We start from the raw sequence: 106,678 nt of genomic DNA on the forward strand, positions 1-106,678 counted from the left end.
TTCAAAGAACTACTTAGTCGCTCATTTGCGACTTCCTTATGTTAACATCTTCGTTTTTCGATGTCAACTAAGTTTTTTAATTTCTTTTTTGTCGTTTTCTGCGTTTCCGCATCAGCGACGGTTATTAATATATCATGCAGTATATAAAGGGTCAATACTTTTTACAAAAAAATTTCACACCCCGTTAAAACTTTAAAAACATGTTCCAAAAATCATTATAGCCTCCCTTCGTTCTTCATCATACTCCATATTTCATATCTTATCGGTTTATCACGCTTATGAACGAGTGAAAATTCTAAATTTTATGTTATATTATTGTTATAGGGGAGTGGTGAGAATGAGCATTAAGTATTCAAACAAAATCAATAAAATCCGGACCTTTGCATTAAGTTTAGTATTTATCGGCCTCTTCATTGCATACTTAGGAGTCTTTTTCCGTGAAAACATTATTATTATGACAACATTTATGATGGTTGGCTTTTTAGCTGTTATCGCTAGTACTGTCGTTTACTTTTGGATTGGTATGTTATCTACTAAAACTATACAAATTATTTGTCCAAGCTGCGATAAGCCAACAAAAATGCTCGGTCGTGTCGACGCATGTATGCATTGCAACCAACCTTTAACAATGGATCGAAATCTAGAAGGAAAAGAATTTGATGAGAAATATAATAAGAAGAGCTATAAATCATAGGCATATATATGTACAATGTGCCCTTACAAAATTAAATTAGGTTCTTCACTGAACGCTTTAAATCCTCCTGAACCTAACGTAATTCCCATATATAATAAAGAAAGAGGGAGACGTAAACGTCTCCCTCTTTCTTTATTATATATTACGCCTTATGACACTCTGGACAAACGCCATAAATTTCTAAGCGATGACTATTAATAACGAAGCCTGTCGTTTTCGCAGCTTCCTCTTCAAGCTGTTCCAAACCTCCATAAGGAAAATCAACAATTTTACCACATTTTTCGCAAATCACATGATAATGTTGACTTGTAACATAATCAAATCTACTTGAAGCGTCTCCATAAGTTAATTCCTTTACAAGTCCAACCTCTTTAAATACACGTAAGTTATTATAGACAGTTGCAACACTCATATTTGGAAACTTACCTTCTAATGCTTTATAAATGTCATCCGCTGTTGGGTGCGTCATAGATTCCACAAGGTACTCTAAAATAGCATGACGCTGTGGAGTAATGCGTACACCCGTATTTTTCAGCATTTCTAGCGCTTCTTTTAATTCTTCTTTGACCACCGTCATGCACCCCGATTCTATACGGATTATTATTTTATAATTCTTATAAAGAGTGTACTCCTTTTCTTATAAATCGTCAATATTTCTACTATAAGTATGTGGTTTATTTTTGTATATAGCCTTATTCTTATATATCCTTCCCCATTTTCTATACATTTACATAGAAAAAAAGTGCGACATAATCGCACTTGGAATACTATCATCTGAGGAGGTATGCCCTACACTTCACTTTATGTAAGACGATAAAATATGTATAGACACTCGCCTTACTTCTATATATTTATCTCCACAATGAATTTACTTTATATAAGAAAGAACATCCTCAATATGTCCTTTCACTTTCACTTTACGCCATTCTTTTACAAGCTCACCGTCTTTATTAATAAGGAATGTAGAACGCTCGATTCCCATGTACTCTTTCCCAAAGTTCTTTTTCAATTTCCAAACATCGTACAATTCTGCTACCTTATGATCTTCATCTACTAAAAGTACAAATGGAAGCTCATGCTTCTCAATGAATTTCAGATGTCTGTTCGCTGAATCAGGACTTACACCAAGAATAACTGTATCTTTCTCTTGAAATAATCCATATGCATCTCGAAAATCACATGCTTCAGTTGTACACCCTGGAGTCATATCTTTCGGATAAAAATATAGCACTACATTTTTACCACGAAAATCAGCTAAGCGAACTTGTTCCCCGTTACTTCCCTCTATTGTAAATTCTGGAGCCATTTCTCCTACTGTAATCATTGTTATCACTCCTACTCTTTTCTTTTACTATATCAAATGCTATCTTATTTTTCATTGTCTATTACAGACCTCATTACAAAAGCAAACGGTAATGTATATCCAATTAGCGCTTCTGCAATCGCAATCCATCTCCCTATTCCAATCGGAGCTATATCACCGTACCCAACGGATAATAAAGTAACCGCGCTAAAATATAAGCAAATTTCTACAAGTTGAAAAGATTGGGCATGCAAGCTTTCTCCATCTTCTTTCAAAACTGCAAAACCCATTTCTTCTAATACAACATAACTTAACCCAAACGCAATCAATACCGTTGTATAAATTAAAAATAAGGAGGCTAAATTATAAAGCGAAAAGAAACGCCTAGAATCTGAATATGAACTCCATAACAATTGAACACTTCTCAAAATAGCAATCGCTGCAATTAATAGAATAAATCCCCACAACATGTCCTCCACCTCATTTTATATGTATGAGACAGCCATTGGATTTATCCCTTAGAAACAAACAAGCTTCTATAATTAATTCCCAGCACCACGGTACCTTTTTACCCCTTGATTCCAAAGAGTAATTGCAATTGTAAAACAGATAACACCAACGAGTGGTGTTGCAAATGCATAGCTATTCCACTCTGTTTTTCTTAAAAAGTATGCTGCTGGATACACTCCGACAAACGCAAATGGTAAAACAAACGTTAAAATGAAGCGAATCACACGGTTATAAATGTTAACAGGATAGCGACCATAGTTACCTATGTTATACATTAGCGGCATAATTGAACTTTTCGCATCCGACCAAAAACCAAGGCTCGCAAGCGTAACAAATATCCCTCCGTATACAAGTGCTCCTCCTCCTACCATCAGTAAGAATAAGAAGAAATCGTACCAGTAAAAAGATAATTGCAGCTCCACTGCTGCGTAGCCCATTACAATTATTCCTGTGATCGCTCCAATTAAAGATTCAAGTTCCATTCTTTCTAATATAATTTGAAATAAACTATGAATCGGTCTCGTTAATATACGATCCATTTCTCCTTTAATAATATAACGATCATTAAAGTCCCATATGTTAAAGAAAGCTGAGAATATGGCAAATGGTACTAAAAAGAAACCATAAATAAAGATTACTTCTTCTCTACTCCAGCCTTTCAATGCTTGTGTATGCCCAAACACAACGAGAATAAAGATTAAATTAACAGCCTGTAGTGCTAAATCAGAAAGTAATCCAACGATAAAATCGCCCCGATACTCCAATTTTGTTTTTATATATTGGCTTGCATATTGCAAAAATAGGTTTATATATATCATCTCATCATCCCCCTTGTACAATTAGACGTTTTCTCGCCGTTCTCCACATGAGTACAATTGGAATAATAAGTACAATTGCCCAAATTACTTGGAATAATAATGCCTCATACAATTTACTTCCTTGTATACCTTCTGAAAAAATCATACTTGGAATATAACTAATAGCCTGAAACGGTAAAAATACCATTGCCTTTTGGGCCCATAACGGATAAAAACTAATTGGTAATAATAGACCTGAAAATAAATCAATAACAACACGTTTTGCATACATAATTCCACTATTATTAAATAGGAAGAACGTGAGCATTCCCGTCATTAAATTAATTTGTGTATTAATAATAAAACTAAATATTAAAGATAAGAAGAAATATAACCACGTTTGAAAATTCGTTGTAATTTGCAATGAAAATAATAAGGTAACAATAACCATACCTGGAATTGAAAAGAAGGCAAAACGAAATATTCCTTCACCAAGACCTTGCATCACTTTCATTCCTAAATAGTTATATGGACGAATGAGTTCTACCGCTACACGCCCTTCTTGAATCTCCATCGCAATTTCCCTGTCTATATTATTAAAATAAAAGGCACGTGCCATCCACGCAATTGCGATATACGTAGTCATTTGCGAAATAGATAAACTTTCAATATTCTCTTTTCCACTATAAATTGCTTGCCATAAAAAATAATACGCGCCGATATTAATTGTATAAATTAAAATCCCGCTATAATAGTTTGTGCGATACGCAAGCATCATTAAAAAGCGGATTCGAATCATTTCAATGTACTTACCCATGTTTAATACCCTCTTCATAAATGTTACGAATAATTTCCTCTGTAGACACTTCGTTAATTTTTAAATCTTTAATTTGAAATGCTTGTACTACTTTAGAAATAAGCATTGAAATGATAACTTCTTCATTCGGTATTTTTGCAACCCAAGCGTTTTCCTCTTTCGCTTTCGACCAAACGACGTGACTATCAGGCATAACCATTGATAACGCCTGATAGGAAACTGGTGCAATAAATTGAAAATGTATTTCCTTCTCTGCTCCCCACTGCGTACGAAGATTATTTAAAGAACCGTCATACATAATATTTCCTTCATCTAGCATGATAACGCGCTCACATAAAGCTTCAATATCAGTAATATCATGGGTTGTTAATAAAATTGTTGTTTTATAACGTTCATTCATTTCTTTTAAAAATTCACGTATTTTCAATTTCACAAGAACATCTAACCCAATTGTTGGTTCATCTAAAAATAATAACGGCGGATTATGAATTAATGCTGCCGCTAATTCACAACGCATTCTTTGACCTAGAGATAACTTTCGAACTGGCTTATCTAATAAAGGACCAATATCTAACGTTTCAATCACGTGTTCCATATGCTCTTTATACTGAGCGTCTGATACACCGTACACTTTTTTTAATAAACGAAAAGATTCTTGTACAGCAATATCCCACCAAAGTTGTGAGCGTTGACCGAAAACAACACCAATTGTTCTTACGAATTCTTCTCTCTGCTTATGCGGGTTCATCCCATTTACTAAAATTTCTCCTGATGTCGGAGTCAAAATCCCCGTAAGCATTTTAATAGTTGTTGATTTACCAGCACCGTTCTCACCTATATACCCAACCATTTCACCTTGTTTCACAGTAAAAGATACATCATTTACTGCTGGTACTATTTTATAATTACGATTTAATAAATCGCGAAAAGCACCCTTTAATCCCGGACGACTTGAATAGGCTGTAAATTCTTTACGTAACCCTTGTACCTCAATTACCGATTTCATAATCGGACCCCCTTCCTAAATGTCACAACGAATAGTTTACCCAACTGCCTTCTCTATCACAAACAATACGTCTTTTCAAAAAACATGTTAGAATAATACATAGATTTTTGTAAGGAGATGAATTGTAGTGAAATTCACAAAATCAGAAGCATTACATAAAGAAGCTTTAGAACATATCGTTGGCGGCGTTAATAGTCCTTCTCGTTCTTTTAAAGCAGTTGGCGGCGGCGCTCCTGTTGCTATGGAACGTGGAAAAGGTGCTTATTTCTGGGATGTAGACGGAAATAAATATATCGATTATTTAGCAGCATACGGTCCTATTATTACTGGACATGCTCACCCGCACATTACAAAAGCAATTACAACAGCTGCTGAAAATGGTGTACTTTACGGAACACCAACAGCACTAGAAGTAAAATTCGCAAAAATGTTAAAAGAAGCAATGCCTGCATTAGATAAAGTCCGCTTCGTAAACTCTGGTACTGAATCAGTAATGACAACAATTCGTGTCGCTCGTGCTTACACAGGCCGCACAAAAATTATGAAATTTGCTGGTTGTTACCACGGTCATTCTGATTTAGTACTTGTAGCAGCTGGATCTGGCCCTTCTACGCTAGGAACTCCTGACTCAGCCGGTGTACCACAAAGTATCGCTCAAGAAGTTATTACTGTTCCATTTAATAATGTAGAAACTTTAAAAGAAGCATTAGATAAATGGGGACATGAAGTAGCAGCTATCCTTGTAGAACCGATTGTTGGAAACTTCGGTATTGTAGAGCCAAAACCTGGCTTCCTTGAGAAAGTGAATGAACTTGTTCACGAAGCTGGTGCACTAGTAATTTATGATGAAGTTATTACTGCTTTCCGCTTCATGTACGGTGGTGCTCAAGACTTACTTGGCGTAACCCCAGACTTAACAGCGCTTGGTAAAGTTATTGGCGGCGGACTTCCGATCGGTGCTTATGGTGGTAAGAAAGAAATTATGGAACAAGTTGCCCCGCTCGGACCTGCATATCAAGCTGGTACAATGGCAGGAAATCCTGCTTCTATGGCATCCGGTATCGCTTGTCTAGAGGTTCTTCAACAAGAAGGTCTTTATGAGAAATTAGATGAACTTGGTGCGATGCTTGAAAAGGGAATTTTAGAGCAAGCTACAAAACATAATATCGATATTACATTAAACCGACTAAAAGGTGCTTTAACTGTATACTTCACAACAAATAAAATTGAAGATTACGATGCAGCACAAGATACAGACGGTGAAATGTTTGGTAAATTCTTCAAGCTTATGCTTCAAGAAGGAATTAACTTAGCACCTTCTAAATACGAGGCATGGTTCTTAACGACAGAACATACAAAAGAAGATATTGAATATACAATTGAAGCTGTAGGCAAAGCATTTGCTGCTTTAGCGGATAATAAATAATCCCGTCATTAAAAGGAAAAAAGAAAGCACATCTTTCTTTTTTCCTTTTTTCTATTTCATAAATCCCTCATTAATAGTATAATTATTCATAATTATCTGTTTAATTTTCTTTTATATCCTTACTATCTTTGTATACAAGGCTGCTCACGCCTTAAATAGTAAGATTATTCAAACTTCAATAAGAGGGGGGATTGACGGATGCTCAATAAAACAAATACATGGACACCGTCTTTATTTCGAGATTATAAAAATGCAGAACATGATGCGTGTGGAATCGTTTCCGTTATGGAGAAACGAAAAATTCCTACAAAAGAAAACATTGACCTTTGCATACAATCACTTGTCAAAATGAATCATCGAGCTGGTTTCATTAATGGTGAAGGAGATGGTATCGGAATTCACATTGATGTCCCAAAAGCACTTTGGAATGAAAAGCTGAAAAATAACGGATACAATCCAACGATTGTGGATCATCCCCACTTTATCGTTGGACATTTTTTTCTAAATAAAAACGCAAATATCGTTAATTTAAAAAATCATATTCGTACGCAATTAAATAACGAAAGTTTTACTATTATTTTTGAAAGTGATGATGTAATAAATTCCGATGCACTCGGTCCACTTGGTAAACAGGAAGAACCTTTATTTTGGCAAGTTGCTCTTATCGCAGAAAATAAAGTTGAAAATATTGAGCAAACATTATTTTCAGTAACGATAAAAATAGAGGAAAACGAAGCGATTCATGTTGCTTCATTAAGTCGTGATCATGTTGTATATAAAGTTCTAGGTGCTGGGGATACACTTGTTGCCTATTACAATGATTTACAACATCCACTTATCGCTTCAACTATGACACTAGGACATAACCGCTATTCTACTAATACATTATCTAATTTTTTTCGTGTACAACCATTTAGCATTCTCGGACATAATGGTGAGATTAACACAATTGCAAAATTACGCGATCAAGCTGACATGATTCATGTTCCACTTACTGTTGGGGGAAGTGACTCCCAAGATTTAAACCGCACCCTAGAAACCCTACTTGTTCAATACGACTACAGTTTATTTGAAGCAATGGATATACTATTCCCACCAATTATTAATGAAATTAAACTTTATGAACCGCATTTACAAGATTTATATACGTATATACGTGAAGCTTGGGGCCATTTTGCGCAAGGTCCAGCTGGTATTATTTCACGTTATAAAGATGAGGCTGTTTTCAGCGTTGATTCCCTTGGACTACGACCAGTATGGAAAGTAGAGACAGTGAGTTCTTATGTTTTCTCTTCTGAACCTGGAGTTGTATCACCAACCGAATATGTAGAAGAACCGAAACCACTCGCGCCTGGAGAAAAGGTCGGATTAAAATGGAATGAACAAGATGAACTTGTTCTTTATGAATACGACAAATACCAAATTGAAGTATATAATCGTTTCCAAAAACGAATCGATGTTAGCAATTATCATTTAAACTTATCTATCCCTGAAACGAAAGAAATCCAAGGATTATGTGATTCTGTTCAAGTTGAAACGAAACAGTACGTTTCTTTCGGGTGGGATCGAGAACATATTCAGCTTCTTGAACAGATGGCAACAAAAGGCGTCGAGCCAATTCGCTCACTTGGGCATGACTCACCACTTGCAGCACTCGATACTGATAGACGAAATATCGCTGATTTCATTAAGGAAAGTGTAGCCGTTGTTACAAATCCAGCAATCGATCGTGATCGAGAGGTCGAGCACTTCTCCACACGAACAATACTTGGAGAGCGCCCAAGTTTATTAAGCGGAGCTAAACAGCCATTTGTAGTTGAGATGCTTTCCCCCATTATTCTAGAAGGAAGTGTAGCACAATCTATTACAGAGGAATTACACACAATTACGTACGAACAACTTATACAGCTATTCAATACTCATAGCTCTATCGCTACAATCTCTGCTACATTCAGTCCGACAGAAACTTTACAATGCGCCTTAAATCGAATTAGTTCTGAAGCGATAAAGGCCGTGAACGATGGAGCTTCCCTACTATTAATAGACGATGCCAATGCTCATCTAAATGAACAGTTATGGATTGATCCGCATTTAGTTACCGCTAAAGTACATCAAGTATTAAGCGAAAATAAATTACGCCGAAACTGCTCTCTGGTTATACGTTCTGGTGCCCTTCGCTCCTTACATGATATCGTCACACTGTATGGATTAGGAGCAGATGGTATGAATCCATATTTATTATTCGCAACCGTAAATGATGGAACAAAAACGCCAATTACGAATTTGTATACTGCTCTTAATAAAGGACTAGAAAAAGTCATTTCAACAATTGGAATTCATGAATTACGTGGTTACGGTCGCCTCTATTCTTCTATCGGATTACATGAGGAAATCGCAAATATATTACAAATTACGAATTTCTTCGGTTCAAATGATTTAGCTTTTTCGCTTGAATCACTTGCTGAAGATGCACAATTGCGAGCGGATGATTATAACAATCCTAAAGTTAGAATGCGAAAATCTTTTCATATATTCCCGCGAATTTGGAAAGCAATCGGCGATGTCGCAAAAGGAAACTCTTATGATGATTACCGTGACAAGTTAAGTGGATTAGAAGAAAATAATCCAATCGCAATTAGACACCTTGTTCAAACGAAACAAACAAAACATGTAGTTCCAACTGAAAAAGTGTCCATCAGCATTCAAAATCATGATTTACCATTTATTATTAGTTCCATGTCATTCGGTTCTCAAAATGAAGTTGCCTTCCGTGCATATGCAGAAGCGGCCGATCAGCTAAATATGATTAGTTTAAACGGTGAAGGCGGCGAAATTAAAGATATGATTGGAAAATATCCACATACACGTGGACAACAAGTTGCATCTGGGCGATTTGGCGTAAATGCCGAACTACTAAATTCATCAAACTTAATTGAAATAAAGATCGGGCAAGGCGCAAAGCCTGGTGAAGGTGGACATTTGCCAGGTTCAAAAGTAACTGCAAAAATCGCTGAAGCACGTAATGCTACAATTGGCTCAGATTTAATTTCACCTTCTAACAACCATGATATTTATTCCATTGAAGATTTAGCTCAAATGATTACAGAAATTAAAACGGCTAATCAACTTGCGAAAGTAGCTGTAAAGGTCCCTGTCGTCCCTAACATTGGAACAATTGCTGTCGGTATCGCAAAAGCTGGTGCTGATTTTATTAACATTAGCGGATTTGATGGTGGTACAGGTGCTGCACGTATTCACGCATTGCAACATGTAGGGCTTCCTGTAGAAATTGGTGTGAAAGCCGCTCACAATGCTTTATTAGAAGCAAATATGAGACATAAAGTAGAAATTTGGGCTGACGGTGGTATTCGAAGTGTTAATGATGCCTTGAAAATCATGCTCCTTGGAGCAAACCGTATTGGGTTTGGTACATTATCCATGATTGCAATCGGCTGTACAACTTGCCGCGGATGTCATCTAGATACTTGTCACGTTGGAATTGCAACACAAATTGAGTCTGAAGCTCAGGCGAAAGAACACGGATTACGCCGCTTCGTCCCGCGCGAATTAGAAAGCGCCGTTGCTGGATTATTACATTTATTCACCACTTTTGGCGTAGAACTAAAACGATTAACAGGAAATCTTGGTTATGCAAATTTACAAGAAATTGTCGGACGTTCCGATTTATTAGAACAAGTTCGAGGCGAAAATTTATTAAATTTATGTAATTTACTACAAACGATAGAACACCCATCTGTTACAAAAACAGAATACGTACCGGAAAAACAATTTGAAACAGTTCATTCCCCTCATTCAAAAGAATTAGTAAGCGTTGGCGTAGAGCAACGCGTTATGGGTGGGCTAGAATCTTGCTATCGCGTTCGTAGTAAATTATATGAAGACACGAAGCTTGAACCACTTACATTAAAGTATACGAATGGCTCTATTCCTGGAAATGGATTAGGTGCTTATAATAGTGAGAACTTATTTATACACGTAAATGGCGGTGCACAAGATGGTATTGGTAAAACTTCCTTTGGTGGTGGTATTTATATAACGAAAGCAAAAGGAAAAGACGGCATATATTATAACGGTTCTGTCGGAAAAGGTTTTGGGTACGGTGCACAAAAAGGATCGCTATACGTTCAAGGTAACGCTGATGCTCGCGCCGGCATTCGCCTCTCTGGAGCAGACATGATAATTGGAGGGCGAATGACAAAGCCACTCCGTGAAAAAGAGCAAGGGAATATAGGTGTATACTCTAATATTAAAGGTTTCGCTTTTGAATATATGACAAATGGGCGAGCGCTTGTTTTAGGGGATCCTGGTCCATGGATTTGTGCTGGTATGACTGGTGGTGTTGTTTATTTACGTCATGATTCAAGCTCGGGTTTAACAGAACACGCCTTAAAAAGAAGAATCGCAAAAGGGGCAAATGTTACATTACAACCAATTAGTAAAAATGGCGTGCAAGATGTGACTGAGTTATTGCTAGATTATATTCGTGTATTAAATGAACATGAGCAATACGAGGAAGTTGCTTTATTAACACCGTTACTCGATGATATGCAGCAACAGTTTTTTGAAATTATCCCGAAAAAAGAGCAGGCTGATCCATCTATCTCCACAGAGTGATATACCAACTTTTCATTCTCAAGAAAAAATTGACGAAGTACACTTCTCATAGTAATCTATAGTAACAATTTGAAACCTGCTGAAATTCAGCAGGTTTTTTCACTAAAAATTGATGTTTAAAAAGAATTAGGAAAAAGTATAAAATGAATCTTAATTTCTTATTAACGTCACTAAAATATCACTTGCTAACATATTGTAATGAATGTATAGTATCATGTTGTACATTCATTATGACAAGAGAAAGGATCTTATTAAGGGTATGAAACTTGGTGCTCGCATTTTAAAAACGGGTATTGCCATCACATTAGCTTTATTTGCTTGTATTTTACTTCAATTACCGAGTCCAGTATTCGCGGGAATCTCAGCTATATTCGCTGTTCAACCGTCTGTATACCGCTCGTATTTAACAGCTCTTGAGCAAATTCAAGCAAACGTCATTGGTGCGGTATTCGCTATCGTATTTGCTACTGCTTTTGGACATAATCCTTTTATTATTGGATTAACATGTATATTAGTAATTGCGCTTACGTTACAATTACGATTAGAAAACACAATATCAATTGCTTTAGTAACAGTTATCGCCATTATGGAGTATCAGGGCGACGATTTCTTTAGTTTTGCCTTACTTCGCTTTGCGACGATTATGATTGGAATTATTGCGGCTTCACTTGTAAATTTAGTGTTTATGCCGCCAAAATACGAAACAAAACTATATCACCGTATCGTTGATAATACAGAAGAAATTGTAAAATGGATTCGAATGAATAGCAGGCAAGCTTCTGATTTTACAACGCTAAAAACTGATATTGATCGTATGAAAGAAAAGATGATCAAACTAAACCATTACTATTTGCTGTATAAAGAAGAAAGAAGCTACACGAAAAAAGTAAAGTTCGCAAAAATTCGTAAGCTCGTTTTATTCAGACAAATGTTAGCGACGACAAGCCGTGCTTTAAGTACGTTAAAATCATTACATCGTACTGAAAATGAACTGCGCTATATGCCAGAAGAATTTCAGGAATCTATCCAAAACGAACTTGACTCATTAACCCATTACCATGAACAAGTTTTATTAAAATTTATTGGTAAAGCAAAAAAACAACAATCCGTTGAAATGCTTGATGAAGTTGAAACAGGTAAACAAGAATTAATTGATATCTTTATGGATTATCAAAACAAGGACGATGAGGAAGCTTATAAAACATGGCTACACCTCTTCCCTCTTATTTCTGCCATTATTAACTATAGTGAAGAAGTAGAGCATTTAGATTTACTTGTGGATAGCTTCTACACATACCATAAACCAGAAGCAGAACTCCAAATCGAAGATAAAAAAGAAGACGAATAAAGAAAACAGCTCCTTTTACGCTAAAGGAGCTGTTTCTGTTATATGTTGAAGTTGATATAAATTGTAATAAAACCCTCTTTTTTTCATTAACTCTTCATGAGAACCTGTTTCTTTAATTTCACCATCTTCAATGTAAATAATCGTATCCACATGTGTAATCGTCGCCAATCGATGTGCGATTACGATCGTCGTCCGATCAGCAGCTAACGTCTGAAGCGCCTGCTGAATATACCGTTCATTTTCTAAATCTAAAGCGGAAGTCGCCTCATCTAATATAAGTAACGATGGATTCTTTAGAAACACTCTTGCAATCGCTACACGTTGCCTTTGCCCACCAGATAACTTCACACCGCGTTCCCCAACGACAGTATCATAGCCATCAGGTAACTCTATAATAAAATCATGAATTTGCGCAGCTTTAGCAGCTGCAATCACTTCTTCCTCTGTAGCTTTCGGATTTCCATATAAAATATTTGCCCCGATTGTATCACTAAATAACAAATTATCTTGCAGTACAATTCCAATATGACTACGTAAATTTCTCATATCATACTTTCTAACATCTATTCCATCTACATAAACTGCACCTGAAGAAACATCATAGAAACGTGGGATTAAGCTAGCAAGAGATGACTTCCCTCCCCCACTCGCTCCTACAAGTGCTACCTTCTCTCCTGGCAACATAGTTAACGAAAGGTTATGTAATATCTCTTTTTCATCCGAATTGTAACGAAAAGATACATTATCAAATATCACTTCACCATTTAATTTTGTCGTTTGTACCGCACTTGGCACATTGACAATATCGTATTTTTCATCTAACAATTCAAACACTCGATCCATCGATGCGAAAGACTGTGTTAATGTTGTGGAGGAATTAACAAGGCGGCGAAGCGGACTATACAAACTATCCATATATCCAACAAAGGCAACCATAGTCCCTAATGTTAACCGCCCCTGAATTACTTCATATGCTGCAAAGCCGATCACCAGTAACGGGCCTAAATCGGTTAACGTATTCACTGCTGAAAATGTCCTTGCAGTCCAACTCGTATGCGTTAACGCTTTTGTCAAAAATTCATTATTTCTTTTTTCAAACTGCTTACCCTCATATTCTTCTAATGCAAAGCTACGTGTCACTTGCATCCCTTGAATACGTTCATGTAAATACCCTTGCATCGTTGCTAACGCTTGTGAACGCTCTTTCGTCAATTTTCGAAGACGTCCGAAAAAATATTTCACCGCCACTACATAAATAGGTAAAATTAATAGCGCAACAAATGTCAATTTTATATTCATAGAAAACATAACAATAATAGCAATAGCAATTGTTGCCGTATCTAACCAAACATTCATCAAACCAGTAATTACAAAATCCTTCGTTTGTTCTACATCATGGATTACACGTGAAATAATTTCCCCTGTTTTTGTGTTCGAATAATAGCGTAAACTCAACTTTTGCAAATGACCAAAAATATGTTTTCGCAAATCATATAGTATTGTATTTGCGATACGCTGCGCGAAATATTGACGATAATATTCAATTGGCGGTCTTATTACTGCAAAAATAAAAAAGGCAATCCCAACGGCTGTTACTAATTGGGATGTTTTATCTTGAAGTGACCCTCCACCTTGAATTACATCATCGATAATATATTTTAATAACCACGGCATAATAAGCGGGATGCCGAATTTAACTAGACCAATCATAATCGTAATAGCAATAAGCCATCGATATGGTTTAACAAAGTGCAAATATCTTTTTATACCTTGCACATAATCCCCCCTCTAATAGGACAAACCTGCCGGGAAATCCCCTGCAGGTTTGTTTTAATTTCTGTACATTAAATATCTTTCATACCACATATCTACAAAATCTGGCGCGAATGGCCCTTTTCTTTGATGAATCCATTGTGTTAATTGTGCTACATTTCGTTTTAAAATAGTATCAATAACAGGTGGATACTGCATAATTTGACTATGCTTTTCATACTCATCTTCATCTAAAAGCGTATATGTCATATCTGGATATACTTTAATATCTAAATCATAATCAATGTACTTTAATGCTTCAGAATCATATGCAAAAGGTGAGCCTAAATTACAATAATAATATACTCCCTCTTCCCTTAGCATCCCAATTACATTAAACCAATAGTTTGCATGAAAATAACAAATTGCTGGTTCACGAGTAATCCATGTTCGGCCATCTGATTCTGTCACTACTGTACGATCATTTGCTCCGATAACAAGACTCTGTGTCCCTTTTAAAATTGTTGTCTCTTCCCACATTCTATGAATGGAGCCATTATGTTTATAACTATGTATTTGTACTTTTTCTCCTTCTTTGGGAAATCCCATATATGCTCCCTTCTTTCAACTGCAAATGCCCTTTGAGCTGCATTCACTTTTTTTCTATTATAACTTTTTTGTCGAAATTTTAAAACTAAAGCGACAAGACTCTATTTTTCACACCGAATACTATATCCCTAATCTTCTTAGGAGACGGGGCCTTCGCTGAATGATTTACAAACGAGGAAATGGGAATAGAAAAAGCCCTTCCTTATTTCTATCTAAAGAAGGGCCTTTCACCGGAAGGTAACAATATGCCTTACCCTAAATTCGAAATCATTTTTTCAGTTTCAAAAGATTGAATCACACTATTTGTTTGCTCTTCAAATTTCTCATGTAACAGTTTTAACGCTAATTCTGTTCTATATATTTCTTGGCGGATAAAATGTAATTCCTTTTTATCGCACGTATCCTTTTCGCTGATTTCAATTTGCTGATATTTCTCTAGATGAGCTTGTAACTTTAACAACTCATCCATCGTTTCCAATTGCTCTCCTACCAACTTATCAAAATCGTTCATTACTTACCCCCTTTTAGATTTATTCATCAGTTATTATTCCTAATTACATATTTCTAATCTTTAACTTCCTTCTCCTTTGACTACATTTGTTGACTTATTAGAAGTTATGTCGTTCGCTTTCTTTTCATTACAATGACCCGCACACAAAGAAAACACTTCTCTCGAAATGGAGAAGTGTTTTTCTTTCATTACTCGTTTGAACTAGAAGATTGTGATTGTTTTGCAGCTGATTGTGCATTTTGTTTTTTCACAGCATGCACATCTGTTTCAGTTGCAAATTCTGTACCATAACTAGCGTTTGCACTTTGTGCACCAGAAGCTTGTGCTTTCTTTGCTTCTGATTGTGCGTTTGCTTGTTTTACTGCTTGTGCATTTGTTTCAGTCGCGAACTCTGTACCATAACTAGCATTTGTACTTTGAATGCTAGCACCCGAAGTTGCTTTGTTATAACCTTGTTGTTTTTTACTCATCTTTCTCACCTCCACAACCAATAATGTAACCAATTCACTTAGAAGTTATCCGTAATTTTCTTTTGAAAAAATTTCGCATATATCTCTTATTACTCATTCAAACTATAGGAAATGGAGGTGGTAGTATGTATATAGGACGCGATATGACCGAACTAACGATGATTTCCAAAAATGAATGGAAAGAAGATGAATTAGCTTATTTTCATCACTCATTACAACAGATTTTGCCGTATTTAAATGCAGAAGGTCAAAGTATCTATAAAGAAATTGTAGTAGAAATTGAATCAAGAGGTGGCTTACAAGAAGGTGATGCTAGTTGGACTCATGGGACAAAAATTTCTTACGATTAAAAAAGTGTTCCCAATCTAGGGAACACTTTTTTTGTTTATTGCATTGTAATTTTCTCAACACAACTCTCATAAATCGTACGATGCGATTTAGAGAAAGGTAACTGTTCAAAAGCTTCTTTCGATACAAATTTCAATGTATCTGTTTCAACAATATCACCGGTTACTTTTCCGTAAAATACAAATATATCCCAAGTACGATGAGTAAATGTATGTTGTACATTCATTGCGTATTCTTCAATAGAAATCGAGAGCTCAAATTTTTCCTTCATATAATCTGTAAGCTGCTCTTTCTGATTCCGAATCCCTTCGCCAAGTTCAGCATTCGGAAACTCCCACATGTTAGCTAATAACCCGGTACTTGGACGTTTATTAATGACGTAACGACCATCTTCAGTTTGAAGTACCCCTGCAACAATCGGTACCATTGTAGGAGCCTTAGCTTTACTTTTTACTGGTAATTCCTTTTGAACACCTTCAGCATATCCTCGGCAATGTTCACGTACAGGACAAAGTAAGCAAGATGGATTTTTTGGAATACAAATTAGTGCACCTAATTCCATCAAACCTTGATTAAAATAAGATGGATTTTCAGCCGAAATAATTTCACGTACAATCTCTTCAAACACTTTTCTAGTTTTCGGTTTTGCAATGTCATCCCATACTGATAAAATGCGAGATAATACACGCATAACATTTCCGTCAACTGCCGGCTCTGGTATACCATATGCGATACTTAAAATAGCACCTTTTGTATACGGGCCAACTCCTTTTAATTTTTCAATTTTCTTTACATCACTCGGTACTATCCCGCCGTATACTTCTTTCACTTCTTTTACAGCCGCATGTAAATTTCGTGCTCTAGAATAATATCCTAAACCTTCCCATGCTTTTAACACTTCTTCATCACCAGCATTTGCCAAAGATTCTAGAGTAGGAAACTTCCCCATAAAATTCGCGTAATATGGTTTTACAGCTTCTACCCTCGTTTGCTGCAACATAATTTCCGAAACCCAAACGCGGTATGGATCTTTATTTTTACGCCACGGTAAGTCGCGTTGCTCTTCTTCAAACCAATCAATTAAATCATTTTGAAACTGCTCTATGTTAAAATTATTTAATATTTCAAGTGTCAAACTTGATCCCCCTCATTTTTTTGCATATAAGTACTATTATAAAGATTTTAGGAAAAAATTTAAGTAAGATGACATAGGAAATAGAAGGCAAAGGACTTGAGGTATCGAATAAAAAGAGTTACATTAATAAAAAACGGAGGTGGATTTCTATGGACACAGCCACTCACCTTGTTATGGGCGTTACTCTAGGCAGTTTGGCAACGTTAGATCCAGCCATAGCACAAAGTGATATTGGACCACAAGCAGTTATGCTTGCTACAATTGCCGGTTCCAATATTCCTGACATCGATACAGTTTTAAAATTGCGTAATAACGCTAAATATATAAGAAATCATCGCGGGATTACTCATTCCATTCCTGCAGTGATTCTTTGGTCATTCCTTATAAGTGGTATCTCTTTCGCCTTCTTTTCAGACGCTCCATATTTGCATCTACTACTTTGGTCATTTATTGCCGTCTTTCTTCATGTCTTTGTAGATATTTTCAACGCCTACGGTACACAGGCATTACGGCCCTTCACAAAAAAATGGGTAGCACTCGGCATCATTAATACATTTGATACCGTCATTTTCTTTATCCACCTACTCGCGATTACTTGTATGCTCGTAGGTTCCCATAAAGGGTATACTGCTTTAGCAGCGTATATATTGATGATTGTTTACTATATCGGACGGATTATGATGCATAGAAACATACGTAGCGTCGTATATAAACGTTTCAATCACGTGGAGAAGATAATCATTTCTCCTTCTTACAGATTTTATCATTATCATTTAGCAATCGTTACAACTGATTATTACTACGTTGCTAGATGGCATCGTGGTAACATCATGGTCTATGATAAGTTCGAACGGATACCGTTCCCAGATAATTCTATTATGCGCGCAGCTAAACAAGATGAAAACATCTCAGCATTTCTATCTTTCTCCCCTGTATATCGCTGGGACATTTTCGATTATGATCATTATTACGAAGTTCGCTTCATTGATTTGCGCTATCGCAGTAAAGATTATTATCCATTCGTTGCAATCGTTCAACTCGACCACAATTTAAATATTATTAGTTCCTATACAGGATGGATTTTTAGTGAAGAAAAACTTCGAAAAAAACTGGAATTACTTCCACATTAAAAAAAGCGACTTAAGTCGCTTTTTTTAATGTTTCAAATGATCTTCTTGATTGATTAAATGGCTATATTTCGGATTATTTGTACGCATTTCATGAAGGCGACCTCCATGATTATTAATCCATGTTCGTACCACTTGTTCAGTCATTTCATCACCTTGATAACGACCTGATTTAGCATAAGTTGTTTGAAAGTCTTCCCACAATAATTCAACCCACGCACGAGCTTGTGCGTAAGAAAGTTTGTCATTTTTGTCTAATAGTTCTTTTGTTAATGTTTCGTGAATATCATTCATGTTCTATTCTCCTTTTACCTATTTATTCCCTTAATTTCTAAAGGATAGTTTCTTCTATTTTGCACATTCTATAAGTGATACTTCTTAAAGAGGTATCAACTGATGATGAGGAGGGCGTTCGCAATGGGTAAACAAGCCGAATTTTGGTCTGAGTCAAAAAACAACAGCAAAATCGATGGTCAGCCGAAAGCGAAATCACGCTTCGCTTCGAAACGACCTAACGGCACAATTAACACGCACCCACAAGAACGTATGCGTGCTGCAAATCAGCAGGAAGAATAGTACAGGTACAACCTAAAAAATTAACTTCCTACACGAGGTGATAAAGATGAGCTACCGTGATCGCTTAGATAGTCGTTCTGAATTATTTAACCATACGTGGACTCGTCCGAAACATGCAAAAGCGCAAGTTAACGGACAGACGCAACAAACCCAGTCTCTCATTATACTGGCGAATGAATGTAAAAAACGCCAATTTTAGAATCTCCTATCTCCTGTAACGCCTACCAAAAATGAAAACCAGAGAGATATTCGCTCTCTGGTTTTCATTTTTCTTGCAATAAAGAAATCGGTATTCCAATCTCTTCATTATCATTTTGCTTATGTCCCCAAGCAAATACCCCGTTGAAATACGTAATTTCAAATAATATACCAGGTTCTTCTACTAATTCATATGTCTCACCAATATGAAATTTGTTTATATCAGTCATATAAGCACGAGCCATTGCCATCTTTCGCATTAATACATCGAACTCATTTACAATACCAAGCTGCTCTGCCTTTATTGCTTGCTCTTTCAAAACCCCAATTTCTTCCCTTAGCTCATGTGGTGTCATTTCACTGTAGCGTTTTGGCATATTCATCTTATTCCCCTCATCCCTCTTCACGTTTCATCTGCAAAAATATCTCTATCTCATCAATAGAGAACCCTTTGCGATATAACGCTTGTTTCATCTTATTTTCGAATGTCCATCCATCATACTTCTTATATTTCTCATAATATTTATTCCCATGATAGTGTAACGCTTCTTGTTGCTGTTCGTCATCTTTTTCGTCTTTCAATTCTTCCAAACAAATTTGAATTACATCTCTAGAATATCCTTTACGAACAAGCATTTCGTCTAACTTTAGCTTCATTTGTAAAAAGGAATGCTTTTGATAAGACCTTTTCTTCTTTTCTATAAGAAGTAAAGCATTCTCAATTTGCTTTTCCTTCGGATATTCTTGTAAACTATGTGTAATGATTAGATCCTGAACACCTTTATTTAATAACTCTCTTTTAATAACAGTTGGACCCTTTCGATTCACATTACTTTGCGTTCGCGTATATAAAACAGCGTACTCTTTATCATTAATATATCGATCATGTAATAATTTCGAAACGACTTCAGAGATGACGGCCTGTCCCACTTCTTTTTTTCGTAAATAGTCTTCTACTTCTTTTTTTGTTCTCATTTGATAGGATAGATAGGAAATTGCTTGTAAATATGCTTTTTGTACCTCTTCATTGTATAAAATATTTCCTAACGCTTGTTCATCAATTTCTAACCCTTTTTGTAATCCATGTTTCATTAAGATTACTTGATCCACACTAAATCCGTATTCTTCACCTTGACCTTTATCAATATAAATATTAAACCGTTCTTTCGATCGTTTTTGCACTTCTATTTTTGTAATGACAGCCATACTCTCACCTCTCTATTATTTTAACATAGTCAAGGAACGTTTTTGCTTTTCAAGAATATATATAATGAGGAGGAAATAATTGTGAGAATCGCAATTTCTGGTGGTACCGGCTTTATCGGTAAATACCTTTCTACTTTTTTTATTCAAAAAGGATATAATGTTCACATTCTTACTCGAAACAAAACTACTGAAACTTCCCACCCTAACCTTCAGTATGTACAATGGACACCAGATTTACAAACCTTCCCCCTCTCTTCTATCGATGTAGTTATTAATCTAGCTGGAGAGTCTATTAATAGTAGATGGACAAAGAAACAAAAGGAATCCATTTTAAACAGTAGAATTCAAACAACAAAAGGACTCATTAAACAATTACAAACACTTGGTACAAAGCCAAATACATTTATTAACGCAAGTGCTATTGGATACTATGGAACGTCTGAAACTGAGTCTTTTACAGAACAGCATGAGATTCCTGGAAATGACTTTTTAGCAAATACAGTATATTCATGGGAACAAGAAGCATCTAAAGCACGTTCTCTTGGAATGCGAACAATCTACGCAAGACTTGGAGTTGTATTAGGCGCAGACGGAGGAGCTCTTCCCAAAATGCTACTCCCCTATCAATTCTATATTGGAGGTACAATTGGATCTGGAAACCAATGGTTATCATGGATTCATATAGACGATGTCGTTCGCCTAATTGATTTCATCATACACAAAGAAGAAATTGATGGCCCTTTTAACATCACAGCTCCCCTACCTATAAAAATGAAGGAATTTGGAGAAACCATTGCAACTATAATGAAAAAACCTCATTGGTTACCTGTCCCTTCATTTATGCTTCACACTTTATTGGGTGAGATGAGCATACTTGTACTCGAAGGACAACATGTATTACCTAGTAAAGCAATTGAACATGGGTATCAATACACATTTCCGGCAATAGACCATGCATTACAAAATGTACTTTCGCATACAATGTAGTACTTCTAAAACACAGTTTTACAGGGCCCCCTTTCAAAACTTTCATTTTCTAGAATCCGGAGCATTATTACACAAATAACCTTTCAGTTACTTTCCCTTAAATTCCATTAACATTGTAAAGTAACAGAAATGAGGTACCTATGAAAATATTGCTCAAACAAGCCATTGTCTATCCTATTACATCCCAAAAATTTCAAGGGGATGTACTCGTTATAGGAGAAAGAATTGCCGAGGTCAAGCCTTCCATTCAACCCACTCAAGATATGACAGTTATAGACGCTCGTGCACTTCATCTTTTACCTGGATTTATTGATGTCCATACTCATCTTGGTCTCTATGATGAAGGTACTGGTTGGGCTGGCAATGATGCAAATGAAACATCTGAAGTTTCAACACCACATATCCGTTCTTTGGACGGAATCCACCCTTTTGATATTGCATTTCAAGATGCTGTACAAAACGGAATCACAACTGTTCACGTTATGCCAGGAAGTCAAAACATTATCGGCGGTACGACTTGTGTAATAAAAACAGCTGGAACTTGCATTGATCATATGATTATTCAAGAACCTGCCGGCTTAAAGATTGCCTTTGGAGAAAATCCTAAAAAGGTCCATAGTAATGGAACAAAAGAATCCATAACACGTATGGGAATTATGGGGTTACTTCGGGAATCATTCTATGAAGCACAGCACTACGGGCATGAAGCTGATTTTCGAATGCTTCCTATCTTAAAAGCATTACGCCGCGAAATACCCGTACGTATCCACGCTCACCGAGCAGATGATATTAGTTCTGCTCTACGCTTTGCAACAGAGTTCAATCTCGATTTACGTATTGAACATTGTACAGAAGGACACTTTATTGTTGAAGAGCTTTCGAAACACAATTTGAAGGTTTCAGTTGGCCCCACTCTTACACGCCGTTCTAAAATCGAACTTAAAAACAAAACATGGGATACTTACCATATATTATCGAAAAATGGAGTGGAAGTTTCTATAACAACAGATCACCCTTATACACCAATTCAATATTTAAATGTTTGTGCTGCTGTCGCAGTAAGAGAAGGATTAGACGAAAAAACTGCACTAGAAGGAATCACTATATTTCCAGCACGAAATTTACGTTTAGAGGATAGAATTGGAAGCATTGAGGTTGGAAAAGACGCTGATCTCGTGTTATGGACTCATCATCCTTTCCATTATTTAGCCAAGCCTGTACTAACCATGATTGACGGAAAAATAATTTACAAAAAAAATAAAAAAAACTAGTTTATTTTTTTGACTAGATAAAGTATTATACGATTATAAACTGAATGAAACCATAATCAATTTGTGTCGTGATTATCATTTTCAAATTGATGAATGGGGAAGGCAAATGGTGCGCCACCAGCGTTAGAAACTGGTTCTAGTGGGTTCGATTCCCACCCCGAAATTTTTTAAAGATTGATATAAAAATTTCGAGGGTGGGGTGTTTTTTCGTCATGCTACCCTCGTGTGAGGAGGAGTTAGTATGTTGAAAAAACGCGACTTACACGACAGCCACGTTCTATACGAGTTAATGGTGGACCCAGCTGTCTTCCCTTTTGTGCGTCAAAAGGCTTATTCTTATGAGGAGTATTTATTTTTAACGAAACAAACGATTGAAGCTGAAGAGCGTGGGGAATTAATTTCACGCACAATTTTAGATGAATGGGGTAACCCTATCGGAACAATTACTTTATTTGATGTGCAAGAAAAAGCCGGATTTCTCGGAACATGGCTTGGCAAACCCTATCATGGAAAAGGCTATAATAAATTGGCGAAAGATTCATTTTTTAGTGAACTTTTCTATGAATTAGATATTGAAACAATCTTTATGCGTATTCGTAAAATAAATATTCGTTCTATTAAAGCTGCCGAAAAACTACAATATGTAAATCTAGCAAACGAAACAAGAAAAGCCGTTTATGATGAAATTAACGCAAATGAAGAAGTATATAACTTATATGAAATCCCAAAAGATCAATATACACTTGCTACAATGCGAGATACAACGTTCCAAGATGCTCACCAATTAAAAGAAGCGTAATCTAAATTTTTAGAAAAAATAATTAATCATTAACATTTTGCCATATACGTATATCACCCCATGTCTTTGGAAACGATAGATAGTGACTTTAGGACACGAGGTGATTTGTAATGGATAAAAAGAAACGTGACAAAGCAAAAAACACATTATCTAGTACACAAGAAGTTCTCTACCAACGAGAATTTCGCAAAGCAGATCGCGCAGCGGGTTATCGCTCGAAAAGTATTTAAAGTGAGAATGAATAATTAGACGTTTTCCCCCCTAATTATTCATTCTCATTACATATTTTTTCTACGTGATAGAATAGACAAAAAGGTTCCTTATAAATAAGGAACCTTTTTTGTGTGGATAACGTTATCCACACAATTTATAGAATTGTGAATAAATTCAACAAACCCTTCACAAATTTATATATTGTAACGCATAGTAAATGTTAGAATTGTGGATAGTTTTCTAAAAATTGTGGACAATGTGGATATAGTTGTTAATATTTCGACTTTACTGTTTAATGAAAACGTAATCTTCATGTGGATAAGTTACCACTTTATCTTATAAAACAATAAAGAACCCTCTTTAAACATATAAAAGAGGGTTTCATATTAAGTAAATAATTGTGCAAGAGCAGGTGATTTAATAGGTATATGATTCGGTTCTACATGATTTTCTGTCAAAATTGTATCCACAATATGACCAGCTGGCTCCGGACGATAAATGCTTTTCATCGCTTCTTTCATTTGAAGAAGCTTCATATCATCTTGTAATAACGCCTCTGTCTTTGCAAAAACCTCACTATCATCACGAATGACAACTGCAGCTCCTTTTCTTTCAAAGTACAGCGCATTTTCATTTTCTTGTCCTGGAACAGGCTTATATAAAATGACAGGTACTTGCAATGCTGCCGCTTCACTTAACGTAATACCGCCCGGCTTCGTAATCATACAAGAAGTAACACGGAATAATTCATCGATATTTTCAACATAACCAAATACTTTTAATGCATCAGGATTTTTTTCCTGAACCCCTAATAAATCCTGTTTTAACGCTTCATTTTTTCCACAAACGACAACTACTTGTAAATCAGGTACTGACATAAATGATTGGCATAGTTCTTTTACACTTCCTAATACCCCATGAGCACCTGCTACAATTAGTAAAATCTTTTTATTCTTACATAATTGATATTTATTATATATAATGTCTGGATTGATCTTCAGCTCAAAACTACTACGAATCGGAATTCCAGTTTCAACAATTTGCTCCGCGGGCACACCAATATCAATCATAATTTTTTTTACGTGATCAGTTGCTACAAAATAACGATCTACTTCCCGATGAATCCATATTTTGTGCACACAAAAATCAGTTAATACGTTATACACAGGAATTGAAATACCTGTTTGCTTTTTTAACTCTGGTACAGCTATGATCGGAAAAGTATTAATAACAATATCCGGTTTCTCTGCTTGTAAAAGTAATTTCAAACGTTTTCTTCCAAAGTTCGCATACCAAGATGCTATTTTTTTATCATAAATTTTTTCTACGCCATAATAAAACAAGCGGTATAATTCTTTTCCTATTGTATAACTTTTTAAATATAAATATTTTGTAATATCGGTTATAACTGGATGTGATTCTCCGAACAAATCGCATACAATTACATCTTTAATTCCTTTTTGGCGAAATGTTTGTTCTAATGTTTTCGCTACTTGCACATGACCATTACCGTAATGTGCAGTTAATATTAAAACCTTGGGGTTTTTTATCAAACAAATCCACTCCTAGCTTATTGTTTCTCCATATTGCATATACGACAATAGGAAAAACATTTTCCTTAAAAATTACATAAACAGATTCTAATACTTCTCTTTCAGCTATGTACCTGTCGTGGATATGCAAAGCATATAAGATTGACCCCTTAATCCTATCTGTGCTCATATCTTTACATTATACTTTCCTATAAGAGCTTTCGCAATAACTTACAAATGTTCTCTATTCCATGATACTCACTCTTTTACTTCTTAATTCTTTTTACTATTTTGATTTCCCTTTACAATTATGTAAATTTCTCCACTTATTCCTTACAAAAATATGGATATTCTATTTTCAGTATACTCTTTTCTATATACATACTCTAGGTTTTATTGTAAAGAAAGCAAAAAGCCTAATCCAATATTTGGATTAGACTGCTTGTAAAATATGTCTTGCTTGCTCTACATTTTTTTCAGTAGGTGGTTCTACATTCGCAAGTGGATACTTATGCCCAAGTGCCTCCCATTTATATACACCAAGCTTATGATATGGTAGCACTTCAACCTTCTGAACATTAGACAGGCTTTGAATAAAGCTAGATAATTTTTGTAGATCCTCTTCATTATCCGTAACACCAGGAACTAATACGTGTCTTACCCAAATTGGTTTATTTTTATCCGATAAATAACGAGCAAATTGTAAAATATGTTCATTTGGTTTCCCTGTTAATTTACGGTGTTTCTTTGAATCAATATGTTTCAAATCCAATAAAACTAAATCTGTATAATCCATTAAAATATCTAGCTTATTTTGGAATTCTGGTTCTTCAGAATAACAACCACCCGAAGAATCAATTGTTGTATGGATTCCAACTTCCTTACATTTCTTAAATAATTCAATTAAGAAATCTAGCTGTAATAATGGTTCACCACCACTAACTGTTATACCGCCTCCAGAAGCTTCAATAAAAGGAAGGTAACATGTCACATCCTGCATAACTTCTTCAACTGTTATTTCTTTTCCTTTACCGATCTCCCACGTATCAGCATTATGACAGTATTGACAACGTAATAAACACCCTTGTGTAAATATGACATAACGAATTCCTGGGCCATCAACAGTACCACAAGACTCTACAGAATGAATTCTTCCTTTTATCATGTTACTTCCTCCTTTATTGAAGCAGCCTCCCTCTGCTATTTATAAAAAGCAGAGGGACACTTTTTCACTTACATACTTTCATGCATTGTACGATTAATTACATCGATTTGTTGTTCACGAGTTAATTTAATAAAGTTTACAGCGTAACCAGATACGCGAATTGTTAATTGTGGATATTTCTCAGGATGTTCCATCGCATCCATTAATGTTTCACGATTAAATACGTTAATATTTAAGTGATGGCCTTCTTTTACTGCATAACCATCAAGCATTGATACTAAGTTACGTACTTGTACATCATCTTCTTTACCAAGTGCTTTTGGAATAATAGAGAATGTATTAGAAATACCATCTTGTGCATCTTCATATGGTAATTTAGCTACAGATAATAATGAAGCTAATGCACCTTTTGTATCACGGCCATGCATTGGGTTCGCACCTGGTGCAAATGGTTCTCCAGTACGGCGACCATCTGGAGTGTTACCAGTTTTCTTACCATATACAACATTAGATGTGATTGTTAAGATCGACATTGTATGAACAGAATTTCTGTATGTTTTATGTTTACGAAGTTTATTCATAAATGTTTTTACAAGATTTACAGCGATTTCATCTACACGGTCATCATTGTTACCGTATTTAGGGAAATCTCCTTCGATTTCAAAGTCAACTGCAATACCGTTTTCATCACGAATTGGTTTTACTTTTGCGTGTTTAATTGCACTTAAAGAGTCTGCTACTACAGATAGACCCGCGATACCTGTTGCCATTGTACGAAGAACATTTGTATCATGAAGTGCCATTTCAATACGTTCGTAGCTATATTTATCATGCATGTAATGAATAACATTTAATGTGTTTAAATATAGACCCGCTAACCATTCCATTGTCATATCAAACTTATGCATAACTTCTTTATAATCTAATACTTCAGAAGTAATAGGTGCGTACTCAGGACCAACTTGTGCTTTAGATTTTTCATCTTTACCACCGTTAATCGCATATAGTAATGCTTTTGCTAAGTTTGCACGTGCGCCGAAGAATTGCATTTGTTTACCAATTCTCATTGCAGATACACAACAAGCAATTCCGTAGTCATCGCCGTAGTCAGCACGCATAATGTCATCATTTTCATATTGAATTGCTGATGTTTTAATAGACATTTTTGCACAGTAGTTTTTAAAGTTCTGCGGTAATTGTTTAGACCAAAGAACTGTTAAGTTTGGTTCTGGAGCTGGTCCTAAATTATCTAATGTATGCAAGAAACGGAATGAGTTCTTTGTTACTAATGCACGACCATCTAATGCCATACCACCGATAGACTCAGTTACCCAAGTTGGATCACCAGAGAATAATTCATTATAATCAGGTGTTCTTGCAAATTTCACAAGACGTAATTTCATAATGAAGTGATCCACAATTTCTTGTACTTCTTCTTCTGTCAAAGTACCATTTGCTAAATCTCTTTCAATATAAATATCTAAGAATGTAGAAGTACGTCCAAGACTCATTGCAGCTCCGTTTTGCTCTTTAATTGCTGCAAGATATGCGAAGTATAACCATTGGAATGCTTCTTGTGTATTTGTTGCAGGCTTAGAAATATCAAAGCCATGAGAAGCGGCCATTTGTTTTAACTCTTGAAGTGCACGCATTTGCTCAGATAACTCTTCGCGTAAACGCATTGTATCTTCGCTCATTACACCGCCAGTTAAATTCAAATCAGCTTTTTTCACTTCAATTAAATGATCAATACCATATAATGCTACGCGTCGGTAGTCACCGATAATACGTCCACGTCCGTATGCATCTGGAAGACCAGTAATTACACCTGATTTACGAGCCGCTTTCATTTCTGGTGTGTATGCATCAAATACACCTTGATTATGAGTTTTTCTCCAGTCTCTGAAAATACTGCTAAGTTCTTTATCCATTTCGTATCCATAAGATTCACAAGCTTGTTCCGCCATACGAATACCACCATATGGTTGTAAAGAACGTTTAAATGGTTTTTCAGTTTGGAAACCGACTACTTTTTCAATATCTTTATTTAAATATCCTGGTTCATGTGATGTAATAGAAGAAACAATTTTTGTATCCATATCAAGAACGCCACCGTTTTCACGTTCTTTCGTTGTTAAATCCATTACTTGATCCCAAAGTTGCTTCGTTGCTTCAGTTGCTCCCGCTAAGAAAGATTCGTCTCCTTCGAAAACGTTTACATTATTTAAAATGAAATCGCGAACATCAATCTCTGCTTTCCATTTTTCACCTTTAAAGTTTTCCCATGCGTTTTTAACATTTTCTAATACTTGAGTCATCCTAATCTCCTCCATTTTTGATTAGTACAGGACTAAGATTTTTTATATAACAGCTTACACACTTAGAATACTACTTTTTTGCTAAAGTGAACGAAATAGTTGTGACATGTTTGTGAAAAGTTGAGCAAACTACTATATGCATAGTGTTAACTTCACTTAAAAGTCTTTATAATTAACCCTTTCCTTAATTGTATTTTTTTGGTATCCTTATATACGAGTCCTATTTTGTAATATAAGAACAATACCCATTGTAGAGCTGTAATACTCTTATCTCCTAATCTGTTATAGTTTTTATAACAGAACAAAAAAGTGTACATATGTTGTACACTTTTTTGTTACTACTCTAAAACATCTCTTTTTCTATTCCCATCATAGAATCCACCACGGCTGCCTTCTAATACAATTAATTGCTCTAATCCTTCTATATGATCACCTATAATTCGCAAAACAGCTGGAGGATGACCTATTTTTGCAAAATGTTCACTGGGACGAATGCGGTTCATCTTATCGACCTCTACACGACTTACACACGCAATTTCGAATCCTGACAGAATAGCTTTCACTTGGGCTACACAAGGTGACAGTAAAGATCTATACCCGATTTCTTTCAAACACTTACGGCTAAACGCATTCGGTACAGCGATAAGAGAGCCTACTCCTAAATCTTTTCTATCACAAGCTAAATTTAATGCATATTTAAATGCAGTTACAAGATGAAGCGGTACTCTTAAATCTAAATAATGATTTAGATCATTTAATGCGACACCCATTCCATCTGCAATAGCTTTTGCAAATGGATATAGCTCACTAGCTGGAATAACAAAATCACCGTCTATAAATAATACAATTTCTCCTTTGGCGAAATAAGTTCCAAGTGAACGCCCCACATCGTTACCAAGTGCTTCTTTATATACAATTGTTGTTGCTCCCTTGTCTTTTGCAATCGTTGCTGTTTTATCAGACGAACCATTTACAACAACGATAATTTCAAAAGGTTCAATTTTGCGAAGCTCTTCTATAACGTTTCCAATTGTTTTCTCTTCATCTTGTACAGGAATAATGACCGATAATTGCTTTCCTTTATACAACTTAGATGTAACGCCCCATCCTTGATAAAAATCTTCGAAACTTAAAGTATGATAGACACACTCTCTTTTCCTATTTCCATCATAATACCCTCCGCGCTCATCACTGCCTACTATTCGCTCCGCTACAGCTTCTATATGATCACCTATCATCCGTTTTTCAGATTGAGAAAGACCCGTTCCATACGCAGCATGCTCGGTTGGCCGAAATTTATTCGGCGTAATAACATCAATTGCACAATGACGACTAATTCTCCATTTGCTTTGTACTAGACGTAAATGAGCTACAATAGGATTAACGAAACATTCATATCCAATGCATTGAACAACTTCTTTCGTCAACGCATGAGGTACAGATAATAAAGAATCAATTTTTAACTCTTCACGCTCTAACATTGCATTTAATATTTGGCGCCATACTGTCACGGAGTGCGGTTTTTGTTTCTTTAAAAATAATGCGTCCAAATTATTTAAAACGATGTCGGCTTGATCATGTAAAATTGGATTCAGGAATAATTGTAATTTTGAAGTTTGAATAGCAAAATCTCCATCTATAAATAGTAATACATCACCTATCGCATGTTTTGCACCAACCGCACGGCCAACATCATTCCCTAGTAGCTCTGTATGCTTGATTACTTTACATCCTAAACGATCAGCAACCTCTTCTGTACCATCATTACAACCGTTTGCTACTACAATAATCTCTACTGGATTTAATCCTTTTACCGATTGAATAACGTCTGAAATCGTATCCGCTTCATTACATACAGGTATAATAACCGAAAGCGACTTAGCCATTGTTTTCTTCACGAAACCATTTAATAGTTTCCTTCAATCCTTGTTCCCACGTTACTGTCGCTTGAAACTGCACAAGTTCTTTTAATTTCGTTACATCTGGTCTTCTATTTGGAATTTCTTCAAAGCCATGTGGGTATACCTCTTCGAAAGGAACTTGGACAATCTTTGAAGAAGATTTCGTTAGCTTTTTAATTACTTCTGCTACTTCTTTTATACTCTTTTCGTTCTCAGAACCTATATTAATAATCTCACCATTTACCTTCTCATCCATTGCCCGAATCGTTGCCTCCACCGCATCACTTACATACGTAAAGCAACGTGTCTGCTTTCCATCTCCATATACGAGAATGTCTTCTCCTTGCAGGGCCGCACTGATAAATCGTGGGATTACCCCTGCATACGGACCGTCTTTCGCTCTTGGACCATAAATATTAAAATAGCGAACAATCGTTACCGGTAAACCTTCTAATGCGTAGCCTAAACATAATGTTTCTTCTAACGTTTTACACACTGCATAACTCCAACGTATTTTAGAGGTTGCCCCGTATAATCGATCCCCCTCTTCAGAGAAGGGTGGGTTTGCCTTACCATATACTTCTGAAGTAGACGCAAAGACTACTTTCTTCTTTCCTTTTAGCGCTGCTTGTAAAATGTTTCTCGTTCCATCAAAATTCGTTTCAATAAGCTCTATACTCTTTTCCATTGTCGTTTTCACACCTAAAATTGCTGCTAAATGAAACACTACATCATGTTGATTTACTAATTCATAAATAGAATTTTTATCTAAAACGCTTATTGGAATAACCCGAATTTCTTTCATTAACTCATCATGATATTTATTTTTTCCTTTATAGAAGTTATCCACAATCGTGACTTCATTTCCTCTTTTCACCAATTCTTCGGCTAGATGCGATCCAATGAATCCTGCTCCACCTGTAATTAAACATTTCTTACTCATACACTCACCTTCTTTATAATTCCACGTGTATCTATTACTCGCTTCATTCCTTTAAAAAGCTTCCAATCGATATTAGAGTGATCAGTTAAAATTAAAATACAATTCGCTTGTTTAATGACTTGTTCATCCAAAGAAACAGATTGGTACAACTTATCTCCAAATTTTGCAGAAGAAATATATGGATCGTGATATTCTATCTCATATCCTTCTTTTATTAACAATTCAATAATCGGTAAAGCCGGTGATTCTCTCAAATCATTTACATCTTTCTTATACGCAATTCCTACAATTAAAACTGATGCAGGTGATTGCACCATGCCTTTTACTTTCCGGACTATTTTCTCTGGCATTTCTTCATTAATCACATGTGCTGCTTCAATTAATTGACTAATTGTCCCATTCTTTTTTATTCTCCATTGGAAATATAAAGGATCTACTGGAATACAATGTCCCCCTATTCCTGGTCCTGGCCAATATGGGGTAAATCCAAACGGTTTTGTAGATGCAGCTTCAAGCGCCTCATAAAAATCAATTCCTAAACTTTCACATAGTGTGTTTAACTCATTTACTAATGAAATATTGACTAGGCGCTGAATATTTTCAAATAACTTACACATTTCCGCTACTTTTGGAGAGCTAACAGGAACGACTACATCGAAGATCGTGCTATATAAATCCTGTACTTTTTGTTTGCACTGCTCAGTTTGTCCACTAATAACCTTTGGAATGTCCTGAACGGAATATTGACTATTTGCTGGATCAATCCTCTCAGGAGAATATCCAATATAGAAATCTTCGCCTACCTTTTGGCCGCCTTGAGAAACAATCGGAATAATAACTTCCTCGAGCGTACCTGGATATGTGGAGCTTTCGAAAATGAAGGTTTGTCCTTTTTGAAGGTTTTGTTGTATATAATGCGAAGCTGAAATGAGGGCACTTAAGTCTGGTTCTCTTTGTTCATTAATTGGAGTCGGGACAGTGACAATAACATAATCACTATTTTGAAAATCAGCAATACCTTGATCCGGTGTATTTACTATTAATTTTTTTTTAGCCAATAAACTTTGTAACAATTTAGAAGAAACATCCGGAATATAACTTTCTCCTTTTATAATTGATTCTATTTTTCTAGTATCTTTATCTAATCCAAGTACTGTATGTCCTCTCTCTGCAAAATGGACTGCCAAAGGAAGGCCAACATATCCTAATCCGATAATGGCAACTGTACTACTAACATTCATCTGTATTCTCTTCTTCCTTTCTCAATTGTTGAATGATATTTCTATCCCGCTCTCCATCTGTAAAACTCCCGCGCTCATCTGTGGATTGCAATAAATATGCAATTGCCTCAAGTTGATCGCCGAAAATACGGTCAAATGCTGGAATACGCCCATTTACAAATCCATGTTGCTCTGGACGTACTCGATTTGTTTTTATTACATCCACAAATTCTACTGCTGTAATAGAAAATCCCTCCAAAATAGCTTTCATTTGAGCTAATGGCGGAATAACTAGAGAGTCATATCCTATTTGTTCTATTACCTTTTTATGCATAGCATGTGGTACTGCCGTTAATGAGTTATTCCATAAATCTGGTCGTTTCGCTACTAAATTCACAAAATATTTCCCCATGCTAATTGGATCTGCCGGATGAAACATATCTAATAAACACTGTAAATCATTTAATGCCACATCATACCCATCTTCAATAGCATGTAAAAATGGAATTAGTTTTTTTCCCGGAATAACAAAATCACCATCGACAAATAAACAAATATCGGCCGTGGCATGCATAGCGCCTATCGCTCGGGCCACATTATGCCCGAGAGCTTCCTCGAATTCAATAACGATAACATCCTCTAACTTTGCTTGTTTAATTGTCTCAATATCAGCTCCATTCGCAACAACTATAATTTCATCTACACCTGCTTTTTTCACTTCTTGTATAACAGATCTTATAGTCATTTTCTCTTCTGACACTGGGATAATGGCACTATATTTCGCTTTTTTCTTTTGTAATACAACTGGTTTATACTTTCCTATAAACCCTCTATCCCTATTTCCTTCCGAAAAACCACCACGCTTACCATATATTTCGATTGCGTATTGCAAAGCACGTAAATGATCTCCCATAATACGACTAGTCGCTTTCGGATAAGGCGAACCGGGTGATGTACCAGTATGAACAGGACGCACTTTATTTGTATGAATAACATCGACCGAGGCCATATCGACAATATCTACTCCTCTAGACATCGCCAGCGCTTGAAACAGTGCTGGATCTGCTAAATTCCACCAACCAAATTTCTGAATAACTTCCCTACTCATCGCATGTGGAATTGCGATTAAAGATCCAACAACAAGCTCTTTTTTATTCAAATAACGATTCAACATAAATTTGCCAACTGTCGTATAATGCGGTCTCATTTTTAAATAAACGGACCATGTTAAATTATTCACAACAATTTGGTGGCCTTGCTGAATTCCTTTTATGAAACGTTGCAACTCTTTGTTATCAATGACGATATCACCATCTAAAAACAAAACAATGTCACCTTTCGCTTCTCTTGCTCCGATTGCCCGTCCAACATCATTGCCAAGAGAATAGTGATAATAAATGACATGGCAATGATGTTGTAACGCTATTTCTTTTGTCCCATCTGTCGATCCATTATCAACTACGATAATTTCATAAGGTTCGAGCTTCTCCACTTCTACTAAAACTTGTGATAAAGTACTCGCTTCATTATGCGCTGGAATAACAACTGATACTCTCATATTTGTATCACTCTTACCCTTCCAAGCGAACATAAGCAATAATAGGAGTACGCACAACTACATCTTCCGGTGGTCCATAAGAAGGAGAAGTACGAACACTTACTGCCCCATCTGTCACAGATAACAGAATACCTGCAACAATTTCAACCGCTGTCACAACTTGCACTAGCTCACCAACATGGTTACGCAATTCTTCAGTAAATAACATATATAAGTCTCCTTCCTTACGCTTCTTTAATTGATATAATGCTTGTAAATGGTAATAAAATTTCTGTTCCTATCCCTTCTTGCAGTGTTAAGAAATCATCACCAACTGCTACAATTACACCCGTTAACTGTCCAACTGTCACCGTAATTTCTACGTTTTTACCCAAATACTGCTCTGCAATTTCTTTAAAAGGTGATGTATTACATTCTTTTAATATGTTACAAATAATAGATTGAAATCTGCTTGATTCAATAAATTCTTCCGTAGCTTGCTTAGAGTTTCTTTGAATAAATCTCGCGAAGTTTTGTGAAAATAAAAGTCGTTCCACAGCAGGCAATAACTTATTATCTAAAAAATAATCTAATTGTCTATTAAACAATCTCGATAACTTTTTCCAATACTTACCGAACAGACACATACACTTCTCCTCCTATTATTTTTAGATTATAAAAATACATCCATACATCTTAATGTATACAAAGCAGACTTTTTTGTGATAGGTAAGACATACATTTTTTAACAAAACAATATGTTCTAATCACAAAAAAAGATAGATGGTATCCCATCTATCTTTATGTATATATTAATTTTTAATTGTAACTATCGCAGAGACACTGTAATAAACTGCTCGTGGTAATTCTGCCTGTTCACTTATAGAAGCTGTAACAAGAGACCCTCCACTTGCCGAAAAATACTTAACAGCTTCTAACGGAATACCGTCTTCTTTCACATCTATATGTGTTCCATCCCGCCAATCTATTTTCTGCATTGTTGCTGAAAGGTCCCCAGTCACTTTACCAAATTCTTTACCATCCACCCCTAAAAAAATCCATTCCCACTTTGTTAAACTTAGTATTTGTGTTAACTCTCCAATTTTCTTTCCGTCTACATTAGAAAAAATATAGACGTTGCGTACTCCCATCTTCTTTTGAACACACAACAATCTTTCTCCCGAGTGATTATATAAATACAATTGTTGCTTATGTAATCCCCTAAAAAGAAAAGAAAGTACAGCTTGCCATACACGTTGAATAACAAAATCATACTCTTCTTTTAAAAACCCTACTGCACTGCCATCTAGTCCAAAGTACGTTATTGCTTGAAATACCCCTACCTCTTTGCGAACAACAAATTTTTGTTGCTCAAATAATTCAGAAGTCTCTATATTATAATTTTCCTGTTTAAGTATTTTTGATCTTCGTTTTTCCATAAAACTATATATTAATAATCCAATTGCTGGTAGTACAACACTTATTAATTTCAGATTTTCTTTCTCCGAAGTGAATAGCATCCCTTTTTTATATTCCATCACTAATACAATTGCGACGATAATCCATACAATGACAGATACAAAAAATATGCGTTTTGCATTACGTGCGTGATGCTTATGTATACTCATATCCCTCCCCCTTTTCCATTTATCCCGCATTAACGGGCAGTAAGACCCCCACTTCAAAATTCAGCGAAAGCAAAGAAGTTAGGTGGGGGATCCACTGCCCGTAAAAGCCCGATTGGTTCAACTAATAATCAGTGGGGGATGAACAAAACCCCCACTGATTAAAGTTTCACTTTATTTCATTATCTCATTACCCCCTACACTTCCTCAATAAAAAAAGACCATCCAATAGGATAGCCTCTTACACTTCAATATTTCGCAACATCGTATAAATGTCGTTATTCACTTTACCAAACGATTTAATGTTGTTTTGAATGTTAGATAATAAAACGACATACACACTTCCGTTTTTACTAAATCCATTTAAGCAATTCCATCCTGGCATTACACCGTGATTTGAATAACTGCCCGGGTCTACATACCAACCAAATCCGTAATCTTTTTTTCCGCCTGTAAACATTTGATCATAGCTCTCTTTTGAAATTAACTTTCCAGAGAAGAGTGCTTCATTAAATAAATATAAATCATGTGCACTTGTATATATATCACCACAACCATATAGTTGTGACATACTTGGAATATTAGGTGTTGTCATATTGTTATTTACTATTTTATAACCTGTCGATGGAAACCTTGTTTGCTCTAACGCTTTACCGAAACCAGAATGTTCCATACTCGCAGTAGCAAAAATATGTTGTTTAATATATTCTTCTAACGGTTGTCCACTTACCTTCTCAGCGATGTAGGCAAGTATCGAATAGTTCGAATCGGAATATTTCCATTTCTCTCCTGGACCCCCAACACGCTTTTGCTTTCCTATTCGTTTTATCAATTCTTCATGAGAAATATCCTCTGTTCCCTGCTCATACTCTGGGATTCCTGATGTATGTGTTAGTAAATGTTTTAACTGAATACCATTACCTTGAGGGAAATCTGGAATATACTTTGCAACCGTATCCTCTACGTTTAATTTATTTTGATCCTTTAATTGCATAATAGCAGTCGCTACAAATGCCTTTGAAATAGAACCAATATAAAAAGTTGTCTCTGAATTATTCGGTACTTGTTTCTCTTTGTTCGCCATACCATATCCTTTATTCAAAAGAACTTTTCCGTTCTTCACAATAACAGCTGTCCCGCTAAATCCTGCGTTTTGTAAATATTGATCTAATTTAGCGTTTTCATTAATTTCTTGAGGTGGTCCCTCAGCAGGCTTTTCCACAGCTTGTACTTGCTTTACTTGTTCTTCCTGCTCTTTTTGTTTTTGTGCTTCTTGCTTCTTCTTTTCTTCTTTCTTTTTTAGCTCTTCTTGTTTCTTCATTTCTGCTGCTTTTAAAGTTTCTTCTTTCTTATTATGCGCAACAATTTTTGTATACATGAAATATACAACTGAAAATAGTAAGACGAGAATGATTGTTCTTTTTATGTATACAATCGGCCGACGTGCTTTCCCATTCGCATTATTTTTTTCCTGATCCATGATTGCTTTTTTCCCCTTATTTACCGATAATTTAATTCCACTACACAAGATTCATTCCGGATCTTTTTCATAGATTTTTGACATTCCATTCGACGTCATCCCTACTTTATCACGCACTACACATATTACCAACCTATATGTATGAAAAAGAAAAAGAAAATTTACAAAAGTAAGATTCCCGTTAAATTGTTAACAAAAAAAAGAGGATATCCTCTAAAAAAATTGATGTTATCAATCTTTTGGGATATCCTCTTATCTCATTATTTATACGTGTTTTTTCATATCATCGGCAACGGATTCAACATTTGTACCTACGATAACTTGGACACTCGTGTTACTTAATTTCATAACACCTTTTGCACCAGCACGTTTTAATGCTGCTTCGTTTACTTGACCAGCATCTTTCACTTGTAAGCGTAGACGTGTTGCACAGTTATCAATAACTGTTAAGTTTTCTTTTCCACCTAAAGCTGCTACGTAAGTTTCACCAATTGAACCTGCAACTGGAGCTTCTTCACCTTCAGCTAGTTCCTCTTCATCTTCACGACCAGGCGTTTTCAGGTCGAACTTCTTAATTAAGAAGTAGAATACAACGAAATAAATTACTGCGTAAATTAAACCGACTCCCGCGAGTAATACTGGTTTTGTTGCAATACCGAAGTTTAAGAAGTAATCGATTGCACCGGCACTAAATGTGAAACCATCGTGAATGCCGAGTGTTGTTGTAATGAATAGAGACAGACCTGTTAATACAGCATGAATACCATATAATACTGGCGATAAGAACATGAATGAGAATTCAATTGGTTCTGTAATACCAGTTAAGAATGAAGTTAGTGCTAGACCACCTAACATACCTGTAACCATTTTACGTTTTTCTGGTTTAGCAGCCGCAATCATTGCGAAACATGCTGCTGGTAAACCGAACATCATAACTGGGAAGAAACCAGTCATAAACATACCCGCTGTTTTATCTCCTGCAAGGAAGCGAGCAATATCACCATTTACAACATTACCTGCTGCATTTGTAAAGTCACCAAGTACGAACCAGAAGTATGTGTTCATTACGTGGTGTAAACCGATTGGAATTAATAGACGGTTTAATAAACCAAATAGACCTGAACCAACTGCCCCTAAATTAACAATTCCATGAGCTAATGCATCGATAGCATTTTGAATTGCTGGCCAAATTTGTGCGAATAGAATTCCTAATAGTAACATCACAACCGATGTAACAATCGGAACGAAACGTTTTCCAGCAAAGAACCCTAACCATTCTGGAAGTTTAATCTTATGGAATTTATTATAAAGAAGTCCTGCTATAACACCGACAATAATACCACCTAAAACTTTCATATCCACTTTAGTCGATAATTCGGCTGCCTTAGATACCTGTGTCATTGTATCTGCAAGCTTAGATGGATCTACATTAGCGCTATTACCTATTAAATCTTGAACTTTGCCTAATTTATCTTGTAATTCTACAGTAGAATATCCCTTACTAAGTGCATCAATACTGTTTTTCATAACTAGATAACCAATTGCACCTGCAAGACCTGCTGCACCACTACCATCAACTGAAAGACCGATTGCAATACCAATTGCAAAAATAAGTGCTAAATTATCAAAAACTGCTGCACCGGCCTGTGCCATAACAGGAATATCAAATACATCTGGTTGCCCTAAACGAAGCAATAATCCTGCTGCTGGTAGTACGGCGATTGGAAGCATTAATGCTTTACCAATACGTTGTAGAAACTGCAACATTTTAATTCCCCCTATCAAATTTATGAAATCGTTATCATTATAAGTACGCCTTAGAAAACGCTTTCTATTTACATAACCATAATAACATATAGTTGTATAGATGTGTAGTTTTTATTTTCGAATTTTTTATGGATAAATCTCCTATTTCCAAACTGTTATATAAAAGGAAAATTCTCCTTTTTAATATAGAATACTCGAAACGAAATACCTACTATAGAACATGTAACTTTCGTTTTATCATTCCACCTTTTCATGTTATTATTTATTTCCGAGCATATCGGGAAAAGTAAACGTAGTTAATTCGAAATAGGAGCGTTGGTACTATGCAGTGCATTGAAACAAACAACTTACAACAGTTGTTAGAACAAGTAAAACCATATACGAAAAAAGGAAAGCTTGCTACTTATATCCCCGAACTAGGAAATGCAAATCCGGCTGATTTAGGGATTGCCATTTTCCATAAAGAAACAGAATACATCCATGCTGGCAACTCACAAACACTATTTACTCTTCAAAGTATTTCAAAAGTAATTACACTTGCACTTGCCCTTTTAGATCGTGGTGAAGAATATGTATTTTCTAAAGTTGGAATGGAACCAACTGGTGACCCATTTAATTCTATTATTAAGTTAGAAACGACAAGTCCCTCTAAGCCACTTAATCCAATGATTAATGCAGGGGCACTAGCTATTACAAGTATGTTAACAGGAAACGATAATGAAGAAAAAATGGAGCGTATCCTTCATTTTGTACGTGAAATAACAGATAATCCTACTATTAATTATTCTTCTAAAGTTGCCAATTCAGAATTAGAGACAGCTTACTTAAACCGTTCACTTTGTTACTATATGAAACAAAACGGAATTATCGATTGTGACATCGAAGAACTTATGGATTTATACACTCGTCAATGTGCAGTTGAAGTAAACTGTATCGATTTAGCACGTATTGGCTTAATTTTTGCTATGGATGGCTATGATCCATATAAAAAAAAGCAAATTATCCCTAAACATATTACAAAAATCTGTAAAACATTTATGGTTACATGCGGTATGTATAACGAGTCTGGTGAATTTGCGATTCGTGTTGGTATTCCAGCCAAAAGTGGTGTAGCTGGTGGTATTTTCGGCTGCGTAAAAGGAGAAATGGGAATTGGTATTTTCGGACCAGCTTTAGATGCAAACGGAAATAGTATCGCTGGTTTTAAAATTCTTGAACTTCTTTCTGCTCAAGAAGGTTGGAGCATTTTTTAATTCAGAGTTATCCTGCTATACTAGCAGGATTTTTTTATTTCATAAAACCCTCAATTTTATCAGCTATCCATCCCCTTACAAAAACCGTACTGAAAGTTTCTCTATATCATGCATATTTGCTCCCCCCTCCTGAATAATATAGTACAACCTAGCGCTATATGTGGAGGTGTGAAAGATGAAACTAATATTTCAAATGGAAAAACAGCCTGTTCTTGAAAAAACAATTCTTCTTTTTATATTGAGTATTGTAGAAAGCTTGAAGTTAAAAGTGGTTTCGCTCGATGAGGCTCACCGATACATATTCAATTTAGAAGTGCTTGAACTACTAATGGATCGGAACATCGATGATCAAGTACTTGAACTCATCCATTTCGGAATGGGACTTGAAGACATTCATCATGTGCTTCCTGAAGAACTTGAACATACTATTGAAGAATTAAAGTGGCTTTGCATTCAAGTGTTAAGTGAATACAGCATGCATGAAGAATCGGAACAATTAATTGAAGATATACGTTAAAAAAGCACCTATGTAGGTGCTTTAGTATTTATAAAAACAGTAACGTTTCGGTAATTGCACATCCGATGTCGATATATGTAATTCATTCGAGTATTTCCGAGGAAATGCTCGAACATTGTATGTTACAATAACTGATCTATCCCAATAAGAATTAATAGCACGCCCGCAATAACAGTAGCCCATTTCCCTAAGTATGCTGCTAAAAATCGTTTTCCTACATACGCAAAACCACTGATACAAATAAAACTAAACACCCCAGAAATAGTTGCTGTAAGCCACAGATTCAAGTTTGTTACCCCAGCATCAAATCCACCTGCAATATTATTAATAGACAATGCAATCCCTAAAACAATTGCTTCTGAAAAACTAATTGTTTTAGAACCATCAAAATCTGCTTTTTCTGGATCACGTAAAATTCCCATAAGTACATTACCATCTTTAGAGCCTACGGTATTTCTTTGCCCCAAGAAAGGCTGACATAAAATAAACACCCCGATTATCCCTAAAACGATTGCTCCAATCAGGTTTGCAGTAAACTCTGAAATAAATAACGCTATCCAGTTCCCAAAAAATCCAGCTAACAAAGTAAATAAAAACCCAAAAAATGCGATGATAAAATTGTTAAGCCACGAAATTCGAATTTTACGAATGCCATATGCAATCCCAACACCTGCATTATCTAAATTAGAAGCAATCCCGATTAAAAAAATTGAAAATAGACCTGCCGTACTCATAAACAGCCACCCCTTTTTCTCACTTTTCCATGCATCTTATGAAAATGTTGAGCAACTGTGCCTGTCTGTTTCATATACATGTAATAAATGCTCAACATTTTTTCAACAATAAAAAAGGAGTGCCTTCACTATGCCTAGAGAAAATCCAAATGAGCGGCTTAGTACATTAATAAAAAAACTTTTAAAAGAACGTGCCTTATCCATGCGCCAATTAGGAATGCATACAAATATTGATCCCGCAACAATCTCAAGAATTATGAATGGTAAACAACCGCCAAAACAAAAACATCTACAAAAATTTGCAGAATGTTTGCAAGTTCCACCCCAATTGTTATTTGATGAAATGTATCCTGATTCTCCTCACATTAATAAAGAAAAGACGGATATGTACACATCTCTTGATACAATTCAGCAAACGCTGCAATCCTCTAACTTATTCGATTTCGACTATACAACAACTCGCGTAAAACAAGAACTTGAAAACTATGAACGCTATGCTCAGACAACAGAAGGCGAAAAACGTATTCATGAAAGTTTCGCCAGTAAATTAGAACAAATTGATAGCGCTGGTCCTTTTATTGAACAATTAACCGATATGTATCAACAATTTTGCAATGAAACTATCTCAAAAGAAGAGCGTGCAGTTCTTGGAGGCGCATTACTGTATTTCATTTTATCGACAGATATTATTCCCGACTATCTCTTTCCAATTGGCTATTTAGATGATGCAATTGCTGTTGAATTAGCGAAAGAGAAATTAATCGAACTAAAACGAAAGACATAGAAAAATAAAGAACTATTTCAGTTGTTTCTGTTCAACTCTGAAATAGTTCACTAAAAAATCGTACAAGTATACATACCTGTACGATTTCAACACACTAATCTATTTTTTTGTATGACACCATTCATATATAAATGCTGTTATTACTTTTGTAAATTCAATTAACTGTTCTACTTCAACTTTCTCATTTATTGAATGAGCTTCTTCTAATGTACCTGGTCCGTAAATAACGGCTGGAATATGAAATTCACTAAACCAACCACCATCCGTTACCGTTGCAGACATATCTAAAATTGCATTTTTAGATAGAATTGATTCGTGTACTGAGCTAAGCGTTTTTACTGCTGCATGTTCACGATCTACTTCTAAAGAAGGGAAAATTTCGCCACGATCCACAATCATTGATTCTCCGCCCCACTTAAATTGTGGTGGATTTTCACTTAACCATGGATCGGCAGCCGCTACTTTCTCAATATACTCTTCAATTTCTTTTATTATTTGTTCATGTGTTTCATTCGGATAGAAGTGCACCGTTATCCATAACTGGCACTCATCCGCAATAAACGCTGCATGCCGTCCGCCTTCAATAACAGCTGGGTTAATTGTTGTTGTTCCAGATGGATAACCTTCATATGTTTTCATAACTGCCCAATGACGCTCTAATTCTTGTAAACTTTGCACAATTTTCATCATTTTTTCAATCGCACTCGCTCCGAATAAACGTCCTCCAGCATGAATCATTTGCCTGCGTGTTGCATCATGAAACGTCTGGGGGCTTTTCACAGTAATCCATCCAGTAATTACGCCGCCCTGTCCTTGTATATGTAAATCACTTGTATCCACTACGACTGCAAAATCAGCATCATAACCTCTTTTACAGCATTGAAGTGTACCTGCTTCTCCAACTTCTTCCCCAATTACTGATTGAAAGATTAAATCTCCAGGTAATTCAATGCCAGCTTCTTGTACAAGTTGAATAGCAAATAGTGCTCCAGCCAATCCTCCTTTCATATCTGCCGCACCACGTCCAACTAACCAACCATCTTTTATAAATGGCTCAAACGGATTGGTTTCCCACGCTTCATCTGCTGATACTTCAGCTACATCCACATGTCCATTAATAATAAGACTTTTATGTGTGTCACTTTCTATCCCTTTTCTCACCCCAACAACGTTCGGGTCATTCGGATATACATCCCATTTATCAACAATAAAATTTCGTTTTCTTAGAAAATCTGCAACAAATTCTTGCGCTTCATTTGTGTTTCTCGCCGGCGGTGCTGGTGTTTCAAAACGAATTAAAGTCTTTGTAAGCTCTAGTAACTCATCTTTTCGTAAATCAATCTGTTCTAATAGCTGTGAAACTTCTTGATTCATCGCTAATTCCCCTTTGCATACATAGTATGTTTCCAGGTTTATTGTCACAAAAAAAGAGACTGTTTACAATTTTACAGTCTCTTTTTTTAGCATAAGTTTCTAATATATTTATAAACTTTCTGCCTCTGTTGTATTTGTTTTTTCAATATGTTCTACCTTACGTGCCTTATTTCTTGTCGCGCGGTAAAACAGTAAACAAACAATCATAAATGGAATACCACAATATAATGCCATTCTTTGTTCTGGAATAAAAGCCATACCAACAATTACTGTTACATTTAATACTAACGCAAGCAGTGGTACGAATGGATACAGCGGTGTTTTAAATTTCAAGTCCTTCACATCCCCGCCCTGCTTAATGTATGACCTTCTAGCCAATAAGTTAGATAGAGCAATAGATGCCCAAACTAATATCGCCCCAAACCCGGCAATAGAAAGTAGCCATAAATAAACTGTATCTTCCGCATAAATACCTGATAGTAATGAAAGGCAACCTACAATTGTACTTACAATCAATGCATAAATAGGAACACCATTTTTAGATAACTTACCGAAAATTGGACTAATCATGCCTTGGTTAGACATAGACCATAGCATACGCGAAGTTGCATATAATCCTGAATTTGCAACGGATAGAACCGCTGTAATAATAACGAAATTTATAATATCGGCTGCATAAGGAATGCCAATTTTATCAAATACAACTACGAATGGACTTTCTATCACTCCTGCTTGCTGCCAAGGGAATAAGCCTGCAAGAATGAAAATAGATAATACAAAGAACACAAGTATACGCCAAACTGTATTATTAATTGCCTTCGGGATCGTTTTCTCTGGATTTTCACTCTCTCCAGCTGCAATACCAACTAGTTCCGTTCCTTGGAAGGAAAAATTAACTGCAATCATAGTAATTAAAATGGCTGATAATCCATTTGGAAACAACCCACCATAATCAGTAAAGCTAGAGAACATCGGTGCGGGTTCGTTTCCTTTCATATCTAGAAAACCAAACATTGCTGCCCCGCCTAAAATAATAAATGCAATGATTGTAATTACTTTAATACTTGCAAACCAAAATTCAACTTCTGCAAAACTTCTTGAAGATAACGCATTGATAGCAAAAAGAAGCACCGCAAACACTACACACCAAATCCATGACGGTACATCAGGAAACCATCGTTTCATTAAAATACTAACTGCAATCAGTTCAATACCTATCGTAGCAGACCAGTTTAGCCACGACATCCAGCCGACTACATAACCCGCTGCAGGGGAAATGTGCTTTGTAGCATACGTTTGATAAGATCCTGCGTCAGGCATCGCAACAGCTAACTCTCCAAGACAGAGCATCGTTAAATACATAACAAATCCTCCAACAAGATACGCTACAATCGCTCCTCCAGGCCCAGCTTCATGAATTGTATACCCAGACCCTAAAAAAAGACCGGTACCAATAACTCCTCCAAGTGCAATCATAAATATGTGCCTGCTTTTCAATTCCCGTTTTAACCCTTGGTTTTGATCCATCATATAAATCCCCCCTTTTCCCTTTGGAAACCCATTTCATGTAAGCGTTTTTAAAAATATTCATAATAAGAATAATTATTGAAAAGAGCAAAATACATAGTATCAATCACTACCTGTTATTAAAAGATCATCCCTCACTGTTATTAATAACTTTTTATCAGCGATAGCTTGTCCTTCTACTACTTCTAATGATTCGATATATCCACTGATCCCTACTTTAATTTCTACTTTCTGTTTATCTATTGTTTCAATTAACGCTAATTTCTCCCACTCGTATACGTAAGAACTTTCCGTAACAAATAACTTCTCTACTTTCCCATAACAAGGACTATACACGCCTTCTATAACCATCTTCACTTTATAAACTCCTCCTTCTTATTAATTGGTACTGAAACGTTGCATATCCCTCCTTTAGAGATTTCAACTATTATTTATGCAAAATGCGTACCAATCTCCAATTCCTATTTAAAATGAAGGTTTCTCAAAAAAAAATCTTCATAACCGCAAAATTTTTCTATCATTTGAGAAATTTTAAAGAGAAAATAGCAAAAAAATTTTGCGATTTTATAAGAATTTTAATAAAATTATAAAAAGTCAGTCTTCATAGGGTGAAATGAGGAGAAGATAATCTATGCGTACAGAAGAAATTAATTTTAAACAGATCATTGAAATGAATATGCTATATGAAACTTTACTTAATGAGCTCGATATCGGGATTCATATTATTAATGAGGAAAGTAAAACGATTATCTATAACCGCAAAATGATGGAAATTGAATCAATGGAACGCTCAGATGTGCTATATAAAAGTCCTATAGAAGTATTCGCATTTGAAGAAAATAAAAATAGTACTCTTATAGAGGCATTAAAATTAGGAAAAACAAACAAAAATATAAAACAAACGTATTTTAACAATAAAGGGCAAGAAATTACAACGATTAACAATACTTTCCCTATAATAGAAAACGGAAAAATTAAAGGCGCTATTGAAATTTCAACAGAGATTAGCCATTTCAAACAAACGATGAAAACGAACCTTTCTCGAAAACAAAATAATAAATTTACCTTTGATCACATAATCGGTGATTCTAATGCTCTTCAATCTGTCATTACAGAAGCAAAGAGAGTAATTCGTACATCCTCATCCATACTTCTCGTAGGAGAAACAGGGACCGGTAAAGAACTATTTGCACAAAGTATCCATAATGAAAGTCAACGTTCAACAAAACCATTTATTTCACAAAACTGTGCCGCTATACCTGATACACTCATGGAAAGCTTATTATTTGGTACGAACCGAGGTGCATTTACAGGAGCTATCGATAAAGCTGGTTTATTTGAAGAAGCAAATGGAGGAACTTTGTTATTAGATGAGATCAACTCATTAAGTCCAGCACTTCAAGCGAAGTTACTACGAGCTATACAAGAAAAAACAATACGAAGAATCGGAGGCACACAAGAAAAAGAAATTGATGTTCGTATTATAGCAACTATTAATGAAGACCCTCTTGAAGCTATTACACACAATCGATTACGGGAAGACTTATATTACCGATTAAGCGTCGTTACTTTATGTCTCCCGCCTTTACGTGAACGAAAAGAAGATATTCCTGATCTTGTGCAGCACTTTATCGAAAAGTACAACATTCAATTTGGACTTGGCGTAACGGATCTAGATGTACATGTAAGAGAATTTTTGTATGCATATGATTGGCCTGGAAACGTACGAGAATTGGAACATATCATTGAAGGTTCAATGAATTTAGTTGAAGATGAAAATATCATTACAGCGTTTCATCTTCCCACTCGCTTTCGCGAACGAATAAAAAAAGAATTCAATATGCAACCTTTCCTAACTAATAACGAGGCTGATGCACCTAAAACGTTAAAGCACACAATAGAGGCAATGGAGAAGAACTACATCAATCAAATTCTGACAGAGTATCACGGTAATATCTCACAGGCTGCAAAGTTTTTAGGATTAAGTAGGCAAAACTTACAATATCGAATTAAAAAATTGCATCTACACATATGAAATGAAACTTTAATCAAATGTAGGATGAATCCGCTTCTAAGCGCAAATAAAAATTGGAAAAACATGCCACAATAAACATATAACATACTAGAAAGGAACGATATATATGAGTAATGATAACAAATTAAAGTTATTACAATACTTAGCCTTCTTCCCTACCATTGTATGTATGATGTTACTAGTTGATATGAATGCTTATCCTTATGCAAAACTATTAGCAACAATTAGCGGCTCCTTTGCAGCTATTATGCTTGCTGCTTTTTGGAATTTGAAGATACGTATGAAGAAAGAAAAATCTTCTTAATGCCAAAACAATAAAAAAACCGAGCTTACACAGCTCGATTTTTTTATTGTTTATTAAAATTCAACATTCTCCAAATACAAACCACTCGCCTCAGCAAGACAATTAATTTGATTACGTTGTTTTTCCTCTAAAATATTTGGGATTGCGTCCGCATCTAATTGTCCTAATCCAACTTCAATTAATGCTCCAACAATTTTTCGTACCATGTTATGAAGGAATCCGTTACCACTTACTCTAATTTGTACAAATCCTGCTTCTTCCATCACTTCAAGTGTATATACTTCTCGAACCATAGACTTTTTCTTTGATTTCGCATTTGAAAAAGCAGTAAAGTCATGTGAACCAACTAAATGTTTCGCAGCTTCTTTCATGCTTTTCACATTTAATTTTTTATTCACATGCATGCTGTATTTACGCATAAATGGATTTGTATGCTCTTCATTCCAAATTTTATAAAGATATGTTTTTGCTTTAGAATTGTAACGAGCATGGAAGCGATCTTGTACTTCTTCTACACTCGTAATGCTAATATCATTGGGTAAATATTGATTTAAATATTTTTTCACTTTATGTTCCACTAACTTCTCATCACTCTGAAAGTTAGCAACTTGATTCAAAGCATGTACACCCGCATCTGTTCTACTACAACCGATAATTTCAATTTCTTTTCCGATCATTTCAGATATGACACTCTCGATTTTCCCTTGAATTGTATTATCGTTATTACCGAGACGTTGCCATCCTTTAAAACGTGCACCATCGTACTGAATCGTTAATTTATAATTATTCATTTTACTCTCCTTCATAGAAAATATTCCCTCATATCGTGAGGGAATATGAATACACTTTACTTTCTAACAAGCTTCACTACATTTTCTACATGGGCTGTATGTGGGAACATATCAACTGGTTGTACATATTCCACTTCATAACTCTTCATTAATGCTTGTACATCACGTGCTAATGAAGAAGGATTACATGATACGTAAACAACTTGTTTTGGTTTCACTTTTAAAATTGTTTCCAGTAATTTATCATCGCAACCTGTACGAGGTGGATCGACAACAATTACATCTGGACGCCATCCTTCTTTTACCCATTTCGGTAACCATTGTTCAGCTTTACCTGCTTCATATTTCGTATTTGTAAATCCGTGACGCTTCGCATTTTTTCTTGCATCTTCAATCGCTTCTGGAATTACATCCATACCACGTACTTCCGCTGCATCATTTGCAAGCCAAAGACCGATTGTACCAACACCACAATACGCATCTACAATTTTCTCATCGCCTGTTAAAGCAGCTGCTTTTTTCGCTTCATCGTATAAAACAACTGTTTGTTCTGGATTTAACTGGAAGAATGCACGTGCTGATAATTCAAATGATAAATCACCTAGTGTTTCTTGAATTACTTCTTTTCCAGCTAATTTAAATGTTTTATCACCGAAAATAACAGATGTTTTACGCCAGTTTACGTTTTGCATAATTGATTTAACAGCTGGCATCTGTTTTTGTACTTCTGCGATAAATTGATCTTTATTTGGTAATTCTTCTTTTGTTGTAATAAGTGTAACTTGTACTTCCCCTGTTTGAACTGCAGTACGTGTCACAATTGTGCGTACTAAACCTTTTTGTTTTTTCTCATTGTAAATAGAAACATTTAATTTTTCTAATATACGTCTTACAACTTTTGTCGCTTCATTCGTTGCTTTATGTTGAATCATACAGTGAGCAATATCAATTAACTGATGTGAGTTTTGCTTATACAGCCCTGTAATAACCTTTTCGTCTTTACGTCCCACTTGTAATTGACTCTTATTACGATAATGCCATGGGTTTTCCATACCAAGCGTTGGACGAATTTTTTCTTCCAAACTGTTGTTCATATACTTCTCGAATGCTTGTACAACGATATCACGCTTTTGATTTAATTGTTCTTTATAATCTAAATGTTGCAGCTGACAACCGCCACACTCTTCATATACCGGACATGGTGCTTTCACACGATGTGGTGAAGCTTTACGAACTTTTTTCACTTTCGCTTCAGCGAAGCCACGCTGAATTTTCGTTGTTTCAGCAACAACTTCTTCTCCTGGTAATGCCCCTGGAATGAAAACAACTTGTCTCTTAAAATAACCAACGCCTTCTCCGTTAATCCCAAGACGTTTAATTGTCACAGGAAACGTTTGACCAACTTCCAACTTACTCTCATGTTGCTTTTGTATCATTATTACACCTCTACTCTATACTTTTCCATAAATATAACGCTGCATAACTGCAGTATGGTTCACACTCTTGTTTCACTTTTTCTAAAAATGCATCATCAGGTTTATCATCTAATTGAAATACTCCTTGCACTGCACGCTGAATCCCAATGTCCGCTTTCGGAAACATATTTTTCCGTCCAAGCCCAAACATTAAAAAATTTTGCACTGTCCATGTACCAATCCCCCTAATTGGTAACAATTGTGCGGAAACCTCTTCATCCGCCCTGGTTTCTATACTCGCTAAATTTAATGTACCGCTGACAATACTTCGACCTAACCCTACTATATATTCAGCCTTTCGCTGACTAAACTTCTGCTCTCTCAATTCTTCTATTGAAATATTTGCTACTATTTCTGGAGTGGGGAAAAAGAATACACCGTTCTTCTCTGTTCCATATCGTTTCACAAACTGTTCTGTTAACACAGTAGCAAATTTCAAATTTATTTGTTGATGAATGATACAGCGAAGAAGACAAGCAAAATAATCAAACTCTAAAATAATTGGAGTATAAGCATATGTTTCAAATAGTGGACGTAATGATGTGTTTAAAAAATGATTTTGTATATCTTGAAACGGTTCATTCCAATGAAAAATGGCCCTCATTCGTTTCATGACTTTCTCTTGATCTCCTGCCTGACTAGAGATCCAAAACTGTGGATTTTGAACAGTACCAATCCCTTGCAAGCGAACAACAATCTGTTCCTCGTCTATACAAAGCGGGACATAAATGACTTTCTCATCTAATTGAATGACGTTAAGAGGATCAAAAGATAAACGTTTTAATACTTCTTCAAAATGATACGGATACTCTAACGTAACATGTTCGCTCCACATACGTGTCCCCATCCTTTTTACACATCATTATAGCATGAGAAAACCGCAAGCATACATGCTTACGGTTGATTGCTTTTTACTAAGTCATCTAGACTTTTAAAATGATACCCTTTCTCGCGCAAATCATCAATGATTTTCGCAAGTGCTTCTGCATTATCTTTTGATATTGCATGAAGTAATAAAACAGATCCTGGATGAATCATCGTCATTACATTATTATGTGCATATTGCCATCCTCTTTGCTCGTCCACTTTCCAATCCAAAAATGCAAGTGACCAAAATACATTATAATAGCCCATTTCTTTCGTAAGAGCCAATGTTCTTTCACTAAATACGCCGCGCGGCGGACGTACATATTTTACTTCTTTTTGCCCAGTTACTTTTTTAATCTCTTCCGTTACACTCGTTAATTCTTCACGAAGTTTCGCATCATTTACCGTTGTAAAATCAGGATGACTCCACGAATGGTTTCCAATAATATGTCCTTCATCCTTCATTCTTAATAACAAATCTTTTTGTGTTTTAATATAATGACCCGTTACAAAGAAAGTTGCCGGTACTTTTTTCTCTTTTAATACATCTAAGATTTTCCCTGTGTATCCATTCTCGTACCCATTATCGAATGTTAAATAAATATCTTTTTTCTTTGTATCCCCTAAATAAAACCCACCATTTTTTTGTAGTAAATCTGTATATAACTTTCCTGCATCTGGTACTGTTTCATTTTTAGGACGCGGGATTCCCCAGTTATGTGGAGTATTTGTATAAGCTAATGCTGAAACTGGAACAAGTGCCATCATAATTGAAAAAATGAGACCGATATATAACCATTTATATTTCATAAATAGTCTCCTTTCCATATATAATCGTACTTGTAGTTTCTGTTGCCGTGCATTCTTTCATGCTGAACATGTTTTTCTATATATACCAAAAAAATGCATCTCGAATCATTCGAGATGCATTTTTGTTTACTTAAATACTGGCTCTTTAAAGCTAGCTAATTTTTCAAGTGATGTTTTATCAACATCTGCATGTAAGCTATTACCATGAGAATCCATCGTTACAACTGCTTTAAATCCTTCGATACGTAAATGCCACATTGCCTCTGGAATACCAAATTGTAAGAAATCAACATCTTTTACTTCTTTAATACATTCAGCATAATATTGCGCTGCACCGCCAATTGCATTTAAATATACACCACCGTGCTCTTCTAAAGCCGCTAATGTTTTTGCACCCATACCACCTTTTCCAATGACAGCGCGAATACCGAATTTCTTCATAATATCGCCTTGGTACGGTTCTTCACGAATACTCGTCGTTGGACCTGCCGCTTTAATTTGCCAGTTTTCATTTTCATCTTTCACGACAACTGGACCACAGTGATAAATAACTTGTCCTTTTAAATCTACTGGACAATCGTTATCCATTAAATGCTTATGGATTGCGTCACGACCTGTATACATCATGCCATTAATTGTTACAACATCACCAACGCGAAGTTCACGAATTTGCTCTTCTGTAATTGGTGCTTGTAATACGATCTCACGTTGCTCTATTTTTTCTTGCGCTTCTTGCTGAAGTGTATCCTCACCTTCTTGATATAGCCAGTCCATAATTTCACCTGTTTCAGGATCGATTGTTACGCCAAGGCGGCGATATGCCCAGCAATTATACGCAACAGATACGTAGAAACTAGCGGGCAGACGATTATACACGCCAATTTTACAACCAAGTAAAGTCGTTTCTCCGCCAAATCCCATCGTACCAATGCCAAGCTTATTCGCATTTTCTAATACGTACTCTTCAAGTTTTTGTAACTCTGGTACTGGATTGACATCATCTAATGTACGGAATAATTGATTTTTTGCTAATTCGTAACCTGATGTGCGGTCTCCCCCGATACCAACACCAATTACACCTGCACTACAACCTTGACCTTGCGCTTGATATACAGCATGAAGAAGGCATTTACGAATTCCTTCTAAATCACGACCAGCGCGTCCAAGTCCTTCTAATTCACACGGTAAGCTATACTGTATATTTTTATTCTCACAGCCACCACCCTTTAGAATTAAGCGTGCATCAATATAATCTTTTTCCCATTGTTCAAACTTAATAACCGGTGTACCTGGTCCTAAATTATTTCCACTATTGTCTCCAAAAAGAGAATCAACAGAATTGGGACGAAGTTTACCATCTTTTGTCGCCCGCTCAAGCGCATTATAGATAGCTTCCTTCAACTTTAATTGATTCACACCAACTGGTGTATAAATTTTAAACGTTGGCATCCCTGTATCTTGGCAAATTGGCGAGATGTTATCATCAGCCATTTTAATATTATTCGTAATTGTGCCAAGTGCCATCGCAGAACGAGTCCCTGAATTTTCTCGTTCTTTCGCTTGTTGAATCGCACGACGAACATCTTTCGGTAAGTTCGTTGACGTTTCAACAATTAGTTGATACATGCTTTCTTGAAGCTTTTCCATTGTTACTTCCCCCTCAATTGTGAACGCTACCAAAACGTTATGAGCTGAAAATTCCATTGTTATGCTCTTCAGCTTTTTATTTGTTTCACGCTATTAAAGCATAAATGAAATTTTTCACAACTTGATTATACCTTTTTTTCTACCGTCCTTCTATTATCCATACAGAAAAAGGCTGCCAATTTTGCATTGGCAGCCTTTTTAATATATTATTCGTCTTTTTTAAATTGCTCACATTTTAATTCTAATTCATCTAACATCGCAAGAAGACGATCTACATCCTCTAACTCTACTTCTTCAGGTTCAATTGTATCAATTACTTCAATGAACATATTTAAACGTTCTTTTAAATATACTAGTTGTGAATCTTTATCTTCAATTGCTTTTCCCATGAAGGCACTCTCCTTTTAATTCGAGTTGCTTTTATTATACCGCAAAAATGATTGCTATGGGCATGAAATTTCATCAATTTTGTCACAGTCATTCATTCAAATGTAAGCCCTCTCTCTTTTTTCACAAAAAAGTTTCACTTTATAAAAAGTACATATTCTTCTATTATAGAGAATGGACAAATTGTTATTTCAATAGTCAAAGGAGTATTTCATATGACGATATCACAAAAAATGAAGCCGATTACTCCTTCTTACGATCCATGGGAAGCGTATATGGACCTTGAAGAGTACGGCAAACTACTATTAACAAACGTTGAGTTTACAACGACAACGTTATGCAATATGCGTTGCGAGCATTGTGCTGTTGGTTACACATTACAGCCGAAAGATCCAAATCCGCTTCCGATGGAGCTTTTATTAAAACGATTAGATGAGATTCCTCATTTACGTTCTTTAAGTATTACTGGCGGAGAACCAATGCTTTCAAAGAAATCCGTCGACAACTATGTAACACCACTCTTAAAATACGCCCATGAACGAGGCGTTCGCACTCAAATCAACTCAAACTTAACTATAGATTTAGCACGTTACGAACAAATTATTCCTTATTTAGACGTATTGCATATATCCCATAACTGGGGAACAATTGATGACTTCGTTGAAGGTGGATTTGCAATGATGGAACGTAAACCTACTTATGAACAACGTGCAAAATTATTTGAACGAATGATTACAAATAGTAAAGCTCTATCAGATGCAGGTGTACTCGTATCAGCTGAAACGATGTTAAACAAAAGAACTCTACCACATATTGAACATATTCATCGTCAAATTGTCGAAGAGATGGGCTGTAAACGTCATGAAGTTCACCCGATGTATCCGAGTGATTTTGCGAGCAATCTAGAAATTTTAACAAAAGCTGAAATTCGTGATGCAATTGAGCATTTACTAGAAATTCGCGATGAAAATGTATGGATGTTATTTGGAACTTTACCTTTCTACGCTTGTAGCGATGATGAGCGAGACATCGCCACATTTAAGAAATTACAAGAAAGCAAAAATGTAACAGTTCGTAACGATCCAGATGGTCGTTCTCGTTTAAACGTCAACATTTTCGATGGAAATATTATTGTAACTGATTTCGGTGACGTTCCCCTTCTAGGTAACGTACAAACAAACACACTACAAGAAGCGTATGACAAATGGAGTGCTTCAAAAACAGCACAATCATTAAGCTGTCACTGTCCTGCAGTAAAATGCCTTGGACCAAATGTTCTTGTAAAAAATAGCTACTATCCGACAGAAGATTTCTTATCAAAAACAGCAAACATAACATTTTAAAGTTCAACTTTAATCAGTGGAGGTTTTGTTCATTCCCCACTGATTATTAGTTGAACCAATTGCCCACAAATAGCAGGATAAATAAAAACGTCAGCTTATAAGCTGACGTTTTTTCATATTATTGCGAGTGAGAAGATGAAATGAATTTAAAATACAAATGATCATGAATTGGAATCGCCGCTCCAATTCCTTGAGAAGTAATATTTTTTACAACAAGCCTTTTTTGATTTCCCTTTAACACAAGATACACTTCTCCAAATGTTACTTTTCCTTTTTCATTTACTGCTGGTGTATAAGCGTATAAATATCCAAGTTGACTCGGACTAATATTATACACACGCTCATGTCCAGTACCATAACCAATGGTCGTTTTAAATGAAAGCGGCAATTGTACTTTTTCAAGTGCTTTGAGAAGCATCATTTTTTTCACATCCGCAGTATTTTTCATATCTGCTGTTAAATCACCTTCAACCGTCTTTTGCGTTTCTTGCTTATAGCGTAGCGGATATAAGCGATCTCCTCCGCGATTATCGTACACATTGCGATTTACTTGTTTATATTCCCAATTAATCGATGTCTCAACCGATTCATAATTCAAAGCCCATTGACCTAAATAAATCTTTGCTCGGTACCCTACCGCAAGCGGCGCATTCGAAATTGTCGTTTCATTAAACATTCGAATTAAGTCCGGATTTTCAATTTTAATATTTGCTGTTTTCAATAGTTCTTGAGCAAACTTACTCGGTTGTAAGCGCGGCAAATCTTGCGCATCATTTGGAAACGTATTGTCTTTAGAAATATTTAAAACAGATGAAGGCATTTTTGTTTCTACCGTTGTCTTTGCAAAACTCATGTTAGGAAATAATAGAATAAACGAGACCATAGTTGAAAGACATATGCTGTATACTCGTTTCACCTGTCTGGCTCCTTCCTACGTAAAGGTATATATACTACTTTGTTTATTGTTTTCTCTCAATACAATTGTTATGCCTATTTTTCATAATAAATAAAAACCAATTCCCATAATGACATACGCCGCTAATAAAGTACCGCCTTCAAACCAATTTGTATCTCCATCATTTGAAATCGCAATCGTTAAGAAAACAGCTGTAATCATAGAAACAAGTTCTGGTATTGTAAATACTAAAGGCATCCTTTGTGCAAAGAACATAGAAAGCAGTACTAATACAGGAGCAACAAACATGGCAATTTGTAACGTAGAACCTATTGCAATTTCAACTGCAATATTTACTTTATTTTTATACGCCATAATAATTGCAGATGCATGTTCCGCTGCATTCCCAACAATTGCAACGATAATAACCCCTATAAATAATTCTGACCAACCAAATGATTTTGCAACTGTCTCAAATGTATGCACAAGCGCCTCTGACACATAAGCTACCGCAATTGTCGCTATTGCTAAAATAAGTAGCGCTTTACCTTTCGACCACTCTGGTTCTTCCTCATGAGCTACTTCATCCGCTTTATGTTGATATACACCACGATGCGTAACGAGCTTAAATAGCAGTGCAGCAAGGTACATAATAATCATAATGATAGAAACACCGATACTTAATTGATAGGTCTTTCCAGCATCCATCTTCATTGAAAAAATCTCTGGAATAACAAAAGCTACTACTACAGCAAAGATTAATAAAGCTGAATTATGCCTTGCATCATACACATTAAAACTTTGTCTTTTGTATTTAAGCCCTCCTACAAAGAAGGATAGCCCTCCTACTAATAATAAATTTCCAAGTACAGAACCCGTTAATGAGGCTAACACCACTTCAATTAATCCTGCCTGAAGTGCAAAAATCGAAATGATTAGTTCAACAGCATTACCGAAAGTAGCATTTAATAATCCGCCTATTCTAGGTCCCGAGACAATCGCCAAACTTTCTGTCGCTCTCCCCATAAAACCCGCTAATGCGATAATAGTAATACAATACACAGCGAACATAATTGTTTGAGGCCAATGAAGCATTTTTCCAAGTACAGAAAGTGGTACCCCGATCAGTGCTACTATAAGAAATATTTTATTAAACATGCTTTTCATCCTTCCATCGTATGTATTTCTCCTCGATATTATTATTATTCTTCTCCTAACTTGTCCGATTTCATCACAATTACGTTTAAAAAATCGGATTGAAGAAAACAGTATGAAAGATATTTAAATTATCTTGTTTAAACGGAGAAAACAATAAATTATGAACAGGGGCTAAAAGCATGCATTTAAAAGAAAAAATTGAAACTATTATTTGCGGTCAACGAACTGGTGTATTATCTACTGTACGTGAAAATAAACCTCATAGTACCTTTATGATGTTTTTCCACGAAGATTTTGTGTTATATGTTGCAACAGATCGGAAATCAAAAAAGATAACAGATATCGAAAACAATCCAAATGTACATGTACTACTTGGACGTGAAGGAAAAAAATTAGATGAAGATTATATTGAAGTTGAAGGCTTAGCTTCCATCGAGGAAGACTCCACATTAAAAAACAAGTTTTGGAATAATAGCTTAAAACGCTGGTTACTTGGTCCTGAAGACCCTAATTACGTATTAATAAAAATCAATCCCGACACAATTTATTACATCGATGGTGCTGGTACGACGGAGCCTGAGTTTTTACGACTATAAAATAAAACAAGCCCCCTTTAGGTGGGCTTGTTTTGTCGAAAAGTTCTTCTGAAAAAAACAATAAAATAGGTGGAACTTTCTAAAGATTCTGTTATATAATAGCAGTAACTTAAATACACTGTATTAAAACAGATTGAGAGGAGAAATAAAATTGATGAAAAGAGAAGAACGTAAAAACATGATTGAGTTTATTGAAAAGAAAAAAGGGATTGAGCGTGATGAATTATTGTTTATGACAGACGATGAAGTAGAACATATTTATAATGTAACGTACTTTTTGTATGAGGAAATTGCAGAGTAGTATAATAATCCCCACCTTATTAGCAATATAAGGTGGGGATTATTTCGTTATTTGCGGGGCGGTAAAATCCCACTCATTAAAGTTTCACTTTATACATGAGAATGGTTTTCATGTATAATAATGTAAGATTGGAGGAATTTTACTATGAGTTCATGGCTCTTATTCGCACTATTATCAGCAATTGCTGCTGCCCTTGTATCTATTTTCGGAAAGATTGGTTTAGATGGAATCGATGCCAATGTTGCAACAACGGTTCGTTCTATTATTATGGCATTATTTATGGTAGGCGTTATTATTATCCAAGGTAAATTTCAAAATATTGGCGACGTACTGCTAAATAAAAAAGCACTGCTCTTTATCACATTAAGTGGGGTTGCAGGTGCTTCGTCATGGCTATTTTATTTTCTTGCCCTCAAAACAGGGAAAGTTTCACAAGTGGCTCCTGTCGATAAATTAAGCGTCGTATTTTCTATCATTCTCGCGATGATTATACTCGGTGAAAAATTAAACTTTATGACTGGCGTTGGTGTAGTCTTTATTACAGCTGGTGTATTATTTATTGCTTTCAGCTAAAAAAACCGCTATTAGCGGTTTTTCTTTTTCTTTATGTAAAACCATACAATACATATAACAATTACTGAAATGAATAAAATCCATATTCCATAATGATGTAAACTATACTCAACGAAACGCCATTTCTCTCCTAACTTCCAGCCAAGTCCAATAAAAACACTTATCCAAATAAGCGCACCACCGTAAGCATACAAACAAAAACGCCAAAGTGTTAAATTCGACATCCCAGCAAAATATGCTGTTAAATGACGTACTCCCGGAATAAAGTAACCAATCATTAAAAGAAAGGGGCCATACTTTTCAAATAAAATATGCGTTTTTTCAATGTGATGTTCTTTAATTCTAATCTTCGGCCCATATTTTTTTAAAACAGGAAGTCCAAGTTTTAAACCTAATATGTAGCTTAATGTAATACCTAACATCGCACCAGCCATCCCGCTTAAAAAAGCAGCAGTTCCTGACATAACTCCTTTAGAAACGTTATAACCAACGAAGGTCAATAAAAACTCGTCTGGTATCGGTAATCCAACAATTCCACCGGCCAACGCTATAATAATTCCAAAATACCCATAATGCGCGATTAACTCGCCAATATGTTGTTCCATTTGGAAAACACATCCTATGCACGATCGTTATTCCACATTGTGCCCTTTCTATCTTTCAGACAAACATGGTATACATATTCACTATACATTGTTTTTATAATGAACTCTACTTCTATCCATTCCTTTAGCAGGAAGAAAGTGAACCATTAATCAGTGGTGATTTGCTCATCCTCACTAATTTTTAGCACACACCAATTGTGCGCCCGACTCCCGCCTACTTCCCTTGTATTCACCGATTTTTGAAGCGCTAGTCTTACTACCCGCAAATAGCCGGATTAAAAAATAAAAATTCATATGCTTGTTTTTTTGTTACAATAAAGGAAAGTTACTTTTCGCAACGGTTTAACTCTCAGGAAAAATGATATATCTAGCAAAAACATAGTTTGGTCGATATAATGCAACTTCTACCTATTAAAAGAACATACACCCTTTACATACAACATCATTTTTCTAAATTATACAGGGGGAACGAACATGACCATTGAAAATCAATTTATCCAAAAGGTTTACTATAAAACATTTTTAACAGAAGAAACTTCTACTCCAGTATCAGAAGTACTCGGTGAAGCATATATAAATGAATCTACAAATGAATTCTCCAACATTTCTAATATCCGCTTTGCCCAAGGTGAATTTTATTACCAAAATAAAGACTTTGAAGCAGCGATATTTAAATGGGAAAAAGTAAATAACGAACTTGCACTTTGGGCAACCAAAAATATTGCGGATTCTTATTTTGAACTAGGATTCTTGCCAAAAGCAGAAGAGATTTATCAATCTATTCAAACGGAAGATACAACTCTTACAATGGAAGTTTCCTTACAACTTCTTTCTCTTTACATCGAACAAGATCGTTTAGGTCTAGCATTTAAGACGATTAGTGAGGCTGTTGCATTTCAACCTGACTATCCTAATATCACTGCAATTGCTCGCTCATTCTATGAAAAACAAGAAGATTGGAATAATGCTATCGAACTTGCCGTTCAAGAAGGAATTCGAACAAAATCGTTACACTGGTTCGATACTTTAATCAATTATGTGAATCAAGGATTCACGAAACGAATCAAACCAGAATATTTCTATGAATCTTTAAAAGCTTTATATGCAATTGATCAAGTCCAATTTAAAGAACTTGTTATTGCGCTTTGGAACAGCTATCAAAATGAAAACTTACATCTACCTTGGATTCAAACAATAAATCATTTATTCTTACATATTGAAACAGACAACAATGACGATTGGCATGAAATTTTTGAACGCTATCAAGATACGTACTTTGAGTTAATTACTGGTGAGCATTTCATGCATGAAATGCAGGGACTTGTACCAGATTTATTAACCAATTGGTTTAGTTTAACGCAAGCAAAAGATGCCCTATTTGTCTCTGCTGCAGTGTTAGCATGGAATGAAGTTTCACCTACAACTTTAGAGTCATTACTCGTAAAAAGTGCTGGAGCCCTACTTTCTAATTCAACAGCTGAAACAAATGTAAATATGGAAACAGTTTCTCATTTATTCGAAACAATTGCTGTATGGGCTGAAAAAAACGATGTGGATTTAAGTCATCAATTTACGTTACTCGTTCACGAACTGTGTGATTTAAATGTTACACAATTACTAATAGCGGGAACTAGTAACCAGGATAAATCATCATTCATCAATTCAATACTAGGAGAGAACATCTTAACTGAGACTGTAACAACTCCTATTCTATTTAAAGATGATAGCCAAACTGAAATAACAGAATTCACTGCGTTAGATGTACACAATATACCTAACTTTGATGAATTCCATCAAAGAATGGCTACACCTTCCGGATCAGAACTTGAGAAAAAATGTATAGAAATTAAGTTACCAAGTAGATTTTTAAGAAAAAATAAATTTGCATTTCTTGTTACGCCACCTGTTCAAGGGCAAGTGGATAAAAACAGCTCATATTTTGAATACTTACAAGCAGCAGATAGCCTTATTTACGTATTAAATTCTGCTTCACCATTACATGGTGAAGAACTTGATACATTACTTTATTTACGGGAACAAGTGCCAAATTTACAAATTCATTTCGTATTACACACAAATAATACGACCAATAATGAAAAACTAATGAGTAAGATTAAAGTCCATTTCCCAAATGCACAGTTCTTCCCATACTCTCCTTCACAAGAGAGTAGCCAGCAACTTGGGGACGTGACAGAGTCTATTCTTTCTAATTTGGCAGAACGTAACATGGAACAAGAACGTATAGAAAAACTAATATGGTTTACTCAAAAGACAATCGCATACCTTGTAAATGAACGTGTGGAGTTAGAAAATACATTAGTGAAATCAGTACGCTGGAATAAACATATCTCAGTTAAATTAAATGGATTTATTAACAACCTTACTGCCCTTGAAAAAGATAAAATTCGTTCTATTACAGAATCTTATCTTTTAACGAAAGAAGAAATCACACGAGATATCCATTCTCAAATCCCTGAATTATTACAGAGTTGTTCTGACCTTGTTCAAGAAGATAGCGACTTCAAATTAGTTCATGAAGAATTAAATACTGCGATGAACGAACGAGTTCAAAAACATGTACAACAAGTACTTCTTCCTAAATTTACTGGTTCTATTCAAGAGTGGATTGAAACAGCTCATAATGAATTTATTCAAGCTCAATCTTATTTAGATGAAATGAGTGAAACGTTTAATAAATTATATAAAGAAGAACGCATGAAACTTCCTTGTGATTTCAAATTACTAGATGATTGGCATCGAGATGTTGTACGCATGACAAATAGAATTACAGTAACGAACATCAATATTTTATTACGCTTTACACCGACACAATTTTTCTTAAAGAGTGCGGGAAAACTATTTGGTAACATGCAAAAAAATCAGTCTATGCTCGCAAACAAATATAAACAATACATTGAAACGGAAGACTATACGGAAATTGCTCAAACAATCTCAAAACAATTCTTCCTTCAATTTGAAGTATTTGAAGGCGCATTAGAACGAGATATCATGATGTTCTTTAAAGATCCACTTAGCATATTGAAACAAAATGTAGAAGCAGCTCAACTTGAAATACAGGAAGACGAGCAAACATTAACAACATTAAGAAGCAACCCAGAAACTTATCACGATCCGTTAGCATTCTTTAAACTGCAACTATTGCAGCACAAATTCGTTTTAAGTACAAACAAAAGCAATGAAGACGTCTATGAATTTAATGAGTCTCCTACGATTTAACATAAAAAACCAAGCAAATTTCAGTTTGCTTGGTTTTTTACTTTAATTCATTATTTTCATATGTTCAAATGGATAATAAATTGCCGCTAATTCTCCTAATACATCTTCTCTATCAATAAGTCCCAAACCATTTCTACTATCTCTGCTTATTAGGCGATTATCTCCCATAACAAAAATCTTATTTTTAGGAACTGTAATCGGTCCAAAGTCCTCTGTTAAATTCATAAGTTTTTTTTCAGCTTGTTTTTTATTACTATACAAATAAGCTTCCTGTGTCACTTCATGATTCACATATAATTGATCATTTCTCACCTCGATTACATCGCCAGGCAAACCAATAACCCTTTTCACATAAAAATTATCCGTCTTCACAACAATAATATCTTCTCTCCCATAACTTTCAAACTGCTTTGCTAACTTATTAACAATCAGCTTATCCCCATCTTGTAACGTCGGCTTCATGGACGCTCCTTTTACAGTCGTAGGAAAAAACACAAAAATTTTCGCTAAAAACACTAACAAACATGCAATTGCAATTGTTCCAAAGAATTCACGCCAACGTTTTTTCTTTTGCATCATTCCACCATCTCATCATCTTTTTACTTTTATTATAAGGACTTCAACTGTGTAATTTCCATAAAATTCTGAATTATAAAATTGTAATATTACAAACTTTTAAATAATAATATTCAAAAATATATTATTTTATATTTTTATTTACTTAAGAGGACTTTTTCTATGAAAGTTATGCTTAAAAATGAAAATACCGGCCAAATTAAACAAGCAAAAATTGGTTTTAGTTGGACTGTATTTTTCTTTGGTTTCTTCCCTGCTATATTCCGTGGAGATTGGAAATGGTTTTTAATTATTTTAATCGCTAGCATGTTTACGTTCGGATTCTCTAACCTAGTCTTCTGCTTTATTTACAACAAGCTTTACATCAATGATTTATTAGCTCAAGGTTATAAAGCAGCTGATGAATATAGCCTTTCTGCCCTACAACAAAAAAACATCGTAGCATAGTAACAAAAAAAGATACTCTCAAAATAGTCTATCCACTATTTTTGAGAGTATCTTTTTATATTCCCACATATACAATACACATTTGAGCCGCTACATATGTAAACCAAATCCAAAGTGGTTCATACTTTAATTTGCGCCCTCCAATATCTGTCACACCTATAATAAAATCAGAAATCACAAATAGTAAACCACCAAAAGCCGGTATCCACCATATTCCTGTATTCTCATAGTATAGGGCGAATGCAAAGCAAGCCATTCCTCCAACCCACAATCCGTAAATTAGAGCTCCTATCGTAAACAATTTATCTTGTTTATCATTTCGTATAAAGAAGTACCATCCTATAATTAGAAAGAGCCCGTATACGAGTAAACCAATCCAAAAACCATTCCATGAGATGCCTGTTTGCAAAAATGCTTTTACATAAAAACAATGCGCAAGCGCGAAAGTAATCATCCCTCCAATTAATCGATGACCAATTGGAATCAAACCTGCCATAAATAAATCTCCTACAGTTGATAACGTCATACCTAGTGCAACCCACGTACTATACGCTACTGATGGATCTTGTAACCATATCCAAATTGCACTCCCTGTTAAAGAAAAACTAAGAATAAGACGCACCGCTAAAGGTAACGGCATATTATTTCTTGTTTTTTTTGTCTGTCCTATTGCGTACATTGCACCAATTAAAAAAAGAATTATTTGTCCAATTAACACCATGTAAAGTAGATTCATAACATGTTCTCCTCAATAAATGCTTTTTGTATCTTTTTTCGTTACACCTAGTCTATTATCCTTTTTCTATATAAAAAAAGAAGAACAGTACTGTTCTTCCATTGTAATCGTTTTCCTGTTATCTATGCTACTTGTTTTTCGTTCGCCCTTTTCTGCTTAGCTGTCGTCCGATTCACCACGATAATTCCCGCGGCTACACATGCCAAACCGAATAATACAAATGAATGAATTGCTTCTCCTAAAATCATGCTCGATAATAACACACCAAATACGGGTATAAAGAACATGTACATTGATACTTTTCCAACCTTGTTATACTTCATAATTGTATTCCAAATGCAAAAGCCTGCTGCGGATAAGAAAGATAAGTAGAGAAGCATAAATATTGCATGTACACTAAATGTAAGTGGCATGGCTCCAACTTGCAAAGCCCCTATACATAATAGCCCTATAGAACCAAAAATCATTTGATATGCTGTCATATAGCCAACATCTAATGTTTTGCTACCTTCTTTCGCCAATATGTTTCCATATGAATACAACATTGCTGCACTAAGAAGTAATAAGCTACCGATTCCGAAATGGAATGACAAACTACCATCACTCGGTACATTTACTAAAATGACACCACAAAAGCCAATAGAGACCCCAATTATTTTTCTCATATTGAGAGCGTCATCTTTATATAAAAAGTGAGCGAGTAAAATTTGAAAGAATGATGATGTTCCTGAAATGATAGCTCCCTCAATACCAGAACTATAACTCATTCCAATATAAAAACATATATATTGAAGAAATGTTTGAAATAAACCAATTTGTACTAATTGCTTCCCCGTTCCTTTTTTGAAGCTCATATCTTTTCCTAACACTTTAAAGAATAATAAGAGCATGACTCCAGATAAAAAGAAACGATAACCAGCAAATAATATTTGCTCCCCAACTTCTTGTGGCTGAATTCCAAGTTCAGCATAACTTAATTTAATAAATGGGAATGCGCTCCCCCACAAAAAAGTCGCTACTATTGCAGCAATTAGTACGCCAATCGGATGGGTAAAAAATTTCTCTGTCTTCACTTGTTGTCTTCCTTTCCGATCTTTTTATGAACAATATTCATATATACCAAAGGAAGTGTGAAAACACAAGTTTTCAGTTTATACGCAAACAAAACATATCATCTAACGAAAACATATGCTATACTATAGAATAATTACAACATAATAACTATTAAAATCAGATTCAACAGAAATGCTGCTATCCATTATGGATGGCAGCTTTCGTCGTTTTATAGGGGTTTCGATTTTGATTCTTTTTCTCAATAAGAATTTGGAAGGAGCGAGTAGTAATGAACTCAGAAGTAAAAACATTACAAGTACAAAAGTCTATTTCTCATCCCTCTTTATGGGATACATTAACGAAACATCATGAACTTATATTTGCAATCGCATCTGGTATTTTCATTTTAGCTGGTTGGTTATTCACAAAGAACGATGCAATGAATGTAGGCATTACTTGCTATATCCTTGCTTATATAGTTGGTGGATATGCAAAAGCGAAAGAAGGTATTGAAGATACCATTGAAGAGAAAGAGCTAAATGTCGAAATGCTCATGCTCTTTGCTGCTATCGGTGCTGCAATCATTGGCTACTGGGCAGAAGGTGCAATTTTAATCTTTATCTTCGCACTAAGCGGTGCGATGGAATCTTATACATTAAGTAAAAGTCAAAAAGAAATTTCAGCGCTTCTTGATTTACAACCTGAAGAAGCATTACGTATTTCAAATGGACCCGAAGAACGTGTTCCTGTTGGACGATTACAAATTAACGACATTATTTTAATTAAGCCAGGTGAGCGCGTTCCTGCTGACGGTACGATTCATAACGGTGAAACAAATATCGATGAAGCAGCAATTACTGGAGAACCTATTCCAAATGAAAAAAAACATGGCGATGAAGTATTTGCCGGTACCGTAAATTTACGCGGTGCTATCGAAGTTAAAATTACGAAGCCGAGCGATCAAACATTATTCCAAAAGATTATCCGTCTCGTCCAAAGTGCACAAAGTGAAAAATCACCATCACAACTATTCATCGAAAAGTTTGAAGGAACATACGTAAAAGGTGTACTACTCGTTGTTGCGCTTATGATGTTCGTCCCTCATTTCTTACTTGACTGGAGCTGGAATGAAACGTTTTATCGCGCTATGATCTTACTTGTAGTCGCATCTCCTTGTGCACTCGTTGCTGCCATTACACCAGCAACATTGTCTGCAATTTCTAACGGAGCAAGAAATGGAATTCTCTTTAAAGGTGGCATACATTTAGAACGCCTCGCTTCAGTAAAAGCGATCGCCTTTGATAAAACAGGAACATTAACAGAAGGAAAACCTACCGTAACAGATGTATATGTTCGAGAAAGTATGACAGAAAAAGAAGTACTTTCTATTACAGCATCAATTGAAAGTCACTCTACACACCCTTTAGCTGAATCTATCGTTAAATATGCACAACATGCGTATGACATTGTATTAAAAAAACCAGAAAATGTTGAAGATGTAACTGGTTTTGGACTCAAAGGAATATTTGAAAACAAAGCTTATAAAATAGGTAAAGCTGATTTTATCGGTGAAGAAACAAAGACATTTCATAATGGTATTTCTGCCTCCCTTGAAAAAGAAGGTAAAACTGTCGTTTATATTAGTGATGAGAGAGGCATTCTTGGACTTATCGCTTTAAAAGATACGCTTCGCCAAGAAACAATAGCTGCTATTCGTGAATTACAAAGCATTGGTGTCGAAGCAATTATGATTACTGGAGATAATGAAGAAACGGCAAAAGCAATTGCCTCTGAAAGTAATATAAAGGAATATTACGCATCATGCTTACCAGAAACAAAAGTTGAAACGATTAAAAAGCTAAAAGAAAAATACGGGACAGTAGCAATGGTCGGAGATGGTATAAATGATGCTCCTGCACTCGCTACTGCCAGCATTGGTGTAGCAATGGGTGAAGGAACAGACGTAGCTTTAGAGACTGCAGACGTTGTACTTATGAAAAACGAATTATCTCGCCTTTCCCAAGCAATCCGCTTATCAAAACGAATGAACCGTATTGTAAAGCAAAACGTAATCTTTTCACTAGCTGTAATTGCAATGCTGATTTGTTCAAACTTCTTGCAATTTTTAGCTCTTCCATTCGGTGTGATTGGGCATGAAGGAAGTACAATTCTTGTCATTTTAAATGGCTTACGATTATTAAATGGAAACAAATAAAACGGGTCCCTCATAGAGGACCCGTTTTTTTAATGGTAGCTATTATGCCCGTTCGCACTACTACTCGTTTTATGCTTTGGATGCGAACTGCTCTTTTGTTTATTGTTATTTTTGTTGTTGTGGTTCTTTTTATTATTACTCATGAAATATCCCCCCTGTTCCCTATTATTATGGAACAAGAGGTCATTTTTCATTACGGGAATTATTGTCACCCGTCCTATAATGATGGAGTAAACCATTAATTTCACCGCCAAGTAAAATTACCCATCCAGTTAAGTAAAACCATAACATTAAAATAATGATACCACCGAGACCACCATATGTATTGGCGTAATTCGCAAACTTATCTACATAATAAGCAAATGAGTACGATACCACAATCCATCCTACAGTAGCAAATGTTGCTCCTGAAATGACTTCTCTTCTTTTTAACTTTCGATCTGGTGCAAATGTATATAAGAAACTAAACAAGGCAAATAGTACGAAGAAACTCGCTACTAAGCGTGTAATGCTCCATACGAAAGAGAAACTATCTGATAAACCGAGTGCTTTAAACACCGCTGCTCCAATAACTTGTCCGAATACCGGGACAATTAAAGCAAAGACAATCATAAAAATGATAGCTAATGTAAACACAATTGATAACGCTCTTGTTGTAATAAAAGAACGTGTTTCTTTCACGTCATAGGCGCGGTTAAAAGCATTCATAACCGCATTAACACCATTTGAGGCAAACCATAACATGGATAATAAACCAAATGATAATAAACCACCATTTTGCTGATTTACAACTTTATCTACATTTACCTCAATTAAGTTCATTGCATCATCTGGTACATAAACCTCTAATAAACTAAGCACATCCTCTGTTTGAATGGGAATAAATCCAAGAAGCGTAATTAAGAAAACGAGCCCAGGAAAAATTGCAAGCAAGAAGAAATAAGCGAGCTGTGCTGCCAAGCCCGCTACATCATCGCGCATCGTTCGGTCATATAAGTCTTTACCAAACGAATAAGTACGATGTCTCCTCACCTTTTCTAAAATTTTTCTCATATATGTTTAAACGCTTTTCTTCTCTTCTTTATCTTGCTTCAACTCAATGTACGCTTCAGTTTTTTTTCCCTCTACATTTGAGTCTTTCATAAATAGTTCACGCGCTTCTTTCATACCGCCATCTTCAGCAACTACTGGCTCTTCTTCTGCTTTCAGCTCATCTACCTTTGAAGATACAGCTTGAATTTCAATCGTTTCTGGCTTCTCTGCTGGCTCAACCTTTTTCTTACTAAAAATTTCTTTCGTTTCTTTTAACGTCTCTACAACAGACGGCGTCAATTTTTTAATTTCTGCTACTTTCGCTTTTACTACATTGAAGTCAGCGAGTTCGCGTCCTTTATCTGTAACAGTTTGCACTTTTTCTTTTATCTTCGCATTTTCACCGATTTCAATCATCTTTGTTTTTGCTTTTTCCGCAGTATTTTTTACTTTTTCACGGTTTTCCTTCTTCAACATAGATACAGCTACACCTGCAGCTACACCAATCGCAATGTTTCGAGCAATATTATTTTTCTTTGCCATATTCCTTCACCCTTTCATTTCTTATATTAGAAAGTATTTCTTTCTAAGCTTCCTCATATTCCTTGTTCATTTCGAATGAAAGCTAATAGCTTTGCACACCCTTCTGTTACAAGGTCATATACTTCTTGGAAATTCCCTGTATAGTAAGGGTCGGGAACGTCTGTCCAGCCACCGTCTGGAACAAAATCGGACAGTCTACCAATATAGCCTCCAGTTTTACCTAAACTTTTTAAATCTGCTATATTCTTGTTGTCCATGGCAATAATATAATCAAACTTTGTTAAGTCTTCTTTTTCTACCTGCCTTGCTTTAATTCCTTCAAAAGTGACTGCATTTTCTTTTAAAATTTTTTGTGTTCCTTTATGTGGCGGATGGCCAACATGCCAATCTCCAGTTCCTGCAGAATCAATGACAATTTTCTCCTCGAGTCCCTCTTTTACGACAAGATCTCGAAAAATTGCTTCTGCCATCGGTGAACGGCAAATGTTCCCAAGACAAACAAACAATACTTGAACCATATTTTTGTTCTTCCCTTCTTGGTGCATTTCTTTATATATACTTATAGTATAAACAACCAATTATTAATTATAAAGGAAATCCCTACTAATTTAATAGGATTGAAAAGATTCATTAACGAAAATGATAAAAAATGTTAAGATATCCTTATGTTATTTTAAAGGGGGACACTTCGGTGGATTTATCCGTAAAGTCAGAAGAAAACGTTGAATATATGGTCGAAGCTATTAAAGAAAAATTACGTATGGTTAATGCTGGAGCGATGAGAGCTGCTAGCTTTAATGAAGAAATGTACGAAGACTTACGTGACATTTACGAGCATGTTATGAAACGTGAAACATTCAGCATCAGTGAAATGCAAGCTATTACAGAAGAATTAGGTACATTAATTAAAAAGTAAAAAAAGCCTCGTTTATATGAGGCTTTTTTTATTTCCAACAAATTCATGACAACTTTTCTCTTTCCCTCAACCAACTGTAAAATACTGTACAATGGAAGTAGAACCTCACCTTAGATTTTTTCTCCATACATACTACTCACAAATAATAGCAACACTACCATTGCTAACTGTTTTTACTGGAGGTGCTTACTTATGAGCAATTGGTACAGTAAGACGAAAGATCAAACATTAATCGACTTAGAAACAAACGAACAACACGGTTTAACAGATGAAATCGTAAATGAACGTTTAAAGCAATACGGTTCTAATGAATTAGCTACAAAACAAAAACGCACGTTATGGCAGCGTATTTTCGCCCAAATTAATGACGTCCTCGTATATGTCCTTATTATTGCTGCCCTTATTTCTGCCTTTGTAGGTGAATGGGCTGATGCTAGTATTATCGCGCTCGTTGTAGTTTTAAACGCTGTTATCGGTGTCATCCAAGAATCGAAAGCAGAACAAGCTTTAGAGGCATTGAAAAAGATGGCGACACCTAAAGCTATCGTCAAGCGAGATGGTGAACTAAAAGAAATTCCATCTGAACAAGTCGTTCCAGGTGATATTGTCATGCTGGATGCAGGACGTTATATCCCATGTGATTTGCGACTTATTGAAACCGCAAATTTAAAAGTTGAAGAATCTGCTCTAACTGGTGAATCTGTCCCTGTTGATAAAGATGCAATTTACCACCCTTCTATGCAAAGTGATGAGCAAGTACCATTAGGCGATCAAAAAAATATGGCCTTTATGTCGACACTAGTAACATATGGGCGCGGAGTCGGTGTCGCTGTTGAAACTGGAATGAACTCACAAATTGGTAAGATTGCTACCCTTTTACATGAAGCCGACGATGATATGACACCACTTCAAAAGAGCTTAGCACAAGTCGGTAAGTATTTAGGCTTTGTTGCTGTATCTATTTGCGTCATTATGTTTATCATCGGTTTTTTACAAGGACGAGATACGTTAGAAATGTTTATGACTGCTATTAGTTTAGCCGTTGCAGCTATTCCAGAAGGCTTGCCGGCTATTGTTTCCATCGTTCTTGCAATTGGTGTGCAGCGAATGATTAAACAAAATGTTATCATTCGTAAACTACCAGCTGTCGAAGCTCTCGGTTCTGTCACAATTATCTGTTCAGATAAAACAGGTACGTTAACGCAAAATAAAATGACCGTTACTCACTTTTATAGTGATAACACATACGACCATTTAGAAAACTTAAATGTAAATAATGATGTACAACGTCTATTGTTAGAAAATATGGTGCTATGCAACGATGCTTCTTACAGTTCCGACTCACAAACAGGGGACCCTACAGAAATTGCCCTTCTTGTTGCTGGAAACACTTTTAACATGCAAAAAGATCATTTAGAAAAGATACATGAACGCGTTAACGAGCTGCCTTTCGATTCAGATCGTAAAATGATGTCAACTGTTCATACATACGATGACAGCTACTATAGCATGACGAAAGGTGCTATTGATAAACTCTTACCTCGATGTACCCACATATTTAAAAACGGTAAAATCGAGGTTCTAACAGATGCTGATAAAAATCAAATATTAGAAGCTGCCGGGGCAATGTCTCAAGAGGCTTTAAGAGTACTTTCATTCGCATTTAAACAATACAATTCAAACGATGTGGTTATAGATCATCTCGAAGAAAATCTCATCTTTATTGGTCTTGTCGGTATGATTGATCCACCGCGAACTGAAGTAAAAGATTCCATTACAGAATGTAAAAAAGCCGGTATTCGCACAGTTATGATTACTGGTGACCATAAAGATACCGCATTTGCAATTGCCAAAGAACTTGGTATTGCCAAAGAAATATCTGAAATTATGATTGGAACTGAATTAGATAACATCCCAGATACAGAACTAGCAAATAAAATTAATCACTTAAATGTATTTGCCAGAGTCTCTCCAGAGCATAAAGTAAAGATTGTAAAAGCATTACGTGCAAAAGGAAATATCGTTTCTATGACTGGTGATGGCGTCAATGACGCTCCATCTTTAAAACAAGCAGATGTTGGCGTAGCGATGGGCATTACAGGAACAGACGTTGCAAAAGGGGCAGCGGATGTAGTATTAACAGATGATAATTTCTCATCTATCGTGAAAGCTGTTGAGGAAGGGAGAAATATTTATCGTAACATAAAAAAATCAATTCTCTTCCTACTCTCTTGTAACTTTGGAGAAATTATCGCTTTATTTTTAGCTATTTTACTCGGTTGGGCAACACCACTACGACCTATTCACATTTTGTGGGTCAATTTGATTACAGATACACTGCCTGCATTATCACTTGGGGTTGACCCTGAAGATCCAGATGTGATGAAGGAAAAACCACGACATGCGAAAGAAAGCTTATTTAGTGGTAGCGTTCCTTTTCTTATTTTCAATGGGGTTGTCATTGGACTTTTAACGTTAGCAGCCTTTATCGCCGGGGCAAAATTCTATACCGGAGATACAAATTTATTTCCTCTTTTCCCAGAGAAAATTGATGAAGATGCCCTATTACACGCTCAAACGATGGCATTTGTCGTTCTTAGTTTTTCTCAGCTCGTTCATTCATTTAACTTGCGTTCAAGAACGAAATCCATTTTTTCAATTGGGATCTTTACAAATAAATATTTAGTCTTCTCCCTTCTTATCGGTGTTCTTATGCAAGTGTGTATTATCTCCATCCCACCTCTTGCAAATATATTCGGTGTACACGCATTAACGATGCGAGATTGGGGATTTGTTCTCTTATTAAGTATCATTCCACTTGTTGTGAATGAGATCATTAAATTAGTAAAGAGAAACTAAAAGGCAATGAGGATTATTCCTCATTGCCTTTTCATTTATTTCACTATTTGCGGGAGATGTCCCTACTGATTAAAGTTTCACTTTATCCTTGTAATTCTTTTTTTATGTTCTCTGTTAACGTAGCCATACGCTTGCGGCTTTCTTCGCGCTCACGTTTATTTTGCTCTTCAATTTGTTGTGTTTCTTGCATACCTCTTGAAATAATGTTCCAAGTTTCCTCAAGTGTTTCCATCTTAATACTAGAAGAACCTGATAATCTCGCTACTTCCACACTTTGCGTTGCAATATTTTGTGCATTTTTCTTAAGTAATTCATTTGTGCGGCGATCAAGTTCAGCCATAGAATCTGCAACAAGCTTTTGACGTTTCGCATTCACCGCTTGAATAATACCATTTTTAAAGATAGGAATCGTTGTAATAAATGCTGTATTGATTTTACCAATTAATTTATTATTACCACGTTGAACCATACGAATTTGTGGTGCTGTAAGTAGCGCAACCATACGTGCTTTTTCTAAATCATCAATACGTTGCTCTAAAATTTCAACAGAATTTTTCAGTGATTCTAATTCAATACCTGCTAATTGGTCATTGTTGCGCACGCGCTCTTCGTACATTGGAACCAACTCTGTATTTAAACGCTCTAATAACATTTCTCCTGCTACTACATACTTTTCTAAGTCTAAATAATATTTTAAATTTTGCTCATATAAACCATCTAACGTACCGATTGATTTTTTCATTTCATCTTGATACTTTGTAATTTCTACGTATACTTTATCCATTTCGCGACCCATTGTTTGGTACTTACTAAAGATCTGTTCAATCATTTTATCAGCTTTTTTGAACATACGTGAGAAGAAACCGCTTTTCTCTTCCGCAAAGTCTTTGCTATCGAATCTGTCCATAATTTTACCAAGCTGTTTTAATAATTCTCCGGAGTCTTCTATTTTTGATAAAGACATTGTATGTAAAATTTGATCAGCGAAACGTGAAATTTCCATAGATGGTTCTTTTCCAAGCTCGATTAATTCTAACTGATCTTTAATATCTACTGCATTATAAATACGTTGTACTTCTGCATCTTGTCTAAGTTGTAAACGAACATCTTGTGCCGTTTGCTCATTTAATTCTGTTTTCGAATCTAGTATGACTGGGTTATTCATATGGCATTCTCCCTTTCCTTATAAAAATGGACGAAATAGTCCTTTTATTGTTTGTGATAAATTTTTATAGGCTGATGAACCATGAAACTCAAGATCGAAATTAACTTCTTCAAGCCAATGGGAATCAAATGCTTCTGCTTCAATATACGGTTCAATATCATTTCTCCCCGTTGGATTAAAGTGGAATACATCTACCCCAATTTGATTTAAAAATAATAATAAAACAGCATCCGAACGGCTTAATTCTCCGCTCTTCTCATTATTAAATATAACAATTTTCGGTACTTCTTGCGAGTAATCAAATTTCTCAAGTTGCTCTAAAATGTTCGGCGGTATTTGAGAAAGCTGTGCGAAAACATACAGTGCTACATCTTGTTTCGTCTCTTTCGCAATGGGTTTACACATTTCACTTTCGCACGTATGGATGATCGCCTCTGCAATACCATGTTGCAATCCTTCTGGCAAACGTTTATGTGGCCACCAATGACTGTTCATAATTAAATCAGGGTGTAATTTCCCCCCGCGGTCTAACGCATCTCGGTAATGATATTGGAAATTCGCTTTTTGTTCTTTCGTAAACGGAAATGTATTAATTAATAAACTGTTATCAAATGATGTAATAGCCTTTAATCGCTGAAAATATTCTTTATCATTTTTTGAGACACCTGATATTTTCGCAAATAAAGAAGGGATATAAATGTGTTTATTTTCAACAAAGAATGTTGGACGCACAAATGCCTTTTCTTTCGTAATTAAAAAGAGTTCATCATACGTTGTTTTGAGCGTACGAGCTACAGGCGTATAGGAACGAAATTGCCATGGCTTGTACAGCAGTGAGTTATCATGGTGAAGTACTTGTTCAATTTCTTTTGAAGCCTGATACGCTACTGTCGCAACTCGCTCACGGCGGCGATCTGGAAATGGCTCAAGAGAAATCCGACCTGGATGAGACACAACAAAACTTCTTCCTTCCTCATCAACATTCTCAAATCCATCTTTTCCTTCTGGGTGATAATAAAGTACATCGCAACCGAGCATAATAAGAAAGTATAAGAAATATATACGGCTTTCCTGTGCATCACCGTACCAAATAATGCGCGGCATTTGTTTCTTATAATTAATCGTAGAGAACCACTTCGCTACGTAATTTTCACTTAATTTAATTATATCAATTAAGAAACGACGGAATCCTTCTGTTTTTAACGATTGGTTATGTTGTTTCTCATATAATTTCAATACAGAAATAAACGTCGTATGTATATAATGCTGTAAGTCAGGATTGTCTACTTTCGGTAAAAGTTGTTTCCCAGATAAATGTGCCACTAACCTATTTACTGTCAGACCATTTGGTGCTTCTTGATGTAATCCGAACACTTCTTGAATATGACGAAGCTTTTCCGAATCAATCACTTTGTTTAAATTTTGTTCGTGTAAAACTTCGATTCCTTTCGCTTCACTATAATCAAATAGCTCATTAAAATATTCATCTACATCATTAGGAACGCCAAGGATTCGACATGCTATATAACTAAACTTCATCTCATTCTCTGTCAGTTCATATTGTGGGCGTTTTTCTAAAAGCGCTTCAAATTGCTTTAAATCTGATTCGTCTTTTAATGCACATGGTTGAAGTGTAAAACGTGAAAACACAACAGTTCACCTCCAAAAACATTTACTTTTTTTATAAAGTCTCTCTTCTATTATAAACTATTTTTAGTTATAAAAAATGGGCGCTCGCATAACGAGCAAACCCATTTCAATTATTTATGATTATTTTTAGTAGCTGCAACTTCTTCTTTAGCTTGTCCAGAATTCTTCATGTAGTGAAGTATAAACGTTGCTCCAAATGCTACAACTAAAATAATGAAGAACAGTGTATGACTAATATGAATATCAATTAGAGACAATAGCATTTTCGATGCGATAATTAAGATTAAAATATATGCTGTTGTTTCAAGCTCTGGAATACGCTCTAACAATTTTAAGAATACACCAGCGATACCACGCATCATTAAAATACCAAGCATTCCGCCTAATAATAGAATCCAAACTTCATTAGATACACCGAATGCAGCAAGTACGCTATCTACAGAGAACGCGATATCCATTAATTCAACCATCGCAACTGTTCCCCAGAAGACACCGAACATTCTAAAGAGAATACTATTTTGATTCATGCCATGAGCTTCTTCTTCTTCACTTGCACCTTTACGCTTATCAATAAAGTATTTCACTGATAACCAAGCAAGGTAAAGTGCACCAAGAAGTTTTACCCACCATAATTTAATTAAGAACATTCCGATTCCAATTGCAATAAAACGGAATACATAAGCTCCAATAAGTCCATAGAATAATGCTTTTTTACGCTTTTCTTCCGGAAGGTGTTTTACCATTACCGCTAATACAAGTGCGTTATCAGCAGATAACAACCCTTCAAGTACAACAAGTGTACCTATTAATCCCCAAGATACTGGATCTTGCAACACTTTAATCCACATGTCCAAGTCGAAAAACTGAGCATACGTATCAAGGATTCCTTGCAAAATACTCATCTTACCTATATCCCCTATTCTTTGCTAGATTTATAGAAAGGTCAAAAAAAGGAAACGAATGTCGTTTCCTTCCTATGCTTCCAAGCCATACGCTCTTACAAGCGCACCTAAACCACCTTGGAATCCACTTCCTACTGCATTAAACTTCCACTGTCCATTATGACGGTATAATTCACAAAAGACAACTGCTGTTTCGATGGAGAAATCTTCCCCTAAATCAAAACGAAGAACTTCTTCATTCGTTTCTTCATTCGCTAAACGAACGAACGCATTTCCTACTTGTCCAAAGTTTTGACTACGGCCTTCTCCATCATAAATTGTAACTGTAATAGCAATTTTGTGCACATCTGCTGGAACTTTCTTTAAATCCACAACAAGTTGTTCATCATCGCCTTCACCTTCACCTGTACGGTTATCTCCTGTATGTAGAACAGATTCACAAGGAGACTGTAAATTATTATAGAAAATAAAATCAGTTTCCTTCGTACATTTTCCATTCGCATCTAATAGGAATGCTGATGCATCTAAATCGAAATCTGATCCACCGTCATAAGATTTAATATCCCATCCAAGACCAATTACTGCTTTTGTTAAGCCAGGGCTTGTCTTACCTAAATCAATCTTCTGTCCTTTTTGCAATTGAATAACCATTTATATTCACCTCTATATTTTATATCTTAAAAAATATATCCATCAGTAAACACCTGTTTCACCGATGGATATATAAAATCTATTACTCTACATCTAAACCGAAATTATTACATAGAGACGCTAATCCGCCCTGGAATCCACTTCCGATTGCATTGAACTTCCAGTCACCTGCATGACGGTATAATTCCCCTACTACAACAGCTGTTTCAATAGAGAAATCTTCTCCTAAATCGTAACGAATTAACTCTGCATTCTTTTCTTCATCTAAAATACGTACGAAAGAGTTAGAAACTTGTCCGAAGTTTTGGCTACGACCTTCTCCATCGTAAATTGTGATTGAGAAACAAATACGTTCAATATGTGCAGGTACATTTTTTAAATCTACTTTAATCGATTCGTCATCGCCTTCACCTTCGCCAGTTCGGTTATCTCCTAAATGCTCGACAGCACCATTCGCACCTTTTGGATTATTATAGAAGACGAAATCCTCTGTACCTGAAACTTTACCGTTAGCACCTACTAAGAAAATACTAACATCTAAATCGAAATCGTTTTGTCCGTCATAACGATTCGTATCCCAACCAAGTCCTACAAGAACTTTTGAAAGACCTGGATTTGTTTTTGTTAAGTCTACCTTTTGTCCTTTTTTCAATGAAATTGATGCCATATTCAATTCCTCCTCGGTTTATTTTATTGATAACGTGATACAATCTCACTTAAGTTTTTATCTTGTGTGCCTTCTCCAACAGCTGAAAACTTCCATTCACTTCCGTGGCGATACATTTCACCTGCAATTAGAGTCGTTTTGCCAGCATAATTATCCGATAAATTATAGCGTGCTAATTCTTCACCAGTTTGCGGGTTTTGAATACGAATATACGCATTACGAATCATCCCGAAATCTTGGCGACGATTTACACAGTCATAAATATTTACAACGAATACTAAACGATTAATACGGCTCGGAACTTTATGTAATTCTACGAAAATTGTTTCGTCATCACCAGCGCCTTCACCTGTTAAATTATCTCCTGAATGAATAATACTACCACAAGTAGAAAGCTTGTTTCCGAAGTAAACTAAATCGTTTTTGTTTAAAAAACGATCCCCTTCTAACATAACAACAGATGCATCACAATCTACATTTGGTTTACTTCCAAATAATGAAGACAGAAACCCACCTGATTGCCCAATTGGATCCCAGCCTAAGCCAACCTGTAGTTTTGCTACTTTTGGTTGTCCTTTCGTTAAATCGATCTTTTGACCTTTTTCTAAAATAATAGGCATGCAGTTTCTTCCTTTCTACAAAGCATTTTCCAAGGCGGAAAATATTGTATTCTTCCCTTATATTGTAGCATTATTTACCTAATGATAAAAAGGATAAATTCTCAGTTATATGAAAACATTCATATAATTTACTTATGATGATGTAAGAAGTGGTAAATAGAACCAATCATTCCTGCACAATTACCGTTTTGTGCAAGTTCAATCTCACAATTACTATAAATCTCTTTATCTAAATATTTTTCTACCTCTTCTTTTACTTCTTTTAAGAACTGATTTCCCCTATCAGTAATTCCTCCACCTATAACAATCATTTCTGGATTAAAAATATAAGCAAGATTACTAATTCCAATCGCTAAATGTTTAAAGAAAACCTCAACCGCTTGTGTAACTTCTCTATCTCCTTTATCATACAGTTCGAAAATCGTTTTTCCATTCCAATCACTTTCACCTTTATATTTTCGCACAAGACGAATTAACCCTGAAATGGAAGCGACCCCTTCAAACGGCTTTCCTTCTATTAACATATTTCCCCATTCACCAGCACTAAAAGAATGTCCTCTGTATAACTCTCCATCTATAAAAATCGCTCCTCCAATACCAGTTCCAAGAGTAAGCATAATAAAATTTCTTTTTCCGTTTCCAATACCTTTCCACTTCTCACCCAAAGCTGCACAATTCACATCATTTTCAACGGATACAGGAACTTGTAATACCTCTTGCAATCTATCAATAATAGGAATAGTCGCGTAGTTCGGAATATGCTCCACCCCTCCCGTTACAACTCCTTTATGAATATTAACAATTCCCGCAGTACTAATGCCAATTCCCGAAATTGTATGTTCATTCATTAATTTTCGGGATAGAAGAATAAGTTTTTGAATGATTTGTTCCCCACCCAAATGAATTTCTGTTGGAACTGTTTTATGCTTTAGTACTGTTCCTGTTTCTGAAACAATTCCATATTTAATTTGTGTACCACCAATATCAAATGCAATATATTCTTTCATCTGCTGTCACTTCCTCTACTGTAATGAGTGTAAAATTCTCACTGCTCTACTATTTATAAAGTGAAACTTTAATCAGTGGGGTTTTGTTCATCCCCCACCTAAATTCTTTGCTTTCGCTGAATTTTCAGGTGGGGTTCTTACTACCCGTCAAATAGCGGGATAAAGAGTTTACATTAACTCTTTTCTCTCTTCAAAAATACACCACCTTTTTCTATATATAGTTTTTTTTGCATAAAACTCTTTTTCCTAAGAAATATTACAAAAGGATGTATTTTAGATGGAATATTAATTTCTTAGGAGGAAAACAATGACGAAAATCTTCATTTTAGCATCAACACTCTCTTTATCTTTTTTTAGCGGTTTAAATATCGGTAATGCAGCAACGGAAAACTTCTCTCCAGCAGCAAACGCAATTGTACAAAATAACGATCATTTAGCAGAAGGCAACTCAAAAGATAATAATAAGCCACCAGGAAACAGTGGCTCTCAGGACGATAGTGGTTCTGGTGGCAATGGTTCTGATGGCAGTGGTTCTGGTGGCAATGGCTCCGGCGGCAACGGTTCTGATGGCAGTGGCTCTGGTGGCAACGGTTCTGGCGGCAACGGTTCTGGTGGTAACGGTTCTGGTGGCAACGGTTCTGGTGGCAACGGTTCTGATGGCAGTGGTTCTGGCGGCAACGGTTCTGGTGGCAACGGTTCTGATGGCAGTGGTTCTGGTGGCAATGGCTCCGGCGGCAATGGCTCTGGCGGCAACAGTTCCGGTGGTAACGGTTCTGGTGGCAATGGTTCTGGTGGTAACGGTTCTGATGGCAACGGTTCTGGCGGCAGTGGTTCTGGTGGCAATGGCTCCGGCGGCAACGGTTCTGATGGCAACGGTTCTGGTGGCAGTGGTTCTGGTGGCAATGGTTCTGGTGGCAATGGTTCTGGTGGCAATGGTTCTGGTGGTAACGGTTCTGGTGGTAACGGTTCTGGCGGCAATGGTTCTGGTGGTAACGGTTCTGGTGGTAACGGTTCTGGTGGTAGCGGTTCTGGCGGCAGTGGTTCTGGTGGCAATGGTTCTGGTGGTAACGGTTCTGGTGGTAACGGTTCTGGCGGCAATGCTTCTGGTGGCAACGGTTCTGGTGGTAACGGTTCTCAAGGTGGTAACCGTGTTAAAGGCGATAGCAGTTCTCAAGGTGGTAATGGCTCTCAAGGCGGCAACCGCGTTAAAAGCGATAGCAGTTCTCAAGGTGGCAACGGATCCCAAGGTGGTAATGTAAAAGATAATGTGAAAAAAGAAGGCGATAAGTTACCTAATACGGCAACGCATTATCCTGCATCTATTTTAATGGGACTTTCAACATTCCTAATCGGTATGTTACTATTTATTCGCCGTAAAAACGCAAAATAAAAACACATCCTTCCATCTAAAACATACATGAAACAAATTGCAAAACTAAAAAGGACTTTGGATTGCATTTTATTATGCAGCCCAAAGTCCTTTTTATCATCTATCAAAAAAGCATTAATACGCTTTTCCCCAATACACCATTTGTTTAGCTTCTTTACCACAACAAATACATTGGTCAGCTAAATGCTCTTGCTCAAAAGGCATACAGCGAGAAGATACTCCAACTTCTTCTTTTAGTTTCTCTTCACAAGCTAATTCTCCGCACCACATTGCCTTAATAAATCCTTGCTTTTCATCAGCTACTTTTTTCATCTCTTCGAAATTCGTCGCACTATACGTATTCTCATCGCGAAATACTTTTGCTTTATTAAATAAAGAATTATGAATTTCCTCAAGTAGTGCTGGAATACGTTTTTCTAATTGATCCATTGATATAAATTCTTTTTCTTTCGTATCTCTTCTAACAAGTACAACTTGATTCTTTTCAATATCTTTAGGACCAACTTCTAATCGAATTGGAATGCCCTTCATTTCATACTCATTAAATTTCCAGCCTGGTGTTTTATTACTAGCATCTATTTTTACTCGTGCAACCTTTTGAATATGTTCTTGTAACTCTGTTGCTTTCGCTAAAACTCCTTCTTTATGCTGAGCAATCGGCACAATAACAACTTGTACTGGTGCGACTTTAGGAGGCATTACAAGACCATTATTATCGCTATGAACCATAATAAGTCCACCTATCATTCTTGTTGATACACCCCAAGATGTTTGGTGTACATATTGCCACTTACCGTTGCGATCTAAAAATTTAATATCAAATGCTTCAGAGAAATTCGTTCCAAAGTTATGGGATGTTCCTGTTTGAAGTGCTTTCCCATCATGCATTAAACTTTCGATCGTATAAGTTGCCTTTGCTCCTGCAAACTTTTCTTTTTCTGTTTTTTGCCCTTTAATTACTGGTATTGCTAAGTAATCTTCACAGAAAGAAGCATATAGATTTAAAATATGTAACGTTTCAGCTTGCGATTCTTCTGCTGTTTCATGAATTGTATGACCCTCTTGCCATAAGAATTCCGTTGTACGAAGGAATGGTCTCGTTGTTTTCTCCCAACGAACTACTGAACACCACTGATTATATAGCTTTGGCAAATCATTATAGGATTGCACAATTTTTGAAAAATGCTCACAGAATAAAGTTTCAGATGTAGGCCGTATACAAAGTCTCTCCGCTAATTTTTCATCCCCGCCATGTGTCACCCATGCTACTTCAGGAGCAAATCCTTCTACATGATCCTTCTCTTTTTGCAATAAACTTTCTGGAATAAACATTGGCATATATACATTTTCATGACCAGTTGCTTTTAACTTTTCATCCATAACTTTCTGCATATTTTCCCATAAGGCATAACCGTACGGGCGTAGAATCATACATCCTTTTACACTTGAATAATCAACAAGTTCTGCTTTTTTTACAATATCTGTGTACCACTGTGCAAAATCCTCTTCCATCTTCGTAATCGCCTGTACTTGTTCTTTTGCCATAGTCAATCTTCCTCCTTTTGAAAATACAAAAAAGCCCGCGTCCCTAAATAGGGACCGAGCTTTGCCGGCGTTACCACCCTGATTCATGCACAAAAAATTGTGCATGCTCTCTTTTTGATAACGGGAAATTCCCGCTGCATATGCAGAACGCAAAGGTAGGTTCCATATCGCCTTTTTAAGAATCTTTCAGCCTGGCGGATTCTCTCTCTGCTAAAAAGGTTGAACATGTACTAGTCCTTTTTCATCGTTATAACGAAATAAATTTGTTGATTATCATAATACAAATTCTTTTTTAAAACAATAGCTAATTTTCTCATCTTTATATATTCTTTTCATTTTCTGCAGTTTTATACGTAGCTTTTTCGCGAGATTTTTACCAGTTGATGTGCAATCATACCGATAAGTGTACCAAGTAGAACGAAGAAACCAATAAATCCATATCCCATTCCTTCCCATCCACCAATCACCATCATTGTAACCGGAAAGGATGCTAAACACAGAAGTATTAAACTAAGTGCAAATATAATATCGAACTGTTTGTTTGGAAACCGTTTCTTTAGTAAATACGAAATAGCAAATACAAGGATAATCGTAATTCCGCCAATGATGTAAAAGATACTAAATCCATCTAGCCAATCCATAGTATTCCCTCCTTCCATTCATTCCCTTATACTTAATTATATGTTTAATTTTTCTGAAAATAAATAATAAATTTTTACCTAGAAATATATTTTTATTACTAGGTATTAATAGTAATATATAAGAATAGGTTTTATATAATCAGGAGGGAACTTTATGGATAAAGCATTAACAAATCACGTCATTATTTTATCTTTCGATTGCTTATCAGCTTTAGATTTTCCTATATTACAAAAACTCCCTAATTTTCAAACATTAATAAACAAGGGCGCGATGGCAAGAAAAGTGGAACCTATTTATCCTTCTGTAACATATCCAAGTCACTCAACAATCGTTACTGGAAACTACCCTAATAAACATGGCGTAGTTAGCAATACGTTACTTCAACCTGGACGCGAGTCACCAGATTGGCATTGGTACCGAAAATCCATTAAAGGAACAACGTTATACGATGAAGCACATAAAGCAAATTTAACGACAGCTGCCCTTCTATGGCCTGTTACCGGCAGAGCAAATATTGATTACAATTTACCTGAAATTTTTCCAAATAGACCGTGGCAAAATCAAATTTTAGTTTCATTATTTAGCGGTAGCCCGCTATATCAATTAGATTTGAATCAGCGTTTTGGTCATATAAGAAATGGCTTATCACAGCCTGAACTCGATGATTTCGTACTTGCTTCTGCTGTGCATACAATCCAGACGAAGAAGCCTAATGTCATGTTTGTACATTTCACCGATTTAGACACTCAAAGACACTATCACGGCTTTGAATCTAACGAAACAATAGCTGCTATCCATAGACATGATGAACGGCTAGGAAAAATTATTCAAGCTTTAAAAGACAGTGACCTATACGAAGAAAGTACAATTATCGCTCTCGGTGATCATAGCGCTTTAAGTGAAAACAAAGCCATTCAATTAAATGTACTATTTCATCAAAAAGGGCTTATATCTATAAATTCAAAAGGAAAATTAGTAGACTGGAAGGTCTATTGCCAAAGTTGCGACGGCTCTGCCTATGTATATGTGAAGGACAAAAATGATACGGATACAATTCGAAAAATACAACTACTACTTGAAGAGTTACTTCAAAATAAACAAAACGGTATTGAATTTATGCTTCATGATGAGGCTGCAAAAGACTGCGGTGCAGATGGTAATTGTTTATTTATGTTGGAAGCACAAGAAGGATATTATTTCACTGAAAACTATACAGGCGATTTTATAAAAGAAATTACTGAAAAAGATGTTACGCCTAGTAAAAAATATACATTTGGTACGCATGGATACTCTCCAACAAAACCTAACTATGAAACAATTTTTATCGCTGCTGGGAAAGGGATAAAAAGCGGCGTTACCATTCCGTATATGAGACTTATTGATGAAGGTCCAACTATCGCTAGACTACTCGGTTTACACTTAGGTGAAACAGACGGATCAATTGTAGAGGATTTACTTCAATTGTAAAGAACTGTGTATATATGTAAAATTTATGTAAAAATCATCACTGTTTCTCTTTTTATAATTTTTATTTTTGTACACTGTTAGTAGAACAAATTTAAGGGGGAACATTATATGAAAAAAATGTCCAGACAAGAAAAAAGCTGGATATTATACGATTGGGCGAATTCGGTATATTCGCTCGTCATTACCACTGCATTATTTCCAATTTACTTTAAAGCAGCTGCAAAAGAAGCCGGACTATCTGGTGCAACTTCAACGGCATATTGGGGATATGCGAACTCTTTCGCTACACTTTTAATTTCTATACTTGCTCCTATTCTCGGCACAGTTGCTGATTATAAAGGATTTAAAAAACGATTTTTCACATTCTTCTTTGGACTCGGTATCGTATTTACAAGTATGCTAGCAGTCGTCCCAACGTCTCAGTGGTACTTATTATTAGGCTGCTATATGCTCGCATTAGTCGGTTTTGCGGGAGCAAACATTTTTTATGATGCATTTTTAGTAGATGTTACCTCTAAAGATAGAATGGACCGAATTTCTACACGAGGCTTTGCATTAGGCTATATTGGGAGTACTATTCCTTTCATCGGTTGTATCGCTCTTATTATTCTTGCTCAAAAAGGCACTATCCCTTTATCAGTCGGCATTGCCAGTCAAATTTCATTCGCAATAACAGCTCTTTGGTGGGGATTATTTACAATTCCAATGCTAAAAAACGTAGAGCAAACGCACTATATTGAACGTCACCCTAGACCAATTGCAATGAGCTTCAAACGCCTTGCTGATACTTTTAAAAATATTAAAGAATATAAAACGGTCTTTATGTTCCTAATTGCTTACTTCTTCTACATTGACGGGGTCGATACAATTATTACTATGTCTACCGCTTACGGAACAGATCTCGGTATTAGTGCAACGAATCTATTAATCATCTTATTTGTCACACAAATTGTAGCTTGTCCATTCGCCTTATTATACGGAAAATTATCAGAAACATTTACAGGTAAAAAAATGCTATACGTCGGTATTATTATTTATATCATTATCTGCATATATGCTTATTTCTTAAAAACGACACTCGATTTCTGGATTTTAGCAATGTTAGTTGCCACTTCTCAAGGTGGTATTCAAGCACTTAGTCGTTCCTATTTTGCTAAACTAGTACCAAAAGAATCTGCAAATGAATTCTTCGGATTTTATAATATCTTTGGTAAATTCGCGGCAATTATGGGTCCAGTATTAGTCGGTGTTACAACGCAATTAACAGGAAAAACCAACGCTGGTGTCCTTAGTATTATTGTGCTGTTCGTTATCGGTGGATTCTTACTAACTAGAGTTCCCGAAAATGATACATCCGTTACACCACCTAGTCCAAAAACTAAAACGCTATAAGAAAAAGATCCTCTTCTCATGAGAAGAGGATCTTTTCTTTAGTTTTAGCGATAACGTCTTACAATTAAAAATTCTACAGCCGGCTTTACAACTATCGCAGCGCATAACGCAAACAAAAGCGGTATGTTATGAAAATCAATCCATTTATTAAAACCTACCGATGCGAAAAACAAACCAAAAATTAATACAACAAGTACATAATACGTAACATTTGCACTTGTTTTTAATACATGTTTTTCTACATCTTCTTTCTCCTCCGTTGCCCCTTCCACATTATGCGATGCCAAACTTTTAAACATATAATGTAATGTGATGCTACAAATAAATAGTGCATACCAGTTTACTTGAAGTTCAGTTAACCAATAATAAAGTGCAAACACTAACGTACTTATAGCTACTAATGCCGTAACTACAAGGCTTATTTTCTCTTTCCCCAACAACTACTCCCCCTACAACTTGTACAAAAATAGTTTATCAACAGTTGTTCCTAATACTTCAGCTAAACGGAATGCTAACGCTAAGCTTGGATCATATTTATTATTCTCAATTGCATTTATCGTCTGTCTAGAAACTTTACACTTATCAGCCAATGCACCTTGTGAAATATTGTTTTCAGTGCGTAATTCATAGATTTGATTTTTCACACCATTTCTCCTAACCTGTAAAATCGTTTTTACATCATCAGTATATAGTTGGGGCATGTCATTGTCAAAAGATTGCCACAAGAAAAGGGAGCAATTCTGCTCCCTTACAATAGCTATTTCGAGGCTAACGAATTTGTTAGTTCCTCTTTATTAGCGACATCTTCTTTATTTATTTGCATGCGTAGAACTGGTCCTATCGCAAATAAAATAAGTGACATTGCTATACAAAATACAGTAACTAGTGAGGTCATCTCCTTCAATCCTCCAGCTAGTGAAGTTCCGATTAACATCGCCCCCATAAACAGTGGCAAAATTGTTCCATTTACTCTTCCAACCATATTTTCTGGTACAAGTTGAATCATAAGCGTACCGACAACGATATTAACACAAGCTAAACAAATACCTGTGCCAAATCTCATAAAACTAGTAATCCAAAATGATGTAGATAGCCCTTCTACTAAAAATGACATCGCTAATATGCTCATACCGAATACAAACATCTTTTTCGGATTCACTTTTGAAGCGAAAACTGCAGCAACAATACCACCAATTAACATACCTATTCCATCAGCTGCGGCTAAATATTGAACTGCTTCTTTTTCCATTCCAAGCCGTTCTATTACAAGAAACACTTCTAATGGATTCGTTAGTCCAACAGCTAAGCCCATAATGGTGAAAGTGATCGTAATCATACGTAAATTTTTCGTATGAAGAACGTATTTCCACCCTTCTTTTATATCATTTTTTAATGAATCTCTCGCCACTTGCTCTTGTTCCACCCATTTTGGTAAAAACGAAAGAGCAATAGCAGATAACAAAAATAAAATGATTAAGCTATATAGTGACGTAAATAAACCAAGTTGTGTGTACACAAGCGATCCTACTACTGGCCCAAAAATCAGAAATAATGACTGTAACGTTTGGTTAAATGCAATCGCATTTGCTACCTGCTCTTCTTTTACGTAGCGCTTAAATATACGCGAAGATGATGGCTGAGAAAACTGACCTACAATCGCGGAAATGAGTGTTGCAAAAAATATAGCCTGCCAATAATCTAACTTTAACAACAAGACAATTCCTATAATAGACAGTACGCTTAATGCGTCTCCAGCAACCATCGTTCTTTTCGGATTCCAGCGATCAGCTAGTGCACCACCGATAAACGAGAAAATAAAAATAGGTGCATATTCCATAACCGATAACAACGAAACTGAAACTGGATCATTATTCGTTCGCTCCATTATGAAATATAAAAGAGCCATATTTCTAATCCAAATTGCAAATTGTTGTAAAATATCAGATGCCATAACGAGCATAAATGCTCGGTTTTTAAATAAAGCGTTCATTTTCATTCCCCTTTCATAAACCGACCGTTCGGTCTAATTTATTTTGTAAGAAAAGCAACTGACCTATTATTCAGCTGCCATTCCTTTTAACAATACATCTATTGCCTTTTTATAAATACGTTGCAGTTCTTTATAATCTAACTCGTAGTAAAGTACTCCAAGCCCTGATAATAATCCATTCACAATATACATAAGATCGCGCGTATTATCTTCACGAAACTCTCCAGACTGTATGCCTGCTCCAATTAGTTTCTCAAACATAACATATGATTCTCTAGTTAAAGCCAATAGTTCATCCAAAATCTCTTTACTTACAACTTGGCTCATAGAGAATTCCTCTATTGCATTTGAAATTGGTTGCTGTATGTCCTCGACATGATATTCCGCGAGGCCATATAGTTTTTCAGTATTCGTACTATACAACTTCTCTTTTTCATTCCATTTTTCAAGCCAATCATACGTATGCTGTTTTACTACAAATAAAAATAATTCTTCTTTACTTTTAAAGTGATAATAAATGCTTCCTTTACTTCGCTCTGTAATTTCACAAATCTCTTCCATAGATGTAGCTGCATAGCCCTTCTGTGAAAACAGACTTTCTGCTTTATATGCAATTTCTTTCTTTATCTCTTCTGCACTTCTTCTCATATTTACACCTCTTTAAACCGACCGTTCAGTCTAATAATAACAAATTAAAAACCTCTATTACAAGAGGCTATATTCCTTATTTAAGAAAACGTACTTTCAAACCACGTTCGAATCATATGTATTATTCCAATTTTAAATCCTAATTTAATAAGAAATACGCCTCCTGCAGCTAATAAAAATAACACTACTTTCCCCTTATTTTTCACTTTCGGTTCCCTTTTCATTTCTATTCCCCTTAGTACGTTAAAAATATTAATCAAACGTTTGTTTAACTGTTGTTATGCATATGTAAGCCAACTAATCAAACGTTTGTTTAAAAAGAAATACGCCTATATAAGGCGCATTTTCATCAATCACCGCCACCTCCGCCACCATCGCAGCTGCCTCCGCTATCTCCACCGAAAGATCCTCCACAATCATGTGAACCTCCATGCGAGCTATCATTATCAGATCCAGCAAAGAAAAATAATGGTGATGAGTTGTTAGATGAATTATGAATGTTATTTTGTTTCGTAAGATTTACCTTCTTTTTGTTCGATCGAACTGCTGTTACAATTGTTCCAACTACAACAAATAATAGTATGACAATAATAAATTCCATATAAAAACCTCCCTTAATCTTCGAATAATTGAATGGTTCTTTCTAGATTTTCAAGTGAAATAAAGCGTGATTCACGAAGGATCTCTTTTCCATTATAAAATAATAAAACTGTTGGTCCTGTAAATACTGCATATCGCCCCGCGATCTCTTGCATGCCTTGTAGTAATATTTCTACTTTCTCTACGTAATCATAATTCTCTAATACGCAATTTACTTTTCTTAGCATAACATCACAAACACCACAATTTTCCGTTTTAATAAACAGCAGTACTAATTGTTGTCCTTCAATATATGTCGCTAATTCTTCTATCGTTTCAAATGTATTCATCTTATCCCTCTTAGCGTAATTTAAGAAATACTTTACCCCGCATAACGGGGCAGTAAGACTCTCACCTCAAAATCCAGCTGAGGCAAAGAAGTTAGGTGAGAGGTCAACTGCCCGTAAATGCCCGATTGGTTCAACTAATAATCAGTGGAGGATGAACCTCCCCACTGATTAAAGTTTCACTTTATCCTGATACATACGAAAAGCTGAATTATCTTTAATCTTTCTCTTTTCCATTACCTGCTGAAAACGCAGCGTTTTTGCTGTTAACTCTTCTTGTAATTCTTTTTTCTCTACTTCATCATAACAGCACGCAATTAAGTCTTCTATTTTTAATATATCTTTTTGTAGTTCCATTTCTGGTGGAATCATACCCGCATTTTTTAAGATTTTGTAACTCATTCTAAGTTCTGGAGGTACCATTGAAAGGTCTTCTAATTGTAGTGGTTTTCCTTTTCCCGGAATATGATCAAGGTCTCCATTCCGTATTGCTTGTCGAATTTTTTCTTCAGCAATGTTCAAAAAGACATCCACACCATTCGCTCCTTTACATATTTTTACTATTATTTTACATGATATTTTCTCATCTTGCTACGCTTTTACAAATTGACTTTATACAATTTTTTCTCAAATTTAATTACAAGGAGCCTTTTCCTCCCTAATCAATATTTTATTTTCATGTGTAGTCTGTGTTAGAGCCATTTCATATTGAGAAAATCTTTCCGAATCAAATAAAGCGTTTACACTAAATCTTACATTTGCTACGATTTAATCACCCCCAGCTCCCTTGTATAGACTTCGTGATGTCTTATCATTTTTATCCCGCTTTAATGGGCAGTAAGACCCCCACCTCAAAATTTAGCGAAAGCAAAGAAGTTAGGTGGGGGATCAACTGCCCATAAAAGTCCGATTGGTTCAACTAATAATCAGTGGGGGATGAAGCCCCCCCCACTGATTAAAGTTTCACTTTATCTAGACGTTTCATACGTCTAGATTCACTTTGGTTTATTGGCGCATGCCTTTAAATATATCTTTTATTTTGAAAGGAGAAATGACTATGAGCTCAAAAAAATTCACACTGCTATTACTATCTCTACTACTCTTCTTACCTCTTTTTCTCACAAACTTTATTACTCCAAATGTTGCATTAGCAGATTCACCAAAGCAAGGTCAAAAAATTGTTGGGTATTTTCCTTCATGGGGCATTTACGGACGTAATTATCAAGTTGCAGACATTGATGCATCAAAGCTAACTCATTTAAACTATGCTTTCGCTGATATTTGCTGGAATGGAAAACATGGAAACCCTTCTACTCACCCCGATAATCCAAATAAACAAACGTGGAACTGTAAAGAGTCTGGTGTACCACTGCAAAATAAAGAGGTTCCTAATGGCACTCTCGTACTCGGTGAACCATGGGCTGATGTCACAAAATCTTATCCGGGATCAGGTACTACTTGGGAAGATTGTGATAAATACGCCCGTTGTGGAAATTTCGGAGAACTGAAACGATTAAAAGCTAAGTATCCTCACTTAAAAACAATTATTTCCGTTGGTGGCTGGACTTGGTCTAACCGTTTTTCTGATATGGCCGCTGATGAAAAAACAAGAAAAGTATTCGCTGAATCTACAGTAGCTTTTCTTCGCGAATATGGATTTGACGGCGTTGATTTAGACTGGGAATACCCGGGTGTTGAAACGATTCCTGGTGGTAGTTATCGTCCTGAAGATAAACAAAACTTCACCCTACTCCTTCAAGATGTTCGAAATGCATTAACGAAAGCTACTGCAGAAGATGGGAAACAATATTTACTAACAATCGCGTCAGGTGCAAGCCAACGTTATGCGGATCATACAGAGCTAAAGAAAACCTCTCAAATACTGGATTGGATTAATATTATGACATATGATTTCCACGGTGGCTGGGAAGCTACTTCTAACCATAATGCAGCACTATACAAAGATCCAAATGACCCAGCGGCGGATACGAAATTTTACGTAGATGGTGCGATAGACATTTATACAAATGAAGGGGTTCCAGCGGATAAACTCGTATTAGGTGTACCTTTTTACGGACGTGGATGGAAAAGTTGCGGAAAAGAAAATAATGGGCAATACCAACCTTGTAAACCAGGTAGTGACGGAAAGCTCGCTTCTAAAGGTACTTGGGATGATTATTCTACCGGTGACACAGGTGTGTACGATTATGGTGATTTAGCAGCTAATTATGTTAATAAAAATGGTTTTGTTCGCCACTGGAACGATGTAGCGAAAGTACCTTATTTATATAATGCGACTACAGGCACGTTTATTAGCTATGATGACAACGAATCTATGAAATATAAAACAGACTATATAAAGACAAAGGGTTTAAGTGGCGCACTGTTTTGGGAAATAAGCGGGGATTGCCGTACAAGTCCAAAATATAGTTGTAGTGGGCCAAAATTACTTGATACGCTAGTAAAAGAATTACTTGGTGGACCTATTACTCAAAAAGATACTGAACCACCAACAAACGTAAAAAATATTGCTGTTACAAATAAAAATTCAAACTTAGTTCAATTAAACTGGATTGCATCTACTGATAACGTAGGAGTTAATGAGTATGAAATTACTGCCGGAGAAGAGAAATGGAGTACAACAACAAATAGTATTACAATTAAAAACTTAAAACCTAATACAGAATACACCTTTTCAGTATTAGCAAAGGATGCTGCTGGGAATAAATCACAGCCTACTTCCATTCTTGTAAAAACAGATGAAGCTAACACAACACCTCCTGGTGGAAATAGCAATGCTACCTTTTCAGTCACTTCAAATTGGGGAAGTGGTTACAACTTCTCGATTGTAATTAAAAATAGCGGAACGACCCCTATTAAAAACTGGAAATTAGAATTTGATTATAACGGCAATTTAACACAAGTTTGGGATTCTAAAATTAGTAGTAAAATAAATAATCATTACGTAATTACGAATGCAGGATGGAATGGTGAAATTCTTCCTGGTGGATCGATTACAATCGGAGGAGCAGGAACAGGCACTCCCGCCGAACTTGTAAATGCATCCATTAGCGAAAACTAAGCGTAACCTCCATTAATTATTTCACTAAAGTTTGAATTTAGGTTTGAGTGCTCTATCCTAAATTCAAACTTTTAATTTTATGAAAAATCACAAATCGATATTACAATAACCTATTATAATCATATTTAGTTTCTAATATGAAGTTCATGTGAAGTTCATCTGAATTTTACATGAATTTCCTTTAAGTTCTATTGTCTTCCTATACTAATCACATTATCCTTTACATATAGGAATTATTTTTATTCCATTTCAAACTATCTATATATATAAAGAAAGATAGTCGCCTGTTAGGGAAAGGCATCTAAATATAAACATAACATAAGAAAAAGCACGCTTATAAGCGCACCATAAGAGTGCTTCTTCATACAATTCTCATGTAAGAGTTCTCGAAAATCATGTTAATCACAAAGAAAAGGCATTAGCTTATACAAGCTAATGCCTTTTCTTTATTCATATCGTTCAGCATCCCATTCTTCTATATTCCATACTTTTGTTATCCATGCTTCATAGAAAGACGGCTCATGTGAGACAAGTAAAACTGTTCCTTTATATTGTTGTAATCCTTCCTGCAAAGATTTCTTTGTTTCTATATCCAAATGATTAGTCGGTTCATCTAAAATTAAAACATTGCTTTTCGTTACGATAAGTTCACATAAACGTACTTTCGTTTGTTCCCCGCCGCTTAATAAACGAATAGGTTTTAATACATGTTCTTCTTTCAATCCACACTTTGCTAATGCTTGGCGTACTTCTTTCTTTGTCATATCTGGTCGTTCTGCCCAAACTTTTTCTAATGGTGTTGTTTCTAAAGCAAACTCTTCCTGCGCAAAATAAGCAGGATTTACTCGTTCTCCAACAGAAATTGAACCGCTTAGCGGCTTTATTTGACCTAATAACGTTTTTAACATTGTCGTTTTTCCAATTCCATTATGACCAACAATCGCTATCTTTTCTCCTTTTTTCACTTGCAAATTCAATTCTGGACATAACGGAGAACTATATCCTATCCTTAGTTTTTCAGCCTGTAATATGCGACTAACTGGCTCCTCATAAACATTGAAATCAAAACGGGATCGAGGTACATGATTAACCTTTTCAATCCTTTGCATTTTCTCCAATACTTTCTCTCGACTTTTGGCCTGTTTCGCTTTTCGAATTTTATTTTTTTGAATAAATGTTTCTAACTGAGCAATTTCTTTTTGTTGTTTCGCATGCGCCGATTGTAATTGTTTCCTTTGCAATTGATAACTTTGCACAAATTTTTCATAACTTCCTACGTACCGCTTCACTTTCCGTTCTTCTAGATGATAAATAACATTTGTAATACTGTTCAAAAATACTTCGTTATGTGAAATGATCACATAAGCTTTTTCATACAGTCTCAAATACGATTGCAACCATTCTATATGGGCTGTATCTAAATAGTTTGTTGGCTCATCTAGCAATAAAACATCAGCTTTTTCTAAAAGGAGCTTCCCAAGTAATAACTTTGTTCGCTGTCCTCCACTTAACTGTGAAACATCCTTTTTAAGCCCGATTTCAAATAAACCTAAACCGATTGCTACTTCTTCAATTTCTGTATGAATTTGATAGAAATTAGAACTTTCCAATATAGTTTGTAATTCTCCATACTTTACTAACAGTCGTTCTATTTCTCCTGCTCCATTCATTTCTTCAGCAATTTTTAACATTTCACATTCAACCGCATACAAATTAGAAAATGCACTTTGTAAGTATCCCTCAATTGTTATTCCTTCTTGTAAATCCATATGCTGCTGTAAAAAACCTATCTTCACATGTGGAAACCATTCAATGTTTCCGTCATCATGTATAAGTTCTCCTGTTAAAATCCTTAACAATGTTGATTTTCCAATTCCATTTTTCCCAACTAACCCAACATGCTCGCCCTTTAATAGTCGAAAACACGCATTATATAAAATGGTTTTCTCACCATACGAATGACTTACATTTTCTACTGTTAATATACTCATTTTTTTCTCTCCTCTACTTATAGTTCATAAGCTAAATAGAGAGAGCAACAGTATAAAGCCTTATTTAATTGTATATATAAAAAATGGGTAAGGTGAATACACCTTACCCATTACATATTATAGTAAAAAAGGATTAAGGTTCTTTACCTGCTGTCTTCAATTTAGCTTAATCGTTAAAAATGGGCAGACTTCTCCCGCATCAAGCTAAAACCATTTGAAGAACAGTTGATAAAGTCATTTTATCCTTTCACTCCTTTAACATTTGTTATATTAAGAGTATAAACTACTCTGTTATATTCTATTCTCTATTTTTTCTTTTGTTCCTTCTCCGCTTTTTCATTTTCTGCGTAAATTTCTTTATACATCTTTTCTAATGCATATGGACTTGTAAAGATGAGCGTTAACGATTTCCAAATATAAATTCTTCTTTGTAGTTCTACCCCATACTCTTTACTAACCATATTTTTCACTTCTGGAATATGTTCTTCGTTTTGAAATTGTTGTACAGATTTCAATTCCTTCGTCTTAAAATCCGTTAAAAGGCCTATTACAGTTCGTCCATGTTCCTGCGACCTTTCTTCTAAATCAAACTGAATGGAATGAACAAAACCTAAAACATGAAAGATTTGAGCATGCAACCCGACAGCAGCACGCTGTTCCATTAAGTTGTAGCACTCTCGTTTTAACTCTTCTACCATTTCTAAAGAATTTCTATTAACTTTTCTTTTGCCAACAAACATAATTTTTACAATATGAGCGACTGCTCCCATACTTTTTAATACACTCTCTAAAACTTCTACCGCATCTTCCACATAACCATTTGAAATTATAGAATGAATAAATTCATCTAATACCACTTGAAACTTTTTAATTAAATGTAAATCGCGTAATTCTGGAACATCTTCTCTCAATTGATTCCGGCCTTGAACCCACTTTAAAACTTCTGACATCTCTTCTTCTTTTAATTCATGATGTTCCATACCATACTTCATTAATAAAATATGATTTTTTAATAAGGACTTTCCTTCTTCAAGATTGTCCGGCGTTAATGAATCAACTATTTTCTCTATAGATTTCATCTTTCTCCCCCTATATAAAAAAGCCTCTTAACAGTAATTATACCAAAAACTGTTAAAAGACTTTTTCTATTTTTTCATATAAGGAGCTAATACTCTCAGAATTTCTTCCTTATCCTTCTTTAACTCAAGTGATGTTAACATATCCATCGTTCTCGGTCTAGGTAATTTCACTTGTACCTCACCAACTATTGAGGCTGGTCTTTGAGATAAAATAAATACGCGATCTGAAAGCAAGATTGCCTCATCTAGGTCGTGTGTAACCATAACGATTGTTTGCTTCTCTTGGTGCCAAGAGTTTAAAAGCCAGCTATGTACTTCCATTTTTGTAAAGGCATCTAATTTTCCAAAAGGCTCATCAAGTAGCATAATTGGCTTTTCACATAAATATGTGCGCAAAAAACTAATTCTTTGACGCATACCACCAGACAATTCATCTGGATAATGGTCTGCATATTCATCTAGTTCAAATTGCTTTAATGCTTCCATTCCCTCTGTCAGCCTTTGTTTTTTCGGTTTCCCTTCGATTTCCAATGGAAGAACTATATTTTGCAAAGCTGATCGCCAAGGTAATAATAAATCTTGTTGCGGCATATAACTTACAACATCTTGCTCTTGTACGTGCCTATCCTTATACGTTACATTCCCACTTGTTGGGCTTTCAACATTTGCAATCATATTTAATAATGTGCTTTTCCCGCAACCACTCGGTCCTACAAAGGAAACGAACTCTCCCTCTCGTATAGAAGCACTAATATTTGCCAATACATTCTTTCCATCAAAAGCTTTTACAATCTCTTTTATTTGTAATCCACTCATTTTTCACTTGGAAGGAACTCATTTGTAAAGGCATCTTTCACATCAATTTTCTTCTTAATAACTTTGTTATCATATAAGAAATTCATGTAATTCGTCCAAACTTCTTCCTTCTGTACTCCCCACGCTTTTGCATCATCTTGATACTTCGTACTTAACCATTTTTGACTTTCTTGTACTAATTCTTTATTCACATCTGGAACTGCTTTAATTAAAATATCAGCAGCTTCTTTCGGTTCTTTAATTGCAAAATTATAACCTTCTGTCGTTGCACTCATAAACTTTTTCACAAAGTCTTTATCTTGCTTCGTATGTTTTTCACTCGTAATAATAACAGGGCTATAGAAATCAAGCGCTGGGTCTAAGTCTTTCACCATAATCGTATTTAACTCTTTTCCTTGGCGCTTCGCTTCAATTCCATCCCATCCGTAATATATCCATTCAAAGTCTGCATCACGACCGATTGATTTAAAGAAATCTGTTTGTCCTAAGATGATTTTTTCAACTTTATTAAAATCAGCTTGATGCTTCTCCATGATTGTCTTCAGCGTTGCTTCTTCTGCTGGTCCTCCCCAGCCTCCGTAACGTTTACCTTCAAAATCTTTCGGTGAAGTCATGTTATCTTTCTTAAGCGATGCAAAAGCTGAAGTGTTATGCTGAATAATCGCTCCGACAGATACAACAGGAATACCTTCTACACGAGCCAACGTTACATTTTCTTGTGCGCTTATTGCGAAGTCAGCTTTTCCGGAAGCTATCATTTGCTCCGCTGTCACATTATCACCAGGCTGAATAATTTCTACATCTAAGCCTTGCTTTTTATAATAATCTTTCGTTTGCGCTACATATAAGCCAGTATGATTCGTATTTGGAAACCAATCTAATACTACTTTTACTTTTTGATCTTTACTTGCACTTTCTTCTTTCTTCGCCGGATTACATCCAGCCACACCTACTGCTAATAAGGCAGCCAACATAACTTTTAAACCTTTTTTCATTTCCTGCCGTCCTTTCTATATATCCATGGTGCTGTTATTCTTGCCATAAACTCCACGATAAAATACAGACATAGTGTCACCATAACAATAATTGCTGCCACACCAAATACTCGGGCTGTTAAAAAGGATTTTGTAGCTCTCGTAAGCATAACTCCTAATCCTTCACTGGCACCGAGCCATTCCCCAATAATCGCTCCCATTACGCTATATGTAACTGCAATTTTTAAACCTGAGAAAAAGTATGGAAGCACTGCTGGAAACTTTACTTTCTGGTAAACTTGCCATTTCGTTGCCTTCATCGTTTGCAACAACTTCAACATATTTTTATCTACTGTTTGAAAACCTTCTAAAATGCTAAGCGCAATCGGGAAGAAACAAACGAGTATTACTACCATTACTTTCGGTAGCATTCCATATCCAAACCAAATAATAAATAACGGTGCAAGTACAACGATTGGAATTGTTTGCGAAATAACAAGCAACGGATTTATTAAAATACGAAATAAAGGGATAACGTCCATAATAATTGCAATACTTGTCCCAATTAAAATTGCAAAGAATAGTCCAATTAAAACCTCTTGCAGTGTTTGCATCGTATTCGGTAATAGTAAATCTTTCATTCCAATTAATTCTTGAACAATGGCAGAAGGCTTCGGTAAAATCCACGGTTCAATTTTAAATAATGAAACAGATCCTTCCCATATCGCTATGAGAAGGATAAGCCAAATTGTTGTAATTATTTTAGATTGCTTCTGGTTTTGCATATTCATCACGGTACTTCCAAACCTTTTCATCTATCGTTACACCAGTGCTTGGACGATAATGGATTTTAATAGAAGTAATCACTTCTTCTGCTCCAGCATCTACACAAGCTTGTTGCGCACGTTTAATGACATCAAGAAGTACATCTAATTCTCCTTCCAGCGTTGTTTCCATTGCTCCTACTTCATAACGAACTCCCGATTGTTGTACAACTTCAATTGCTTTATCAACAACAGAATATACATCTTTTGTTTTTGCTTGTGGTACTACTGAAAATGACATTGTAACTTGTTGTGACATAGTAAAATCCCCCTTATAAAATTAAAATTTTAAAACAAGAAAAGGCTTTCCTACTGCGTAGGAAAGCCTTGTATGCAAGTTATTATAGAATAACATATGCTACATCACTTTAAGTAACTCCCTACGCTGGCATTATCCAGATCAGGTGGAGGGTCGATGTTTATTTACATCCTCTCAGCCAATTGGCTCCCCGGTCCTTAATTCGTTTTCATTGTAGCATGATTTATTTTATTGAACAAACAAAAGCATGTATAATCATTTCATTTAACTTTTAAATTCCCCAATTAACTCTTGTAACTCCTGTGAAAGCCATCTTAAAGAACTCGCTAATTCGGCAATATCTTGTACAGACATTTCCTGTTCTTTCATACTCGTTTCAATATTACTACTACTATTCGCATACATATTTGCGATATGTGATAGTTCATTTACGACACGAACAATATTTTGGCTATTTTGCAATATATCACTTGAATTGCTAAAAACAGCTCTAACTTGATTTGTAACAGATTGTGCTGATTTTGAATTTTTTTCAAAGAAAGCACCACTACTTTGAACAAATTCAATTCCAGATTCTACTTCTTTTGAAGCTTTTTGTATTGAAACAATAGCTTCTTTCGTTTCAGCTTGTGTTTCCCCTATTAATTTTGCTATATCTTTTGCTGATGCTTCCGTCTGCTCTGCTAATTTACTCACTTCATCAGCAACAACAGCAAATCCCTTTCCGGTTGCTTCAGCACGTGAAGCTTCAATAGAAGCATGTAACGCTAACGAATTAGTTTGATTTGAAATACCTGTAATTACAGTTACTATATCACTAATTTCTTTTGATTTTGTTTCCAAAGAATACATAATAGAAGATAAATCTTGTACTGCATTTTGTATTATAATCATTTGATTCATCGTCTTTTCAATAACACCATTTCCTTTTACTGAATGATGCTCCATACCTTCAGACTCTTTCGCCATTTGTTCTGCAGCATTTTTTATCTCTTCCATCTTATCTTCCATTTCATATACAATACCTAAATACTGTGGTACTGACGTTTCTTGTGACTGAGCGCTAGCTCTTAACTCAACCATAGAACTTACAATTTCTTGAACCGCCATACTATTCTCTTTCGTACTCACTGACAATTCTTGTGAAGATGAGGAAACCTGTTCTGCTGTCTGCTTCACTTTATCTACAATTCCTTTAAACTTCTCGATGGTATTATTAAAATACGAATTAATAATACCAATATCATCTGGTCTTTCCTCTAACTTAATACTTAAATCACCTTCACCGACTTTGCGTAATCCTTCACGTAAATCTCGCAATGGAGCAAGTGCGTTACGCACAATTAAGAATTGAATAACAGTTGCAATTAAAACAGAAATACAAATAAACATTAAACCTTGTATAATGAATTTTTCCTTTGTAATAGGAACAATCGAAGCATCTACATCGGCTGCAACAATTGCCACAATATTTCCGTCTCCATCTTTAATTGGCTCTAATATCGTTACCCATGACCCTAATAGATCTTCATATACTACTGTCATGTTTGCTTTTTTCGTGCTCATTACTTTATCATATGCTTTCATCCAAAGATCTGGTTGTTTATAATATTCTCCCGGCCTTACTTCAACAACATTTGCTAAACCTGTAGACAAATCAATGATTTGTAGCTCACCTTTTTCATTTTCTTTTGCTCCAACAATATACGTTTGTCCAACACTATTCAATTCTTCCGTTGCTTCATCTAATTTCTCTGTTAACTTCTCTCTCTTTTCTCTTTGTGCCACTGGGTCTTTTGTAACATCTCTCACTATTTGTTCGTCTAATTTATGTAATACCGTATCTCCTGTTTCAAAAGAATGCCTTTCAAATATAGACATCATACTATTTTGAAACATGTTAAAACTTAACGCTCCCATAGTACCAACAAGCGTCAAAATAACTAACACAGTTAACAATACATTTTTTTGAAGAAATGATAGCTTATGCCAATATTTTCTCATTAACATCACCTTTCTTAATTAACTTACTATAAAGTAACGCTATTAAAATATACACCTTATTAATAAACGATAACGGTTCTCATTTTTTTATAAACAAAAAAAAGACCAATGAAAAGAGCATTGGTCAAGACCAACCCTATCCGTCCGGTAACTGGCTAGCATAACCTTTCGGCCTTAGCTCCTGTAGTTTTGCGTCCTAATGTTTCCATCAGTTTGCCTTTCTCGCTGAACGAGTTGAACGATATGGGAGTTCTATGAGAATTAAATTATTCTCTATCAAAGATTACAACATAAAAATTAAAATGTCTACCTATTTAGAGATGCAAATGTAAAGTTTCAATGCATTATTTTTTCGAAATAATTTAACAAAGTTCGTGAATGTTACATTTCTTGTGTTATATAATAAAAAATGTATATAACACAAGGATTATTTTGAGTATTTGTTTTAATTTTCGTTCAAATTAAATTATTCAAATATATCTTAACTAATGAATTTCGGAGGTAGTTTATCATGTTTTGGCTACAATTTCTTACGTTACTACTCTGCATTTTTATTGGCGCACGCCTAGGCGGAGTTGGGCTAGGAGTAATGGGTGGCGTTGGTATGGCAATACTTGTTTTCGTCTTCCACTTACAACCTACAGCTCCTCCTATTGATGTAATGCTTATGATTTTAGCAGTAATTACAGCTGCCGGTGCACTGCAAGCTGCTGGAGGAATGGACTACCTTGTTCATCTGGCTGAGAAAGCATTGCGAAAAAATCCAAAGCGCATTACATTCTTTGCTCCAATTGTTACTTATTTATTTACACTGTGCGCAGGAACTGGTCACGTTGCTTATTCTGTACTTCCTGTTATCGCAGAAGTCTCTCGCGAATCTGGGATTAGACCGGAACGACCAATGTCAATTGCCGTAATCGCTTCCCAACAAGCAATTACAGCTAGCCCTATATCAGCTGCGACAGTTGCACTTTTAGCAATGCTAGCTGACTATAAAATCACTTTATTAGATATTTTAAAAGTAAGTATTCCTTCTACCTTCATCGCTTGTATGGTAGCTGCATTTGTTGCTAGCAAAATGGGGAAAGAATTAAATGAAGACCCTGAATACTTGAAACGTTTAAAAGAAGGAATGATTCCTAAAATTGAAGAGAAGAAAGAATTTGTTGGTTTAAAAGGCGCTAAACTATCCGTTATCCTTTTCTTAGTAGGAACTTTCCTTGTCGTACTTCTCGGTTCATTTGAAGCACTTCGTCCAGGATGGGTGGTTGACGGGAAGTTAGTTCGTCTTTCCATGCCAAACACAATTGAAATGGTTATGTTAACTATCGCAGCTCTTATTATTATTTTCTGCAAACCAAATGTAGAAAGCATCGTGTCTGGTAACGTCTTTAAAGCGGGGGCAACAGCAGTTGTTGCTATTTTCGGTATCGCTTGGATGGGAGATACTTTCTTTAACGGAAACTTAAATATGATTCAAGGATCAATTCAGCACCTAGTAACAAGTGCACCATGGCTATTTGCCATCGCATTATTCATTCTATCTATTTTACTATATAGCCAAGCAGCAACAGTACGTGCTTTAATGCCTCTTGGATTATCACTCGGTATTCCACCAGCACTACTAATCGCAATGTTCCCTGCAGTAAATGGATATTTCTTCATTCCAAACTATGGAACGATCGTTGCTGCCATTAACTTTGATCGCACTGGTACAACAGGCATTGGTAAATATGTTTTAAATCATAGCTTTATGATTCCAGGCCTAATCGCAACATTCACTTCTATCGGAATTGGAATGCTCTTAATATCAATTATGTTTTAAAGAAAAAGCACAAACCTACAATTTTAAAGGGTTTGTGCTTTTTTAATCAAACGTTTGTTTAAATATTTTTAACCGTCCATTATGTTTTTTACTATTTTTGTGAAGTTCCCTTTTCCTACAAACTCCTATTTACTTCCTCTACTAGCTTCTTCGTACTTTCATACGGAGATTCAGCTAAACTAATCGCGGAAATAACAGAAACACCGTCCGCACCGGCTTCTATAACCGAAGCGGTATTTTCAATTGTAATCCCACCAATCCCAACGATTGGTATTATAATTTCTTGTTCTCTAAAATGAGCTAAACCTTTCGTTCCTTGCACTGCTTTCGTATCTTTTTTCGTACTCGTTGGGAAAATAGGGCCAACACCTAAATAATCAGCTCCGTTTTCAATTGCCCAGCGTGCTTCTTCAATTGTATGGGTAGATACACCAACAATTTTATCTCCCATTTTTTCACGAACAGAAGTAATTCCTTCATCATCTTGTCCAACATGCACGCCATCTGCATCTAACTCGAGAGCTAGTTCCACATCATCATTTACGATGAATGGTACACCGTACTCCTTACAGACTGCTTGTATTTCTTTCGCGAAACAAATACGTTTCTCTCCCGTTAAAGCGCCTCCCCCCTTTTCACGAAATTGAAAAATTGTTATACCGCCTTCAAGTGCATCTCTCAATACTTGTAGTGGCTCCTTCGCACAATTGTTACTTCCCATAATAAAATATACTGATAATAATCTAGACATTTCAGCCTTTGTAATACGCGACATCTAGTTCCCCTCCTTACTATATAAGCTCAATCTTCCCATACTTCTCAATATCATCTGAAGTTGTATTTGCTAACTGATTTAAAAATTCAATTTGGAAACTACCAGGTCCCTTTTCCACTGTCTTAACAGCTGCCAGTTCCGCAGCTACACCATAAAACGTTAATGCCGCTACTGCTGCCTTTACATAATCCTTTTCTACTGCTACAAATGCTCCTATTACAGAAGTTAGTAAACAACCAGTTCCCGTAACCTTCGTTAAAATAGAGTGACCATTTCGAATAAGAATCGCTCGCTCTCCATCTGTAACAACATCTTCTTTTCCAGTAATCACCGCTACTGTATTTAATTCATCCGCTGCCTGCCTTGCAATACTTACGACATTGCCATTTCCAGCACCGACGTCTACCCCTTTAATTTCCCAGCTCTCATTAATAACGTTTGCTATTTCAGCTGCATTTCCGCGAATAATCGCTAAATCAATTTCAGCCGGAATATGTCTCGCAACTTCTGTTCGATACGATGTTGCTCCTGCACCAACTGGATCAAACAGTACTGGTACATTGTTCACATTTGCTGATTTACCCGCAAGTAACATCGCTTCTACTTCTTCAGGACGAAGTGTCCCCATATTTAATACTAACGCTCCAGCAATGCTAGCCATTTCTGCTACTTCTTCTTTTGCATACGCCATTACAGGCGATGCCCCTAACGCTAACAAACCGTTAGCTGTAAAGTTTGTTACAACAACATTTGTAATATTATGAACGAGCGGATTAGATTCTCTCACCAAATCCACTACTTTACTAATTTCTTTCATATTCATCCTTCTCATCCCCTAACTATTGTGATGGGAGATACACAAAAGGGCACTTTGCGCGTACGCAAAGTGCCTGAACATGTGCTTTTACACTCTCCCTACGCTGGCATTATCCAACAGGTTCAAATGGTCAATGACGGATTAGTCATACTCTCAGTTTGCATCCACAAACTCCCATGTGTTTAGTATTCATCTACTTCAAAGTCTACTCTTATTCTACTAAAATAACAAGTTCTTTACTTTTCTATTTAATTATAGAAGAAACTGATAAAACAATAAGCATAATAAATAAGGATCTATTTTTCATAGTCTCATCATATTGCATATTATGTTCTGTCGCTATCATTTGATTTCAAACAGATTTTGTTCACTCCACAAAAAACCGATCAAACATGGAGCGAAACTGAATCTCAAGAAGATGTATGCTATAGTTAACGTATGGAAATTTGAAAGGATGTTTTTAATATGTCAAAAAGCGTTATAATCGCTGAAAAGCCTTCTGTTGCACGTGATATCGCTCGCGTACTGAAGTGCGATAAAAAGGGAAACGGCTACCTTGAAGGTAGTAAATATATTGTAACTTGGGCTTTAGGTCACCTTGTTACATTAGCAGATCCAGAAAGCTATGATGTGAAATATAAAAAGTGGAATTTAGAAGATTTACCGATGCTACCTGAGCGTTTGAAATTAACAGTTATTAAACAAACTGGGAAACAATTTAATGCTGTAAAAAGTCAGCTACTTAGAAAAGATGTAAATGAAATTATTGTAGCGACAGATGCTGGACGTGAAGGCGAATTAGTCGCACGTTGGATTATCGATAAAGTTAAAATACAGAAGCCTATTAAGCGTTTATGGATTTCATCTGTTACTGATAAAGCAATTAAAGATGGTTTTGCAAATTTAAAACCAGGTAAAGCATATGACAATTTATACGCTTCAGCAGTTGCACGTTCAGAGGCTGACTGGTATATCGGCCTTAATGCGACTCGAGCATTAACTACTCGCTTTAATGCCCAGCTGAATTGCGGCCGCGTGCAAACACCTACTGTCGCTATGATCGCTAATCGTGAAGATGAAATAAAGAACTTCAAAGCTCAAACTTACTACGGCATCGAAGCACAAACAACGAATCAGTTAAAACTAACTTGGCAAGATGCAAATGGTAATAGCCGCAGTTTTAATAAAGAAAAAATTGATGGTATTGTAAAAGGTTTAGATAAACATAATGCTACTGTTGTGGAAATTGATAAAAAACAGAAGAAGTCATTCTCTCCTGGTCTTTACGATTTAACTGAATTACAACGTGATGCAAATAAAAAGTTCGGTTACTCTGCGAAAGAAACGTTAAACATTATGCAGAAATTGTATGAGCAACATAAAGTGCTAACGTACCCTCGTACAGATTCACGCTATATTTCATCTGATATCGTTGGAACACTTCCAGAACGTCTAAAAGCATGTGGCGTTGGAGAGTACCGTCCTTTAGCACATAAAGTATTACAAAAGCCTATCAAGTCTAATAAGTCATTTGTTGATGATAGTAAAGTAAGTGATCATCACGCAATTATTCCGACAGAAGGATACGTTAACTTCTCGGCCTTCACAGATAAAGAACGTAAAATTTATGATTTAGTTGTAAAACGTTTCTTAGCTGTTTTATTCCCGGCCTTTGAATATGAACAACTAACGTTACGCACAAAAGTTGGCAATGAAACGTTCATCGCACGTGGAAAAACTATTCTACATGCCGGTTGGAAAGAAGTATATGAAAATCGCTTTGAAGATGATGATATAACTGATGACGTAAAAGAACAACTTCTACCTCACATTGAAAAAGGCGATACATTAACTGTAAAGTTAATTATGCAAACATCAGGTCAAACAAAAGCACCTGCACGATTTAACGAAGCGACTTTACTTTCAGCAATGGAAAATCCTACAAAATATATGGATACGCAAAACAAACAACTTGCTGACACGTTAAAATCAACTGGTGGATTAGGTACTGTAGCGACACGAGCTGATATTATCGACAAGCTATTCAATTCATTCTTACTTGAAAAACGTGGTAAAGATATTCACATTACTTCAAAAGGCCGTCAGTTACTTGATTTAGTTCCAGAAGAGTTAAAATCACCTACACTAACTGGTGAATGGGAACAAAAGCTTGAAGCAATTGCGAAGGGTAAACTGAAAAAAGAAGTATTCATTTCAGAAATGAAGAACTATACGAAAGAAATTGTTTCTGAAATTAAATCAAGTGATAAAAAATATAAACATGACAACATTTCAACGAAGTCTTGTCCAGACTGTGGTAAACCAATGCTGGAGGTAAACGGCAAAAAAGGAAAAATGCTCGTTTGCCAAGACCGTGAATGTGGTCATCGTAAAAATGTATCTCGTACAACAAACGCTCGTTGCCCACAATGTAAGAAGAAGTTAGAATTACGTGGTGAAGGTGCCGGACAAATTTTCGCATGTAAATGTGGCTATCGCGAGAAACTTTCTACATTCCAAGAGAGACGTAAAAAAGAATCCGGCAGCAAAGCTGATAAACGTGACGTCCAAAAATATATGAAACAACAGAACAAAGAGGAAGAACCATTAAATAATCCATTCGCAGAAGCATTAAAGAAATTAAAATTTGATTAAATAAAAAGGTTCCTACCTCTATTGCAGTGACCCCTGTCAAGTAGACAGTATTAAAAAAGCGCAACTAAGCAACCTGAGTTCTATATTTATATGGACTCA

At 35.7% G+C, this 106,678-nt stretch carries 103 protein-coding genes, 1 pseudogene, 3 riboswitches and 1 other annotated feature; of the genes and pseudogenes, 32 read left to right on the top strand and 72 right to left on the bottom strand.

Annotated features, from left to right (window positions below; translation table 11 throughout):
• Window positions 1-337: 337 nt before the first annotated feature.
• The gene (locus tag AC3WTA_RS25660) at window positions 338-694 is read left to right on the top strand and encodes a YgzB family protein (RefSeq protein ID WP_000025059.1); all 357 of its coding nucleotides are present in this window, start codon (window positions 338-340) and stop codon (window positions 692-694) included.
• A 142-nt stretch (window positions 695-836) separates the two neighbouring features.
• Here the strand turns inward: AC3WTA_RS25660 and perR are convergent, their stop codons facing one another.
• The 6 genes from perR to AC3WTA_RS25690 form a co-directional block, all read right to left on the bottom strand.
• Complete coding sequence (gene perR / locus AC3WTA_RS25665; protein ID WP_000237831.1) at window positions 837-1,265, bottom strand: peroxide-responsive transcriptional repressor PerR; 429 nt, start codon at window positions 1,263-1,265, stop codon at window positions 837-839.
• A 297-nt stretch (window positions 1,266-1,562) separates the two neighbouring features.
• Window positions 1,563-2,018, bottom strand: coding sequence for a thioredoxin-dependent thiol peroxidase (bcp, locus tag AC3WTA_RS25670; protein WP_000633708.1), 456 nt, complete (start codon window positions 2,016-2,018; stop codon window positions 1,563-1,565).
• A gap of 44 nt (window positions 2,019-2,062) precedes the next feature.
• The gene (locus AC3WTA_RS25675; RefSeq protein WP_000964347.1) at window positions 2,063-2,467 is read right to left on the bottom strand and encodes a potassium channel family protein; all 405 of its coding nucleotides are present in this window, start codon (window positions 2,465-2,467) and stop codon (window positions 2,063-2,065) included.
• 72 nt (window positions 2,468-2,539) lie between these two features.
• Window positions 2,540-3,325, bottom strand: a complete 786-nt coding sequence (locus tag AC3WTA_RS25680) for an ABC transporter permease (RefSeq protein ID WP_000639386.1) — start codon at window positions 3,323-3,325, stop codon at window positions 2,540-2,542.
• A 4-nt stretch (window positions 3,326-3,329) separates the two neighbouring features.
• Complete coding sequence (locus AC3WTA_RS25685; protein WP_000521523.1) at window positions 3,330-4,121, bottom strand: ABC transporter permease; 792 nt, start codon at window positions 4,119-4,121, stop codon at window positions 3,330-3,332.
• Window positions 4,114-5,127, bottom strand: a complete 1,014-nt coding sequence (locus AC3WTA_RS25690; protein WP_000843649.1) for an ABC transporter ATP-binding protein — start codon at window positions 5,125-5,127, stop codon at window positions 4,114-4,116. The genes AC3WTA_RS25685 and AC3WTA_RS25690 overlap by 8 nt, the downstream gene beginning before the upstream one ends.
• A gap of 127 nt (window positions 5,128-5,254) precedes the next feature.
• On the opposite strand from AC3WTA_RS25690, the gene hemL reads away from it, so the two are divergent.
• From hemL to AC3WTA_RS25705, 3 genes are all read left to right on the top strand, one after another.
• Window positions 5,255-6,553 carry a glutamate-1-semialdehyde-2,1-aminomutase gene (hemL, locus tag AC3WTA_RS25695; protein ID WP_000673250.1) on the top strand — a complete coding sequence of 433 codons (1,299 nt, stop codon included), beginning with the start codon at window positions 5,255-5,257 and terminating at the stop codon, window positions 6,551-6,553.
• A 198-nt stretch (window positions 6,554-6,751) separates the two neighbouring features.
• A complete protein-coding gene (locus AC3WTA_RS25700) occupies window positions 6,752-11,188 on the top strand; it encodes a glutamate synthase-related protein (protein WP_492333074.1) in 4,437 nt (1,478 codons plus the stop codon).
• 259 nt (window positions 11,189-11,447) lie between these two features.
• Complete coding sequence (locus AC3WTA_RS25705; RefSeq protein WP_000765792.1) at window positions 11,448-12,536, top strand: aromatic acid exporter family protein; 1,089 nt, start codon at window positions 11,448-11,450, stop codon at window positions 12,534-12,536.
• Window positions 12,537-12,551: 15 nt separating this feature from the next.
• On the opposite strand, the gene AC3WTA_RS25710 is transcribed toward AC3WTA_RS25705, so the two are convergent.
• The 4 genes from AC3WTA_RS25710 to AC3WTA_RS25725 all read right to left on the bottom strand — a co-directional run bounded on the left by AC3WTA_RS25710 (window position 12,552) and on the right by AC3WTA_RS25725 (window position 15,878).
• Window positions 12,552-14,312, bottom strand: a complete 1,761-nt coding sequence (locus AC3WTA_RS25710) for an ABC transporter ATP-binding protein (RefSeq protein ID WP_001161587.1) — start codon at window positions 14,310-14,312, stop codon at window positions 12,552-12,554.
• Window positions 14,313-14,366: 54 nt separating this feature from the next.
• Entirely contained in the window at window positions 14,367-14,897 is a 531-nt protein-coding gene (gene ntdP / locus AC3WTA_RS25715; RefSeq protein ID WP_000506626.1) for a nucleoside tri-diphosphate phosphatase, read from the bottom strand.
• A 250-nt stretch (window positions 14,898-15,147) separates the two neighbouring features.
• Window positions 15,148-15,408, bottom strand: coding sequence for a YgaB family protein (locus AC3WTA_RS25720; protein WP_000997573.1), 261 nt, complete (start codon window positions 15,406-15,408; stop codon window positions 15,148-15,150).
• Between the two features lie 188 nt (window positions 15,409-15,596).
• Window positions 15,597-15,878, bottom strand: a complete 282-nt coding sequence (locus AC3WTA_RS25725) for a gamma-type small acid-soluble spore protein (RefSeq protein WP_000039032.1) — start codon at window positions 15,876-15,878, stop codon at window positions 15,597-15,599.
• 125 nt (window positions 15,879-16,003) lie between these two features.
• On the opposite strand from AC3WTA_RS25725, the gene yfhS reads away from it, so the two are divergent.
• Window positions 16,004-16,228, top strand: coding sequence for a mother cell protein YfhS (gene yfhS / locus AC3WTA_RS25730; RefSeq protein ID WP_000275433.1), 225 nt, complete (start codon window positions 16,004-16,006; stop codon window positions 16,226-16,228).
• 35 nt (window positions 16,229-16,263) lie between these two features.
• Here yfhS and mutY read toward each other — a convergent pair whose 3' ends face one another.
• A complete protein-coding gene (mutY, locus tag AC3WTA_RS25735; RefSeq protein ID WP_000171389.1) occupies window positions 16,264-17,361 on the bottom strand; it encodes an A/G-specific adenine glycosylase in 1,098 nt (365 codons plus the stop codon).
• 149 nt (window positions 17,362-17,510) lie between these two features.
• Between mutY and AC3WTA_RS25740 the strand changes: the two genes are divergently transcribed.
• Window positions 17,511-18,491 carry a metal-dependent hydrolase gene (locus AC3WTA_RS25740; RefSeq protein WP_000379132.1) on the top strand — a complete coding sequence of 327 codons (981 nt, stop codon included), beginning with the start codon at window positions 17,511-17,513 and terminating at the stop codon, window positions 18,489-18,491.
• Between the two features lie 24 nt (window positions 18,492-18,515).
• On the opposite strand, the gene AC3WTA_RS25745 is transcribed toward AC3WTA_RS25740, so the two are convergent.
• Complete coding sequence (locus AC3WTA_RS25745; protein ID WP_000997857.1) at window positions 18,516-18,782, bottom strand: YfhJ family protein; 267 nt, start codon at window positions 18,780-18,782, stop codon at window positions 18,516-18,518.
• Between the two features lie 123 nt (window positions 18,783-18,905).
• Here AC3WTA_RS25745 and AC3WTA_RS25750 point away from each other — a divergent pair, with 123 nt between their 5' ends.
• Together AC3WTA_RS25750 and AC3WTA_RS25755 are read left to right on the top strand one after the other, a co-directional pair.
• Window positions 18,906-19,064, top strand: a complete 159-nt coding sequence (locus AC3WTA_RS25750; protein WP_000517891.1) for a small, acid-soluble spore protein K — start codon at window positions 18,906-18,908, stop codon at window positions 19,062-19,064.
• Between the two features lie 46 nt (window positions 19,065-19,110).
• The gene (locus AC3WTA_RS25755) at window positions 19,111-19,263 is read left to right on the top strand and encodes a YpzG family protein (RefSeq protein WP_000122093.1); all 153 of its coding nucleotides are present in this window, start codon (window positions 19,111-19,113) and stop codon (window positions 19,261-19,263) included.
• 64 nt (window positions 19,264-19,327) lie between these two features.
• Here the strand turns inward: AC3WTA_RS25755 and AC3WTA_RS25760 are convergent, their stop codons facing one another.
• Entirely contained in the window at window positions 19,328-19,645 is a 318-nt protein-coding gene (locus tag AC3WTA_RS25760; RefSeq protein ID WP_001057030.1) for a YfhH family protein, read from the bottom strand.
• A gap of 10 nt (window positions 19,646-19,655) precedes the next feature.
• Window positions 19,656-20,468: a recombination regulator RecX gene (recX, locus tag AC3WTA_RS25765; protein WP_000268514.1), complete on the bottom strand. Its 813-nt coding sequence runs from the start codon at window positions 20,466-20,468 to the stop codon at window positions 19,656-19,658.
• 81 nt (window positions 20,469-20,549) lie between these two features.
• Here recX and AC3WTA_RS25770 point away from each other — a divergent pair, with 81 nt between their 5' ends.
• The 4 genes from AC3WTA_RS25770 (at window position 20,550) to AC3WTA_RS25785 (ending at window position 23,755) form a co-directional block, all read left to right on the top strand.
• Window positions 20,550-21,455 carry a TIGR01777 family oxidoreductase gene (locus AC3WTA_RS25770; protein WP_070169382.1) on the top strand — a complete coding sequence of 302 codons (906 nt, stop codon included), beginning with the start codon at window positions 20,550-20,552 and terminating at the stop codon, window positions 21,453-21,455.
• 140 nt (window positions 21,456-21,595) lie between these two features.
• Window positions 21,596-22,726: an amidohydrolase gene (locus tag AC3WTA_RS25775; protein WP_000698308.1), complete on the top strand. Its 1,131-nt coding sequence runs from the start codon at window positions 21,596-21,598 to the stop codon at window positions 22,724-22,726.
• 241 nt (window positions 22,727-22,967) lie between these two features.
• The gene (locus AC3WTA_RS25780) at window positions 22,968-23,525 is read left to right on the top strand and encodes a GNAT family N-acetyltransferase (RefSeq protein WP_000914737.1); all 558 of its coding nucleotides are present in this window, start codon (window positions 22,968-22,970) and stop codon (window positions 23,523-23,525) included.
• 110 nt (window positions 23,526-23,635) lie between these two features.
• Window positions 23,636-23,755, top strand: coding sequence for a YfhE family protein (locus AC3WTA_RS25785; RefSeq protein ID WP_000358484.1), 120 nt, complete (start codon window positions 23,636-23,638; stop codon window positions 23,753-23,755).
• A gap of 369 nt (window positions 23,756-24,124) precedes the next feature.
• On the opposite strand, the gene AC3WTA_RS25790 is transcribed toward AC3WTA_RS25785, so the two are convergent.
• From AC3WTA_RS25790 to AC3WTA_RS25850, 13 genes and pseudogenes are all read right to left on the bottom strand, one after another.
• Window positions 24,125-25,291, bottom strand: coding sequence for a diglucosyl diacylglycerol synthase (locus tag AC3WTA_RS25790; RefSeq protein ID WP_000594704.1), 1,167 nt, complete (start codon window positions 25,289-25,291; stop codon window positions 24,125-24,127).
• A 412-nt stretch (window positions 25,292-25,703) separates the two neighbouring features.
• On the bottom strand, window positions 25,704-26,435 hold the full coding sequence (pflA, locus tag AC3WTA_RS25795; RefSeq protein WP_000589742.1) for a pyruvate formate-lyase-activating protein: 732 nt from the start codon (window positions 26,433-26,435) through the stop codon (window positions 25,704-25,706).
• 68 nt (window positions 26,436-26,503) lie between these two features.
• Window positions 26,504-28,753, bottom strand: coding sequence for a formate C-acetyltransferase (gene pflB / locus AC3WTA_RS25800; protein ID WP_000195478.1), 2,250 nt, complete (start codon window positions 28,751-28,753; stop codon window positions 26,504-26,506).
• A 338-nt stretch (window positions 28,754-29,091) separates the two neighbouring features.
• Window positions 29,092-30,639: a glycosyltransferase family 2 protein gene (locus AC3WTA_RS25805; RefSeq protein ID WP_001130011.1), complete on the bottom strand. Its 1,548-nt coding sequence runs from the start codon at window positions 30,637-30,639 to the stop codon at window positions 29,092-29,094.
• On the bottom strand, window positions 30,632-31,597 hold the full coding sequence (locus AC3WTA_RS25810; RefSeq protein ID WP_000037030.1) for a UDP-N-acetyl-alpha-D-glucosaminuronate decarboxylase: 966 nt from the start codon (window positions 31,595-31,597) through the stop codon (window positions 30,632-30,634). Before AC3WTA_RS25810 ends, AC3WTA_RS25805 begins: the two co-directional genes overlap by 8 nt.
• On the bottom strand, window positions 31,594-32,838 hold the full coding sequence (locus AC3WTA_RS25815) for a nucleotide sugar dehydrogenase (protein WP_001103212.1): 1,245 nt from the start codon (window positions 32,836-32,838) through the stop codon (window positions 31,594-31,596). The genes AC3WTA_RS25810 and AC3WTA_RS25815 overlap by 4 nt, the downstream gene beginning before the upstream one ends.
• The gene (locus AC3WTA_RS25820; RefSeq protein ID WP_001266448.1) at window positions 32,828-34,375 is read right to left on the bottom strand and encodes a glycosyltransferase family 2 protein; all 1,548 of its coding nucleotides are present in this window, start codon (window positions 34,373-34,375) and stop codon (window positions 32,828-32,830) included. The genes AC3WTA_RS25815 and AC3WTA_RS25820 overlap by 11 nt, the downstream gene beginning before the upstream one ends.
• A gap of 13 nt (window positions 34,376-34,388) precedes the next feature.
• Complete coding sequence (locus AC3WTA_RS25825) at window positions 34,389-34,583, bottom strand: hypothetical protein (RefSeq protein ID WP_000899482.1); 195 nt, start codon at window positions 34,581-34,583, stop codon at window positions 34,389-34,391.
• A 16-nt stretch (window positions 34,584-34,599) separates the two neighbouring features.
• Window positions 34,600-35,001: an LSm family protein gene (locus AC3WTA_RS25830; RefSeq protein ID WP_000335519.1), complete on the bottom strand. Its 402-nt coding sequence runs from the start codon at window positions 34,999-35,001 to the stop codon at window positions 34,600-34,602.
• A gap of 165 nt (window positions 35,002-35,166) precedes the next feature.
• A complete protein-coding gene (locus AC3WTA_RS25835) occupies window positions 35,167-35,982 on the bottom strand; it encodes a hypothetical protein (protein ID WP_000022138.1) in 816 nt (271 codons plus the stop codon).
• Between the two features lie 238 nt (window positions 35,983-36,220).
• On the bottom strand, window positions 36,221-37,459 hold the full coding sequence (locus tag AC3WTA_RS25840) for a serine hydrolase domain-containing protein (protein ID WP_000371821.1): 1,239 nt from the start codon (window positions 37,457-37,459) through the stop codon (window positions 36,221-36,223).
• 264 nt (window positions 37,460-37,723) lie between these two features.
• Complete coding sequence (nagE, locus tag AC3WTA_RS25845) at window positions 37,724-39,226, bottom strand: N-acetylglucosamine-specific PTS transporter subunit IIBC (RefSeq protein WP_000938909.1); 1,503 nt, start codon at window positions 39,224-39,226, stop codon at window positions 37,724-37,726.
• A 141-nt stretch (window positions 39,227-39,367) separates the two neighbouring features.
• A pseudogene (locus tag AC3WTA_RS25850) lies at window positions 39,368-39,480 on the bottom strand (transcriptional regulator).
• A 69-nt stretch (window positions 39,481-39,549) separates the two neighbouring features.
• Here AC3WTA_RS25850 and glsA point away from each other — a divergent pair.
• Together glsA and AC3WTA_RS25860 are read left to right on the top strand one after the other, a co-directional pair.
• Entirely contained in the window at window positions 39,550-40,479 is a 930-nt protein-coding gene (gene glsA / locus AC3WTA_RS25855) for a glutaminase A (protein WP_001149843.1), read from the top strand.
• Window positions 40,480-40,654: 175 nt separating this feature from the next.
• Window positions 40,655-40,996: a DUF3969 family protein gene (locus AC3WTA_RS25860; protein WP_000766602.1), complete on the top strand. Its 342-nt coding sequence runs from the start codon at window positions 40,655-40,657 to the stop codon at window positions 40,994-40,996.
• Between the two features lie 122 nt (window positions 40,997-41,118).
• On the opposite strand, the gene AC3WTA_RS25865 is transcribed toward AC3WTA_RS25860, so the two are convergent.
• Window positions 41,119-41,730: a manganese efflux pump gene (locus tag AC3WTA_RS25865; RefSeq protein WP_000100744.1), complete on the bottom strand. Its 612-nt coding sequence runs from the start codon at window positions 41,728-41,730 to the stop codon at window positions 41,119-41,121.
• Window positions 41,731-41,860: 130 nt separating this feature from the next.
• On the opposite strand from AC3WTA_RS25865, the gene AC3WTA_RS25870 reads away from it, so the two are divergent.
• Window positions 41,861-42,514 (top strand): DUF1232 domain-containing protein, encoded by a 654-nt coding sequence (locus tag AC3WTA_RS25870; RefSeq protein WP_001136878.1) that lies wholly within the window; start codon window positions 41,861-41,863, stop codon window positions 42,512-42,514.
• A 99-nt stretch (window positions 42,515-42,613) separates the two neighbouring features.
• On the opposite strand, the gene AC3WTA_RS25875 is transcribed toward AC3WTA_RS25870, so the two are convergent.
• The 3 genes from AC3WTA_RS25875 to AC3WTA_RS25885 form a co-directional block, all read right to left on the bottom strand.
• Window positions 42,614-43,888 carry an acetylornithine deacetylase gene (locus AC3WTA_RS25875; protein WP_001071200.1) on the bottom strand — a complete coding sequence of 425 codons (1,275 nt, stop codon included), beginning with the start codon at window positions 43,886-43,888 and terminating at the stop codon, window positions 42,614-42,616.
• A gap of 108 nt (window positions 43,889-43,996) precedes the next feature.
• On the bottom strand, window positions 43,997-45,418 hold the full coding sequence (locus tag AC3WTA_RS25880) for an amino acid permease (RefSeq protein ID WP_000969249.1): 1,422 nt from the start codon (window positions 45,416-45,418) through the stop codon (window positions 43,997-43,999).
• A 99-nt stretch (window positions 45,419-45,517) separates the two neighbouring features.
• Window positions 45,518-45,772, bottom strand: a complete 255-nt coding sequence (locus tag AC3WTA_RS25885) for a biotin/lipoyl-containing protein (RefSeq protein WP_000784766.1) — start codon at window positions 45,770-45,772, stop codon at window positions 45,518-45,520.
• A gap of 274 nt (window positions 45,773-46,046) precedes the next feature.
• On the opposite strand from AC3WTA_RS25885, the gene AC3WTA_RS25890 reads away from it, so the two are divergent.
• Entirely contained in the window at window positions 46,047-47,450 is a 1,404-nt protein-coding gene (locus AC3WTA_RS25890) for a sigma-54 interaction domain-containing protein (RefSeq protein ID WP_001258433.1), read from the top strand.
• 106 nt (window positions 47,451-47,556) lie between these two features.
• Window positions 47,557-47,754, top strand: a complete 198-nt coding sequence (locus tag AC3WTA_RS25895; RefSeq protein WP_000063919.1) for a hypothetical protein — start codon at window positions 47,557-47,559, stop codon at window positions 47,752-47,754.
• Between the two features lie 53 nt (window positions 47,755-47,807).
• Here the strand turns inward: AC3WTA_RS25895 and truA are convergent, their stop codons facing one another.
• From truA to AC3WTA_RS25925, 6 genes are all read right to left on the bottom strand, one after another.
• Complete coding sequence (truA, locus tag AC3WTA_RS25900) at window positions 47,808-48,545, bottom strand: tRNA pseudouridine(38-40) synthase TruA (RefSeq protein ID WP_001067305.1); 738 nt, start codon at window positions 48,543-48,545, stop codon at window positions 47,808-47,810.
• 56 nt (window positions 48,546-48,601) lie between these two features.
• Window positions 48,602-49,981, bottom strand: a complete 1,380-nt coding sequence (gene rlmD, locus AC3WTA_RS25905) for a 23S rRNA (uracil(1939)-C(5))-methyltransferase RlmD (protein WP_000615214.1) — start codon at window positions 49,979-49,981, stop codon at window positions 48,602-48,604.
• A 10-nt stretch (window positions 49,982-49,991) separates the two neighbouring features.
• Window positions 49,992-50,855 carry a DNA-3-methyladenine glycosylase family protein gene (locus tag AC3WTA_RS25910; protein WP_000269433.1) on the bottom strand — a complete coding sequence of 288 codons (864 nt, stop codon included), beginning with the start codon at window positions 50,853-50,855 and terminating at the stop codon, window positions 49,992-49,994.
• A 59-nt stretch (window positions 50,856-50,914) separates the two neighbouring features.
• Window positions 50,915-51,697: a delta-lactam-biosynthetic de-N-acetylase gene (pdaA, locus tag AC3WTA_RS25915; RefSeq protein ID WP_000875958.1), complete on the bottom strand. Its 783-nt coding sequence runs from the start codon at window positions 51,695-51,697 to the stop codon at window positions 50,915-50,917.
• 126 nt (window positions 51,698-51,823) lie between these two features.
• Window positions 51,824-53,344, bottom strand: coding sequence for a class I fumarate hydratase (fumA, locus tag AC3WTA_RS25920; RefSeq protein WP_000413534.1), 1,521 nt, complete (start codon window positions 53,342-53,344; stop codon window positions 51,824-51,826).
• A gap of 206 nt (window positions 53,345-53,550) precedes the next feature.
• Window positions 53,551-53,733: an SE1561 family protein gene (locus AC3WTA_RS25925; RefSeq protein WP_000513547.1), complete on the bottom strand. Its 183-nt coding sequence runs from the start codon at window positions 53,731-53,733 to the stop codon at window positions 53,551-53,553.
• A 213-nt stretch (window positions 53,734-53,946) separates the two neighbouring features.
• On the opposite strand from AC3WTA_RS25925, the gene yfkAB reads away from it, so the two are divergent.
• The gene (yfkAB, locus tag AC3WTA_RS25930; protein ID WP_000156029.1) at window positions 53,947-55,074 is read left to right on the top strand and encodes a radical SAM/CxCxxxxC motif protein YfkAB; all 1,128 of its coding nucleotides are present in this window, start codon (window positions 53,947-53,949) and stop codon (window positions 55,072-55,074) included.
• A 118-nt stretch (window positions 55,075-55,192) separates the two neighbouring features.
• Here yfkAB and AC3WTA_RS25935 read toward each other — a convergent pair whose 3' ends face one another.
• Complete coding sequence (locus AC3WTA_RS25935) at window positions 55,193-55,990, bottom strand: YfkD famly protein (protein ID WP_002096879.1); 798 nt, start codon at window positions 55,988-55,990, stop codon at window positions 55,193-55,195.
• Window positions 55,991-56,071: 81 nt separating this feature from the next.
• Window positions 56,072-57,127 (bottom strand): calcium/proton exchanger, encoded by a 1,056-nt coding sequence (gene cax, locus AC3WTA_RS25940; RefSeq protein WP_492333075.1) that lies wholly within the window; start codon window positions 57,125-57,127, stop codon window positions 56,072-56,074.
• Between the two features lie 179 nt (window positions 57,128-57,306).
• Here cax and AC3WTA_RS25945 point away from each other — a divergent pair, with 179 nt between their 5' ends.
• From AC3WTA_RS25945 to AC3WTA_RS25955, 3 genes are all read left to right on the top strand, one after another.
• Window positions 57,307-57,723, top strand: coding sequence for a pyridoxamine 5'-phosphate oxidase family protein (locus tag AC3WTA_RS25945; RefSeq protein ID WP_000550224.1), 417 nt, complete (start codon window positions 57,307-57,309; stop codon window positions 57,721-57,723).
• Between the two features lie 154 nt (window positions 57,724-57,877).
• On the top strand, window positions 57,878-58,024 hold the full coding sequence (locus tag AC3WTA_RS25950) for a BH0509 family protein (protein WP_000817786.1): 147 nt from the start codon (window positions 57,878-57,880) through the stop codon (window positions 58,022-58,024).
• A gap of 144 nt (window positions 58,025-58,168) precedes the next feature.
• Entirely contained in the window at window positions 58,169-58,597 is a 429-nt protein-coding gene (locus tag AC3WTA_RS25955; RefSeq protein WP_000100307.1) for an EamA family transporter, read from the top strand.
• A gap of 11 nt (window positions 58,598-58,608) precedes the next feature.
• On the opposite strand, the gene AC3WTA_RS25960 is transcribed toward AC3WTA_RS25955, so the two are convergent.
• Complete coding sequence (locus tag AC3WTA_RS25960; protein WP_000434862.1) at window positions 58,609-59,202, bottom strand: DedA family protein; 594 nt, start codon at window positions 59,200-59,202, stop codon at window positions 58,609-58,611.
• Window positions 59,203-59,676: 474 nt separating this feature from the next.
• Between AC3WTA_RS25960 and AC3WTA_RS25965 the strand changes: the two genes are divergently transcribed.
• Window positions 59,677-62,439, top strand: a complete 2,763-nt coding sequence (locus AC3WTA_RS25965; RefSeq protein WP_309529548.1) for a tetratricopeptide repeat protein — start codon at window positions 59,677-59,679, stop codon at window positions 62,437-62,439.
• 42 nt (window positions 62,440-62,481) lie between these two features.
• Here AC3WTA_RS25965 and lepB read toward each other — a convergent pair whose 3' ends face one another.
• Window positions 62,482-63,018 (bottom strand): signal peptidase I, encoded by a 537-nt coding sequence (gene lepB / locus AC3WTA_RS25970; protein WP_000983304.1) that lies wholly within the window; start codon window positions 63,016-63,018, stop codon window positions 62,482-62,484.
• A gap of 159 nt (window positions 63,019-63,177) precedes the next feature.
• Between lepB and AC3WTA_RS25975 the strand changes: the two genes are divergently transcribed.
• The gene (locus AC3WTA_RS25975; RefSeq protein ID WP_000867040.1) at window positions 63,178-63,462 is read left to right on the top strand and encodes a hypothetical protein; all 285 of its coding nucleotides are present in this window, start codon (window positions 63,178-63,180) and stop codon (window positions 63,460-63,462) included.
• A 55-nt stretch (window positions 63,463-63,517) separates the two neighbouring features.
• Here AC3WTA_RS25975 and AC3WTA_RS25980 read toward each other — a convergent pair whose 3' ends face one another.
• Window positions 63,518-64,198, bottom strand: a complete 681-nt coding sequence (locus AC3WTA_RS25980) for a lysoplasmalogenase (protein WP_001051062.1) — start codon at window positions 64,196-64,198, stop codon at window positions 63,518-63,520.
• Between the two features lie 122 nt (window positions 64,199-64,320).
• Window positions 64,321-65,271, bottom strand: coding sequence for a DMT family transporter (locus tag AC3WTA_RS25985; protein ID WP_000845721.1), 951 nt, complete (start codon window positions 65,269-65,271; stop codon window positions 64,321-64,323).
• 269 nt (window positions 65,272-65,540) lie between these two features.
• Here AC3WTA_RS25985 and AC3WTA_RS25990 point away from each other — a divergent pair, with 269 nt between their 5' ends.
• A complete protein-coding gene (locus AC3WTA_RS25990; protein ID WP_001083800.1) occupies window positions 65,541-67,466 on the top strand; it encodes a heavy metal translocating P-type ATPase in 1,926 nt (641 codons plus the stop codon).
• A 183-nt stretch (window positions 67,467-67,649) separates the two neighbouring features.
• On the opposite strand, the gene AC3WTA_RS25995 is transcribed toward AC3WTA_RS25990, so the two are convergent.
• From AC3WTA_RS25995 to AC3WTA_RS26005, 3 genes are read right to left on the bottom strand one after another with little or no spacing between them, the layout of a single operon-like run.
• Entirely contained in the window at window positions 67,650-68,519 is an 870-nt protein-coding gene (locus AC3WTA_RS25995) for a YihY/virulence factor BrkB family protein (RefSeq protein ID WP_001226522.1), read from the bottom strand.
• A 6-nt stretch (window positions 68,520-68,525) separates the two neighbouring features.
• A complete protein-coding gene (locus AC3WTA_RS26000; RefSeq protein ID WP_001085385.1) occupies window positions 68,526-69,041 on the bottom strand; it encodes a DUF4075 domain-containing protein in 516 nt (171 codons plus the stop codon).
• A 53-nt stretch (window positions 69,042-69,094) separates the two neighbouring features.
• Window positions 69,095-69,559 carry a low molecular weight protein-tyrosine-phosphatase gene (locus AC3WTA_RS26005; protein ID WP_000250910.1) on the bottom strand — a complete coding sequence of 155 codons (465 nt, stop codon included), beginning with the start codon at window positions 69,557-69,559 and terminating at the stop codon, window positions 69,095-69,097.
• 173 nt (window positions 69,560-69,732) lie between these two features.
• Here AC3WTA_RS26005 and AC3WTA_RS26010 point away from each other — a divergent pair, with 173 nt between their 5' ends.
• The gene (locus AC3WTA_RS26010) at window positions 69,733-69,957 is read left to right on the top strand and encodes a DUF1128 domain-containing protein (RefSeq protein WP_000366197.1); all 225 of its coding nucleotides are present in this window, start codon (window positions 69,733-69,735) and stop codon (window positions 69,955-69,957) included.
• 192 nt (window positions 69,958-70,149) lie between these two features.
• Window positions 70,150-72,816, top strand: coding sequence for a cation-translocating P-type ATPase (locus AC3WTA_RS26015; protein WP_000073678.1), 2,667 nt, complete (start codon window positions 70,150-70,152; stop codon window positions 72,814-72,816).
• Between the two features lie 82 nt (window positions 72,817-72,898).
• On the opposite strand, the gene AC3WTA_RS26020 is transcribed toward AC3WTA_RS26015, so the two are convergent.
• From AC3WTA_RS26020 to AC3WTA_RS26050, 7 genes are all read right to left on the bottom strand, one after another.
• On the bottom strand, window positions 72,899-73,981 hold the full coding sequence (locus AC3WTA_RS26020) for a toxic anion resistance protein (protein ID WP_001064402.1): 1,083 nt from the start codon (window positions 73,979-73,981) through the stop codon (window positions 72,899-72,901).
• Between the two features lie 18 nt (window positions 73,982-73,999).
• The gene (locus tag AC3WTA_RS26025) at window positions 74,000-75,631 is read right to left on the bottom strand and encodes a YceG family protein (RefSeq protein ID WP_000492828.1); all 1,632 of its coding nucleotides are present in this window, start codon (window positions 75,629-75,631) and stop codon (window positions 74,000-74,002) included.
• A gap of 110 nt (window positions 75,632-75,741) precedes the next feature.
• Complete coding sequence (locus tag AC3WTA_RS26030) at window positions 75,742-76,533, bottom strand: TerC family protein (RefSeq protein WP_000025707.1); 792 nt, start codon at window positions 76,531-76,533, stop codon at window positions 75,742-75,744.
• 72 nt (window positions 76,534-76,605) lie between these two features.
• A complete protein-coding gene (locus AC3WTA_RS26035) occupies window positions 76,606-77,184 on the bottom strand; it encodes a TerD family protein (protein ID WP_000236646.1) in 579 nt (192 codons plus the stop codon).
• A gap of 82 nt (window positions 77,185-77,266) precedes the next feature.
• Window positions 77,267-77,851, bottom strand: coding sequence for a TerD family protein (locus AC3WTA_RS26040; RefSeq protein ID WP_000146732.1), 585 nt, complete (start codon window positions 77,849-77,851; stop codon window positions 77,267-77,269).
• A 23-nt stretch (window positions 77,852-77,874) separates the two neighbouring features.
• Entirely contained in the window at window positions 77,875-78,471 is a 597-nt protein-coding gene (locus tag AC3WTA_RS26045) for a TerD family protein (RefSeq protein WP_001121586.1), read from the bottom strand.
• Window positions 78,472-78,599: 128 nt separating this feature from the next.
• Entirely contained in the window at window positions 78,600-79,478 is an 879-nt protein-coding gene (locus AC3WTA_RS26050) for an ROK family protein (protein WP_070169378.1), read from the bottom strand.
• A 307-nt stretch (window positions 79,479-79,785) separates the two neighbouring features.
• On the opposite strand from AC3WTA_RS26050, the gene AC3WTA_RS26055 reads away from it, so the two are divergent.
• The gene (locus AC3WTA_RS26055; RefSeq protein WP_492333076.1) at window positions 79,786-80,868 is read left to right on the top strand and encodes a cell wall anchor protein; all 1,083 of its coding nucleotides are present in this window, start codon (window positions 79,786-79,788) and stop codon (window positions 80,866-80,868) included.
• Window positions 80,869-80,982: 114 nt separating this feature from the next.
• Here the strand turns inward: AC3WTA_RS26055 and proS are convergent, their stop codons facing one another.
• Both proS and AC3WTA_RS26065 read right to left on the bottom strand, forming a co-directional pair.
• Window positions 80,983-82,413: a proline--tRNA ligase gene (gene proS / locus AC3WTA_RS26060; RefSeq protein WP_001040946.1), complete on the bottom strand. Its 1,431-nt coding sequence runs from the start codon at window positions 82,411-82,413 to the stop codon at window positions 80,983-80,985.
• Between the two features lie 46 nt (window positions 82,414-82,459).
• Window positions 82,460-82,667: a binding site (T-box leader), on the bottom strand.
• 93 nt (window positions 82,668-82,760) lie between these two features.
• Window positions 82,761-83,054 carry a YesK-like family protein gene (locus AC3WTA_RS26065; protein WP_000383868.1) on the bottom strand — a complete coding sequence of 98 codons (294 nt, stop codon included), beginning with the start codon at window positions 83,052-83,054 and terminating at the stop codon, window positions 82,761-82,763.
• Between the two features lie 154 nt (window positions 83,055-83,208).
• Here AC3WTA_RS26065 and AC3WTA_RS26070 point away from each other — a divergent pair, with 154 nt between their 5' ends.
• Both AC3WTA_RS26070 and AC3WTA_RS26075 read left to right on the top strand, forming a co-directional pair.
• Window positions 83,209-84,522, top strand: coding sequence for an alkaline phosphatase family protein (locus AC3WTA_RS26070; RefSeq protein WP_000356427.1), 1,314 nt, complete (start codon window positions 83,209-83,211; stop codon window positions 84,520-84,522).
• A 108-nt stretch (window positions 84,523-84,630) separates the two neighbouring features.
• The gene (locus AC3WTA_RS26075) at window positions 84,631-85,914 is read left to right on the top strand and encodes an MFS transporter (RefSeq protein ID WP_000738835.1); all 1,284 of its coding nucleotides are present in this window, start codon (window positions 84,631-84,633) and stop codon (window positions 85,912-85,914) included.
• 44 nt (window positions 85,915-85,958) lie between these two features.
• Here AC3WTA_RS26075 and AC3WTA_RS26080 read toward each other — a convergent pair whose 3' ends face one another.
• The 8 genes from AC3WTA_RS26080 to AC3WTA_RS26115 all read right to left on the bottom strand — a co-directional run bounded on the left by AC3WTA_RS26080 (window position 85,959) and on the right by AC3WTA_RS26115 (window position 90,012).
• Window positions 85,959-86,351, bottom strand: a complete 393-nt coding sequence (locus AC3WTA_RS26080) for a hypothetical protein (protein WP_000514016.1) — start codon at window positions 86,349-86,351, stop codon at window positions 85,959-85,961.
• Between the two features lie 12 nt (window positions 86,352-86,363).
• On the bottom strand, window positions 86,364-86,615 hold the full coding sequence (locus AC3WTA_RS26085; RefSeq protein WP_002070345.1) for a helix-turn-helix transcriptional regulator: 252 nt from the start codon (window positions 86,613-86,615) through the stop codon (window positions 86,364-86,366).
• 56 nt (window positions 86,616-86,671) lie between these two features.
• Window positions 86,672-87,904: an MFS transporter gene (locus AC3WTA_RS26090; RefSeq protein ID WP_000992541.1), complete on the bottom strand. Its 1,233-nt coding sequence runs from the start codon at window positions 87,902-87,904 to the stop codon at window positions 86,672-86,674.
• Window positions 87,905-87,970: 66 nt separating this feature from the next.
• Complete coding sequence (locus AC3WTA_RS26095) at window positions 87,971-88,552, bottom strand: TetR/AcrR family transcriptional regulator (RefSeq protein ID WP_001254438.1); 582 nt, start codon at window positions 88,550-88,552, stop codon at window positions 87,971-87,973.
• Between the two features lie 80 nt (window positions 88,553-88,632).
• Window positions 88,633-88,776: a hypothetical protein gene (locus AC3WTA_RS26100; protein ID WP_000817980.1), complete on the bottom strand. Its 144-nt coding sequence runs from the start codon at window positions 88,774-88,776 to the stop codon at window positions 88,633-88,635.
• Window positions 88,777-88,901: 125 nt separating this feature from the next.
• Window positions 88,902-89,153 (bottom strand): hypothetical protein, encoded by a 252-nt coding sequence (locus tag AC3WTA_RS26105; protein ID WP_000394367.1) that lies wholly within the window; start codon window positions 89,151-89,153, stop codon window positions 88,902-88,904.
• Window positions 89,154-89,166: 13 nt separating this feature from the next.
• On the bottom strand, window positions 89,167-89,481 hold the full coding sequence (locus AC3WTA_RS26110) for a thioredoxin family protein (RefSeq protein WP_001091217.1): 315 nt from the start codon (window positions 89,479-89,481) through the stop codon (window positions 89,167-89,169).
• A gap of 168 nt (window positions 89,482-89,649) precedes the next feature.
• A complete protein-coding gene (locus AC3WTA_RS26115) occupies window positions 89,650-90,012 on the bottom strand; it encodes a DnaJ family domain-containing protein (RefSeq protein ID WP_000382357.1) in 363 nt (120 codons plus the stop codon).
• A 523-nt stretch (window positions 90,013-90,535) separates the two neighbouring features.
• Here AC3WTA_RS26115 and AC3WTA_RS26120 point away from each other — a divergent pair.
• On the top strand, window positions 90,536-92,560 hold the full coding sequence (locus tag AC3WTA_RS26120; RefSeq protein ID WP_492333077.1) for a glycosyl hydrolase family 18 protein: 2,025 nt from the start codon (window positions 90,536-90,538) through the stop codon (window positions 92,558-92,560).
• Window positions 92,561-93,006: 446 nt separating this feature from the next.
• On the opposite strand, the gene AC3WTA_RS26125 is transcribed toward AC3WTA_RS26120, so the two are convergent.
• The 7 genes from AC3WTA_RS26125 to AC3WTA_RS26155 form a co-directional block, all read right to left on the bottom strand.
• Window positions 93,007-94,551: an ABC-F family ATP-binding cassette domain-containing protein gene (locus AC3WTA_RS26125; protein ID WP_000025963.1), complete on the bottom strand. Its 1,545-nt coding sequence runs from the start codon at window positions 94,549-94,551 to the stop codon at window positions 93,007-93,009.
• Between the two features lie 305 nt (window positions 94,552-94,856).
• Window positions 94,857-95,630, bottom strand: coding sequence for a hypothetical protein (locus AC3WTA_RS26130; RefSeq protein WP_000835390.1), 774 nt, complete (start codon window positions 95,628-95,630; stop codon window positions 94,857-94,859).
• Between the two features lie 66 nt (window positions 95,631-95,696).
• The gene (locus AC3WTA_RS26135; protein WP_000016075.1) at window positions 95,697-96,446 is read right to left on the bottom strand and encodes an ABC transporter ATP-binding protein; all 750 of its coding nucleotides are present in this window, start codon (window positions 96,444-96,446) and stop codon (window positions 95,697-95,699) included.
• On the bottom strand, window positions 96,443-97,441 hold the full coding sequence (locus AC3WTA_RS26140; RefSeq protein ID WP_000715558.1) for an ABC transporter substrate-binding protein: 999 nt from the start codon (window positions 97,439-97,441) through the stop codon (window positions 96,443-96,445). The genes AC3WTA_RS26135 and AC3WTA_RS26140 overlap by 4 nt, the downstream gene beginning before the upstream one ends.
• Window positions 97,438-98,211 (bottom strand): ABC transporter permease, encoded by a 774-nt coding sequence (locus AC3WTA_RS26145; protein WP_001057159.1) that lies wholly within the window; start codon window positions 98,209-98,211, stop codon window positions 97,438-97,440. Before AC3WTA_RS26145 ends, AC3WTA_RS26140 begins: the two co-directional genes overlap by 4 nt.
• Window positions 98,183-98,503 carry an MTH1187 family thiamine-binding protein gene (locus tag AC3WTA_RS26150; protein WP_000082904.1) on the bottom strand — a complete coding sequence of 107 codons (321 nt, stop codon included), beginning with the start codon at window positions 98,501-98,503 and terminating at the stop codon, window positions 98,183-98,185. Before AC3WTA_RS26150 ends, AC3WTA_RS26145 begins: the two co-directional genes overlap by 29 nt.
• Window positions 98,504-98,604: 101 nt before the next feature.
• Window positions 98,605-98,706, bottom strand: a riboswitch (TPP riboswitch).
• Between the two features lie 61 nt (window positions 98,707-98,767).
• Window positions 98,768-100,507: a methyl-accepting chemotaxis protein gene (locus AC3WTA_RS26155; RefSeq protein WP_001234176.1), complete on the bottom strand. Its 1,740-nt coding sequence runs from the start codon at window positions 100,505-100,507 to the stop codon at window positions 98,768-98,770.
• Window positions 100,508-100,650: 143 nt separating this feature from the next.
• A riboswitch (cyclic di-GMP riboswitch) is annotated at window positions 100,651-100,735 on the bottom strand.
• 283 nt (window positions 100,736-101,018) lie between these two features.
• Between AC3WTA_RS26155 and AC3WTA_RS26160 the strand changes: the two genes are divergently transcribed.
• Window positions 101,019-102,332 carry an anaerobic C4-dicarboxylate transporter family protein gene (locus AC3WTA_RS26160; protein ID WP_000498714.1) on the top strand — a complete coding sequence of 438 codons (1,314 nt, stop codon included), beginning with the start codon at window positions 101,019-101,021 and terminating at the stop codon, window positions 102,330-102,332.
• Window positions 102,333-102,447: 115 nt separating this feature from the next.
• Here AC3WTA_RS26160 and thiE read toward each other — a convergent pair whose 3' ends face one another.
• Window positions 102,448-103,107 (bottom strand): thiamine phosphate synthase, encoded by a 660-nt coding sequence (thiE, locus tag AC3WTA_RS26165; protein WP_000087091.1) that lies wholly within the window; start codon window positions 103,105-103,107, stop codon window positions 102,448-102,450.
• 16 nt (window positions 103,108-103,123) lie between these two features.
• Window positions 103,124-103,930 (bottom strand): hydroxyethylthiazole kinase, encoded by an 807-nt coding sequence (thiM, locus tag AC3WTA_RS26170; RefSeq protein WP_001056109.1) that lies wholly within the window; start codon window positions 103,928-103,930, stop codon window positions 103,124-103,126.
• Window positions 103,931-104,002: 72 nt separating this feature from the next.
• Window positions 104,003-104,112, bottom strand: a riboswitch (TPP riboswitch).
• A 277-nt stretch (window positions 104,113-104,389) separates the two neighbouring features.
• On the opposite strand from thiM, the gene topB reads away from it, so the two are divergent.
• Window positions 104,390-106,579 (top strand): DNA topoisomerase III, encoded by a 2,190-nt coding sequence (topB, locus tag AC3WTA_RS26175; RefSeq protein ID WP_000047265.1) that lies wholly within the window; start codon window positions 104,390-104,392, stop codon window positions 106,577-106,579.
• Window positions 106,580-106,678 lie beyond the last annotated feature (99 nt).

The organism is Bacillus sp. EB106-07-01-XG149 (assembly GCF_058791555.1).

Excerpts from the sequence above, each read along its gene's own strand:
- AC3WTA_RS26155 (WP_001234176.1), bottom strand. The coding sequence starts at position 100,507 with ATGAGAAAATATTGGCATAAGCTATCATTTCTTCAAAAAAATGTATTG.
- AC3WTA_RS26065 (WP_000383868.1), bottom strand. The coding sequence starts at position 83,054 with ATGGATTGGCTAGATGGATTTAGTATCTTTTACATCATTGGCGGAATT.
- AC3WTA_RS25835 (WP_000022138.1), bottom strand. The coding sequence starts at position 35,982 with ATGAGTATACATAAGCATCACGCACGTAATGCAAAACGCATATTTTTT.
- AC3WTA_RS25955 (WP_000100307.1), top strand. The coding sequence starts at position 58,169 with ATGAGTTCATGGCTCTTATTCGCACTATTATCAGCAATTGCTGCTGCC.
- fumA (WP_000413534.1), bottom strand. The coding sequence starts at position 53,344 with ATGGAAAAGCTTCAAGAAAGCATGTATCAACTAATTGTTGAAACGTCA.
- AC3WTA_RS26030 (WP_000025707.1), bottom strand. The coding sequence starts at position 76,533 with ATGAGTATTTTGCAAGGAATCCTTGATACGTATGCTCAGTTTTTCGAC.
- thiM (WP_001056109.1), bottom strand. The coding sequence starts at position 103,930 with ATGAATATGAAAGAAATTAGTAAAGTAGTGGATTTGGTGAGAGAATCT.
- AC3WTA_RS25990 (WP_001083800.1), top strand. The coding sequence starts at position 65,541 with ATGAACTCAGAAGTAAAAACATTACAAGTACAAAAGTCTATTTCTCAT.
- AC3WTA_RS25805 (WP_001130011.1), bottom strand. The coding sequence starts at position 30,639 with ATGGCTAAGTCGCTTTCGGTTATTATACCTGTATGTAATGAAGCGGAT.
- AC3WTA_RS25825 (WP_000899482.1), bottom strand. The coding sequence starts at position 34,583 with ATGTTATTTACTGAAGAATTGCGTAACCATGTTGGTGAGCTAGTGCAA.
- AC3WTA_RS25705 (WP_000765792.1), top strand. The coding sequence starts at position 11,448 with ATGAAACTTGGTGCTCGCATTTTAAAAACGGGTATTGCCATCACATTA.
- AC3WTA_RS26105 (WP_000394367.1), bottom strand. The coding sequence starts at position 89,153 with ATGGAATTTATTATTGTCATACTATTATTTGTTGTAGTTGGAACAATT.
- AC3WTA_RS25925 (WP_000513547.1), bottom strand. The coding sequence starts at position 53,733 with ATGGGAAAAGCAATTGAAGATAAAGATTCACAACTAGTATATTTAAAA.
- AC3WTA_RS25680 (WP_000639386.1), bottom strand. The coding sequence starts at position 3,325 with ATGATATATATAAACCTATTTTTGCAATATGCAAGCCAATATATAAAA.
- AC3WTA_RS26095 (WP_001254438.1), bottom strand. The coding sequence starts at position 88,552 with ATGAGAAGAAGTGCAGAAGAGATAAAGAAAGAAATTGCATATAAAGCA.
- proS (WP_001040946.1), bottom strand. The coding sequence starts at position 82,413 with ATGGCAAAAGAACAAGTACAGGCGATTACGAAGATGGAAGAGGATTTT.
- AC3WTA_RS26075 (WP_000738835.1), top strand. The coding sequence starts at position 84,631 with ATGAAAAAAATGTCCAGACAAGAAAAAAGCTGGATATTATACGATTGG.
- bcp (WP_000633708.1), bottom strand. The coding sequence starts at position 2,018 with ATGATTACAGTAGGAGAAATGGCTCCAGAATTTACAATAGAGGGAAGT.
- AC3WTA_RS25875 (WP_001071200.1), bottom strand. The coding sequence starts at position 43,888 with ATGAATCAAGAAGTTTCACAGCTATTAGAACAGATTGATTTACGAAAA.
- AC3WTA_RS26020 (WP_001064402.1), bottom strand. The coding sequence starts at position 73,981 with ATGAATAACCCAGTCATACTAGATTCGAAAACAGAATTAAATGAGCAA.
- AC3WTA_RS25895 (WP_000063919.1), top strand. The coding sequence starts at position 47,557 with ATGAGTAATGATAACAAATTAAAGTTATTACAATACTTAGCCTTCTTC.
- AC3WTA_RS25660 (WP_000025059.1), top strand. The coding sequence starts at position 338 with ATGAGCATTAAGTATTCAAACAAAATCAATAAAATCCGGACCTTTGCA.
- AC3WTA_RS26045 (WP_001121586.1), bottom strand. The coding sequence starts at position 78,471 with ATGCCTATTATTTTAGAAAAAGGTCAAAAGATCGATTTAACGAAAGGA.
- AC3WTA_RS26160 (WP_000498714.1), top strand. The coding sequence starts at position 101,019 with ATGTTTTGGCTACAATTTCTTACGTTACTACTCTGCATTTTTATTGGC.
- yfhS (WP_000275433.1), top strand. The coding sequence starts at position 16,004 with ATGTATATAGGACGCGATATGACCGAACTAACGATGATTTCCAAAAAT.
- AC3WTA_RS25675 (WP_000964347.1), bottom strand. The coding sequence starts at position 2,467 with ATGTTGTGGGGATTTATTCTATTAATTGCAGCGATTGCTATTTTGAGA.
- AC3WTA_RS26090 (WP_000992541.1), bottom strand. The coding sequence starts at position 87,904 with ATGAACGCTTTATTTAAAAACCGAGCATTTATGCTCGTTATGGCATCT.
- AC3WTA_RS25965 (WP_309529548.1), top strand. The coding sequence starts at position 59,677 with ATGACCATTGAAAATCAATTTATCCAAAAGGTTTACTATAAAACATTT.
- AC3WTA_RS25945 (WP_000550224.1), top strand. The coding sequence starts at position 57,307 with ATGCATTTAAAAGAAAAAATTGAAACTATTATTTGCGGTCAACGAACT.
- AC3WTA_RS25780 (WP_000914737.1), top strand. The coding sequence starts at position 22,968 with ATGTTGAAAAAACGCGACTTACACGACAGCCACGTTCTATACGAGTTA.
- AC3WTA_RS26015 (WP_000073678.1), top strand. The coding sequence starts at position 70,150 with ATGAGCAATTGGTACAGTAAGACGAAAGATCAAACATTAATCGACTTA.
- AC3WTA_RS26110 (WP_001091217.1), bottom strand. The coding sequence starts at position 89,481 with ATGAATACATTTGAAACGATAGAAGAATTAGCGACATATATTGAAGGA.
- AC3WTA_RS25740 (WP_000379132.1), top strand. The coding sequence starts at position 17,511 with ATGGACACAGCCACTCACCTTGTTATGGGCGTTACTCTAGGCAGTTTG.
- AC3WTA_RS25720 (WP_000997573.1), bottom strand. The coding sequence starts at position 15,408 with ATGAACGATTTTGATAAGTTGGTAGGAGAGCAATTGGAAACGATGGAT.
- AC3WTA_RS26150 (WP_000082904.1), bottom strand. The coding sequence starts at position 98,503 with ATGTCACAACAAGTTACAATGTCATTTTCAGTAGTACCACAAGCAAAA.
- nagE (WP_000938909.1), bottom strand. The coding sequence starts at position 39,226 with ATGTTGCAGTTTCTACAACGTATTGGTAAAGCATTAATGCTTCCAATC.
- AC3WTA_RS25755 (WP_000122093.1), top strand. The coding sequence starts at position 19,111 with ATGAGCTACCGTGATCGCTTAGATAGTCGTTCTGAATTATTTAACCAT.
- AC3WTA_RS25725 (WP_000039032.1), bottom strand. The coding sequence starts at position 15,878 with ATGAGTAAAAAACAACAAGGTTATAACAAAGCAACTTCGGGTGCTAGC.
- AC3WTA_RS25690 (WP_000843649.1), bottom strand. The coding sequence starts at position 5,127 with ATGAAATCGGTAATTGAGGTACAAGGGTTACGTAAAGAATTTACAGCC.
- AC3WTA_RS25830 (WP_000335519.1), bottom strand. The coding sequence starts at position 35,001 with ATGTGTCTGTTCGGTAAGTATTGGAAAAAGTTATCGAGATTGTTTAAT.
- AC3WTA_RS25995 (WP_001226522.1), bottom strand. The coding sequence starts at position 68,519 with ATGAGAAAAATTTTAGAAAAGGTGAGGAGACATCGTACTTATTCGTTT.
- AC3WTA_RS26125 (WP_000025963.1), bottom strand. The coding sequence starts at position 94,551 with ATGAGTATATTAACAGTAGAAAATGTAAGTCATTCGTATGGTGAGAAA.
- AC3WTA_RS26085 (WP_002070345.1), bottom strand. The coding sequence starts at position 86,615 with ATGCCCCAACTATATACTGATGATGTAAAAACGATTTTACAGGTTAGG.
- pflB (WP_000195478.1), bottom strand. The coding sequence starts at position 28,753 with ATGACTCAAGTATTAGAAAATGTTAAAAACGCATGGGAAAACTTTAAA.
- lepB (WP_000983304.1), bottom strand. The coding sequence starts at position 63,018 with ATGATGCAAAAGAAAAAACGTTGGCGTGAATTCTTTGGAACAATTGCA.
- AC3WTA_RS25975 (WP_000867040.1), top strand. The coding sequence starts at position 63,178 with ATGAAAGTTATGCTTAAAAATGAAAATACCGGCCAAATTAAACAAGCA.
- AC3WTA_RS26100 (WP_000817980.1), bottom strand. The coding sequence starts at position 88,776 with ATGAAAAGGGAACCGAAAGTGAAAAATAAGGGGAAAGTAGTGTTATTT.
- AC3WTA_RS26040 (WP_000146732.1), bottom strand. The coding sequence starts at position 77,851 with ATGGCATCAATTTCATTGAAAAAAGGACAAAAGGTAGACTTAACAAAA.
- AC3WTA_RS25815 (WP_001103212.1), bottom strand. The coding sequence starts at position 32,838 with ATGAATGTTAGTAGTACAGTTGCCATTATCGGATTAGGATATGTTGGC.
- AC3WTA_RS25840 (WP_000371821.1), bottom strand. The coding sequence starts at position 37,459 with ATGGATCAGGAAAAAAATAATGCGAATGGGAAAGCACGTCGGCCGATT.
- AC3WTA_RS26035 (WP_000236646.1), bottom strand. The coding sequence starts at position 77,184 with ATGGTTATTCAATTGCAAAAAGGACAGAAGATTGATTTAGGTAAGACA.
- AC3WTA_RS25870 (WP_001136878.1), top strand. The coding sequence starts at position 41,861 with ATGCCTAGAGAAAATCCAAATGAGCGGCTTAGTACATTAATAAAAAAA.
- pflA (WP_000589742.1), bottom strand. The coding sequence starts at position 26,435 with ATGATAAAAGGAAGAATTCATTCTGTAGAGTCTTGTGGTACTGTTGAT.
- yfkAB (WP_000156029.1), top strand. The coding sequence starts at position 53,947 with ATGACGATATCACAAAAAATGAAGCCGATTACTCCTTCTTACGATCCA.
- AC3WTA_RS25700 (WP_492333074.1), top strand. The coding sequence starts at position 6,752 with ATGCTCAATAAAACAAATACATGGACACCGTCTTTATTTCGAGATTAT.
- AC3WTA_RS25810 (WP_000037030.1), bottom strand. The coding sequence starts at position 31,597 with ATGAGTAAGAAATGTTTAATTACAGGTGGAGCAGGATTCATTGGATCG.
- AC3WTA_RS25685 (WP_000521523.1), bottom strand. The coding sequence starts at position 4,121 with ATGGGTAAGTACATTGAAATGATTCGAATCCGCTTTTTAATGATGCTT.
- AC3WTA_RS25750 (WP_000517891.1), top strand. The coding sequence starts at position 18,906 with ATGGGTAAACAAGCCGAATTTTGGTCTGAGTCAAAAAACAACAGCAAA.
- AC3WTA_RS26135 (WP_000016075.1), bottom strand. The coding sequence starts at position 96,446 with ATGAGTGGATTACAAATAAAAGAGATTGTAAAAGCTTTTGATGGAAAG.
- ntdP (WP_000506626.1), bottom strand. The coding sequence starts at position 14,897 with ATGGGATTTCCCAAAGAAGGAGAAAAAGTACAAATACATAGTTATAAA.
- recX (WP_000268514.1), bottom strand. The coding sequence starts at position 20,468 with ATGGCTGTCATTACAAAAATAGAAGTGCAAAAACGATCGAAAGAACGG.
- rlmD (WP_000615214.1), bottom strand. The coding sequence starts at position 49,981 with ATGATACAAAAGCAACATGAGAGTAAGTTGGAAGTTGGTCAAACGTTT.
- AC3WTA_RS26005 (WP_000250910.1), bottom strand. The coding sequence starts at position 69,559 with ATGGTTCAAGTATTGTTTGTTTGTCTTGGGAACATTTGCCGTTCACCG.
- AC3WTA_RS25890 (WP_001258433.1), top strand. The coding sequence starts at position 46,047 with ATGCGTACAGAAGAAATTAATTTTAAACAGATCATTGAAATGAATATG.
- AC3WTA_RS26140 (WP_000715558.1), bottom strand. The coding sequence starts at position 97,441 with ATGAAAAAAGGTTTAAAAGTTATGTTGGCTGCCTTATTAGCAGTAGGT.
- AC3WTA_RS25950 (WP_000817786.1), top strand. The coding sequence starts at position 57,878 with ATGAAAAGAGAAGAACGTAAAAACATGATTGAGTTTATTGAAAAGAAA.
- AC3WTA_RS25980 (WP_001051062.1), bottom strand. The coding sequence starts at position 64,198 with ATGAATCTACTTTACATGGTGTTAATTGGACAAATAATTCTTTTTTTA.
- glsA (WP_001149843.1), top strand. The coding sequence starts at position 39,550 with ATGCAGTGCATTGAAACAAACAACTTACAACAGTTGTTAGAACAAGTA.
- AC3WTA_RS25860 (WP_000766602.1), top strand. The coding sequence starts at position 40,655 with ATGAAACTAATATTTCAAATGGAAAAACAGCCTGTTCTTGAAAAAACA.
- AC3WTA_RS26130 (WP_000835390.1), bottom strand. The coding sequence starts at position 95,630 with ATGAAATCTATAGAGAAAATAGTTGATTCATTAACGCCGGACAATCTT.
- AC3WTA_RS26070 (WP_000356427.1), top strand. The coding sequence starts at position 83,209 with ATGGATAAAGCATTAACAAATCACGTCATTATTTTATCTTTCGATTGC.
- topB (WP_000047265.1), top strand. The coding sequence starts at position 104,390 with ATGTCAAAAAGCGTTATAATCGCTGAAAAGCCTTCTGTTGCACGTGAT.
- AC3WTA_RS25820 (WP_001266448.1), bottom strand. The coding sequence starts at position 34,375 with ATGAGAGTATCAGTTGTTATTCCAGCGCATAATGAAGCGAGTACTTTA.
- AC3WTA_RS26000 (WP_001085385.1), bottom strand. The coding sequence starts at position 69,041 with ATGGCAAAGAAAAATAATATTGCTCGAAACATTGCGATTGGTGTAGCT.
- AC3WTA_RS25775 (WP_000698308.1), top strand. The coding sequence starts at position 21,596 with ATGAAAATATTGCTCAAACAAGCCATTGTCTATCCTATTACATCCCAA.
- thiE (WP_000087091.1), bottom strand. The coding sequence starts at position 103,107 with ATGTCGCGTATTACAAAGGCTGAAATGTCTAGATTATTATCAGTATAT.
- AC3WTA_RS26120 (WP_492333077.1), top strand. The coding sequence starts at position 90,536 with ATGAGCTCAAAAAAATTCACACTGCTATTACTATCTCTACTACTCTTC.
- AC3WTA_RS26055 (WP_492333076.1), top strand. The coding sequence starts at position 79,786 with ATGACGAAAATCTTCATTTTAGCATCAACACTCTCTTTATCTTTTTTT.
- AC3WTA_RS25745 (WP_000997857.1), bottom strand. The coding sequence starts at position 18,782 with ATGAATGATATTCACGAAACATTAACAAAAGAACTATTAGACAAAAAT.
- AC3WTA_RS25760 (WP_001057030.1), bottom strand. The coding sequence starts at position 19,645 with ATGAATATGCCAAAACGCTACAGTGAAATGACACCACATGAGCTAAGG.
- AC3WTA_RS25865 (WP_000100744.1), bottom strand. The coding sequence starts at position 41,730 with ATGAGTACGGCAGGTCTATTTTCAATTTTTTTAATCGGGATTGCTTCT.
- AC3WTA_RS25960 (WP_000434862.1), bottom strand. The coding sequence starts at position 59,202 with ATGGAACAACATATTGGCGAGTTAATCGCGCATTATGGGTATTTTGGA.
- AC3WTA_RS25880 (WP_000969249.1), bottom strand. The coding sequence starts at position 45,418 with ATGATGGATCAAAACCAAGGGTTAAAACGGGAATTGAAAAGCAGGCAC.
- AC3WTA_RS25785 (WP_000358484.1), top strand. The coding sequence starts at position 23,636 with ATGGATAAAAAGAAACGTGACAAAGCAAAAAACACATTATCTAGTACA.
- AC3WTA_RS26050 (WP_070169378.1), bottom strand. The coding sequence starts at position 79,478 with ATGAAAGAATATATTGCATTTGATATTGGTGGTACACAAATTAAATAT.
- truA (WP_001067305.1), bottom strand. The coding sequence starts at position 48,545 with ATGAATAATTATAAATTAACGATTCAGTACGATGGTGCACGTTTTAAA.
- cax (WP_492333075.1), bottom strand. The coding sequence starts at position 57,127 with ATGTTTAATAAAATATTTCTTATAGTAGCACTGATCGGGGTACCACTT.
- AC3WTA_RS25910 (WP_000269433.1), bottom strand. The coding sequence starts at position 50,855 with ATGTGGAGCGAACATGTTACGTTAGAGTATCCGTATCATTTTGAAGAA.
- AC3WTA_RS26145 (WP_001057159.1), bottom strand. The coding sequence starts at position 98,211 with ATGAATATGCAAAACCAGAAGCAATCTAAAATAATTACAACAATTTGG.
- pdaA (WP_000875958.1), bottom strand. The coding sequence starts at position 51,697 with ATGAAATATAAATGGTTATATATCGGTCTCATTTTTTCAATTATGATG.